90 protein-coding genes and 1 tRNA gene are annotated in these 92041 nt (G+C 72.5%); 55 read left to right on the forward strand and 36 right to left on the reverse strand.

Annotated elements, in window-relative coordinates; all coding sequences use genetic code 11:
- Positions 1–224: 224 nt before the first annotated feature.
- The 4 genes from lspA to AB0O21_RS27910 all read left to right on the forward strand — a co-directional run bounded on the left by lspA (position 225) and on the right by AB0O21_RS27910 (position 4014).
- Positions 225–785: a signal peptidase II gene (gene lspA, locus AB0O21_RS27895; protein WP_365175397.1), complete on the forward strand. Its 561-nt coding sequence runs from the start codon at positions 225–227 to the stop codon at positions 783–785.
- 17 nt (positions 786–802) lie between these two features.
- A complete protein-coding gene (locus AB0O21_RS27900; RefSeq protein WP_365175399.1) occupies positions 803–1744 on the forward strand; it encodes an RluA family pseudouridine synthase in 942 nt (313 codons plus the stop codon).
- Complete coding sequence (locus AB0O21_RS27905) at positions 1741–2211, forward strand: GNAT family N-acetyltransferase (protein ID WP_365175401.1); 471 nt, start codon at positions 1741–1743, stop codon at positions 2209–2211. Before AB0O21_RS27900 ends, AB0O21_RS27905 begins: the two co-directional genes overlap by 4 nt.
- 210 nt (positions 2212–2421) lie before the next feature.
- Entirely contained in the window at positions 2422–4014 is a 1593-nt protein-coding gene (locus tag AB0O21_RS27910) for a Na+/H+ antiporter (RefSeq protein WP_365175403.1), read from the forward strand.
- Here AB0O21_RS27910 and AB0O21_RS27915 read toward each other — a convergent pair.
- On the reverse strand, positions 4011–4505 hold the full coding sequence (locus tag AB0O21_RS27915) for an SRPBCC family protein (protein WP_365175405.1): 495 nt from the start codon (positions 4503–4505) through the stop codon (positions 4011–4013). The two genes, AB0O21_RS27910 and AB0O21_RS27915, sit on opposite strands and share 4 nt — an antisense overlap.
- Before the next feature lie 64 nt (positions 4506–4569).
- On the opposite strand from AB0O21_RS27915, the gene AB0O21_RS27920 reads away from it, so the two are divergent.
- Positions 4570–5163 (forward strand): TetR/AcrR family transcriptional regulator, encoded by a 594-nt coding sequence (locus tag AB0O21_RS27920; protein ID WP_365175407.1) that lies wholly within the window; start codon positions 4570–4572, stop codon positions 5161–5163.
- Positions 5164–5263: 100 nt separating this feature from the next.
- Here the strand turns inward: AB0O21_RS27920 and AB0O21_RS27925 are convergent, their stop codons facing one another.
- Positions 5264–6307: a mechanosensitive ion channel domain-containing protein gene (locus AB0O21_RS27925; RefSeq protein WP_365175557.1), complete on the reverse strand. Its 1044-nt coding sequence runs from the start codon at positions 6305–6307 to the stop codon at positions 5264–5266.
- Positions 6308–6363: 56 nt separating this feature from the next.
- Between AB0O21_RS27925 and AB0O21_RS27930 the strand changes: the two genes are divergently transcribed.
- A complete protein-coding gene (locus tag AB0O21_RS27930; RefSeq protein WP_365175409.1) occupies positions 6364–6933 on the forward strand; it encodes a dienelactone hydrolase family protein in 570 nt (189 codons plus the stop codon).
- 78 nt (positions 6934–7011) lie between these two features.
- Here the strand turns inward: AB0O21_RS27930 and AB0O21_RS27935 are convergent, their stop codons facing one another.
- From AB0O21_RS27935 to AB0O21_RS27955, 5 genes are all read right to left on the reverse strand, one after another.
- Positions 7012–7959 (reverse strand): zinc metalloprotease, encoded by a 948-nt coding sequence (locus AB0O21_RS27935; RefSeq protein ID WP_365175559.1) that lies wholly within the window; start codon positions 7957–7959, stop codon positions 7012–7014.
- 231 nt (positions 7960–8190) lie between these two features.
- Positions 8191–9852, reverse strand: coding sequence for an alkaline phosphatase D family protein (locus AB0O21_RS27940; protein WP_365175411.1), 1662 nt, complete (start codon positions 9850–9852; stop codon positions 8191–8193).
- 130 nt (positions 9853–9982) lie between these two features.
- Positions 9983–10777, reverse strand: coding sequence for a DsbA family protein (locus tag AB0O21_RS27945; RefSeq protein ID WP_365175413.1), 795 nt, complete (start codon positions 10775–10777; stop codon positions 9983–9985).
- A gap of 51 nt (positions 10778–10828) precedes the next feature.
- The gene (locus AB0O21_RS27950) at positions 10829–11518 is read right to left on the reverse strand and encodes a hypothetical protein (protein ID WP_365175415.1); all 690 of its coding nucleotides are present in this window, start codon (positions 11516–11518) and stop codon (positions 10829–10831) included.
- Between the two features lie 74 nt (positions 11519–11592).
- Positions 11593–12927, reverse strand: a complete 1335-nt coding sequence (locus tag AB0O21_RS27955; protein ID WP_365175417.1) for a DUF2252 domain-containing protein — start codon at positions 12925–12927, stop codon at positions 11593–11595.
- A 218-nt stretch (positions 12928–13145) separates the two neighbouring features.
- Between AB0O21_RS27955 and dnaE the strand changes: the two genes are divergently transcribed.
- Positions 13146–16688: a DNA polymerase III subunit alpha gene (gene dnaE / locus AB0O21_RS27960; RefSeq protein WP_365175419.1), complete on the forward strand. Its 3543-nt coding sequence runs from the start codon at positions 13146–13148 to the stop codon at positions 16686–16688.
- Between the two features lie 81 nt (positions 16689–16769).
- Here dnaE and AB0O21_RS27965 read toward each other — a convergent pair whose 3' ends face one another.
- Positions 16770–16934, reverse strand: a complete 165-nt coding sequence (locus AB0O21_RS27965; protein WP_329386666.1) for a hypothetical protein — start codon at positions 16932–16934, stop codon at positions 16770–16772.
- A 208-nt stretch (positions 16935–17142) separates the two neighbouring features.
- On the opposite strand from AB0O21_RS27965, the gene AB0O21_RS27970 reads away from it, so the two are divergent.
- The 4 genes from AB0O21_RS27970 to AB0O21_RS27985 all read left to right on the forward strand — a co-directional run bounded on the left by AB0O21_RS27970 (position 17143) and on the right by AB0O21_RS27985 (position 21088).
- A complete protein-coding gene (locus AB0O21_RS27970) occupies positions 17143–18453 on the forward strand; it encodes an NYN domain-containing protein (RefSeq protein ID WP_365175421.1) in 1311 nt (436 codons plus the stop codon).
- Between the two features lie 28 nt (positions 18454–18481).
- Positions 18482–19519 carry an ABC transporter ATP-binding protein gene (locus AB0O21_RS27975; protein ID WP_365175423.1) on the forward strand — a complete coding sequence of 346 codons (1038 nt, stop codon included), beginning with the start codon at positions 18482–18484 and terminating at the stop codon, positions 19517–19519.
- A 140-nt stretch (positions 19520–19659) separates the two neighbouring features.
- Positions 19660–20406: an ABC transporter permease gene (locus AB0O21_RS27980; RefSeq protein WP_365175561.1), complete on the forward strand. Its 747-nt coding sequence runs from the start codon at positions 19660–19662 to the stop codon at positions 20404–20406.
- A 43-nt stretch (positions 20407–20449) separates the two neighbouring features.
- Positions 20450–21088, forward strand: coding sequence for a hypothetical protein (locus AB0O21_RS27985; protein WP_365175425.1), 639 nt, complete (start codon positions 20450–20452; stop codon positions 21086–21088).
- 168 nt (positions 21089–21256) lie between these two features.
- Here AB0O21_RS27985 and ybaK read toward each other — a convergent pair whose 3' ends face one another.
- Genes ybaK through AB0O21_RS28000 form a run of 3 tightly spaced genes read right to left on the reverse strand, consistent with a single transcriptional unit; the run spans position 21257 to position 24124 of the window.
- On the reverse strand, positions 21257–21757 hold the full coding sequence (gene ybaK, locus AB0O21_RS27990) for a Cys-tRNA(Pro) deacylase (RefSeq protein WP_365175427.1): 501 nt from the start codon (positions 21755–21757) through the stop codon (positions 21257–21259).
- The gene (locus AB0O21_RS27995; RefSeq protein ID WP_365175429.1) at positions 21757–22494 is read right to left on the reverse strand and encodes an LON peptidase substrate-binding domain-containing protein; all 738 of its coding nucleotides are present in this window, start codon (positions 22492–22494) and stop codon (positions 21757–21759) included. The genes ybaK and AB0O21_RS27995 overlap by 1 nt, the downstream gene beginning before the upstream one ends.
- Positions 22495–22528: 34 nt before the next feature.
- A complete protein-coding gene (locus tag AB0O21_RS28000; protein WP_365175431.1) occupies positions 22529–24124 on the reverse strand; it encodes an oxidoreductase in 1596 nt (531 codons plus the stop codon).
- Positions 24125–24247: 123 nt separating this feature from the next.
- Between AB0O21_RS28000 and hisD the strand changes: the two genes are divergently transcribed.
- From hisD to AB0O21_RS28020, 4 genes are read left to right on the forward strand one after another with little or no spacing between them, the layout of a single operon-like run.
- A complete protein-coding gene (gene hisD, locus AB0O21_RS28005; protein WP_365175433.1) occupies positions 24248–25570 on the forward strand; it encodes a histidinol dehydrogenase in 1323 nt (440 codons plus the stop codon).
- A complete protein-coding gene (locus AB0O21_RS28010) occupies positions 25567–26682 on the forward strand; it encodes a histidinol-phosphate transaminase (protein WP_365175435.1) in 1116 nt (371 codons plus the stop codon). Before hisD ends, AB0O21_RS28010 begins: the two co-directional genes overlap by 4 nt.
- A complete protein-coding gene (gene hisB, locus AB0O21_RS28015; RefSeq protein WP_030707279.1) occupies positions 26679–27272 on the forward strand; it encodes an imidazoleglycerol-phosphate dehydratase HisB in 594 nt (197 codons plus the stop codon). Before AB0O21_RS28010 ends, hisB begins: the two co-directional genes overlap by 4 nt.
- 1 nt (position 27273) lies before the next feature.
- A complete protein-coding gene (locus tag AB0O21_RS28020) occupies positions 27274–27441 on the forward strand; it encodes a hypothetical protein (protein ID WP_365175437.1) in 168 nt (55 codons plus the stop codon).
- Positions 27442–27455: 14 nt separating this feature from the next.
- On the opposite strand, the gene AB0O21_RS28025 is transcribed toward AB0O21_RS28020, so the two are convergent.
- Complete coding sequence (locus tag AB0O21_RS28025) at positions 27456–28562, reverse strand: RNA-guided endonuclease TnpB family protein (RefSeq protein WP_365175439.1); 1107 nt, start codon at positions 28560–28562, stop codon at positions 27456–27458.
- Positions 28563–28707: 145 nt separating this feature from the next.
- On the opposite strand from AB0O21_RS28025, the gene hisH reads away from it, so the two are divergent.
- From hisH to hisF, 4 genes are read left to right on the forward strand one after another with little or no spacing between them, the layout of a single operon-like run.
- Positions 28708–29367 carry an imidazole glycerol phosphate synthase subunit HisH gene (gene hisH, locus AB0O21_RS28030; RefSeq protein WP_365175441.1) on the forward strand — a complete coding sequence of 220 codons (660 nt, stop codon included), beginning with the start codon at positions 28708–28710 and terminating at the stop codon, positions 29365–29367.
- Entirely contained in the window at positions 29367–30104 is a 738-nt protein-coding gene (gene priA / locus AB0O21_RS28035) for a bifunctional 1-(5-phosphoribosyl)-5-((5-phosphoribosylamino)methylideneamino)imidazole-4-carboxamide isomerase/phosphoribosylanthranilate isomerase PriA (RefSeq protein WP_365175443.1), read from the forward strand. Before hisH ends, priA begins: the two co-directional genes overlap by 1 nt.
- Positions 30101–30481, forward strand: coding sequence for a RidA family protein (locus tag AB0O21_RS28040; RefSeq protein WP_365175445.1), 381 nt, complete (start codon positions 30101–30103; stop codon positions 30479–30481). Before priA ends, AB0O21_RS28040 begins: the two co-directional genes overlap by 4 nt.
- Entirely contained in the window at positions 30478–31233 is a 756-nt protein-coding gene (gene hisF / locus AB0O21_RS28045) for an imidazole glycerol phosphate synthase subunit HisF (RefSeq protein ID WP_365175447.1), read from the forward strand. Before AB0O21_RS28040 ends, hisF begins: the two co-directional genes overlap by 4 nt.
- Before the next feature lie 201 nt (positions 31234–31434).
- Here hisF and AB0O21_RS28050 read toward each other — a convergent pair whose 3' ends face one another.
- Positions 31435–32067: a TIGR03085 family metal-binding protein gene (locus AB0O21_RS28050; RefSeq protein ID WP_365175449.1), complete on the reverse strand. Its 633-nt coding sequence runs from the start codon at positions 32065–32067 to the stop codon at positions 31435–31437.
- 84 nt (positions 32068–32151) lie between these two features.
- On the opposite strand from AB0O21_RS28050, the gene hisI reads away from it, so the two are divergent.
- The 11 genes from hisI (at position 32152) to lgt (ending at position 41254) form a co-directional block, all read left to right on the forward strand.
- Positions 32152–32514, forward strand: coding sequence for a phosphoribosyl-AMP cyclohydrolase (gene hisI, locus AB0O21_RS28055; RefSeq protein ID WP_365175451.1), 363 nt, complete (start codon positions 32152–32154; stop codon positions 32512–32514).
- Between the two features lie 19 nt (positions 32515–32533).
- Entirely contained in the window at positions 32534–34024 is a 1491-nt protein-coding gene (locus AB0O21_RS28060; RefSeq protein ID WP_365175453.1) for an anthranilate synthase component I, read from the forward strand.
- 14 nt (positions 34025–34038) lie between these two features.
- Positions 34039–34743: a TIGR02234 family membrane protein gene (locus tag AB0O21_RS28065; RefSeq protein ID WP_365175455.1), complete on the forward strand. Its 705-nt coding sequence runs from the start codon at positions 34039–34041 to the stop codon at positions 34741–34743.
- Between the two features lie 123 nt (positions 34744–34866).
- Complete coding sequence (locus AB0O21_RS28070; protein ID WP_365175457.1) at positions 34867–35118, forward strand: HGxxPAAW family protein; 252 nt, start codon at positions 34867–34869, stop codon at positions 35116–35118.
- Positions 35119–35168: 50 nt separating this feature from the next.
- A complete protein-coding gene (locus AB0O21_RS28075; RefSeq protein WP_365175459.1) occupies positions 35169–35648 on the forward strand; it encodes a DUF2752 domain-containing protein in 480 nt (159 codons plus the stop codon).
- 172 nt (positions 35649–35820) lie between these two features.
- Positions 35821–36630: an indole-3-glycerol phosphate synthase TrpC gene (trpC, locus tag AB0O21_RS28080; RefSeq protein WP_243631833.1), complete on the forward strand. Its 810-nt coding sequence runs from the start codon at positions 35821–35823 to the stop codon at positions 36628–36630.
- Positions 36631–36638: 8 nt separating this feature from the next.
- Positions 36639–36863 (forward strand): tryptophan synthase subunit(beta), encoded by a 225-nt coding sequence (locus AB0O21_RS28085; RefSeq protein ID WP_365175461.1) that lies wholly within the window; start codon positions 36639–36641, stop codon positions 36861–36863.
- Between the two features lie 196 nt (positions 36864–37059).
- Complete coding sequence (gene trpB / locus AB0O21_RS28090) at positions 37060–38301, forward strand: tryptophan synthase subunit beta (protein WP_365175463.1); 1242 nt, start codon at positions 37060–37062, stop codon at positions 38299–38301.
- The gene (gene trpA, locus AB0O21_RS28095; RefSeq protein WP_365175465.1) at positions 38298–39110 is read left to right on the forward strand and encodes a tryptophan synthase subunit alpha; all 813 of its coding nucleotides are present in this window, start codon (positions 38298–38300) and stop codon (positions 39108–39110) included. The genes trpB and trpA overlap by 4 nt, the downstream gene beginning before the upstream one ends.
- A gap of 109 nt (positions 39111–39219) precedes the next feature.
- Positions 39220–40167: a thioredoxin domain-containing protein gene (locus AB0O21_RS28100; RefSeq protein WP_365175467.1), complete on the forward strand. Its 948-nt coding sequence runs from the start codon at positions 39220–39222 to the stop codon at positions 40165–40167.
- 88 nt (positions 40168–40255) lie between these two features.
- On the forward strand, positions 40256–41254 hold the full coding sequence (lgt, locus tag AB0O21_RS28105; RefSeq protein WP_365175563.1) for a prolipoprotein diacylglyceryl transferase: 999 nt from the start codon (positions 40256–40258) through the stop codon (positions 41252–41254).
- A 138-nt stretch (positions 41255–41392) separates the two neighbouring features.
- On the opposite strand, the gene AB0O21_RS28110 is transcribed toward lgt, so the two are convergent.
- The 7 genes from AB0O21_RS28110 to AB0O21_RS28140 all read right to left on the reverse strand — a co-directional run bounded on the left by AB0O21_RS28110 (position 41393) and on the right by AB0O21_RS28140 (position 50323).
- Positions 41393–42208 carry a CoA ester lyase gene (locus tag AB0O21_RS28110; RefSeq protein WP_365175469.1) on the reverse strand — a complete coding sequence of 272 codons (816 nt, stop codon included), beginning with the start codon at positions 42206–42208 and terminating at the stop codon, positions 41393–41395.
- Complete coding sequence (locus tag AB0O21_RS28115) at positions 42205–43461, reverse strand: CoA transferase (RefSeq protein ID WP_365175471.1); 1257 nt, start codon at positions 43459–43461, stop codon at positions 42205–42207. Before AB0O21_RS28115 ends, AB0O21_RS28110 begins: the two co-directional genes overlap by 4 nt.
- Entirely contained in the window at positions 43458–44444 is a 987-nt protein-coding gene (rbsK, locus tag AB0O21_RS28120) for a ribokinase (RefSeq protein WP_365175473.1), read from the reverse strand. The genes AB0O21_RS28115 and rbsK overlap by 4 nt, the downstream gene beginning before the upstream one ends.
- Positions 44441–45775 (reverse strand): ADP-ribosylglycohydrolase family protein, encoded by a 1335-nt coding sequence (locus tag AB0O21_RS28125; RefSeq protein ID WP_365175565.1) that lies wholly within the window; start codon positions 45773–45775, stop codon positions 44441–44443. The genes rbsK and AB0O21_RS28125 overlap by 4 nt, the downstream gene beginning before the upstream one ends.
- Before the next feature lie 551 nt (positions 45776–46326).
- A complete protein-coding gene (locus tag AB0O21_RS28130; RefSeq protein ID WP_365175475.1) occupies positions 46327–47472 on the reverse strand; it encodes an ADP-ribosylglycohydrolase family protein in 1146 nt (381 codons plus the stop codon).
- Positions 47469–48824: an ADP-ribosylglycohydrolase family protein gene (locus AB0O21_RS28135; protein WP_365175477.1), complete on the reverse strand. Its 1356-nt coding sequence runs from the start codon at positions 48822–48824 to the stop codon at positions 47469–47471. The genes AB0O21_RS28130 and AB0O21_RS28135 overlap by 4 nt, the downstream gene beginning before the upstream one ends.
- A gap of 512 nt (positions 48825–49336) precedes the next feature.
- Positions 49337–50323, reverse strand: a complete 987-nt coding sequence (locus tag AB0O21_RS28140) for an ADP-ribosylglycohydrolase family protein (protein ID WP_365175479.1) — start codon at positions 50321–50323, stop codon at positions 49337–49339.
- Between the two features lie 246 nt (positions 50324–50569).
- On the opposite strand from AB0O21_RS28140, the gene AB0O21_RS28145 reads away from it, so the two are divergent.
- From AB0O21_RS28145 to AB0O21_RS28175, 7 genes are all read left to right on the forward strand, one after another.
- On the forward strand, positions 50570–51301 hold the full coding sequence (locus AB0O21_RS28145; RefSeq protein ID WP_365175481.1) for a VIT1/CCC1 transporter family protein: 732 nt from the start codon (positions 50570–50572) through the stop codon (positions 51299–51301).
- A 317-nt stretch (positions 51302–51618) separates the two neighbouring features.
- A complete protein-coding gene (gltB, locus tag AB0O21_RS28150) occupies positions 51619–56217 on the forward strand; it encodes a glutamate synthase large subunit (RefSeq protein ID WP_365175483.1) in 4599 nt (1532 codons plus the stop codon).
- Positions 56210–57670, forward strand: coding sequence for a glutamate synthase subunit beta (locus AB0O21_RS28155; RefSeq protein ID WP_365175485.1), 1461 nt, complete (start codon positions 56210–56212; stop codon positions 57668–57670). The genes gltB and AB0O21_RS28155 overlap by 8 nt, the downstream gene beginning before the upstream one ends.
- Before the next feature lie 324 nt (positions 57671–57994).
- On the forward strand, positions 57995–58222 hold the full coding sequence (locus AB0O21_RS28160) for a hypothetical protein (RefSeq protein WP_365175487.1): 228 nt from the start codon (positions 57995–57997) through the stop codon (positions 58220–58222).
- Positions 58219–59304, forward strand: a complete 1086-nt coding sequence (locus AB0O21_RS28165) for a hypothetical protein (RefSeq protein ID WP_365175489.1) — start codon at positions 58219–58221, stop codon at positions 59302–59304. Before AB0O21_RS28160 ends, AB0O21_RS28165 begins: the two co-directional genes overlap by 4 nt.
- A 91-nt stretch (positions 59305–59395) precedes the next feature.
- Positions 59396–61390: a glycoside hydrolase domain-containing protein gene (locus tag AB0O21_RS28170; RefSeq protein ID WP_365175491.1), complete on the forward strand. Its 1995-nt coding sequence runs from the start codon at positions 59396–59398 to the stop codon at positions 61388–61390.
- Positions 61391–61558: 168 nt separating this feature from the next.
- The gene (locus AB0O21_RS28175) at positions 61559–62452 is read left to right on the forward strand and encodes a DUF1906 domain-containing protein (protein WP_365175493.1); all 894 of its coding nucleotides are present in this window, start codon (positions 61559–61561) and stop codon (positions 62450–62452) included.
- Here AB0O21_RS28175 and AB0O21_RS28180 read toward each other — a convergent pair.
- From AB0O21_RS28180 to AB0O21_RS28195, 4 genes are read right to left on the reverse strand one after another with little or no spacing between them, the layout of a single operon-like run.
- Positions 62445–62960: a pyridoxamine 5'-phosphate oxidase family protein gene (locus tag AB0O21_RS28180; RefSeq protein ID WP_365175495.1), complete on the reverse strand. Its 516-nt coding sequence runs from the start codon at positions 62958–62960 to the stop codon at positions 62445–62447. The two genes, AB0O21_RS28175 and AB0O21_RS28180, sit on opposite strands and share 8 nt — an antisense overlap.
- Positions 62961–63011: 51 nt before the next feature.
- Positions 63012–63740: a VWA domain-containing protein gene (locus AB0O21_RS28185; RefSeq protein WP_365175497.1), complete on the reverse strand. Its 729-nt coding sequence runs from the start codon at positions 63738–63740 to the stop codon at positions 63012–63014.
- A 14-nt stretch (positions 63741–63754) separates the two neighbouring features.
- Positions 63755–64918 carry an acyl-CoA dehydrogenase family protein gene (locus tag AB0O21_RS28190; protein WP_365175499.1) on the reverse strand — a complete coding sequence of 388 codons (1164 nt, stop codon included), beginning with the start codon at positions 64916–64918 and terminating at the stop codon, positions 63755–63757.
- Positions 64915–66504, reverse strand: coding sequence for a FadD3 family acyl-CoA ligase (locus tag AB0O21_RS28195; RefSeq protein ID WP_365175501.1), 1590 nt, complete (start codon positions 66502–66504; stop codon positions 64915–64917). Before AB0O21_RS28195 ends, AB0O21_RS28190 begins: the two co-directional genes overlap by 4 nt.
- 98 nt (positions 66505–66602) lie before the next feature.
- Between AB0O21_RS28195 and AB0O21_RS28200 the strand changes: the two genes are divergently transcribed.
- A complete protein-coding gene (locus AB0O21_RS28200) occupies positions 66603–67085 on the forward strand; it encodes a flavin reductase family protein (protein ID WP_365175503.1) in 483 nt (160 codons plus the stop codon).
- On the opposite strand, the gene AB0O21_RS28205 is transcribed toward AB0O21_RS28200, so the two are convergent.
- Positions 67052–67648 (reverse strand): PadR family transcriptional regulator, encoded by a 597-nt coding sequence (locus tag AB0O21_RS28205; protein ID WP_365175567.1) that lies wholly within the window; start codon positions 67646–67648, stop codon positions 67052–67054. The genes AB0O21_RS28200 and AB0O21_RS28205 overlap by 34 nt on opposite strands.
- A 111-nt stretch (positions 67649–67759) precedes the next feature.
- Here AB0O21_RS28205 and AB0O21_RS28210 point away from each other — a divergent pair, with 111 nt between their 5' ends.
- From AB0O21_RS28210 to AB0O21_RS28220, 3 genes are read left to right on the forward strand one after another with little or no spacing between them, the layout of a single operon-like run.
- Positions 67760–68887 carry an LLM class flavin-dependent oxidoreductase gene (locus AB0O21_RS28210; RefSeq protein WP_365175505.1) on the forward strand — a complete coding sequence of 376 codons (1128 nt, stop codon included), beginning with the start codon at positions 67760–67762 and terminating at the stop codon, positions 68885–68887.
- A 3-nt stretch (positions 68888–68890) separates the two neighbouring features.
- Complete coding sequence (locus AB0O21_RS28215; RefSeq protein WP_365175507.1) at positions 68891–69622, forward strand: glucose 1-dehydrogenase; 732 nt, start codon at positions 68891–68893, stop codon at positions 69620–69622.
- Complete coding sequence (locus AB0O21_RS28220; RefSeq protein WP_365175509.1) at positions 69619–70494, forward strand: alpha/beta hydrolase; 876 nt, start codon at positions 69619–69621, stop codon at positions 70492–70494. Before AB0O21_RS28215 ends, AB0O21_RS28220 begins: the two co-directional genes overlap by 4 nt.
- 3 nt (positions 70495–70497) lie before the next feature.
- On the opposite strand, the gene AB0O21_RS28225 is transcribed toward AB0O21_RS28220, so the two are convergent.
- Positions 70498–70572, reverse strand: a tRNA-Ala gene (locus AB0O21_RS28225).
- Between the two features lie 67 nt (positions 70573–70639).
- Here AB0O21_RS28225 and AB0O21_RS28230 point away from each other — a divergent pair.
- Together AB0O21_RS28230 and AB0O21_RS28235 are read left to right on the forward strand one after the other, a co-directional pair.
- Positions 70640–71191 (forward strand): hypothetical protein, encoded by a 552-nt coding sequence (locus AB0O21_RS28230; RefSeq protein WP_365175511.1) that lies wholly within the window; start codon positions 70640–70642, stop codon positions 71189–71191.
- Positions 71192–71233: 42 nt separating this feature from the next.
- Entirely contained in the window at positions 71234–71599 is a 366-nt protein-coding gene (locus AB0O21_RS28235) for a hypothetical protein (protein ID WP_365175513.1), read from the forward strand.
- A 9-nt stretch (positions 71600–71608) separates the two neighbouring features.
- On the opposite strand, the gene AB0O21_RS28240 is transcribed toward AB0O21_RS28235, so the two are convergent.
- The gene (locus tag AB0O21_RS28240) at positions 71609–72067 is read right to left on the reverse strand and encodes a hypothetical protein (RefSeq protein WP_365175515.1); all 459 of its coding nucleotides are present in this window, start codon (positions 72065–72067) and stop codon (positions 71609–71611) included.
- 87 nt (positions 72068–72154) lie between these two features.
- Here AB0O21_RS28240 and AB0O21_RS28245 point away from each other — a divergent pair, with 87 nt between their 5' ends.
- Together AB0O21_RS28245 and AB0O21_RS28250 are read left to right on the forward strand one after the other, a co-directional pair.
- Complete coding sequence (locus AB0O21_RS28245; protein WP_365175517.1) at positions 72155–72877, forward strand: class I SAM-dependent methyltransferase; 723 nt, start codon at positions 72155–72157, stop codon at positions 72875–72877.
- Positions 72878–72933: 56 nt separating this feature from the next.
- On the forward strand, positions 72934–73290 hold the full coding sequence (locus AB0O21_RS28250; protein WP_365175519.1) for a YrdB family protein: 357 nt from the start codon (positions 72934–72936) through the stop codon (positions 73288–73290).
- On the opposite strand, the gene AB0O21_RS28255 is transcribed toward AB0O21_RS28250, so the two are convergent.
- Genes AB0O21_RS28255 through AB0O21_RS28265 form a run of 3 tightly spaced genes read right to left on the reverse strand, consistent with a single transcriptional unit; the run spans position 73272 to position 76254 of the window.
- A complete protein-coding gene (locus AB0O21_RS28255; RefSeq protein ID WP_365175521.1) occupies positions 73272–74258 on the reverse strand; it encodes an acyl-CoA dehydrogenase family protein in 987 nt (328 codons plus the stop codon). The two genes, AB0O21_RS28250 and AB0O21_RS28255, sit on opposite strands and share 19 nt — an antisense overlap.
- Positions 74258–75403 carry an acyl-CoA dehydrogenase family protein gene (locus AB0O21_RS28260; RefSeq protein ID WP_365175523.1) on the reverse strand — a complete coding sequence of 382 codons (1146 nt, stop codon included), beginning with the start codon at positions 75401–75403 and terminating at the stop codon, positions 74258–74260. Before AB0O21_RS28260 ends, AB0O21_RS28255 begins: the two co-directional genes overlap by 1 nt.
- Positions 75403–76254 carry an enoyl-CoA hydratase gene (locus AB0O21_RS28265; protein WP_365175525.1) on the reverse strand — a complete coding sequence of 284 codons (852 nt, stop codon included), beginning with the start codon at positions 76252–76254 and terminating at the stop codon, positions 75403–75405. The genes AB0O21_RS28260 and AB0O21_RS28265 overlap by 1 nt, the downstream gene beginning before the upstream one ends.
- A 46-nt stretch (positions 76255–76300) precedes the next feature.
- On the opposite strand from AB0O21_RS28265, the gene AB0O21_RS28270 reads away from it, so the two are divergent.
- From AB0O21_RS28270 to AB0O21_RS28285, 4 genes are read left to right on the forward strand one after another with little or no spacing between them, the layout of a single operon-like run.
- Positions 76301–77446 carry an acyl-CoA dehydrogenase family protein gene (locus tag AB0O21_RS28270; RefSeq protein WP_365175527.1) on the forward strand — a complete coding sequence of 382 codons (1146 nt, stop codon included), beginning with the start codon at positions 76301–76303 and terminating at the stop codon, positions 77444–77446.
- Entirely contained in the window at positions 77443–78228 is a 786-nt protein-coding gene (locus AB0O21_RS28275) for an SDR family oxidoreductase (RefSeq protein ID WP_365175529.1), read from the forward strand. The genes AB0O21_RS28270 and AB0O21_RS28275 overlap by 4 nt, the downstream gene beginning before the upstream one ends.
- Before the next feature lie 15 nt (positions 78229–78243).
- The gene (locus AB0O21_RS28280; RefSeq protein ID WP_365175531.1) at positions 78244–78858 is read left to right on the forward strand and encodes a TetR/AcrR family transcriptional regulator; all 615 of its coding nucleotides are present in this window, start codon (positions 78244–78246) and stop codon (positions 78856–78858) included.
- 14 nt (positions 78859–78872) lie between these two features.
- Entirely contained in the window at positions 78873–80030 is a 1158-nt protein-coding gene (locus AB0O21_RS28285) for an acetyl-CoA C-acetyltransferase (RefSeq protein WP_365175533.1), read from the forward strand.
- A 217-nt stretch (positions 80031–80247) separates the two neighbouring features.
- Here the strand turns inward: AB0O21_RS28285 and AB0O21_RS28290 are convergent, their stop codons facing one another.
- Positions 80248–80904, reverse strand: a complete 657-nt coding sequence (locus tag AB0O21_RS28290) for a response regulator transcription factor (RefSeq protein WP_365175535.1) — start codon at positions 80902–80904, stop codon at positions 80248–80250.
- Between the two features lie 222 nt (positions 80905–81126).
- Here AB0O21_RS28290 and AB0O21_RS28295 point away from each other — a divergent pair, with 222 nt between their 5' ends.
- From AB0O21_RS28295 to AB0O21_RS28310, 4 genes are all read left to right on the forward strand, one after another.
- Positions 81127–82209 (forward strand): peptidoglycan DD-metalloendopeptidase family protein, encoded by a 1083-nt coding sequence (locus AB0O21_RS28295; RefSeq protein WP_365175537.1) that lies wholly within the window; start codon positions 81127–81129, stop codon positions 82207–82209.
- 99 nt (positions 82210–82308) lie between these two features.
- A complete protein-coding gene (locus tag AB0O21_RS28300) occupies positions 82309–83514 on the forward strand; it encodes a histidine kinase (protein WP_365175539.1) in 1206 nt (401 codons plus the stop codon).
- A 124-nt stretch (positions 83515–83638) separates the two neighbouring features.
- The gene (locus tag AB0O21_RS28305; protein ID WP_030028954.1) at positions 83639–83842 is read left to right on the forward strand and encodes a cold-shock protein; all 204 of its coding nucleotides are present in this window, start codon (positions 83639–83641) and stop codon (positions 83840–83842) included.
- Between the two features lie 101 nt (positions 83843–83943).
- Positions 83944–85629: a DEAD/DEAH box helicase gene (locus tag AB0O21_RS28310; RefSeq protein ID WP_365175541.1), complete on the forward strand. Its 1686-nt coding sequence runs from the start codon at positions 83944–83946 to the stop codon at positions 85627–85629.
- Positions 85630–85702: 73 nt separating this feature from the next.
- Here AB0O21_RS28310 and AB0O21_RS28315 read toward each other — a convergent pair whose 3' ends face one another.
- From AB0O21_RS28315 to AB0O21_RS28335, 5 genes are read right to left on the reverse strand one after another with little or no spacing between them, the layout of a single operon-like run.
- Positions 85703–86635 (reverse strand): tyrosine-protein phosphatase, encoded by a 933-nt coding sequence (locus tag AB0O21_RS28315; RefSeq protein WP_365175543.1) that lies wholly within the window; start codon positions 86633–86635, stop codon positions 85703–85705.
- Positions 86636–86665: 30 nt separating this feature from the next.
- Positions 86666–87739 carry a nitronate monooxygenase gene (locus AB0O21_RS28320; protein WP_365175545.1) on the reverse strand — a complete coding sequence of 358 codons (1074 nt, stop codon included), beginning with the start codon at positions 87737–87739 and terminating at the stop codon, positions 86666–86668.
- A 13-nt stretch (positions 87740–87752) separates the two neighbouring features.
- Complete coding sequence (locus AB0O21_RS28325; protein WP_365175547.1) at positions 87753–88493, reverse strand: CoA-transferase; 741 nt, start codon at positions 88491–88493, stop codon at positions 87753–87755.
- Positions 88490–89341, reverse strand: a complete 852-nt coding sequence (locus AB0O21_RS28330; RefSeq protein WP_365175549.1) for a CoA-transferase — start codon at positions 89339–89341, stop codon at positions 88490–88492. The genes AB0O21_RS28325 and AB0O21_RS28330 overlap by 4 nt, the downstream gene beginning before the upstream one ends.
- Positions 89338–90093: an enoyl-CoA hydratase family protein gene (locus tag AB0O21_RS28335; protein ID WP_365175551.1), complete on the reverse strand. Its 756-nt coding sequence runs from the start codon at positions 90091–90093 to the stop codon at positions 89338–89340. Before AB0O21_RS28335 ends, AB0O21_RS28330 begins: the two co-directional genes overlap by 4 nt.
- A 56-nt stretch (positions 90094–90149) precedes the next feature.
- Between AB0O21_RS28335 and AB0O21_RS28340 the strand changes: the two genes are divergently transcribed.
- Entirely contained in the window at positions 90150–90914 is a 765-nt protein-coding gene (locus AB0O21_RS28340) for an SDR family oxidoreductase (RefSeq protein WP_365175553.1), read from the forward strand.
- Position 90915: 1 nt separating this feature from the next.
- The gene (locus AB0O21_RS28345) at positions 90916–91824 is read left to right on the forward strand and encodes an SDR family oxidoreductase (RefSeq protein ID WP_365175555.1); all 909 of its coding nucleotides are present in this window, start codon (positions 90916–90918) and stop codon (positions 91822–91824) included.
- Positions 91825–92041 lie beyond the last annotated feature (217 nt).

The raw sequence follows: 92041 nt of genomic DNA on the forward strand, positions 1-92041 counted from the left end.
GTCGATGCGGAGCATCGACGACCGACGACAACGCGGCAAGGCGCGGTGCCAGGCGGCGCGGGCCCGGCCCTGATCCGCCGGACACCCCCTAGGCCGCCCCGGGATGCCCGGGCCGGTGGCGGCCGGCGGGGAAGAGGCGGGCGGCGGGCAGGTGGCCCGGCGCCGGCCTGACGTACCCTCGTGTCTGGTCAGCAAGCCGGTTCGAGCTAGTTCGAGGGACTCACGTGGCAGAGGCGGAGAGCATCATCGGTACGCCGGAGGTCGGGGACGATGCCCAGCCGGAGTCCGCGCAGCCCAAGGGGCGCCGGCGGATCGCGGCGCTGCTCGTCGTGGCGGTGCTCGCGTACCTGCTCGACCTCGGCAGCAAGATGGTGGTCGTGGCGAAGCTGGAGCACCAGCCGCCGATCGAGATCATCGGTGACCTGCTGAGGTTCGAGGCGGTCCGCAACGCGGGAGCCGCGTTCGGCTTCGGCGAGGCCTTCACGATCATCTTCACCTGCATCGCGGCCACCGTGATCGTGGTGATCGTGCGGCTGGCGCGCAAGCTCTACAGCCTGCCGTGGGCCATCGCGCTGGGCCTGCTGCTGGGCGGTGCGCTGGGCAACCTGACCGACCGGATCTTCCGTTCGCCGGGTGTCTTCCGGGGTGCCGTCGTCGACTTCATCGCCCCGGCCCACTTCGCCGTCTTCAACCTCGCCGACTCGGCGATCGTGTGCGGCGGCATCCTGATCGTGCTGCTGTCGTTCAGGGGCCTGGACCCGGACGGCACGGTCCACAAGGACTGACAAGGCATACTCGACGGGTGAGTACCAATCCCGAGATCCGCACCCTGCCCGTTCCCGATGGCCTCGAAGGCGAGCGCGTCGACGCCGCCATCGCCCGTATGTTCGGATTTTCCCGGACGAAGGCGGCCGAAATCGCGGCCGCGGGGAAGGTGACGGTCGACGGCAGCGTCGTCGGGAAGTCCGAGCGCGTCCACGGCGGCGCCTGGCTCGAAGTCGAGATGCCCGCGCCGCCGAGGCCGGTCGAGGTCGTCGCCGAGCCCGTCCCCGGCATGGAGATCGTCCATGACGACGACGACATCGTCGTCATCATGAAGCCGGTGGGCGTCGCCGCCCACCCGAGCCCCGGCTGGACCGGCACCACCGTCATCGGCGGCCTGGCCGCCGCCGGCTACCGGATCTCGACCTCCGGCGCGTCCGAGCGCCAGGGCATCGTGCACCGCCTCGACGTCGGTACCTCCGGCCTGATGGCCGTCGCCAAGTCGGAGCGGGCGTACACCTCGCTGAAGAACCAGTTCCGCGAGCGCGTCGTGGACAAGCGCTACCACGCGCTGGTGCAGGGCCACCCGGACCCGATGAGCGGCACGATCGACGCGCCGATCGGGCGGCACCCCAGCGCCGACTACAAGTGGGCCGTGACCCAGGACGGCAAGGCCTCGGTCACCCACTACGACCTGATCGAGGCGTTCCGCGCGGCCTCGCTGCTCGACATCAAGCTGGAGACCGGGCGCACGCACCAGATCCGCGTGCACATGTCCGCGCACCGGCACCCGTGCGTCGGCGACCTCACGTACGGCGCGGACCCGACGGTGGCGAAGCGGCTGGGGCTGACCCGGCAGTGGCTGCACGCGGTGCGGCTCGGCTTCGAGCACCCGTCGGACGGGCAGTGGGTGGAGTTCGAGAGCACCTACCCGGCGGACCTGCAGCACGCGCTGGACGTGATCCGGGCGGAGAGCGAGTGACCGCCGACGGCTTCGAGGTCCGGGTCGCCGCGGGCGAGGCGGACCTGGCGGCGTGCTTCGAGGTGCGGACCGAAGTGTTCGTGGTCGAGCAGTCCGTGCCGGAGTCGATCGAGTACGACGCGTACGACGCGGGCGCGGTGCACGTGCTGGCCGTGGGCGCGGACGGCGTGCCGCTGGGCACGGGGCGGCTGCTGCACGGCGCCGCCGTGCTGGGCAAGACGGGCGCCGAGGACGTCGGCTCGCTGGGCCGGCTGGCCGTGCGGAAGGCTGCGCGGGGGCTGGGCGTCGGGGTGGCGCTGGTCCGGGCGATCGAGGCGGAGGCCGTCCGTCTTGGCCTCGCGGCCGTGGATCTGGGCGCGCAGACGCATGCGCTCGGCTTCTACGAGCGGCTGGGGTACGTGGCGTACGGGCCGGAGTTCCAGGACGCGGGCATCCCGCACCGGGCGATGCGGCGGCCCCTGCCGTAGCCCTCGCGGGTGCGGCGCCGTTGTCGGGTGCGGCTCACGGATCGGGGCTCCGCCCCGTACCCCGCTCCTCAAACGCCGGAGGGGCTGGATGTGGCTCATGCCACCGGCGTTTGATGCGCGGGGTACGGGGCGGAGCCCCAGGAGCGGAGCCGCAGGCGACACGGGGTTGCGGATGGCAATCCGGGCTCGGCCGCCTGAAAAGGTGGAGGCGTGGATCAGCTTGCTCTGCTGTTCGTGCTGCTGCTCGGGGCCGTCGTCAGTGTGCCGTTCGGGGACCGGCTCGGGCTGCCCGCGCCCGTCCTGATGACCATCGGCGGAGCCGGCCTCGCGTTGGTGCCGGCCGTGCCGAACGTCGACATCCCGCCCGAGTACATCCTGCCGCTGGTGCTCCCGCCGCTGCTGTACGCCTCCGTGCAGCGCACCTCCTGGCGGCAGTTCGCCGCCAACGTGCGGCCGATCTTCCTGCTGGCCGTGGCCCTGGTGTTCGTCACCACCGCCGCCGTGGGCTTCGTCGCGCACGCCGTCGTGCCCGGGCTGCCGATCGCCGCCGCCATCGCGCTCGGCGCGCTCGTCGCCCCGCCGGACCCCGTCGCCGCCACCGCCGTGGCCGGATCGCTCGGGCTGCCCCGGCGGATGGTGTCGATCCTGGAGGGCGAGGGGCTCTTCAACGACGTGACCGCCATCGTGCTGTACCACGTGGCCGTCGCCGCCGCCGTGAGCGGCAGTTTCTCCTGGCCCGACGCGCTAGGGGAGTTCGTGCTGTCGGCCGTGGTCGCCGTGGCCGTCGGGCTGGCGCTGGGGTGGGCCGCCAACCGGCTCATGGGGCGGCTCGGGGACGCCACGCTGCAGATCGGGCTGACCCTGCTCGTGCCCTTCGTCTCGTACGTGCTGGCCGAGGAGTTCCGGGGTTCGGGGGTGCTGGCCGTGCTGACGACGGCTCTGTTCCTCGCCGAGTACGCGTCCGACGCCGACGACGTGCTGGGGCGGCTGGCCGGGCACACCTTCTGGGAAGTCGTCGACATGCTCGTCACCGGGGTGGCGTTCGGGCTGATCGGGCTGGAGCTGCACAACGTGTTCGTCGCCGCGACCGGCCGCCCCTGGGAGCTGGCCGGGTGGGCGGCGGCCGTCGTCGCGGTGGTGGTGGGCGTGCGGCTGGTGTGGCTGCTGCCGGCCGGCTGGCTCGCCAAGCGGCTGCACTCGCGGCGCGACCTCGACGAGGAGATCCCGATGAGCTGGCGGGAGAGCGTGGTGATGTGGTGGGCCGGGATGCGCGGGGTGGCCTCGGTGGCGCTCGCCCTCGCGATCCCGTTCGAGACGGACTCCGGCGACCCCTTTCCGGCACGGGACGAGATCGTCTTCATCGCGTTCGCCGTGATCATGACGACCCTGGTGTGCCAGGGGCTCACCCTGCCGTGGCTGGTGCGGCGGCTGGGGGTGGAGGCCGACGCGGACGCGGAGCGCGCGACCCAGCGGAAGCTGGCGATCCGCGCCGCCCAGGCCGCGAAACGGCGGCTCAAGGAGATCCAGGAGGTCGAGGAGCTGCCGGAGGAGCTGGTCGAGCAGCTGCACCGGCGCGCGTACGACGTGGGGGCCAGGATCAGCCCCGACATGGTCGACGAGGAGCGGCGGGAGGCGTACGCGAAGCGGGTGGAGCGGATCCGGGACATCCAGCGGATCCAGCGCGAGATGATGTCGGCCGCCCGCCACGAGGTGCTGGCCGCGCGCAGCGAACCCGGCGCGGATCCGGAGATCGTGGACCGGGTGCTGCGGCATCTGGACGTACGGAGCCTGCGCTCGCCCTAGGAGAAGGCGCGGGCCAGGGCGCGGAGGACGCGGACGTACGGGGACCAGCGGGCGGGGCGGGCGACCGTGCCCGTGCAGGCGCGTTCGGCGCGGTCCAGGCTGTCCTCCAGGAAGGCGTCGTGCAGCGGGCGCCAGGCCAGGGGCCAGGTGACGCGGGCCAGGCCGCTGGTGCGCATCGCGAGGGTGTGGCGCAGCACGGTGCGCTCCTCGTCGACGGGCAGTACGGCGAACTCGTGGAAGCCGTGGAAGCCGCGCGGCCCGGTGAAGGTGAAGCGGACCCAGGTGTCGGGCACGTACGCCGTGATCGTGTAGCGGATCGGGCCGTGGCCGCCGGCCGAGCCGACGGCCAGGCCGCGGTCGAAGCTCACCGCGGGCCAGTCCCGGCCCGGCGACAGTCGGTCGCCCGGCGCGGCGGAGATCGTGTTGATGAGGGCCCCTACCTCGCTTCCCTTCGCAGCCAGCAGGCGTTCGTGCACGTTGTAGACGGCCATGCGTCTTCCCTCCCGTGGGTATTGGAGGTGGCTCTCCAATAAATTGGAGAGTACTCTCTGATTCATGGCCAGACCACCCCGCTTCGACAGCGACCAGATACTCGACGCCGCCGTCCGCCTCGCCGCCGCCGCCGGACCGGGCGGCGTGACCATGTCGGCCGTCGCCCAGGCGATCGGTGCGCCCAGCGGATCCATGTACCACCGCTTCGCGGGGCGTACGGCCCTGCTCGCCGAGGTGTGGCTGCGGACCGTCGAGCGGTTCCAGCAGGGCTACTTCGAGGCGCTCCAGAGCGACCCCGACCCGCGCCGGGCCGCCCGCGCGGCCGCCCGGCACGTGGTCTCCTGGAGCCGGGCCCACCCGCAGGAGGCCTCGCTCCTCCTCCACGGAGCCGGGGAGTTCGGCCAGTCGGAGTGGTCCGAGGAGCACCGGGACCGGGCGAACGCGGGCAACCGCCGGGTGTTCGCCTCCCTGCGCGAGCTCGGCACGGCCCTCGGGGCGACCGGAGCGCTGGACCGGGAGCGGGTCGCGCTGGCCCTGATCGACGTGCCGTTGACCGTGGTCCGGCGGCACCTGCGGGTCGGCGAGCCGATGCCGGCGTATGCGGAGGAGTTGGCGGAGGAGTGCGCGGCGGCGCTGCTCGGCGCTGCCGGGGGTTGAGAGATGGCTGAGCGCCGCTGCCGGGGCTCTGCCCCGGACCCGCGCCTCGAACGCCGGCGGGGCTGGATGTGCCGCTGCGTGGCACCGGTGCAGCCGGGCCTCAGGTCCCCGTCCGCGGGGTGGCCTCGGGGGGCGTGATGCGGGGCAGGGCGGACGGGTGGTGGGTGGCCAGCCAGGAGATCAGGTGTTCGCGGATCGTGCAGCGGAGCGTCCACACGTCGTCGGCGTCCTTCGCGGTGGCCGTCGCCCGGATCAGGATGGTGTGCGGGGTGGTGTCGGCCACCACCAGGGCCCACGCGCGGCCGTCCCACTCCGGCACCTCGGAGAGGAGCTGCTCGAAGCGGTCCCGCAGCAGCGGCACCGGCGCGCTGTGGTCCAGGTGCAGGAAGATCGTCCCGGTCATCTCCGCGCCGCCGCGGGACCAGTTCTCGTACGGCTTGCTCGTGAAGTACGAGACCGGCATCGTGATGCGGCGCTCGTCCCAGGTGCGGACGGTCAGGAAGGTCAGGGTGATCTCCTCGACCTTGCCCCACTCCTTGTCGACGACCACGGTGTCGCCGATGCGGACGGTGTCGCCGAAGGCGATCTGGAGGCCGGCGAAGAGGTTGCCCAGCGAGGACTGGGCGGCGATGCCCGCCACGATGCCGAGGACGCCCGCCGAGGCCAGCATCGACGTGCCGACCGCGCGCATCTGCGGGAAGGTCAGCAGCATGGACGCGACTGTGACGACGATCACCACCGCGCTGACCACCCGGTGGATCAGCGTGACCTGGGTGCGGACCCGGCGGACCCGGGCCTCGTCCTCGGTCACCGCGGCGTAGCGCGCGTACACCGAGTCGACGGCGGCCGTGGCGATGCGCACCGCCAGCCAGGCCACCGAGGCGATCAGGATCAGGGTGAGGGTCCGGCCTACGGCGAAGGCGTGGTCGGGCAGGATCCCGGCCCAGCGGTAGGCGCCCCTGAGCAGGGAGGTGCAGAGCACCACCTGGAAGGGGAGGCGGCAGTGGCGCAGCAGTCCCCAGAGCGGGGTTTCGGGGTGCCGGGCGTCCGCCCGGCGCAGCAGCAGGTCCGCCGCCCAGCCCGCGATCAGCGTGACCGCCAGCGAGCCGCCGAGGACGGCGACGGGACGCAGGACGTTCTCGATCTCCATGGGGGAGAACGTATCGGGAAGGCGCCCGGGCGAACTGGCACGATGGGGGCATGAACATCATGCTTTTCCACTCGACCTATGGGCTGCGGCCCGCGGTGCACGCGGCGGCCGACCGGCTGCGTGCGGCCGGGCACCAGGTCCAGGTGCCGGACCTCTTCGAGGGGCGCACCTTCGAGACCGTCGAGGAGGGCATGGCTCACCGGGACGAGATCGGCCGTGACGAGCTGCTCAAGCGCGCGGTGCTGGCCTCCGCCCCCCACTCCGACCAGGGTCTGGTCTACGCGGGCTTCTCCTTCGGCGGCTCCGTCGCCCAGCACCTGGCGATGGCCGACGAGAAGGCGCGCGGGCTGCTGCTCCTGCACGGGACGGCGGACTTGGAGGAGGACGCCTCGGTGGACGAGCTGCCCGTGCAGCTGCACATCGCGGACCCGGACCCCTTCGAGCCGCACGACTGGCTGACCGCCTGGTACCTGCGGATGCAGCGGGCCGGGGCCGACGTGGAGGTCCACAGCTACCCGGGCGCCGGGCACCTGTTCACCGACCCGGAGCTGGACGACTACGACGCCGAGGCCGCCGAGCAGACCTGGAAGGTCGCGCTGGCGTTCCTGGACTCCCTGTAGGGGAGCGGAAACGGCCGTGCGGGGCACGGTCCGGCGTTCGCCGGTCCGTGCCCCGCACCCGTTCTACGCGGCTGGGGTTCAGCCCGCCCGGTAGGCGGTCCAGCTGCTGCTCATGCGGGCCGCCTGGCCGGCGGTGAACTGGTACATGCAGGAGTCGTACGTGTAGTCCATGAAGTTGTGGATCGGGTCCACGCCGGTCTTGCTGGCGCAGGAGTCACGGCCCGTCGGGCACTGGTACGCGGCGCTCTTCTCGGCCGGGGTGTCGGAGACGTAGTCGCCGTTGCCGTTACAGCCGCCCTGGAAGGTGTGGTACAGCCCCATCCAGTGGCCGACCTCGTGGGTCGCGGTGTCGCCCTCGTTGTAGTTGGCCGCGGAGCCGCCCGGCAGCGAGGTGTCGAGCACGACCACGCCGTCCATCTTGGGGGCGGAGGCGTAGGAGGTCGGGAAGGTCGCCCAGCCGAGCAGGCCGCCGCCGAGGTTGGCGGTGTAGAAGTTGAGGTCGCCGGCGCCGCCCTTGCGCAGGGTGTTCTTCATGTCCTTCTCGGCCTGGGAGCCGGAGGTCAGGTTGTACCAGGAGGCGTTGTCCGTGTAGTCGGTGCCCGCCAGGGTGAACTGGAAGTTCGTGTTGACGTTGCCGGTGCCCTGGCCGCCGTAGGCCGCGTTGAGGACCGACAGCTGGTTGTTGATCTGGGTGGACGTCAGCTTCCCGGTGGTGCCGGAGTGCACCACGTGGAAGTACACCGGGACGTTCACGACCGCCTCGGCGGCGGCGAGGCCGCGCTGCGGCTGGTTCTTGAGGGCCTTGTCGAGCTTCGCCTTGAGGTCGGCGTCCATGGCCTTGGCCTGGTCTTCGGTGACCTCGTTGGGCTCGGCCGCGTGCTGCTCCTTGGGGCGCGCGACACGGGCGTTGGCGGCGGTCCCGGCGTCCTCGGCGCAGACCTCGGCGGGGGTCTTGGCGGCCGCGAGCGTCGTGGGGGCGGCGAGCGGCGTGAAGGCCAGGGTTCCGGCCAGGACCGCCGTGCCCATCAGGCGGCGGCGAAGAAGGGGGGATATGCGGGCGATCGCGCGCACGTGTGCTCCTCGCGGTGGGGGGTGGTGGCCTGAAGGATCATCTTCAGCTGGCGCGAAGCTTATGTGTGCATGACATATTCAGGTCAAGGGTCTTACGTAAAAGATTTGTTGCGACAAACGCACAAGGGGCGCCCGGTGTGTACCAGGCGCCCCTTGAGGCGGGAAATTTGACGGTCTATCAGCGGATCAGCGGACCGGCTGCCAGACCCGCTCCACCTTCTGGGTCCCGTTCAGGGTCCGGTACGAGCGCGTCCACGCGGACGTCGCGTCCTGCCGCCGCTTGTCCGAGACCGCGTAGTAGTCCATCTGCGAGCGCTCGGCCGTCACGTCCAGCACGCCGTAGCCGTGGGAGTCCATGTCCAGCCACTTCACGTGCCAGTTGGCGGCCTTGATGGCCGACTCGGCGACCAGCGAGGCGGTGTCCGCCGGCACGTGCAGGATGTCGTCGATGTTGTCGGATGTCACCGAGGTGACGACGAATTCCGTGGCGGCCGTGCCCGAACCCGGGTACGTGGCCATGTTCACCGGGACCTCGTTCGCCCACGCCATGTGGATGTCGCCGGTCAGGAACACCGTGTTCTTGATGTTCCGGTCCTTCAGGTGGCCGAGCAGCTCCTTGCGGTCGTCCGTGTACCCGTCCCACTGGTCCACGTTGACCGCTATGCCGCCCTCGGGCAGGCCCAGCAGCTTCGCGAGCGGCCCCAGCAGGTGCGCGGGCAGCGAGGCGAAGGCCACCGGCGAGATCATCACCGACGTGCCGACCAGCTTCCAGGTCGCGTTCGAGCCCGCGAGGCCGGACTTCAGCCAGTCCAGCTGGGCGCGCCCGGTGAGGGTGCGCTCGGGGTCGTCCACCGATCCGCTGCCGACCTTGACCTGCTGCGAGCGGAAGGAGCGCAGGTCGAGCAGGTGCAGGTCGGCCAGGGTGCCGAAGCGCAGCCGCCGGTAGACGGTGCCCGCGATGGAGGCCCGTACGGGCATCCACTCGAAGTAGGCCTGCTTGGCGGCGGCCGCGCGGGCCGCCCACTCGCCCTCGGCTTCCGGGGTGTGGTTCTCGGCGCCGCCCGCCCAGGCGTCGTTGGCGAACTCGTGGTCGTCCCAGATGGCGACGACCGGGTGCGCGTGGTGCAGGGCCTGGAGGTCGGGGTCCGTCTTGTAGTTGCCGTGCCGGGTCCGGTAGTCGGCGAGCGAGACGATCTCGTGCTTCGGCTCGTGCGGGCGCACGACGTACTTCGCCTCCGGGTAACCCCCGGACTGGTACTCGTAGATGTAGTCGCCCAGGTGCAGGATCGCGTCCAGGTCGGTACGGGCGGCCAGGTGCCGGTACGCGGAGAAGTAGCCGGACTCCCAGTTGGCGCAGGAGACCACCCCGAAGCGGACCCCGGACGTGGTGACGTCGTGCCCCGGGGTGGTCCGGGTGCGTCCGACGGGGGAGACGGTGGCGCCGGCGGTGAACCGGTACCAGTACGGGGTCTGCGGCTGGAGCCCGCGCACGTCCACCTTGACCGTGTGGTCGGTGGCGGCGCTCGCGGTGACGGTGCCGCTCGCGACGATCCGGGAGAAGGCCTTGTCCCCGGCCACCTCCCAGTTCACCGTGGTGGCGGGGCCGAGCCCGGAGCCGGGCACGGCCTCGGGGGCCGGGGTGACGCGGGTCCACAGCAGGACCCCGTCGGGGAGCGGGTCGCCGGAGGCGACGCCGTGCAGGAAGGCGGGCGCGCTCCCGGCGGCGTGGGCGGCCGATGCGCCCAGCGAGGTCAGGGGAGTCAGTGCGGCCGTGGCCGCGGCGGCGAGGACCACCGTACGGCGGCGAGGAGTTGCCGCGGTGGCGGAAGAGGAGAGATGACTGGTCACGGATGATCATATTACTGACGGGTATGGGCGTGAGAACAGACACGGAAACGCAACGGGCGGGCGAACTCTGGGAGTCCGCCCGCCCGTTGGCCCGGCCTGTCCGGAAATGGGCCTCCGGAATGGCCAGGGCTCAGCCCTGCAGGGCCTTGTCGATCGCCGCCGTGAACTGCTCCGGCGTCTGCGGGGTCTCGATCTTCTTGCCGTCCATCTTCAGCGTCGGCGTACCCGTCACCCCGGACTTGTTGAAGGCCTTCGACATCTCCAGCGCCCACCGGTCGTAGGTGCCGTCCTCGACGGCCTTCTTGAACTCGGCGTTGTCCTTGAGCGCCGGGACCGTGGCCGCGACCTTCAGCAGGTAGTCGTCCTTGGCGAAGCTGTCGACGGTCTCCTCGGGGTGCAGCTCCTTGGAGTACAGCGCCGCCTTGTAGTCGAGGAAGGCCTCCGGGCTGACGTTCAGCGCCGCGCCCAGCGCGCTCAGCGCGTTCTTCGAACCCTCGCCCTTGGCGGCGTTGTCGATGAAGGTGGCGCCGAAGTACTGGAGCTTGTACTTGCCGGCGTCGACGTCCTTCTTGACCTGCGCGCCGACCTGCTGCTCGAAACCGGCGCAGGCCGGGCAGCGCGAGTCCTCGTAGAGCTCCAGGGTCTTCTTCGCGTCGGCCTTGCCGACGACGACCGTGGTGCCGTTCTCGCCCTCGGTGTTCTTCGGCTTGACCAGCGCGGCCTTGGCGGCCTTGTCCCAGTAGCCCGGCTCGTTGGCCTTCACGACCGCGTAGCCGATGCCGCCGGCCAGGGCGAGGGCGGCGACCACCGCGCCGGCCACGACCACCTGGCGGCGCGCCTTGTCCTTCTTGGCCTGCTTCTCGCGCTCGATGCGCAGCTTCTCGCGGGCCGCCGCCTTGTTCGCCTGGCTGTTGCGTGCACTCATCGTGATCTCCGTGGGGTGTGACATGGGAAGGGGCGGACTGCCGTACGTGCCTCAGGCGCGCGCGAGCGCGCCGGGCACGGGGGGTCCACGCCGTCCTACGGAGTGCGCGGGGAAGCGCGTACGGGCCCCCGCGCGCGGGAGCGCCGGCCGGGCCGCCCGCGGTGTCGGCCCGCAGGCCGTCGCCGCCCCATGCGCGGCCAGCAGCAGCGGCCGGAACGCGAAGGCCGCCACCGCCCGCAGCACCCGGCCCAGCGCCCGCTCGCCGTGGCGCAGCCACGCGGCGGCCAGCAGCCCGACCGAGACGTGCGCGCCGAGCAGCAGCCACGGGGCCCAGGGCCCGGGGGAGGCGAGCAGCGCGGCCGGATCGGCGGCCGGCCCGGCCATCTCGGCCAGCGGGCCGCCGACCGGGGTGCCGCCGCACAGCTCCTCCAGGCCCAGCGCGCGCAGCGGGCCCGCGACCGGGCCGCCCGCCGCGCCGTAGCAGACGTGCTGCCCGGCGGTGAAGACGGTGTCGGCGGCCAGCTCCAGCGGCACGAGCAGCCCGGCGATGGGGCCGAAGCCCCGCTCGCGGCCCGCCAGCGCGTAGGCGATCGCGAACACGGCGGCGAAGGCCCCGCCCACCAGCAGGGGCGGCAGCGGAACCCGGGACATGAGGACGTGCGAGCCCGCCGAGAGCAGCACGACGAGCGCGCTGAACAGCGCGGCCCGCAGCCCTCGAAGCCTCACCCCTGATACGTCCATCGCCGCGAGTGTGCCATGTGAGCCTGTGAAAGCGGGCCGCAGGGCCCGTCCCCGTTCGGATTACGGCGTTCCGATTACGGCGTGATGCGGCCGTTGCGGAAGAGGTCCACGAAGATCTGGTGGTCGGTGCGCGCCCGGGCGCCGTAGGCGTGGGCGAAGTCGACCAGCAGCTCCGCGAAGCCCTTCTCGTCTGCGGCGATCGCCGCGTCGATGGCGCGCTCGGTGGAGAAGGGGACCAGCGACTGGCCGCTCTCGGCCTCGTCGGCCGCCGCGTGCATGGTCGCCGTGGCCCGGCCGAGATCCGCGACCACGGCGGCTATCTCCTCCGGGTCGTCCAGGTCCGACCAGTCCAGGTCCACCGCGTACGGGGAGACCTCCGCCACCAGCTGCCCCGCGCCGTCCAGCTCCGTCCAGCCCAGCCACGGGTCGGCGTGCGCCTGCAGGGCCCGCTGGGAGATCACCGTGCGGTGGCCCTCGTGCTTGAAGTACTCGCGCACCGCCCGGTCCGTGATGTGCCGGGACACCGCCGGCGTCTGCGCCTGCTTGAGGTAGATCACGACGTCGTTCTCCAGGGCGTCGCTGTGCCCCTCCAGCAGGATGTTGTAGGAGGGCAGGCCGGCCGAGCCGATGCCGATGCCCCGGCGGCCCACCACGTCCTTGACCCGGTAGGAGTCCGGGCGCACCAGGGACTCGTCGGGGAGGGTCTCCAGGTACCCGTCGAAGGCGGCCAGCACCTTGTAGCGGGTGGCCGCGTCCAGCTCGATCGAGCCCCCGCCGGAGGCGAAGCGGCGCTCGTGGTCCCGGATCTCCGTCATCGAGTCCAGCAGGGCGAACCTGGTCCGCCGGCGGGCGTCGCGCAGGGCCGCCAGCAGCGGGCCCTCGGCGGTGTCCAGGGTGAAGGAGGGGACCTCGTCGTATCGATGGCCTACGGCCCCCGTGGCCAGCTGGTGGATGCGCTCCCGGTAGGCGGCCGCGTAGGTCCGCACGAGCCGGCTGATCTGCTCGTCGCTGAGCGCCTTCGTGTAGCCGATCAGGGCGACGGAGGCGGCGAAGCGCTTGAGGTCCCAGGTGAAGGGGCCCACGTAGGCCTCGTCGAAGTCGTTCACGTTGAAGACCAGGCGCCCGTTGGCGTCCATGTACGTGCCGAAGTTCTCCGCGTGCAGATCGCCGTGGATCCACACCCGGCCCGTCCGCTCGTCCAGGTAGGGCCCGCCGTGCCGCTCCCGCTCCAGGTCGGCGTAGAAGAGGCAGGCCGTGCCCCGGTAGAAGGCGAAGGCCGAGGCCGCCATCTTGCGGAACTTGACCTGGAAGGCAGCGGGGTCGGCGGCGAGCAGCTCACCGAAGGCGGTGTCGAACACGTCGAGTATCTGCTCGGCGCGCTGCTCGTCGGTCGTCTCGGGAACCGCCATGGCGGATGCCTCCTGGTGCACGGGGTGGTACAGGTCCTGCCCGATCGGACGTCGGACCGGCGTTCCTGGTTTCTGCAACGCCCGACCGTACCCGTGAGTGCCCGCGGCACGGGAGTCGTGGTGCGACGCTTTCATGTCGGTCCGGCGACCCTTCCGTGTCGGTCCGGCGACGTAGACTTCGAGGCTGCCCCCTCTCTCCCCGCCGGAGGTCCCCCACCGTGTCCAAGACGCCGTTCACGCACCTGCACGTCCACACCCAGTACTCGCTGCTGGACGGTGCCGCACGGCTGAAGGACATGTTCGCCGCGTGCAATGAGATGGGCATGACGCACATCGCCATGTCCGACCACGGCAACCTGCACGGGGCCTACGACTTCTTCCACACCGCCCAGAAGTCCGGCATCACCCCGATCATCGGCATCGAGGCGTACGTCGCCCCCGAGTCCCGGCGCAACAAGCGGCGCATCCAGTGGGGCCAGCCCCACCAGAAGCGCGACGACGTCTCCGGCTCCGGCGGCTACACCCACAAGACGATCTGGGCGGCGAACGCCACCGGCCTGCACAACCTCTTCCGGCTGTCCTCCGACGCTTACGCCGAGGGCTGGCTCACCAAGTGGCCGCGCATGGACAAGGAGACCATCGCCAAGTGGTCGGAGGGCCTGATCGCCTCCACCGGCTGCCCCTCCGGCGAACTCCAGACCCGACTGCGCCTCGGCCAGTTCGACGAGGCCCTGAAGTCGGCCTCCGAGTACCAGGACATCTTCGGCAAGGACCGCTACTTCCTGGAGCTGATGGACCACGGCATCGAGATCGAGCGCCGGGTCCGCGACGGGCTCCTGGAGATCGGCAAGAAGCTCGGCATCCCGCCGCTGGTGACGAACGACTCGCACTACACCTACGCCAGCGAGGCCGGCGCCCACGACGCCCTGCTCTGCATCCAGACCGGCAAGAACCTCTCGGACCCCGACCGCTTCCGCTTCGACGGCTCCGGCTACTACCTGAAGTCCACGGACGAGATGTACGCCATCGACTCCTCGGACGCCTGGCAGGAGGGCTGCGCCAACACGAAGCTGGTCGCGGACCAGATCGACACCGAGGGCATGTTCAAGTTCCGGAACCTGATGCCGAAGTTCGACATTCCGGACGGCTACACCGAGGTTACCTGGTTCCGCGAGGAGACCATGAAGGGCATGCACCGGCGCTACCCCGGAGGCATCCCGGACGACCGGATGAAGCAGGCCGAGTACGAGATGGACACGATCATCTCGATGGGCTTCCCCGGCTACTTCCTCGTGGTCGCCGACTTCATCATGTGGGCCAAGAACCAGGGCATCGCGGTCGGCCCCGGCCGAGGCTCCGCGGCCGGCTCGATCGTCGCGTACGCCATGGGCATCACCGACCTCGACCCGCTCACCCACGGCCTGATCTTCGAGCGCTTCCTCAACCCCGAGCGCGTCTCCATGCCCGACGTCGACATCGACTTCGACGAGCGCCGGCGCGTCGAGGTGATCCGGTACGTGACCGAGAAGTACGGCGCCGACAAGGTCGCCATGATCGGCACCTACGGCACCATCAAGGCCAAGAACGCGATCAAGGACTCCGCGCGCGTCCTGGGCTACCCGTACGCCATGGGCGACCGGCTCACCAAGGCCATGCCCGCCGACGTCCTCGGCAAGGGCATCCCGCTCTCCGGCATCCTCGACTCCTCGCACCCCCGCTACGGCGAGGCCGGCGAGATCCGCGGGATGTACGAGAACGAGCCCGACGTGAAGAAGGTCATCGACACCGCCCGCGGCGTCGAGGGCCTGGTCCGCCAGATGGGCGTGCACGCCGCCGGCGTGATCATGTCCAGCGAGACGATCACCGACCACGTGCCCGTCTGGGTGCGGCACACCGACGGCGTCACCATCACCCAGTGGGACTACCCGAGCTGCGAGTCGCTCGGCCTGCTGAAGATGGACTTCCTGGGCCTGCGCAACCTCACGATCATGGACGACGCCGTCAAGATGGTGAAGGCCAACAAGGGGATCGACATCGATCTCCTGGCCCTCCCGCTCGACGACCCCAAGACCTTCGAACTGCTCGGCCGCGGCGACACCCTCGGCGTCTTCCAGTTCGACGGCGGCCCCATGCGCTCCCTGCTGCGCCTGATGAAGCCCGACAACTTCGAGGACATCTCCGCCGTCTCGGCCCTGTACCGGCCGGGCCCGATGGGCATGAACTCGCACACGAACTACGCCCTGCGCAAGAACAAGCAGCAGGAGATCACCCCGATCCACCCGGATCTGGAGAAGCCCCTCGAAGAGGTGCTCGCGGTCACCTACGGCCTGATCGTCTACCAGGAGCAGGTGCAGAAGGCCGCCCAGATCATCGCCGGGTACTCGCTCGGCGAGGCCGACATCCTGCGCCGCGTGATGGGCAAGAAGAAGCCCGAGGAGCTGGCGAAGAACTTCACCATCTTCCAGGAGGGCGCCCGGAAGAACGGCTACAACGACAAGGCCATCCAGGCCCTGTGGGACGTCCTGGTCCCCTTCGCCGGCTACGCCTTCAACAAGGCCCACTCGGCCGCGTACGGCCTGGTCTCCTACTGGACCGCCTACCTCAAGGCGAACTTCCCGGCCGAGTACATGGCCGGCCTGCTCACCTCGGTCAAGGACGACAAGGACAAGTCCGCGATCTACCTGAACGAGTGCCGCCGCATGGGCATCAAGGTGCTCCCGCCGAACGTGAACGAGTCCGAGCCGAACTTCGCCGCCCAGGGCGACGACGTGATCCTCTTCGGCCTCACCGCCGTCCGCAACGTCGGCCAGAACGTCGTCGAGTCGATCATCAAGACCAGGAAGGCCAAGGGGAAGTACTCCTCCTTCCCCGACTTCCTGGACAAGGTCGAGGCCGTCGTCTGCAACAAGCGGACCGTCGAGTCGCTGATCAAGGCCGGCGCCTACGACGAGATGGGCCACACCCGCAAGGGCCTGGTCGCCCACCACGAATCGATGATCGACAACGTGGTCGCGGTCAAGCGCAAGGAGGCCGAGGGACAGTTCGACCTGTTCGGCGGAATGGGTGACGAGGACGGCAGCGACGAGCCCGGCTTCGGGCTCGACGTCGAGTTCTCCGACGTCGAGTGGGAGAAGTCCTACCTGCTCGCCCAGGAGCGCGAGATGCTCGGCCTCTACGTCTCCGACCACCCGCTCTTCGGCCTGGAGCACGTGCTGTCCGACAAGACCGACGCCGGCATCTCCCAGCTCACCGGCGGCGAGCACTCCGACGGCGCCGTCGTCACCATCGGCGGCATCATCTCCGGCCTCCAGCGCAAGATGACCAAGCAGGGCAACGCCTGGGCCATCGCCACCGTCGAGGACCTGGCCGGCTCCATCGAGTGCATGTTCTTCCCCGCGACCTACCAGCTCGTCTCCACCCAGCTGGTCGAGGACACCGTCGTCTTCGTCAAGGGCCGCCTCGACAAGCGCGAGGACGTCCCCCGCCTGGTCGCCATGGAGATGATGGTCCCCGACCTCTCCTCCGCCGGCACCAACGCACCCGTCGTCCTCACCATCCCCACCGTCAAGGTCACCCCGCCGATGGTGACCCGTCTGGGCGAGATCCTGCGCCACCACAAGGGCAACACCGAAGTACGGATCAAGCTCCAGGGGCCGCGCACCACCACCGTGCTGCGCCTCGACAAGCACCGGGTCCAGCCCGACCCGGCCCTCTTCGGCGACCTCAAGGTGCTGCTCGGACCGTCCTGCCTGGCCGGATAGGACCGGTCGGCGCACACACGCGAGGGCCTGCCCGGTGAATCCGGGCAGGCCCTTTCGTCACTGAGCGCGCTGCGCGCGGCGTCAGTTGTGGCCGAACTTCTTCTGCTTGCTCTTGTGGGCCAGGTCCATCGGACTCGGCGACGGATTGACCGACTCGCCGGAGGATTCCATCGAACTCTTCGACGGGTCCTGCGAGGACGAGCGGGCCTGCTGCTTCGGCTGCTTCTGCTGCTTGTTCTTGGCCATGGGGGAGCCTCCGTGAGGGTCTAGGGGCCAGGACCGCCTTCACACTCACACAGCGCCAGAAAGCGCGCATTTTGGATCATTACTGCGCGTAGCCGGTAGAACCAAAAGTTCCGCCACGCCGATGATCGAGTTCCGGCCGTCAACACCCTTGCGGTCGGGCAGACTCGGGGGACCCGCCGAAGAAACACTGAGGATCCCCAGGGAAGAGGTGGAACGCGTGGACCGCTGCGTCGTCCTGGTGGACGCCGGCTATCTGCTGGGCGCCGCCGCAAGCCTTCTCGCAGGGGAGCCCTCACGCTCCCGCATCACCGTCGACCACGCCGCCCTCATCCAGGGACTGCGCGAACGGGCCGAGGCCGACACCGAACAGCCCCTCCTGCGCATCTACTGGTTCGACGGCGCACCCGACCGGGTGCCGCAGCCCGAGCACCGGCGGCTGCGCGTCATGCCCCGCGTCACCGTCCGACTGGGCGCCCTGACCCGGAGCGACGGCCGCTGGGCGCAGAAGGGCGTCGACGCCGCCATGCACGCCGAGCTCACCGAACTCGCCCGCAACCGGGCCTGCTCCGACGTGGTCCTCGTCACCGGCGACGGCGACCTGCTGCCCGGGCTGATGTCCGCCAAGGAACACGGGGTCGCCGTCCACCTGTGGGCCGTACAGGCGGCCGACGGGGACTACAACCAGTCCGAGGACCTCGTCGCCGAAGCCGACGAACGCCGCGTCCTCGACCGCGCCTGGATCACCCGGGCCGTCCGGGCCAAGGACCTCGCCGGGCTCTGCTCCCCACCGCCCGCCCCGCGCCCCGACATCGCCGCCATCCTCTCCGCCCCGCTGCCCGAGGCCGCCCTCGCCGAAGCCGCCCGCAACGGCTCGCCCGCCGGGGACCGGGAAGCCGAAGGAGTGCCCGTACCGGCTCCGGCCACCGGCGGGAGCAAGACCGTACCCACGCCCAAGGACCTCGCCGGCGCCCTGCGCGCCCCCGGCCAGCAGGCCGGACCGCCCGCAACGGCCGCGCAGCCCGGCGCCGTTCCGGCCGGCAGCGCCCTGCGCTGGTCCTCCGACAAGGGGTGGATCGACCGGGCCGGACCGCTCGGCGAGCCCGCCGAGACCGCCTCGCTGCCCACCCTCGCCCAGCTCACCAGCGCCGAACAGCGCTGGGCGGACCGCGAGGAGGACATCACCACCGTCGGCGGCGACCCCTTCGAAGTGGGACAGGTGTTCGCCCGGCGCTGGATGGAACGGCTCCCGGAATCCGTGCACCTGCAGAAGCTCGCCACGATGTACCCGCGGATCCCCCACCGGATCGACGGCGAGCTCCTGCGCTACGCCGCCCGGTTCGGGCTGCTCGCGCACAAGGACGACCAGATCGACGAACACGACCGCTACGCCATCCGGGCCGGCTTCTGGCGGGAGATCGACGTCCGCGCGGCCGCCGAGCACGTGGCCGCCGTCCCCGCGGCCGGCCCCGCGGGCGTCTCCCTGGGACCTGCGGGGGCGGCGACCCCGGCGGCCGAGTAGGGGCGGAAGCCGCGTAGGCTGCTCCCTCGTGAGTACGGGCACGGCACAAGACCAGAGCAGTACGGCGGCAGCCGCGGGAGCGGCCCCCGGCGTCGTTTGCGCGGTCCGTGACCTCGTCAAGACGTACCCCGCGGTACGCGGCCGGCGCGGTGCCCCCGCCCTGCCGGAGACCCGCGCCAACGACGGCATCTCGCTGGACGTACGGCGCGGCGAGATCTTCGGCCTGCTCGGCCCCAACGGCGCCGGCAAGTCCACCCTGGTCCGGCAGCTCACCGGCCTGATGCGCCCCGACTCGGGCACCGTCACCCTCCTCGGCCACGACCTCGCACGCCACCCCGACCGGGCGGCCCGGCTGCTCGCCTACCTGGGGCAGGAGTCCACCGCCCTCGACGAGCTCACGGTGGCCCTGGCCGCCGAGACCACCGGGCGGCTGCGCGGACTGCCGCTGCGGGCGGCGCGGGCCGCGCGGGACGAGGTGCTGGAGGAGCTCGGGCTGACCGGGATCGCCGGCCGGCCCCTGAAGAAGCTCTCCGGCGGGCAGCGGCGCCTCGCCTGCTTCGCCGCCGCGCTGGTGGGGGAGCGGCCGGTGCTCGTGCTCGACGAACCCACCACCGGCATGGACCCCGTCGCCCGGCGGGCCGTCTGGACCGCGGTCGACCGGCGGCGCGCGCAGCACGGCGCGACGGTCCTGCTGGTCACCCACAACGTCATCGAGGCCGAGACCGTCCTCGACCGGGTCGCCGTGATCGACCAGGGCAAGGTCATCGCCTGTGACACCCCGGCCGGCCTGAAGGCCACCGTGTCGGACGAGGTCCGCCTCGAACTGGTCTGGCGCCAGACCGCCCCGCTGGAGATCGCGGAGGTCGCGGCGCTGCGCGAGCGCGCGGTCGAGTCCGGGCGGCGCTGGGTACTGCGGCTGGGCCCGGACGAGGCCCGCGCGGCGGTCGCCGCACTGACGGGCGGCCCCGCCTTCGCGGCGCTGGACGACTTCACACTGGCCACGCCGAGCCTGGAGGACGTGTACCTCTCGCTCGGCGGGAAGACGAAAGGGCTGGTGAAGCTGTGAGCGACCGTCCGGCAGGCGCTCTCGCGCCGACCACGTCCGCGCCGGGGGCCGCTGCCGCGTCGCAGGAGGCCGCCGAGCCGAACGCTGCCGCGCACGAGGCCGCCGTACCGAACGCCGTCCCGCAGCACGCCGCCGCTCAGCTGGCGCCCCGGGCCGGGTTCCTGCCCGCGCTCGCCGCCGTGTACCGGGCGCAGCTCTCCCGGGCCCGGGTGGCGCGGATCCCGCTGCTCTTCGTCGCCACCTTCCAGTCCGTCGGGATCATGATCCTGATGCGGGGCGTCGTCGACGGAGGCTCCGAGGCCCGGGCCGTTGTGGCCGGCTCCTCCGTGCTCGTCGTCGCCTTCGTCGCGCTGAACCTGCTCGCGCAGTACTTCGGGCAGTTGCGGGCCGGTGGCGGCCTCGACCACTACGCCACCCTGCCGGTGCCGCCCGCGTCGGTGGTGCTGGGCGCGGCCGCCGCGTACGCCTCCTTCACACTGCCGGGGACGCTGGTGACGGCGGTCTTCGGCTGCGTGCTGTTCGGGCTGCCGATGGGCGGGCTGTGGATCCTGCTGGCGGTGGTCCCGCTGGCCGGCGCCGCGCTCGCCGGGCTCGGCGCCGCGCTGGGCCTGCTGGCGCCGCGGCAGGAGCTGGCCACGCTCGCGGGGCAGCTCGGCATGTCGGCGGCGCTGCTGCTGGGGGTGCTGCCGCCCGAGCGGATGCCGGAGGTGATCGTGTGGGCGCGGGCCCTGCTGCCGTCCACGTACGGGGTGGAGGCGTTCGCCCGTACCTTCGCGCCCGAACCGGACTGGGCCGCCGTCGCCCTCGACCTCGGGGTGTGCGGGGCGGTGGGCGTGCTGTCGCTGGCCGTCGCGACGTGGGCGTACCGGCGGGCCGCGGTCCGCTGACGCCGGTGGCGCCCGCGCCGGGCACACCTGGCACGATGTGGGGGTGACCGAAGCCGTGACCCCTCCGTCTCCATTCGACCCGCCGTCGCTGCCGCCCGAGAAGCCGGGCACCGCCGCCGGGGGCATCACTCCGGCGGAGGTCCGCGACGGGGCCGCCGTCGCCCTGGCGGTCGGGCTGGCCGGCGTGCTCCTCGCCGTGCTGTGGGCGTGGCTGGCGCCGCGGGTGCAGTACGTCTCCAACGGGGAGGCCGTGTTCCTGCGCAACAGCGAGAGCGAGGCGCGGATCGGGTCCGACGGGACGTTCTTCCTCCTGGCGGCGGGGCTGGGCGCGCTGAGCGCGGTCGGCACGTTCCTGTGGCGGCGGGCCGGCGGTGTGCCGGTGGTCGTCGGGCTCGCGGTCGGGTCCGTATTCGCCGCGCTGGTGGGGTGGCGGCTGGGGCTGGCGCTCGGGCCGTCGTCGAACCTGGCGGAAGCGGCTGCGCGCGCGGGGAAGGGTGTTCCGTTCGACGCGCCGATGGAGCTGCTGGCGTACGGGGTGCTGCTGGCGTGGCCGATGACCGCGGTCCTGCTCCACCTGGGCCTCACCGCCCTGTGGGCCCCCCGGGACCCCGCCCCGGCCCCCGCCTGGGCCGTCTACCCCCCGCCGCACGTCCACGCGGACCCGGAGCCGCCCCGCCCGTAGGCCCCTGGGCCGAGCCCCGGGACCCCGCGCCTCAAACGTCGGCGAGGCGCCAGCGGCACCATGCAGACGGCATCGGCCAAATCCAGCCCCGCCGGCGTTTGAGGCGCAGGTCTGGGCGGAGCCCAGGATGCCGCGCAGCGGTATCAGCCCTGACGGCCGCGCCGCAGGCTACGGGCGGGCCACCGGGGCCAGGACGGCGGACGTGAGGGTGGTCAGGTCCGCGGGGGAGAGTTCGACCTCCAGGCCGCGGCGGCCGGCCGAGACGCAGATCGTGGCGTGCCGGGAGGCAGACGCGTCCAGCACCGTGCGCAGGCGGCGGCGCTGCCCCAGCGGGGAGATGCCCCCGCGGACGTACCCCGTGGTCCGTTCCGCCAGCGCGGGATCGGCCATCGCCGCCCGCTTGCCGCCCACCGCCGCGGCCAGTGCCTTGAGGTCGAGCGAGCCCGAGACCGGGACGACCGCCACCGTCAGGGTGCCGTCCACGTCCGCGACCAGCGTTTTGAAGACCTGGTCCGGCGAGACGCCGAGCGCCTGCGCCGCCTCCTCGCCGTAGGAGGGGTGCGACGGGTCGTGGTCGTAGGAGTGCGTGGTGAAGTCCACGCCCGCCGCCGTGAGGGCGACGATCGCGGGGGTGCCGGCGGCCTGCGGCGCGGGCTTCTTCTTCGCCATCAGTTCGGGCTCGTCGGCGCGCGGGTCAGATCCACCGCGGGGAGGGACGGGAGGTGGCGGATCACCGCCGTCTCGGTGCGCAGGAGCTTGAGTTCCTCCGCCAGGCGGGTCGCCGTGTCGGGGGCCTGGAGGAGCCGCTGCTTCGCCGGGATGTCCAGCACCGCCGCCGCTGCCACCAGGTAGGAGACCACCGACGGCTCGTCGGGGAGCTCCGCACCCGTCAGGGACCGCTCGCGCGCGCCGGCCAGCCGCTTCTGGTAGTTGCGGAAGGCCCGCAGCACCCCCTCGGCCAGCGCGCCCGCGCCTTCACCGGCGTCCTCGGGGAGCTCCTCCAGCTCCGCCACCAGGAACGGGCCCGACGCGTCCACCGAAAGGAGGCGTACGCGCGTGGTGCCCGTCGCCAGGACCTCGAAGCTGCCGTCCTCCCGCTCCCGGATCGTGGCCGCGTCGGCGACGCAGCCCACCCGGTGGAAGGCCTGGATCGGGTCCGAGCCGAACCCGGCGGCCGGGCCCCGCTCGGGCACGGCCGTCTGGTCGGGCAGTCCGGGCGCGGTCGGGGCCACCTCCCGGCCGTCGCGGATCGCGACGACGGCGAAGCGGCGCGGTTCGTCCGCGCCCCCCTTCAGCAGCTCGCGCATCATGGCGCGATAACGCTCCTCGAAGACGTTCAGCGGGAGGACGAGTCCCGGGAACAGCACGGAGTTCAGGGGGAAGAGTGGCAGGCGAACGGTGGTCACGAGGCACAGGGTAATGGCCGGGAGGCGGGCCCCGTCACCCCCGCCTCAGCAGCCGGGAGGCCCCGGCCGCCACCGTCGTGGCCAGGATCCACCCCAGGATGACGAGGGCCGCCGCCCCCCACTGCCAGCCGCCCTCCAGCTTCCAGCGGCCCTCCTGCCCGAGATCGATCACCGGGAGCAGCAGGTCCAGCGCGTAGAGGGGGGCACTCCACTGGGGTGACTCGTCCTCCTTGATCGCCGGCGGGTCGTGCTGGGAGAACAGCAGCGCTCCCGCCGCCCACAGCACCGCCATCCACAGCGCGGCCCGCCCCGGGCGGTACCCGTAGGCCACCGTCCAGTCCTGGAGGTACCCCCACGCCTTCTGCCCCGCCGGCAGAGTGGCCCGGCGCCGCCGCTGCTTGGCCAGCAGCACCTCGCGGGCGTCCGCGTCCTCGCCGCTGGCCCGCAGCACCGCGGCCAGCCGCTCGTACGGCTCCGGGGAGTACTCGGGCGTCGCCGCCTCCACCCACTCCAGCCGGCGGGCGAGCGGGAAGTGGCCGCGGGGCGCGAGGTTCTCGTAGACGAAGCCCTCGATCGACACGCCGCCCGGGCCCGGCCAGCTCGTGGAGGTGTCCACCAGCTTGACCACCTTGGCCCCCGACACCACCACCCGGCCGCGCTCCGGCCGCTCGCCGACGAAGCGGAACTCGGGGGTCTGGATCCGGCGCAGGGAGATCTCCTGGTCGGCGGCGAGTCCGAACCGGGCGCCGTAGAAGTCGATGGCGTCCCCGAAGCGGCCGTCGTCCAGCCGCAGCCCGCCCCGGCACACGAAGCGCTGCGCCCGCTGGCCGCGCGTCGGGGTCAGGCCCAGCCCGTACGGGGGCGTGGAGGAGTTCGAGCCGGGGACGTAGTCCAGGGCGATCGAGGTCAGGTACAGGGTCCGCTCGACGGTCAGCTGCGGCGCGTTCAGCGCGTACTTCCCGCTCGGGTTGCGCAGCCGGGCCCCGCGCATGTTCATCGACACGCCGATCTTCGCGCCGCGCAGGCTCACCTCGCCGTACGTCTCCAACAGCTCGGCCTGGAAGTCCTGCGCGACCGACATCCCGTCGGCGGCGATCGCCCGGCCCTTGGAGTCGCGCTGCACCACGGCCTGGCTGATCAGCAGGTCGGTGCCGATCTGCGCGTCGGTCAGCCGCATCCCGCGCGTCACCCGGCAGCGCGGCAGGTGCAGATCGCCGTCGGTGTGCACGCGCGCCGCCTCCAGCCGCGGTATCGCGCAGTTGACCAGGCGCAGCGTGCCGAACCGGGCCTCGGACAGCTGGACCTCGCTGTCGAAGCGGCAGGACTGCAGCTCCACGTACGGCCCCACCGCGCCGCCGGACAGGTCGAGGCGCCCGGTGATCCGCACCCCGCGCAGCTTCAGCGAGGCCACCCGGCCCGGCAGCGGCGGCGGCCCGTGGAGCAGCAGCAGGGCCACGACCCGGGCGCGGACGGTGCGCTCGGGGCCCCACACGTGGTCGGCGTGCGGGTCGTCCCGCTCGGCGGTGCGCACGCTCAGATCGCAGACGCTGCCGGTACGGAACGCCTCCCACATGCGGCGCTCGGCGGCGGTCAGATCCGCCGGTTCCTCGCCCGCGCGTGCCTCGGTCATGGCGGCCCCCCTCCGCTCGTCCTGCGTGGAGATCAAAGTATCGGGGGCCTGTGACATCCGCGGCGTGTATCAGCCAGTGATACGGGCGGACGGTGCCGCTGGGCGGTCTGAGAGAATTGGGAGGTGATCTCTCGTATCGACCTGCGCGGTGACGCCCTCCCCGAGGGTGGCGCCCTGCGCGATCTGCTGCCCCGTGCCGAGTTCGACGTAGAAGCTGCCCTGGAGAAGGTGCGGCCCATCTGCGAGGACGTCCATCATCGTGGCACGGCGGCGCTGATCGAGTACGCGCAGAAGTTCGACGGGGTGACGTTGGAGCAGGTCAGGGTGCCCGTAGAGGCCCTCAAGACCGCTCTCGACGAGCTCGACCCGGCCGTCCGCGCCGCCCTCGAGGAGTCGATCCGGCGCGCCCGGATCGTGCACCGCAACCAGCGCCGCACCGAGCACACCACCCAGGTGGTCCCCGGCGGCACGGTGACCGAGAAGTGGGTTCCGGTGGAGCGCGTGGGGCTGTACGCCCCGGGCGGCCGTTCCGTGTACCCGTCCTCCGTCGTGATGAACGTCGTACCGGCGCAGGAAGCGGGCGTGGGCTCCGTCGCGCTCGCCTCCCCGCCGCAGAAGGAGTTCGGCGGGCTGCCGCACCCGACGATCCTCGCCGCGTGCGCGCTGCTCGGCGTGGACGAGGTGTACGCGGCCGGCGGCGCCCAGGCCGTCGCGATGTTCGCGTACGGCACGGAGGAGTGCGCCCCGGCGAACATGGTGACCGGCCCCGGCAACATCTGGGTCGCCGCCGCCAAGCGCTACTTCACCGGCAGGATCGGCATCGACACCGAGGCCGGCCCCACCGAGATCGCGGTCCTCGCGGACTCCACGGCCGACCCGGTGCACGTCGCCGCCGACCTCATCAGCCAGGCCGAGCACGACCCGCTGGCCGCCGCCGTCCTCGTCACGGACTCCGTGGAGCTCGCCGAGGCCGTCGAGAAGGAGCTGGAGCCCCAGGTCGCCGCCACCAAGCACATCGAGGACCGGATCAAGCCGGCCCTCGCGGGCAGGCAGTCCGCGATCGTGCTGGTCGACAGCCTGGAGGACGGCCTCAAGGTCGTCGACGCGTACGGCGCCGAGCACCTGGAGATCCAGACCGCCGACGCCGCCGCCTGGGCCGCCCGGGTGCGCAACGCCGGCGCGATCTTCGTCGGCCCGTGGGCCCCGGTCTCGCTCGGCGACTACTGCGCCGGGTCGAACCACGTGCTGCCCACCGGCGGCTGCGCCTGCCACTCCTCGGGCCTGTCCGTGCAGTCCTTCCTGCGCGGCATCCACATCGTCGACTACACGCGCGACGCACTCGCCGAGGTCACCCACCACGTGGTGACGCTGGCCGAGGCCGAGGACCTGCCCGCGCACGGCGCCGCCCTGAAGGCGCGCTTCGGATGGAAGGTGCCGGCCGTATGACCGCGAACATCGGTATCGACGACCTCCCCATCCGCGACGAGCTCCGCGGCAAGAGCCCCTACGGCGCCCCGCAGCTCGACGTGCCCGTCCAGCTGAACACCAACGAGAACCCGTACGAGCTGCCCGAACCGCTCGTCCGGCGGATCGCCGAGCGCGTCGCCGACGCCGCCCGCACCCTCAACCGCTACCCCGACCGGGACGCGGTCGAGCTGCGCACCCAGCTGGCCGCCTACCTCACCCGTACGGCCAAGCACCCGGTCGCGCGGGAGAACGTATGGGCCGCCAACGGCTCCAACGAGGTCATCCAGCAGCTGCTGCAGACCTTCGGCGGGCCCGGCCGCACCGCGATCGGCTTCGAGCCCTCCTACTCGATGCACGCGCTGATCTCCCGCGGCACCGGCACCGGCTGGATCTCCGGCCCGCGCCGGGACGACTTCACCATCGACGTGGCGGCCGCCGAGCGGGCCATCGCGGAGCACGCCCCGGACGTCGTGTTCATCACCTCGCCGAACAACCCCACGGGCACCGCGGTCGACGCCGACACCGTCCTCGCGCTCTACGAGGCCGCGCAGGCCGCCAAGCCCTCCCTGGTTATCGTCGACGAGGCGTACGTGGAGTTCAGCCACCGCGACTCGCTCCTCCCGCTGATCGAGGGCCGCCCCAACATGGTGGTCTCCCGGACCATGTCCAAGGCCTTCGGCGCCGCCGGCCTGCGCCTGGGCTACCTGGCCGCGCACCCCGCCGTGGTCGACGCCGTCCAGCTGGTGCGCCTGCCGTACCACCTGTCGGCCGTCACCCAGGCCACCGCGCTGGCCGCACTGGAGCACACCGACACCCTGCTCGGCTACGTCGAGCAGCTCAAGGCCGAACGCGACCGCCTCGTCATCGAGCTGCGGGCCATCGGCTACGAGGTCACCGAGTCCGACGCGAACTTCATCCAGTTCGGCAGGTTCGAGGACTCCCACACCGCTTGGCAGAAAATCCTCGACCAGGGCGTCCTGGTCCGGGACAACGGCGTGCCGGGATGGCTGCGGGTCACCGCGGGCACCCCGGCCGAGAACGACGCGTTCCTGGAAGCGGTTCGCGCACTGAAGAAGGAGCAGCACGCATGAGCCGCATCGGACGGGTCGAACGGACCACGAAGGAGACCTCGGTCCTCGTCGAGATAAACCTCGACGGCACGGGCAAGGTCGACGTCTCGACGGGCGTGGGCTTCTACGACCACATGCTCGACCAGCTGGGCCGCCACGGCCTCTTCGACCTCACGGTCAAGACGGACGGCGACCTGCACATCGACAGCCACCACACCATCGAGGACACCGCGCTCGCGCTCGGCGCCGCCTTCAAGCAGGCCCTCGGCGACAAGGTCGGCATCTACCGCTTCGGCAACTGCACCGTGCCGCTGGACGAGTCCCTCGCCCAGGTCACCGTCGACCTGTCGGGCCGCCCCTACCTCGTGCACACCGAGCCCGAGAACATGGCGCCGATGATCGGCGAGTACGACACGACGATGACCCGGCACATCCTGGAGTCCTTCGTCGCGCAGGCCCAGATCGCCCTGCACGTGCACGTCCCCTACGGCCGCAACGCCCACCACATCGTGGAGTGCCAGTTCAAGGCGCTGGCGCGGGCCCTGCGCTACGCCGCCGAGTTCGACCCGCGCGCCGCCGGCATCCTTCCGTCCACGAAGGGTGCCCTCTAGCGTGAACGGGCTCAACACCATCTTGATCGTCGTCGGCCTCTTCCTGGCCGGCGGCGTCTACTCCTTCCAGAAGCAGCAGATGCCCAAATCGGTCGTCGTACTGCTCGCCATCGGCTCCGTGATGTGCCTGGTCGCCGGAGTCCTGCGAATCCAAGGGATCTGGGATTGACTTCCTCCCCTTCCCTAGTGGGAGGGGGTTCCCACCCTCGCGGGTGGGTTTTCCTGCTTCACCACGGACCGCCCCGACCGAGAGGAGGACTCCCGATGAGGTCTTACACCCGCTCCACAGGCGGCAGCCGCCAGCCCGGCGGCCAGAAGATTCACGGCTGCGTTCCCGTCCCGGTCGTGGGCCGTTCCGCAGTTCGTGCACGTCCATTCGCGGACGTCCAAGGCCATCTTGTCGGCCAGGGCCCCACAGGCGGAGCACAGGCGGGTGCTGGGGAACCACCGGTCGACGGTGATCAGTTCGCGCCCGTACCAGGCCGTTTTGTACTCCAGCATGCTCCGCAGCTCACGCCAGGCCGCGTCCGTGATGGCGCGGGCGAGCATGTGGTTCTTGAGCATGTTGGTGACGGTGAGATCCTCGATCACGAGCGTTTGGTTTTCGCGCACGAGTCGAGTCGACAGTTTGTGCAAGTGGTCGTGGCGGCGGTCGGCGATCCGGGCGTGGATCCTCGCCACCCGGGTGCGGCCCTTGGCCCGGTTCCTGCTGCCCTTCTCCTTCCGCGACAGTGCCCGCTGGGCACGGGCCAGGCGCTCGCGGTCCCGGCGTTCATGCCGGGGGTTGGGAACCTTCTCTCCGGTGGAGAGGGTGACCAGCGCGGTCAGTCCGACGTCGATGCCCACGGCGGGCAAAGGACGGGACCACACGACGTTCAGCGGCTCCGCCATCTTCGCCAGCGTCAGTCGGCCGTCGGCGTACCGGAACGCGGAACGTGTGTACTCGGCCGAGGCGCGGGACTTCCGCTTGGACTTGAAGCGGGGGTACTTCGCCCGCTTCCCCCAGAACGCTGTGAACGCCGTCTGCAGGTGGCGAAGCGCCTGCTGCAACGGCACCGAGGACACATCGTTGAGGTAGGCCAGCTCCTCGGTCCGTTTCCACACCGTGAGCAGCGCCGACGTCTGGCCGTAGCCCACCCGCTCCCCACGCGCCCACGCCTCGGTACGGGCGGCAAGGGCCAGGTTGTAGACCTTCCGCACGCACCCGAACGTCCGCGACAGCTCGGCTGCCTGCGCATCGGTTGGATAGAAGCGGTACTTGAACGCCCGCTTTACCAGAGAAGTTCCCACGCCCCGGACGCTGGGGGCGGTCACGATCCGAACACAAGTCCAGGTCAAGGCGTCACGCAGCGGCACCGCGCCCGGGTGCGGTCCCGAGCCGCAGATACTTTCCCCACCCGGCCGAAGCCGGGAGTTTTCACGCAAGGAGGTTGGGATGAGCGCCGCTAGTCCCGCCAGACCCACCAAGAAGGTCGTCGTCTTCGACTACGGCTTCGGCAACGTCCGCTCCGCCGAGCGCGCCCTCGCCCGCGTCGGCGCGGACGTCGAGATCACCCGCGACTACGACAAGGCCATGGACGCCGACGGACTCCTCGTCCCCGGCGTCGGTGCCTTCTCCGCCTGCATGCAGGGCCTCAAGGACGTCCGCGGCGACTGGATCATCGGCCGCCGGCTCTCCGGCGGCCGCCCGGTCATGGGCATCTGCGTCGGCATGCAGATCCTCTTCGAGCGCGGCATCGAGCACGGCGTCGAGACAGAGGGCCTCGACGAGTGGCCCGGCACGGTCGGCCCGCTCAAGGCCCCGATCGTCCCCCACATGGGCTGGAACACCGTCGAGGCCCCGGCCGACAGCCAGGCCTTCGCCGGGCTGGACGCCGACGCCCGGTTCTACTTCGTGCACTCCTACGCGGCGAAGGAGTGGAGCCTGGAAGTCACCAACCCGCTGATCCGCGCCCCCAAGGTCACCTGGGCCACGCACGGCGAGCGGTTCGTCGCGGCGGTGGAGAACGGGGCCCTGTGGGCCACCCAGTTCCACCCCGAGAAGTCCGGCGACGCCGGAGCCCAGCTCCTCACCAACTGGATCGAGACCCTCTGATGACTTCGACGCAGAAGACGCTTGAGCTCCTCCCCGCCGTCGACGTCCGCGACGGCCAGGCCGTCCGCCTCGTGCACGGCGTGTCCGGCAGCGAGACCTCCTACGGCTCCCCGCTGGAGGCGGCCCTCGCCTGGCAGCGCTCCGGCGCCGAATGGCTGCACCTGGTCGACCTGGACGCCGCCTTCGGCACCGGCGACAACCGCGCCCTCGTCGCCGAGATCACCCGCGCCATGGACATCAAGGTCGAGCTCTCCGGCGGCATCCGCGACGACGCCTCGCTCGCCGCGGCCCTCGCCACCGGCTGCACCCGCGTCAACCTCGGCACCGCCGCCCTGGAGACCCCCGAGTGGGCCGCCAAGGCCATCGCCGAGCACGGCGACAAGATCGCGATCGGCCTGGACGTCCGCGGCACCACCCTCAAGGGCCGCGGCTGGACCAGCGAGGGCGGCGACCTCTACGAGACCCTCGCCCGCCTCGACTCCGAGGGCTGCGCCCGCTACGTCGTCACCGACATCGGCAAGGACGGCACGCTCACCGGCCCCAACCTGGAGCTGCTGAAGAACGTCTGCGCCGCCACCGACCGCCCCGTCGTCGCCTCCGGAGGCATCTCCTCCCTCGACGACCTGCGGGACCTGGCCGCGCTGGTGCCGCTGGGCGTCGAAGGCGCCATCGTCGGCAAGGCCCTGTACGCCAAGGCCTTCACCCTGGAAGAAGCCCTGGAGGTGGTCTCCGCATGAGCGAGGTTCGTCGTATCTCTTCCGGCGGCCCCTACGAGGACGTCATCGGCTACTCCCGCGCCGTCCAGCTCCCGAACGGGCTCGTCCTGGTCTCCGGCTGCACCGCGGCCGGCGAGGGCGGCCCGTACGACCAGGCCGTCACCGCCTTCGGCGTGGCCTTCAAGGCCCTGGCAGAGGCGGGCCTCGGCCCGGAGCACGTGGTCCGCACCCGTATGTACCTCACCCACGCCCGGGACGTGGACGAGGTGGGCCGCGCCCACAAGGCGCTGTTCGACGCGGTCCGCCCCGCCGCATCCATGATCATCGTCTCCGGCTTCGTGGACCCGAGCATGGTCGTCGAGGTCGAGGTCGAGGCGTACAAGGGAGACGCGTCATGACCCTCGCCGTACGGGTGATCCCCTGCCTGGACGTCGACAACGGCCGGGTCGTCAAGGGCATCAACTTCCAGAACCTGCGCGACGCAGGCGACCCGGTGGAGATGGCCAAGCTGTACGACGCCGAAGGCGCCGACGAGCTGACCTTCCTCGACATCACCGCGTCCTCCGGCAACCGCGAGACCACCTACGACGTGGTGCGCCGCACCGCCGAGCAGGTCTTCATCCCGCTGACCGTGGGCGGCGGCGTCCGCACCGCGGACGACGTGGACAAGCTGCTGCGCGCCGGAGCGGACAAGGTGGGCGTCAACACCGCCGCCATCGCCCGGCCCGAGCTCATCCAGGAGATCGCGGAGCGCTTCGGCCGACAGGTCCTCGTCCTGTCCGTGGACGCGCGCCGCACGGAGAGCGGCTCCTTCGAGGTCACCACGCACGGCGGCCGCAAGGGCACCGGCATCGACGCCGTCGAGTGGGCCCACCGGGCGGCGGAGCTGGGCGCCGGGGAGATCCTGCTGAACTCGATGGACGCGGACGGCACCAAGAACGGCTACGACACCGAGATGATCGCGGCCGTCCGCAAGCACGTGACGGTCCCGGTGATCGCCTCGGGCGGCGCGGGCAAGCTGGCGGACTTCCCGCCGGCCATCGCCGCGGGCGCGGACGCGGTGCTCGCGGCGTCCGTGTTCCACTTCGGCGACCTGCGGATCTCCGAGGTCAAGGCCACCCTCCGCGAAGCGGGGCACCCGGTCCGGTGACCCGCCGCGTCCTGGGGCTCCGCCCCAGACCCCGCGCCTCAAACTCCCCCAGCTACCGCTGGGAGGTGCCCCCTGGCGGGGCTGGATTTGGCTGATGCTGTCCGCCCGGCGGGGCTGGATTGCCCGCAGGGCAATTCCAGCCCCGCCGGCGTTTGAGGCGCGGTGGTCCAGGGGCGGAGCCCCCGGCAGTGGACCGCAGGGTCAGATGCCCAGGGCGGCCGTCGTCAGCTTGGCGACGGCCTCCTTGTCGCCGTCCAGGGTGACCGCGGCCGCCGCCTGCCGGCCGAAGCAGAACAGGGTCAGCTCGCCCGGTTCGCCCGTCACCGTCACCACCGGGACGCCCTTGTGCGCCACCGCCGTGCGCCCGTCGGGGCGGCGCAGCACCAGGCCCACCGGGGAGCGGCGCCCCGTCAGGCGGGCCAGCTTCTCCAGGCGGGACCAGAGCGCGTCCGAGAACACCGGGTCCAGTTCGCGCGGCGACCAGTCCGGCTGGGCCCTGCGCACGTCTTCCGAGTGGACGTAGAACTCCACCGCGTTCGCCGCCTCGTCGATCTGCTTCAGCGCGTACACCGACAGCTTCGGCGGGCCCGTCCGGATCAGCTGGACGAGCTCCTCGTACGGCTTGGCGGTGTACTCCGCCATCGCCTTGTCCAGACGGTCCTTCAGTACGTTCAGGAGCAGGCCGCCCGCCGCGTCCGGACGGCGCTCGCGGACCACCACGTGCGCCGCGAGTTCCCGGCAGGTCCAGCCTTCGCACAGCGTCGGGGCCTCCGGGCCGGCGGCTTCCAACAGGTCGGCCAGCAGCAGTCGTTCACGCTTCGCATGGGTAGACATGCGGGCCAGCCTACGGCTGGAACCCACCCCGCGCCTGCCCATCAGGCGGACAGAGATCCATTGCCGGTCCCATCTCGCGGCACAATGGCACGCATGAGTACGTCCTCCCTCGATCCCGCCATCGCCGCGCGGCTCAAGCGCTCCGTCGACGGCCTGGTACCGGCCATCGCCCAGCAGTACGACACCGGCGAGGTGCTCATGCTCGGCTGGATGGACGACGAGGCCCTGCACCGCACGCTGACCACCGGCCGCTGCACCTACTGGTCGCGCAGCCGCCGGGAGTACTGGGTGAAGGGGGACACTTCCGGCCACATCCAGCACGTGAAGTCGGTCGCCCTCGACTGCGACGCGGACACCGTCCTCGTCAAGGTCGACCAGGTCGGAGCCGCCTGCCACACCGGCGCCCGCACCTGCTTCGACGCCGATGTCCTTCCGCTGGCCGAATAGCCGGATAGGGTCCCACGCCATGGATCTCGACACCTTCCGCAAGCTCGCGGCCGACCGCCGCGTCGTCCCCGTGAGCCGCCGCCTGCTGGCCGACGGGGACACCCCGGTCGGGCTCTACCGGAAGCTGGCCGCGGAGCGCCCCGGCACCTTCCTGCTGGAGTCCGCGGAGAACGGCCGCTCCTGGTCGCGGTACTCCTTCGTCGGAGTGCGCAGCGACGCGACCCTGACCGTCCGGGACGGCGAGGCGCACTGGATCGGCACCCCGCCCGTCGGCGTGCCCACCGGAGGCGACCCGCTCGACGCCCTGCGCGGCACCGTCGAGGCCCTGCACACCCCCCGAGACCTCGCGGGCGGAATGCCGCCCTTCACCGGCGGCATGGTCGGCTACCTCGGCTACGACATCGTGCGCCGCCTCGAGCGCATCGGCGAGCACACGGTCGACGACCTCGAACTGCCCGAGCTGACCATGCTGCTCACCTCGGACCTGGCGGTCATGGACCACTGGGACGGCACGGTCCTGCTCATCGCGAACGCCATCAACCACAACGACCTCGACACCGGCGTGGACGAGGCCTACGCGGACGCCGTCGCCCGCCTCGACGCGATGGAGGCCGACCTCGGGCGTTCCGCCCCCTACACCCCGGCCCCGCTGCCCGCCTCCGAGCTCCCGGAGTTCTCCGCGCTGTGGGGCGGCGAGAAGTACCAGGAGGCCGTCGAGGACATCAAGGAGCGGATCCGGGCCGGCGAGGCCTTCCAGGTGGTCCCCTCCCAGCGGTTCGAGACCCCCTGCAAGGCCTCCGCGCTGGACGTCTACCGGGTGCTGCGGGCCACCAACCCGTCCCCGTACATGTACCTCTTCCGCTTCGAGAACGGCTTCGACGTGGTCGGCTCCAGCCCCGAGGCGCTGGTCAAGGTCGAGGACGGGCGGGCCATGGTCCACCCCATCGCCGGCACCCGGCACCGCGGCGCGACCCCGCAAGAGGACCACGACCTCGCGGAGGAGCTGCTCGCCGACCCCAAGGAGCGCGCCGAGCACCTGATGCTCGTCGACCTGGGCCGCAACGACCTGGGCCGGGTCTGCGAGCCGGGGTCGGTGGAGGTCGTCGACTTCATGTCGATCGAGCGCTACTCGCACGTCATGCACATCGTCTCCACCGTGACGGGGCGCGTGGCCGAGGGGAAGACCGCCTTCGACGTGCTCACCGCCTGCTTCCCGGCCGGCACCCTCTCCGGGGCGCCCAAGCCGCGCGCCATGCAGATCATCGAGGAGCTGGAGCCCTCCCGCCGCGGCCTGTACGGAGGCTGCGTGGGCTATCTGGACTTCGCCGGGGACTCCGACACGGCCATCGCCATCCGCACCGCGCTGCTGCGCGACGGCACGGCGTACGTCCAGGCCGGCGCCGGGGTCGTGGCCGACTCGGTGCCCGAGCTGGAGGACCTGGAGTGCCGCAACAAGGCGGCCGCGGTGCTGCGCGCGGTCGGAGCGGCGAACCGCCTCCACGGCGCGTGAGGCGGTAGGGGATAGTGGGGTGCGTGAGTGCCGTACCCCCGCCCCGAAACGACGCCGTCCCCGAGCCGGAGCACGAGCCGGAGCACGAGCCGCGGCAGGAGCCCCGGCCCGAGGCGCCGGACAGCCGCAGCGGCCGCCGCAGCGTGGCCGTCGCGCTGCTGCTCGGCACGCTCGGCGCCACGGTCGTCCTGCTCGCCTCCGGCCGGGTCTGGGCCCGGGGCACCACCGCCTTCGGCGGTGACTCGCTCCGGCTGACCGCCGACGGGCAGACCGTGACCGGGCTGCCCGCGGCCCTCGCGATCGTGGGGCTCGCGGCCCTCGTCGCCGTCTTCGCCGTCCGCGGCAAGAGCCGGCTGCTGGTCTCGGGCCTGCTGGCGCTCAGCGGGCTCGGGGCGGCGCTGGCGGCCGTCTTCGCCGCCGACGGGCGCAGCGCCCTCGACGCGGAGGCCGCCCGGACGACCGCGGACACCGCGGCGAAGGCGGCCGGACTGACCCAAACGGCCTGGCCGTACGTCACGGCCGCGGGCGCGGCCCTGATCCTGATCGCCGGGCTGCTGGCACTGCGCTTCGGCCGGAGCTGGCCGGCGATGGGGGGCCGCTACGAGCGTGACGGCAGCCGCCGTCCCCGCAAGGCCGCCGTGGTGGATCCGGACCGGCCGGAGGATCTGTGGAAGGCTCTGGACCGGGGCGAGGACCCGACCTCCGATCCGGGGCGCTGACCGGCACTTCGACCCACCCCCGTGAGCACGGCCCCGGCCGGGTGCGGGACAATGTCACCGAGCGTTCAACACAGACCGCGCTTTCCACACACAGCATCGCGGCAGAGCAACGAGGAGCAACTCATGGCGGGCACAGACCACGGACACACCCCGGCCGCCTGGACCGGTGTCACCATCGCCTTCATCGGTTTCTGCATCTCCGGCGCCTTCATGGTGCTCGCGAACGCATGGGGCTTCTGGGCCGGTCTCGTCGTCGTCGCGCTGGGCGGTGCCGTCGGCATGGGGATGAAGGCCGCGGGCATGGGTGCGCCGAAGGCCGCCCACAAGGACCTGGCCGAGGTCATCGCCGCCGCCAAGGCACCCGCCAAGGTCTGAGCGGTCCATGGGATCCGAAAGGCGCGGCCCGTCGGGCTGCGCCTTTTGTCATGATCGGTGAGAATCGACGGGTGGACGCCTCTCGCACTCCCGACGTAGTACCGCCGCCGGCGCCTCCCGGCGCCCGCGCTTCCCGCGCCCGGCGGCTCGCCGCTCCGGCGATCACGCTGGTCGGGGCCGTTGCGGCGTTTGCGTATGTGGGCGCCGTGGATCCAGGCGAACCGGGCCACTACCCGGTCTGTCCGCTGTTCCGGCTGACCGGAATCCTGTGCCCCGGATGTGGTGGACTGCGGAGCGCGCACGCGTTCGCCCATGGCGATCTGCCGGCAGCAATCGGGGCAAACGCCATGGCCGTCGCCGGCTACCTCGTCTTCGCCTGCTTCGTGGCCCTGTGGCTGGTTCGCGCCTACCGGGGAGGGCCCGTTCCGAGGCTCGCCATGAAGCCTTCTTACTGGTGGGGGCTGGGTCTGGTGGCCCTGGTCTTCGCCGTTGTCCGAAATCTTTCTTTCGGCTCCGCACTGGCCCCCTGAGACCCGTGCGGGGCCTGAGTGAAGCCCGTATTCCGAATGTCCAGTTACTGGGACGGCGTCAACCGCGTGCGGAGGGCAACGCCACCTGCGGATACCATTTGATTGCTGACCTCGCAGGTGTACGTGTCTGCAAGGCGGCCGACCGTCATCGACCCGGAAGGGGGCCGCTCGCGTGAGTGTGCTCGACGAGATCATCGAAGGGGTCCGCGAAGACCTTGCCGAACGGCAGGCCCGCGTGAGCCTCGACGAGCTCAAGGAGCGTGCCGCCAAGGCGCCCCAGGCCAAGGACGGCGTCGCTGCCCTGCGCGGCGACAGCGTCAAGGTGATCTGCGAGGTCAAGCGCTCCAGCCCGTCCAAGGGCGCGCTGGCCGCGATCGCCGATCCGGCCGGGCTCGCCGCCGACTACGAGGCAGGCGGTGCGGCGGTCATCTCCGTCCTCACCGAGCAGCGCCGGTTCGGCGGCTCGCTGGCCGACCTGGAGGCCGTCCGCGCCCGCGTGGACATCCCGATCCTGCGCAAGGACTTCATCGTCACGGCGTACCAGCTCTGGGAGGCCCGCGCCTACGGCGCCGACCTCGTGCTGCTGATCGTCGCGGCCCTGGAGCAGGAAGCCCTCGTCTCCCTCATCGAGCGGGCCGAGTCCATCGGCCTCACCCCGCTCGTCGAGGTCCACGACGAGGAGGAAGTGGAGCGCGCGGTCGCCGCGGGCGCCAAGATCATCGGCGTCAACGCCCGCAACCTCAAGGACCTCAAGGTCGACCGCTCCACCTTCGAGCGCGTCGCCCCCGAGATCCCGGACCACATCGTCAAGATCGCCGAATCCGGCATCCGCGGTCCGCACGACCTCATCGCCTACGCGAACGAGGGCGCCGACGCCGTCCTCGTCGGGGAGTCCCTGGTGACCGGCCGCGACCCGAAGGCGGCCGTGGCCGACCTCGTCGCCGCCGGCGCCCACCCCGCCCTGCGCCACGGGCGGAGCTGACCGGCCCCATGACCCACAACCCGCCCTCCGTCAGCACGCCGAACCTGCCGCCGGCACCCCGCCGCGGCTCGGTCGGCGTGCCGACGGCGCACGCGCCCCTGGCGCGCGGCTGCCGCCCCCGCGGCTGCCGCGCCCCGGCCCGGCGCGTCCACGGGCGGCGGGTCAGGTACGTGATCGGCTCCGAGCCCGGTCAGGTCAACGGCATGCGATGGCGTCCCGGAGACGCGCTGTAACGAGGGCCGCCGCGGCCCGGTACCCAGACGTACCGCGCCGCGCCCGCGCTCCCGTACGGCCAGCGCCCCGAGCCGCCGGCTCCGGGCGCGGTCTCCTCGTACCGACACACCACCGGTCCCCGAGCGGGACACGTGTGTCACGGGCGAGCGGCGCAATACGGTGAACCCACTCGTCGCATCCCGTAGGAGCACTGGCATGACCAGTCAATACTTCATCCCGGACCCGGAGGGTCACGTTCCGAACGCCGAAGGCTACTTCGGTGACTTCGGAGGCAAGTTCATCCCGGAGGCGCTCGTCGCCGCCGTGGACGAGGTCGCCGTCGAGTACGAGAAGGCCAAGGGCGACCCCGCCTTCGCCGCCGAGCTGAACGACCTGATGGTCAACTACACCGGCCGGCCGAGCGCCCTCACCGAGGTGCCCCGGTTCGCCGAGCACGCCGGCGGCGCACGGATCTTCCTCAAGCGCGAGGACCTCAACCACACCGGCTCGCACAAGATCAACAACGTGCTGGGCCAGGCGCTGCTCACCAAGCGCATGGGCAAGACCCGCGTCATCGCCGAGACCGGCGCCGGCCAGCACGGCGTGGCCACCGCCACCGCCTGCGCCCTCTTCGGCCTCGACTGCACCATCTACATGGGCGAGATCGACACCCAGCGCCAGGCCCTCAACGTGGCCCGGATGCGCATGCTGGGCGCCGAGGTCATCGCGGTGAAGTCCGGCTCCCGGACCCTCAAGGACGCCATCAACGAGGCGTTCCGCGACTGGGTCGCCAACGTGGACCGGACCCACTACCTCTTCGGCACGGTCGCCGGCCCGCACCCCTTCCCCGCCATGGTCCGCGACTTCCACCGCGTGATCGGCGTCGAGGCCCGCCGCCAGATCCTGGAGCGCGCCGGCCGGCTGCCCGACGCCGTCGCGGCCTGCGTCGGCGGCGGCTCCAACGCCATCGGCCTCTTCCACGCCTTCATCCCGGACGCGGACGTCCGCCTGGTCGGCTTCGAGCCCGCCGGGCACGGCGTCGAGACCGGCGAGCACGCGGCCACGCTGACCGCGGGCGAGCCCGGCATCCTGCACGGCTCCCGCTCCTACGTCCTCCAGGACGAGGAGGGCCAGATCACCGAGCCGTACTCCATCTCGGCCGGCCTCGACTACCCCGGCATCGGCCCGGAGCACTCCTACCTCAAGGACACCGGCCGCGGCGAGTACCGCGCGGTCACCGACGACGCCGCCATGCAGGCCCTGCGCCTGCTCTCCCGCACGGAGGGCATCATCCCGGCCATCGAGTCGGCCCACGCCCTCGCCGGCGCGCTGGACCTCGGCAAGGAGCTGGGCAAGGACGGCCTGCTGGTCGTCAACCTGTCCGGCCGCGGTGACAAGGACATGGACACGGCAGCCCGCTACTTCGGGCTGTACGACTCCGAGGGGGAGACCAAGTGAGCGGCAACATCGAACTTCTCTCGGCCACCCTCGCGAAGGCCAAGTCCGAGAACCGCGCGGCCCTCGTCGCCTACCTCCCGGCCGGCTTCCCGACCGTCGACGGCGCCATCGAGGCGGCCAAGGCCGTCATCGCGGGCGGCGCGGACATCGTCGAGATCGGCCTCCCGCACAGCGACCCGGTGCTGGACGGCGCGATCATCCAGACCGCCGACGACATCGCCCTGCGCGGCGGAGTCAAGATCGCCGACGTGCTGCGCACCGTCCGCGAGACCCACGAGGCGACCGGGGCCCCGATCCTGGTGATGACGTACTGGAACCCCATCGACCGCTACGGCGTCGAGCGGTTCACCGCCGAGCTCGCCGAGGCGGGCGGCGCCGGCTGCATCCTGCCCGACCTGCCGGTCCAGGAGTCCGCGCTGTGGCGGGAGCACGCGGAGAAGCACGGTCTGGCGACCGTTTTCGTCGTGGCCCCCAGCAGCCAGGACGCGCGCCTGGCCACCATCACGGCGGCCGGCTCCGGCTTCGTCTACGCCGCCTCCCTCATGGGGGTCACCGGCACCCGCGAGTCGGTCGGCAACCAGGCCCAGGACCTCGTCCGGCGCACCCGCGCCACCACCGAGCTCCCGGTCTGCGTGGGCCTCGGCGTCTCCAACGCCGTCCAGGCCAAGGAGGTCGCCGGCTTCGCCGACGGCGTGATCGTCGGCTCGGCCTTCGTGAAGCTGCTGCTGGACGCACCGGACGAGGCGGCCGGGCTGGCCTCCGTACGGGCGCTGGCGGGCGAGCTTGCGGAAGGCGTACGCAGGAACTGAACCGCGGGTTCGATCAAGAACCGGACACCTGAGCGGGTTCTGTAGCCCGATCGGGTGGAAGTGGGGGCGGGGAGGCACGCGAGTGCCTCCCCGCTTCGTTTGGCCGAACGTGAGCGAGAAGAACGACGGTGCGAACCGCGATGCGACGAAACGATCGGCCCGGGAGCGACTCCAGCTGGAGCGCGAGCGGCAGAAGACCCGGGACAAGCGCCGGCGGACCCTGATCGTGGCGGCGGCGGTGGTCGGCGTGCTCGGTCTGGCGACCGTCGTCGGCGTGATCGCGGCCAACACCGGCAAGGGCGACAAGTCCGCCAAGGCGGGCCCGGTCGTCGCCCCCTCGGGGGCCACGGGCAAGGACGCGCTCGCCATCCAGACGGGCAAGGGCGAGGCCAAGCACAGCCTGACGGTGTGGGAGGACTTCCGCTGCCCCGCCTGCAAGTCCTTCGAGGACAACTACCGGGACACCATCCACGAGCTTGAAGCCAAGGGCCTGCTCAAGGTCGAATACCACCTGGTCACGCTCATCGACAACAACATGGGCGGCAGCGGCTCCCTGAAGGGCGCCAACGCGGCGGCCTGCGCGCAGGACGCCGGCAAGTTCACCGAGTACCACGACGTCCTCTTCCAGAACCAGCCGCAGGAGGTCGACGACGCCTACGGCAAGAACGCCAAGCTGCTGGAACTGGCCGGCAAGGTCGACGGGCTGGACACCCCCGAGTTCCGCTCGTGCGTGGAGAACGGCACCCACAACAGCTGGGTGGGCAAGTCCCACGAGGCCTTCCGCGCCGGGAAGTTCCGGGGCACGCCGAGCGTGCTGCTGGACGGCAAGGACATCTTCTCCGACCAGGCGAACCCGGTGACTCCGCAGCGGCTGAAGGAGATCGTGGAGGGCACCAAGCCCGCCGGGGGCGGGGCCGTGAAGGCATCCCCGTCGGCGTCGGCGTCGGCGTCGGCGCCGGCTTCCGCGTCGGCTCGGGCGAAGAGCTCGTCGAAGAACGGCTCGTCGTCCGCCACCGGGGCCGCGAAGGGCGCCGGCACGGGGGCCGCCGAGGACTGAGCGACGCCTGGGGCATGTGTGGATTTGGTTTCGGCTTGCCGGGCGGGTTGCGGTGCGTACCGCCCGGCAGGGTAGCGTCATGACTGCCATGGAAATTGCCTTCATCCCCAGCCCGTCGACCGGCGTGATCCATCTCGGACCGGTCCCGCTGCGCGGCTACGCGTTCTGCATCATCATCGGCGTCTTCGTCGCCGTCTGGCTCGGCAACAAGCGGTGGATCGCGCGCGGCGGAAAGCCGGGCACGGTCGCGGACATCGCCGTGTGGGCGGTGCCGTTCGGCCTGGTCGGCGGCCGCCTCTACCACGTGATCACCGACTACCAGCTCTACTTCGTCGAAGGCCGCAACTGGGTCGACGCCTTCAAGATCTGGGAGGGCGGCCTCGGCATCTGGGGTGCGATCGCGCTGGGCGCGGTCGGAGCCTGGATCGGCTGCCGGAGGCGCGGCATCCCGCTGCCGGCCTGGGCGGACGCCCTGGCCCCCGGCATCGCGCTGGCCCAGGCCTTCGGACGGTGGGGCAACTGGTTCAACCAGGAGCTGTACGGCCGCGCCACCGACCTGCCGTGGGCGGTGGAGATCAGCGAGGGCCCGAACCGGGTCGCCGGCACCTACCACCCGACCTTCCTGTACGAGTCGCTGTGGTGCGTCGGTGTCGCGCTGCTGGTCATCTGGGCCGACCGCCGCTTCAAGCTCGGGCACGGGCGGGCGTTCGCGCTCTACGTGGCCGCGTACTGCGCGGGGCGCGTCTGGATCGAGTACATGCGGGTCGACGAGGCGCACCTCATCCTGGGCCTGCGGCTGAACGTGTGGACCGCGATCGTGGTCTTCGTGGCGGCCGTCGTCTACCTGGTGGTGTCGGCGAAGCTGCGGCCGGGCCGCGAGGAGATCGTGGAACCGGGTGCCGGTGCCTCCGGCGGTGAGGGCGGTGACGGTACGGCTTCGGCCGACGCCGACGCCGACGCTCCCGCGGAGGCGAAGGATGCCGGGGGCGAGCCCTCGGACACCGCTGCCCCCGCTGACGCGGCCGAGCCGAAGGACGACGAAGAGAAGGCGACCGTTCTGACGAAGGACGTGCCCGAGAAGGGCTGACCGCACGGTTCTGAAGGGGCGCCGCACGCTGTGCGGCGCCCCGCCGCACGTTTCGGGCCCGCCGAGGGCAAATCCAGCCTCGCCGGCGTTTGAGGCGCGGGGTCTGGGGCGGAGCCCCAGGAGCGGCGCCGCAGGGGATCAGGGGGTGGGGGTTCGCGCGGCCAGCGCAAGGGTTCGGTGGGCGGCGGCCACTACCGCCGGGTCGATGAAGCGGCCGTCCGGGAGGGCCAGCGCCCCGGGGGTGGCGCGGGCGGCGGTGAGGATCTCCTCGGCGGCCGTGACCTCCTCCGGCGCCGGGAGGTAGGCCCGCTCGATCACCGGGAGCTGGCGCGGGTGGATCGCCGCCCGGCCGAGGAAGCCGAGGGAGCGGCCGCGCGCGCAGGAGACGGCCAGCGCCTCCAGGTCCCGGATGTTCGGGAAGACGGACTGGGCGGGCGGTGTCAGCCCCGCCGCCCGGGCCGCGACCACCACCCGCGAGCGGCACCAGTCCAGGCCCGCCTCCGCGCTGACGGCCAGGTCGGCCCGCAGGTCCGCCTCGCCGAGGGACAGCCCGCGCAGGGCCGGGTGCGCGCGGGCGATCTCGTACGCCCGCTCCACGCCCAGCGCCGATTCGAGCAGCGCGTGCAGGCCGACCCCGCCGGTGCGGTCGGCGACGGCCGCGATCTGCTCCGGGGCGCTGATCTTCGGCAGCCGGAGCCCCGAGAGGCCCCGCAGGCCGGAGAGCGCGGTGAGGTCGGCGCCGCCCCAGGGGGAGTCGAGGGCGTTGACGCGGACGTGGACGGGGACCGGCGGCCGCTCGGTGAGCAGTTCGACGGTGGCGGCGCGGGCGTACTCCTTGCGGGAGACCGGTACCGCGTCCTCCAGGTCCACGATGACGGCGTCCGCCCCGCGGCCGAGGGCCTTGGCGACCACCTCCGGGCGGTCGCCGGGTGCGTACAGCCAGGTGAGGATCACAGCGCCCCCTCTTCTCGCAGCGACGTGATCTCGGCCGCCGACAGGCCGAGCTCGGTCAGAACGGCCTCGGTGTCCGCGCCGTGCGGGCGGCCCGCCCAGCGGATCCCGCCGGGGGTCTCGGAGAGCCGGAAGAGGACGTTCTGCATGCGCAGCGGGCCCAGCTCCGGGTCCTCGATCTCGGTGAGCGTGCCCAGGGCCTCGAACTGGGGGTCGGTCACCACGTCCCGGACGTCGTAGATCGGGGCCACGGCCGCCTCCGCCTCTTCGAAGGCGGCGACGACCTCCTCCGCCTTGTGGCGGGCGATCCAGCCGCCGACGGCCTCGTCGAGGACCTCCGCGTGGGCGGCCCGCCCGGTGCCGGTCGCGAACCAGGGCTCGGCGATCAGCTCGGGCCGGCCCACCAGCCGCATGACCCGTTCGGCGATGGACTGGGCCGAGGTGGACACGGCAAGCCAGCGGTTGTCGGCGCTGCGGTAGGTGTTGCGCGGGGCGTTGTTCGTAGAGCGGTTGCCGGTGCGCGGCTGGACGTAGCCGAGCTGGTCGTACCAGATCGGCTGCGGGCCGAGCACGGTCAGGATCGGCTCGATGATCGCCAGGTCGACCACCTGGCCGTGCCCGGTGCGGTCGCGGGCCGTGAGGGCGGTCATGACGGCGTACGCGGTGGTCAGCGCGGCGATCGAGTCCGCGAGGCCGAAGGGCGGCAGGGTGGGCGGGCCGTCCGGCTCGCCGGTGATCGCGGCGAAGCCGCTCATCGCCTCCGCGAGGGTGCCGAAGCCCGGGCGGTGGGCGTACGGGCCCTGCTGGCCGAAGGCCGTGACGCGGGCCAGGACCAGCCGCGGGTTGGCGGCGGACAGTTCGGGCCAGCCCAGACCCCAGCGCTCCAGGGTGCCGGGGCGGAAGTTCTCGACGATGACGTCGGCGGTGGCGGCGAGGCGTAGCAGGGTGTCCCGGCCGCCGGGGGTGGACAGGTCGAGGGTCATCGTGCGCTTGTTCCGGCCGAGCAGCTTCCACCACAGCCCGACGCCGTCCTTGGCGGGGCCGTGCCCGCGGGAGGGGTCGGGGCGGCCGGGGTGCTCGATCTTGACCACCTCGGCGCCGAAGTCCCCGAGGAGGGTGGCGGCGAGCGGGCCGGCGAAGAGGGTGGCGAGGTCGAGGACCCGCAGCCCTTCCAGGGGGCCGGGCCCTTGCCCTGGCCGGGTGTCGGCGGGGGAGCCCTCGGGCCCCGGGTGCGGTGCCGGGTCAGGGCTGCTCACGAGGCGGCTCCCTCGGCTCCGGACCCGGAGGCGTGGCCCGCGCGGGGCCCGGCCGCGGGGGGCCGGCCGGCTTTCGTGTCCTGACCGGCCAGGGCACGGGCGGCCCCGTCGATCTCCGCGCGGGCCGGCATCGAGTCCTGGGCGCCGGGGCGCTGGACGGAGAGCGCCGCGGCCCGCGAGGCCCAGGCGAGGGCGCCGGGCATCGGGCGGCCTTCGCCCAGGGCCACCGCGAGGGCGCCGACGAAGGTGTCCCCGGCGGCGGTGGTGTCCACGGCCCGGACCTTCGGGGCGGGCACGGTCAGCGGCTCCCGGCCGCGGGCCGCGTACAGGGCTCCGGCCGCGCCGAGGGTGATCACCACCTCCGGCACATCGCCCAGCAGGGCCGCGGCGGCCTGGTGGGGGTCGGTGAGGCCGGTGAGGGCGGCGGCCTCGTGCTCGTTGGGCACCAGGAGGTCGACGGCGGCGAGGAGCTCGGCGGGCAGCGGCTGGGCGGGGGCCGGGGTGAGGACCGTACGGACACCGTGGGCGCGGGCGGCGAGGGCGCCCGCGAGGACGGCGGGGAGGGGGAGTTCGAGCTGGAGGAGGAGGCAGCCGGCGGCGGCGATGCGGGCCTCGTCGCCCGCCTCCAGGGCTGTGACGTGGGCGTTCGCGCCCGGGATGACGATGATGCTGTTGGCGCCCTCGTCGTCCACGGTGATGTGGGCGGTGCCGCTGGCGCCCTCGACGGTGCGCAGGCCGGCCGTCTCGACCCCGGCCGAGGCGAGCGCGGAGCGCAGCCGTACGCCGAACTCGTCGGCCCCGACCGCGCCGATCATCACCACCTCCCCGCCGGCCCGGGCGGCGGCGACGGCCTGGTTGGCGCCCTTGCCGCCGGGGACGGTGCGGAAGGCGCGGCCGGTGACGGTCTCGCCGAGGCGGGGGGCCTTGGGGACGTAGGCGACGAGGTCCATGTTGGTACTGCCGAGCACGGCGATGGCCGTCATGAGCGTGCTGCCTCCTGTGCGGTGAGGTGGGCGAGGGTGTCGAAGCCGATGCCGTCGAAGCCGGGGACGGTGGTGGCGAGGCGGTTCTTGAGGGGAGCGGCCCAGCGGTGCGGGACCTCGCCGGCGACGAGGGCCGCGAGGGCGCCGGCGGTGGCCCCGTTGGAGTCGGTGTCCCAGCCGCCGGATACCGCCCGGCAGACGGAGTGCGTGAAGTCCCCGTCGGCGTGGGTGAGGGCGGCGGTGATGAGTGCGGTGTTGGGCACGGCGTGGACCCAGTGGTAGTGGCCGTAGCGGGCGTGCAGCCGGTCCACGACGAGGTCGAAGTCGGTGTGCTCCCCGGCGGTGGCGACGGCGAAGCGGACGGCCTCGGCGAGGCGGGAGCGGGGCGGTACGAAGTCCAGCCCGGTCCGCAGCGCGGTGTGCACGTCGGCGCGGCCGGTGGCGGCGGTGGCGGTGGCCGCGGCGATGAAGAGCGCGGCGTAGACCCCGTTCGCACTGTGGGTGAGGACGGCGTCCCGGTACGCCTGGGCCGCGGCGGCGGCCGGGTCGCCCGGGTTGGTCCAGCCGTGGACGTCGGCGCGGATGAGCGCGCCGATCCACTCCCGGAAGGGGTTGTGGTGGGTGGCGGTGAGCGGGGGCTCCAGACCCTGGAGGAGGTTGCGGTAGGCGACGCGCTCGGCGGTGAAGGTCCGCCCGGCGGGCAGCTCGTCGAGCCAGAGCCGGGCGACGTCGGCGGTGGTGAAGCCCTTGCCGTGCCGCTGGAGCAGGAGCAGGCCGAGGAGGGGGTAGTTGAGGTCGTCGTCCTCGGGCATGCCGTCGATGTTCTCGGCGAGGGAGGTGGGGGCGGAGCGGCGGTTCCAGGGGTACGCGGCCAGTACTTCCGGGGGGACGCGGTGTGCGGTGAACCAGTCGTCCAGCGGCCAGTTGCCGGCGGCGCGGGCCAGGGCGCGGATGCCGTGCAGGGGGAGCTTCTCGACGGGCTTCCCGAGCAGGCACCCGACGGCCCGGCCCACCCAGGCGGCGCCCAGCCTGCGGCGCAGGGCGGGGTCGTACGCGCCGGCGCGCGGGGCCGTGCCGTGGCCGGGGGCGCCCTGGCAGGCGGTGCGGACGGCCTCCCAGGAGGTGGGCTCGTCGGCGGTGAGGGGGGAGGGGAGAGCGGACAGGTCGTCCAGGAGGCGGGTGGCGAGGGCGCGGAGTTCCGGCGGGGCGGGGGCGGGGGAGGCGCCGGCCCGGGCGGGGGCCGGGTGGCCGCCCGCAGCGAGCCAGGCCCGGCGGGCGGGACCGGCGTCGCGGCCGTCCTCAGCGGCCTGCCGCAGCTCGTGCCCGATCAGGTCCTCGGGCTGCGCCCAGGTGAGGCGTACGGGGTCGGGGGCCGTTGCCCGGTCGGGGCGGGCGCGGGCCGGCTCCGGTGCGGTGGGCTCGGGCGGTGCGGCGGGGTGCGGGGCGGGGGCCTGCGGCGCCGTTCCCCTACCCGCCCCTTCCCGAAACCGGGGCTCAGCCCCGGACCCCGGGTGGGGGTCCGGCCGGGCCCCCGGATGGGGCTTCGCCCCGGACCCCGGGTGGGGCTGCGCCCCGGACCCTGGATGGGGCTGCGCCCCGGACCCTGGATGGGGCTTCGCCCCGGACCCTGGATGGGGCTTCGCCCCGGACCCTGGATGGGGCTGCGCCCCGGACCCTGGATGGGGCTGCGCCCCGGACCCTGGATGGGGCTGCGCCCCGGACCCCGGACGGGGCTCCGACTCGGACCCCGGACGGGACCCCGGGCCGGACCCCGGCCGGGGCGTGTCGGCGGGCTGCGCCGGGTCGGTGCCGGCCCCGGTGGCCGCCGGGGCTGAGCCGGGCGGGGTTGTGCTGTGGGCCGCCGGGGGCGACGGGCACGGTGTCATCGGGGGGCCGTCAGGGAGGTGAAGGCCGATGCGTGGGCGGCGCGGCGGGTGCGGTCCAGGGCGAAGATCTCCCGGGCCACGGCGGCCAGGGACGCCGCAGGGGCGTGCAGGTCGAGGCGGCTGGCCTCGGCGACCTGCTTCGCCCAGCCGGACGGGACGGCGGCCTCGCCGCCCAGGGCTCCGGCGACGGCGCCCGCCATGGTGGCGATGGAGTCGCAGTCCCGGCCGTAGTTGACCGCGCCGAGCACGGATGACTCGTACGAGCCGTCCGCGATCAGCAGCATGCCCAGCGCGATCGGGAGTTCCTCGATGGAGTGGAGGCGGGAGGGGCGCCGCGCGCCGAGGGAGGGGGCGCGGTAGTCGGGGCCCACCGAGTCGTACGGGGCGACCGCCGCACGGAGAGGGGTGAGGGCCGATTCGAAGTCCCGGTGAAGGGCCGCGACTTCCGCGACCGCGGCGATGGCGGAGCGGGTGCCGTCCTTCGCCAGGGAGAGGGCGGTGTCCACCACCGAGGAGGCCGTCGCGCCGGGCAGGCAGGCGGCCGCCACCGCCGCCGCGAACACGCCCGCCGCCTCCCGCCCGTACGAGGACTGGTGGGCGCCGGCGATGTCCAGCGCCTCCGCGTACGCCCCGGCCGGGTTGCCCGCGTTGGCGATGCCGACCGGCGCCATGTACATCGCCGCACCGCAGTTGACGATGTTCCCGGTGCCGGCCTCGCGGGGGTCGACGTGCGCGTAGTGGAGGCGGGTGACGATCCACTTCTCGGCCAGGAAGATCCGCTGGAGGGGGAGGGCCTCCGCCTCCAGTTCGGGGATCCAGCGGGGGTTGGTCATCAGGTCCGGGACGAGGTGCTCGGCGACCGCGTAGGCGTCGAGGTGGTCGCGTACCGCCTCGTAGACGCGTACGAGCGCGTGCGTCATCAGGGTGTCGTCCGTCACGTGGCCGTCGCCCTTGTGGTACGGGGCGATGGGGCGGGCGGTGCGCCAGTCCTCGTACCAGGGGCCGACGATGCCGTGGATGCGGCCGCCGTGCCGTTCCACGATCTGGTCCGGGGTCCAGCCTTCCACCGGGCCGCCGAGCGCGTCGCCGACGGCGGCTCCGACGAGGGCGCCGGTGGCCCGGTCCTCCAGCGTGAGCGTCATGTCCGAATCATCCCTTGGGTGTTGGCGGGGTGGGTGGGGTTCGCGGGTTTGGCGGGTTTGGGCGAGGTGAGTTCCGTACGGGTGAGCAGTGCGGCGAGCTCGACGAGGTCGGTGCCGGCGAGGCGGGGGAGGGCGCAGCCGGAGAGGGTGCGGCAGGCCTCGCGCCAGGGGGCGGGGATCGAGTCGCCGCCGCCGAGCGCGCCGGTGAGCGCGCCTGCCAGGGCGGGGGCGGAGTCCGCGACGCGGGACAGGCAGGCGGCTGCCGGGACGGCCTCGGTCACGTTGCCGCGGGCGGCGGTCGCGAGGGCGAGGGCCACGGGGACGGTTTCGGCGGCGGCGATCCCGTAGCTGTAGACGTGGTCCACGATCTCGTGTTCGAGGATGGGGACGATGGCGAAGGCGCCGCCGTCGGTGTGGGCGCGGGCCAGCTTGACGGCGTGGCGGGCGTTGCGGCCGATCTCGGTGGCCTCGGGGAGCTGGGCGAGCGCGGCGTCGACGGCGGCGTCCACATCGGGGGTGGCCAGCGCGGTCGCGAGGGCGGCGGCCATGGCGCGGGCGCCGTGGACCCCGTCGCCGTCCTGGGTGTAGCGGGCATCGAACTCGGCGAGGTCCGCGGCCGCGTGGGGGTCGCCGGGGTGCACGACGGCGAGGACGCAGGCGCGCACGCAGGCGGCGTCGTCGAAGTAGTGCGGGTTGTCGTGGCCGGTGGCGGGCGGGCGCAGGCCGGTGGCGAGGTTGCCGAGGCCGGCGCGGACGGAGATCCGGGCGCGGAGGGGGAGCACGGCGGACTCGACTTCGGGCGCGCGTTCCGCTGCCGCGGCGACCTCGGAGGCCAGGGCGTTCCATGCGAGGTCGATGGCGGCGCGCATGCGGCGGGACCGGCTGAGGTCGGAGAGCAGCACGCCGGCGGCGGTGAGCACGGACTCGGCGACGAAGGCCGCCCACTCGGCGTCGTCGGACGGGCCGAGGCGGAGCGGTTCCGGGGGCTGGTTGAGGGCGATGGGGACGGGGAGGGTGGTGGTGGCGTTCTGCTCGGCGAAGGTGTCGAGCTCGCGGGTGAGGCGGCGGGTCCACTCGGGCATCCGGCTCGCACGGTGGCGGGCGGCGGGCCACCCGGCCGCGTCGCCTGCGGCGAGCCCGAGGAGCAGCCCCTCGATCGGGCGCGGCCCCGTCCCTGCGGGGGGCTTGGCGGGGGTGTCGTCGCGGGGCGCGGTGCGGGTGGGGGCCGGGGTGGCGGGGCGCCCTTCGGGCGGCTGCGGGGTCGGGTGCGCGGCCGTGGCCGTACGGGCTTCCCCGCGCGCCGTGCCGGCCCCTTCGGCCGGGGGCTGTGGCGAGACGTGCGTTTCCCCCACCCCGCCCCTTCCCGCAGTACCGATATGCGGCTCCGCCGCGTGGGGGCTCCGCCCCAGACCCCGCTCCTCAAACGCCGGAGGGGCTGGATGGTGGCTGCTGCCGTCCGCCTGGCGCGGGTGGTGGTTTGCCCGTAGGGCAGATGCGGCCCCGCCGGGGGCAACCTCAGCCTCGCCGGCGTTTGAGGCGCGGGGTTCCGGGGCGGAGCCCCGGGAGCGGGGGCCGGGGCCGCTTACCCCGCCCGCGGCGGAGCCGCTGATTGGCGCAGCGGGAAGGGGCGGGGTGGGGGAATCGCCCCGCGCAGCGGCAGCGGCAGCGGGCGCCGCCGTGCTCGGCGTACGGGCCTCGGCGGGGCCCCCCGGCGCGGCGACCTCCGTGCGTACCGCGGGGTGGCTTCCGGGCCCGCGGTCCGTCGAGGCTTCCGGCGCGTGCGGGCGCGGCCCGGGTTCGGCTGGGGGCGGCGCCGGGTCCGGGGACGGGGCGGGGGTGGTGTCCGGGGTGAAGGGGGGTGGGGTCATCGGGGTGCCTCGTATTCCGGGGTGAGGAGGTCCGCGATGTCCAGGACGTGGTAGCCCCGCATCGAGGGGAGGCAGCTGCCGCGGACCGGGCCGATGGCCGAGGACCAGGCGGCGGGGATCGCGGCGGCGCCGGAGAGGGCACCGGCGAGGGCGCCCGCCACCGCCGCCGTGGTGTCGGCGTCGCGGCCCATGTTCACCGCCGTGAGGACCGAGTCGGGGAAGTCGCCGCGGCAGGCGGCGAAGGCGCCGAAGGCCAGGCCCACCGCCTCCGGTGCGAGGTCCGTCCACGGGTAGCCGCCGATGACCACCGCCGAGCGCACGGCGCGCTCGCCGCGCGGGGCGGCCGTGACGGCGCGGCGCAGGGAGCGGGCCGTCCAGGAGTCGGACGGGATCACGGACAGGGCCGCCGAGACGACCGAGGCCGGGCTGCCGCCGGCCATGGCCGCCGCGACGCCCGCCGCGACCGCCTGGCCGCCGTAGATGCCCTCCCCGTCGTGGCTGACCGAGCCGTCGATGGCGACGAGGCGGGCCGCTTCCGCGGGCCGGCCGGCCGCGAAGACGCCGAACGGCGCCGCCCGCATGGCGAGGCCGTCCGACCAGGCGTGGCGGTGCTGGGCGGAGATGGGGGCGGCCAGACCGCGGCGGAGGTTCTCGAGCGTGCCGCGCTCCGAGAACCCGGCGCCGCGGAACGGGCCTTCGTCGAGGTCGGCGATCCAGTGGTGCCAGGCCCGTTCCACATGGGAGACCGTGAGCGCCGAGCCGTGCCGGGCCAGCAGCAGGCCCGAGAAGATCGCGTACTCGGTGTCGTCCGTGCCCGCCGGGTCCTCCGACACGAAGCCCTCGATGCGGCCCCACTTGGCCCGGATCTCCGACGGCTTCATGTTCTCCGCGGGGGCGCCCAGCGCGTCACCCACCGCGAGTCCCAGAAGAGCGCCCCGGGCCCGTTCGAGGAGGACCTGCGGATTGCATGCAATCAGCTCCATGGCGCGCCTCTCCACTTGATGGGACTCATGATGAGCCCTTGGGGGATTTGTGCCACGGCATGTGGTTTGTCGCTCGTCGCGAAACACCCCGCGAACACCGCCGTCACCCGGTCGCCGACCCGCAAAACCGCAGGTAAGTACGGCCTTCCTTGCTGGCGGGCGGCAGAAATCGTGCGTAGTTTCGAGGTGTTCAGGGGGAGCGGGAGGTCTCGCGGCGCCCGTTCGCACAAATGGGGAGATATCCGTATGTCCATCATCGACATCGAAGCACCGCTGCACACCGCCCACCGGGACAACCACACCCACCGCGACGTCAACGGCGGATGGCTGCGGCCGGCGGTCTTCGGAGCGATGGACGGGCTCGTCTCCAACCTCGCGCTCATGACCGGCGTGGCCGGCGGCGCGGTCGCCCCGCACACCGTCGTGATCACCGGACTGGCGGGGCTCGCGGCCGGCGCCTTCTCGATGGCGGCCGGCGAGTACACCTCCGTCGCCTCGCAGCGCGAACTGGTGCTCGCGGAACTGGACATAGAGCGGCAGCAGTTGCGCAAGCACCCGGTCGACGAGATGGAGGAGCTGGCAGAGCTCTACGTCTCCCGGGGCGTCGAGCCGGCCCTCGCCCGCGAAGTGGCCATGCAGCTCTCCCGGGACCCCGAGCAGGCGCTGGAGATCCACGCCCGCGAGGAGCTCGGGATCGACCCCGACGACCTGCCCTCGCCGGTCGTCGCCGCGGTCTCGTCCTTCGGCTCGTTCGCGCTGGGCGCGCTGCTCCCCGTACTGCCGTACCTGCTCGGAGCCACGTCGCTGTGGCCCGCGGTGCTGCTGGCGCTGGTCGGCCTCTTCGCCTGCGGAGCGGTCGTCGCCCGGGTCACCGCGCGGTCCTGGTGGTACAGCGGTTTGCGGCAGCTTGTCCTGGGTGGCGCCGCCGCCGGTGTGACGTACATCCTGGGAACCTGGATCGGCGGAGCCGTAGGCTGACCGAGCAGGGAGTGAGACACTATGCGGTACGCAACATAAGTAGTCGGTTACCTGGCGGTTTCGATCCCGTGTCCGCCGGGCATCAGACCAGGGCGCCCGGGCAATGATGCCCGCCACGCGCCGGGACCTTCTCCCCGTGCTGCGTTCTCCCGAACACCGCGAAGGTCCCTTCTTTCTGCCCGTGCACTGTCCGCATGCTGGAATGGCATATCCGCTTCGCGGGATTGTCGTCATCATGTAATCTGCACGAAATTTCGCAGAGGGCCAACGTCGTCCCTCGGCTATGCACATATGCCACGACGACGACGGGAGAGCCGATGCGTTCCGCATCCACGCACTCCGCGACCGGCCTCAGCAACACCGCCTGGTCGCCCATGGACGGTCGCCCCGCCCAGCAGGGCATGTACGACCCGCGCAACGAGAAGGACGCCTGTGGCGTCGGATTCGTGGCGAACCTCACCGGCGAGGCCACCCACACCCTCGTTGAGCAGGCCCTGACCGTTCTGCGGAACCTCGAGCACCGCGGCGCCACCGGCTCCGAGCCGGACTCCGGCGACGGCGCGGGCATCCTGTCCCAGGTGCCGGACGCGTTCCTGCGCGAGGTCGCGGGCTTCGAGCTCCCCGAGGCCGGCGCGTACGCCGTCGGCATCGCCTTCCTCCCCGCCGACGGCACCGCACAGGCCGTCGCCGTGGAGCAGATCGAGGCCATCGCCGCCCAGGAGAACCTGACGGTCCTCGGCTGGCGCGAGGTCCCGGTCACCCCGGACCTGCTCGGCAACGGCGCCCGCGCCACCATGCCGGCCTTCTCCCAGCTGTTTGTCAGCAACGGGACCACCGGCATCGAGCTGGACCGCAAGGCGTTCGTCCTGCGCAAGCGTGCCGAGCGCGAGGCCGGGGTGTACTTCCCCTCGCTCTCCGCCCGCACCATCGTCTACAAGGGCATGCTGACCACCGGCCAGCTGGAGCCCTTCTTCCCCGACCTCTCCGACCGCCGCTTCGCCTCGGCGCTCGCCCTGGTCCACTCGCGGTTTTCGACGAACACCTTCCCGTCCTGGCCGCTCGCCCACCCGTACCGCTTCGTCGCGCACAACGGCGAGATCAACACGGTCAAGGGCAACCGCAACTGGATGAAGGCCCGCGAGTCCCAGCTGGCGTCGGACGTCTTCGGCGACGGCGTGCTGGACCGGATCTTCCCCATCTGCACCCCGGACGCCTCCGACTCGGCCTCCTTCGACGAGGTCCTGGAGCTCCTCCACCTCGGTGGCCGCTCGCTCCCGCACAGCGTGCTGATGATGATCCCGGAGGCGTGGGAGAACCACACCTCCATGGACCCGGCCCGCCGCGCGTTCTACCAGTACCACTCCACGATGATGGAGCCCTGGGACGGCCCGGCCTGCGTCACCTTCACCGACGGCACCCAGGTCGGCGCGGTCCTCGACCGCAACGGTCTGCGCCCCGGCCGCTACTGGGTCACCGACGACGGCCTCGTCGTCCTCGGCTCCGAGGTCGGCGTGCTCGACATCGACCCGGCCAAGGTCGTCCGCAAGGGCCGCCTGCAGCCCGGCAAGATGTTCCTCGTCGACACCGCCCAGAAGCGGATCATCGAGGACGACGAGATCAAGAACGAGCTCGCCTCCGCCGCCCCGTACGCGGAGTGGCTGGAGACCGGCGAGATCGAGCTGTCGGACCTGCCCGAGCGCGAGCACATCGTGCACACCCACGCCTCGGTCACCCGCCGCCAGCAGACCTTCGGCTACACGGAGGAAGAGCTCCGCGTCATCCTCGCGCCGATGGCCCGCACCGCCGGCGAGCCGCTCGGCTCCATGGGCACGGACTCGCCGATCGCGGCCCTGTCCGAGCGCCCCCGGCTGCTCTTCGACTACTTCACCCAGCTCTTCGCGCAGGTCACCAACCCGCCGCTGGACGCCATCCGCGAGGAGCTCGTCACCTCGCTGCTGTCCTCGATCGGCCCGGAGTCCAACCTCCTGGAGCCGACCGCCGCGTCCTGCCGCAGCATCACGCTGCCGTTCCCGGTGATCGACAACGACGAGCTGGCCAAGCTCATCCACATCAACGCCGACGGCGACATGCCGGGCATGAAGGCCGCCACCCTCTCGGGCCTCTACCGGGTCTCGGGCGGCGCCGACGCGCTCGCCGCGCGGATCGCGGAGATCCGTACCGAGGCCGATGCCGCCATCGCGGCCGGCGCGCGCCTGATCGTCCTCTCGGACCGCCACTCGGACGCCGAGCACGCGCCGATCCCGTCGCTGCTGCTCACCTCGGCCGTGCACCACCACCTCATCGCGACCAAGCAGCGCACCCAGGTGGGCCTGCTCGTCGAGGCCGGTGACGTCCGCGAGGTCCACCACGTCGCGCTGCTCATCGGCTACGGCGCGGCCGCGGTCAACCCGTACCTCGCCATGGAGTCCGTCGAGGACCTGCTGCGCGCCGGTACCTTCCTGTCCGGCCTGGAGCCGGAGCAGGCCATCAAGAACCTGATCTACGCGCTCGGCAAGGGCGTCCTGAAGGTCATGTCCAAGATGGGCATCTCCACCGTCGCCTCCTACCGCGGCGCCCAGGTCTTCGAGGCCGTCGGCCTGAACGAAGAGTTCGTCGCGGCCTACTTCGCGGGCACCGCCACCAAGATCGGCGGCGCCGGCCTGGACGTCGTCGCCAAGGAGGTGGCCGCGCGCCACGCCAAGGCGTACCCGGCCTCCGGCATCGCGGCCTCGCACCGCGCGCTGGAGATCGGCGGCGAGTACCAGTGGCGCCGCGAGGGCGAGCCGCACCTGTTCGACCCGGAGACGGTCTTCCGCCTCCAGCACGCGACCCGCAACCGCCGGTACGACATCTTCAAGCAGTACACGGACCGGGTGAACGAGCAGTCCGAGCGGCTGATGACGCTCCGCGGCCTGTTCGGCTTCAAGACGGAGGACCGTCCGTCGATCTCCATCGACGAGGTCGAGTCGGTCGCCGACATCGTCAAGCGCTTCTCCACCGGCGCCATGTCGTACGGCTCCATCTCCAAGGAGGCGCACGAGACCCTCGCCATCGCCATGAACCAGCTGGGCGCCAAGTCCAACACCGGTGAGGGCGGCGAGGACCCGGAGCGCCTGTACGACCCGGCGCGGCGTTCGTCGATCAAGCAGGTCGCCTCCGGCCGCTTCGGCGTCACCTCCGAGTACCTGGTCAACGCGGACGACATCCAGATCAAGATGGCGCAGGGTGCCAAGCCCGGCGAGGGCGGCCAGCTGCCCGGCCACAAGGTCTACCCGTGGGTCGCCAAGACGCGTCACTCCACCCCGGGCGTCGGCCTGATCTCCCCGCCGCCGCACCACGACATCTACTCCATCGAGGACCTGGCTCAGCTGATCCACGACCTCAAGAACGCCAACCCGGTCGCGCGCATCCACGTGAAGCTCGTCTCCGAGGTCGGCGTGGGTACGGTCGCCGCGGGTGTTTCCAAGGCCCACGCGGACGTCGTCCTGATCTCCGGCCACGACGGCGGAACGGGCGCCTCCCCGCTGACCTCGCTGAAGCACGCGGGCGGCCCCTGGGAGCTCGGCCTCGCCGAGACCCAGCAGACCCTGCTGCTCAACGGGCTGCGCGACCGCATCGTCGTCCAGACCGACGGCCAGCTCAAGACCGGCCGCGACGTGGTCATCGCCGCGCTGCTCGGCGCCGAGGAGTTCGGTTTCGCGACCGCGCCGCTCGTCGTCTCCGGCTGCGTCATGATGCGCGTCTGCCACCTGGACACCTGCCCGGTCGGCATCGCCACGCAGAACCCGGTCCTGCGGAGTCGCTTCTCCGGCAAGCCCGAGTTCGTCGTCAACTTCTTCGAGTTCATCGCGGAGGAGGTGCGCGAGCTCCTCGCCGAGCTGGGCTTCCGCTCCATCGAGGAGGCCGTCGGCCACGCCGAGCTGCTCGACACGACGAAGGCCGTCACGCACTGGAAGGCACAGGGTCTCGACCTGGAGCCGCTCTTCTACGTGCCCGAGCTGCCCGAGGGCGCGGTCCGCCACGCCCTGATCGAGCAGGACCACGGTCTGGAGAAGGCCCTCGACAACGAGCTCATCGAGCTCGCCGCCGACGCGCTGGACGCCGACACCGCGGAGGCGGCCCTGCCGGTCCGAGCCCAGGTCGCGATCCGCAACATCAACCGGACCGTCGGCACCATGCTCGGCCACCACGTCACCAAGAAGTTCGGTGGCGCGGGCCTGCCCGACAACACGATCGACCTGACCTTCACGGGCAGCGCCGGTCAGTCCTTCGGCGCCTTCGTGCCGAAGGGCGTCACCCTCCGCCTGGAGGGCGACGCCAACGACTACGTCGGCAAGGGCCTCTCCGGCGGCCGGATCGTGGTCCGCCCGGACCGCGGCGCCGACCACCTCGCCGAGTACTCCACCATCGCCGGCAACACCATCGGCTACGGAGCCACCGGCGGCGAGATGTTCCTGCGCGGCCGCACCGGCGAGCGCTTCTGCGTCCGCAACTCCGGCGCCCTGGTCGTCTCGGAAGGCGTGGGCGACCACGGCTGCGAGTACATGACCGGCGGCACGGCGGTCGTCCTCGGCGAGACGGGCCGCAACTTCGCGGCCGGCATGTCGGGCGGCGTCGCGTACGTCATCGACCTCGACCCGAACAACGTCAACGTCGGCAACGCGGGCGCCGTCGAGGCCCTGTCCGACACCGACAAGCAGTGGCTGCACGATGTGGTGCGCCGCCACGAGGAGGAGACCGGCTCGACCGTGGCCGCGAAGCTCCTGGCTGACTGGGACGCCTCGGCAGCCCGCTTCAGCAAGATCATCCCCACCACGTACAAGGCAGTGCTCGCCGCCAAGGAAGCCGCTGAGCTCGCCGGACTCTCGGAAACCGAGACCACGGAGAAGATGATGGAGGCGGCGACCAATGGCTGACCCGAAGGGCTTCCTCACCACCCCCCGCGAGACCGCCTGCTCCCGTCCCGTCGCCGAACGGCTTCAGGACTGGAACGAGGTCTACGTCCCGGGCTCGCTGCTCCCGATCATCAGCAAGCAGGCCGGCCGCTGCATGGACTGCGGCATCCCGTTCTGCCACAACGGCTGCCCGCTGGGGAACCTGATCCCCGAGTGGAACGACTTCGCCTACCGCGAGGACTGGTCCGCCGCGTCGGAGCGCCTGCACGCCACGAACAACTTCCCGGAGTTCACCGGGCGGCTGTGCCCGGCTCCCTGTGAGTCGGCGTGCGTGCTCGGCATCAACCAGCCGGCCGTCACCATCAAGAACGTCGAAGTCTCGATCATCGACAAGGCCTGGGACAACGGCGACGTCACCCCGCAGGCGCCCGAGCGCCTGTCGGGCAAGACGGCAGCCGTCATCGGCTCGGGCCCGGCCGGTCTGGCCGCCGCCCAGCAGCTGACCCGGGCCGGCCACACCGTGGTCGTGTACGAGCGCGCCGACCGCATCGGCGGCCTGCTGCGCTACGGCATCCCCGAGTTCAAGATGGAGAAGGTGCACATCAACCGCCGCATCGAGCAGATGCGCGCGGAGGGCACCAAGTTCCGCACGGGCATCGAGGTCGGCCGCGACATCACCGCCACGGACCTGCGCAAGCGGTTCGACGCGGTGGTCATCGCGGCGGGCGCCACCGTCTCCCGCGACCTCCCGGTCCCGGGCCGCGAGCTCGGCGGCATCCACTTCGCGATGGAGTACCTGCCGCTCGCCAACAAGGTCCAGGAGGGCGACTTCATGGCGCCCCCCATCACGGCCGAGGGCAAGCACGTGGTCGTCATCGGCGGCGGCGACACCGGCGCGGACTGCGTGGGCACCGCCCACCGCCAGGGCGCGGCCTCGGTCACGCAGCTGGAGATCATGCCGAAGCCCGGCGAGGACCGTAACGCCAACCAGCCCTGGCCGACCTTCCCCATGCTGTACAAGGTCACCTCGGCGCACGAGGAGGGCGGCGAGCGGGTCTACTCCGTCAACACCACCCACTTCGAGGGCGACGAGGACGGCAACGTCAAGGCGCTCCACCTCGTCGAGGTCGAGTTCATCGACGGCAAGCTCACCACCAAGCCCGGCACCGAGCGCGTCCTCCCCGCGCAGCTGGTCACCCTGGCGATGGGCTTCACCGGCACCGACCAGGCCAACGGCCTGACGGAGCAGTTCGGCCTGGCCATGGACGCGCGCGGCAACATCGAGCGCGACGCCTCCTACGCGACCAACGTCGACGGCGTCTTCGTCGCCGGTGACGCGGGCCGCGGCCAGTCGCTGATCGTCTGGGCCATCGCGGAAGGCCGCTCGGCCGCCCGCGGCGTGGACCGCTTCCTGACCGGCTCCAGCACCCTGCCGTACCCGGTCAAGCCGACGGACCGCTCGCTGACGGTCTGACAACCCGCAGTACCCCCGCCCTCCGGGGCGGGACCCCTCATACGGTCCGTACAACGGCGTACGGAATTCTGACACCTCGCCCGCCACGTCCCCGACCAGGGGTGGCGGGCGCGGTGGCGTTTCCGGGGCCGGTGCCGAGACGGGGGTCGCGCCTGGCACGTTCCGTGTGCGGGCCACCGGACTGGACTTCGTGCTGAAGGAGTTGCTGTCGGGCGGGCGGTGAGCGAGGCGGCGCCGGGGACCCGCCTACCCGCGAGTATTGACTAATAGTCAATACGGGTCCACGCTCGGGGCGAGCCGTCGTCTCTGTGTGGGAGGTCGCCCGTGAGTACGGAAGAACTGGCCCGGCTGCGTACGGAGTTGGGGGCAGCCGCAGCCGCGCTGCCCGAGTCGTTCGGCTCGCTCGCGCCGCAGGACGCGGCGCGGCTGGCCGACGCGCTGCGCCGGGAGCGGGCGCGGCAGGCCGACGGGCTGAACGAGGCCGCCGAGGAAGCGCTCAAACTGGTCCCCGCCCTCGCGCGCGGAGCCGTACGCAAGGTGCTGTTCCGGTGAGCCGGGCCGAGGCGGAGAAGGTCGCCCGGCTGCTGGGGGAGGCGGAGCTGGGATTCCTCGGCGCGCTGCCGGGCGAGGACGTACGCCGCTTCCGCGAGCAGGTCAGCGCCGTACTGAACGACGGGGCCCCGGAGATGCTCGACAGGATCGCCGCCGCGACCAAGCTGGTGCCGGCCGGGGTCGCGGCCGCGATCTCGCAGAAGGCGCTCGGCCCCCGGCTAGCGGCCGCCGTCGCCGGGCGGCTGGAGCCCTCGCGGGCCGCGGACATCATCGCCAAGCTGCCCGTGTCCTTCACCGCCGAGGCGTGCGGGCACCTGGACCCCAGGAAGATCGCCGGGATCGTGGACCGGCTCGACGAGGGGCTCGTCGTACGGATCGCCGTCGCCCTCGCCGAGCGGCACGACCACCTCACCATGGGGCGGTTCGTCGGGCACATGAGGGACCAGGTGCTCGGGCGGATCCTGGAACAGGTCGGCGACACGGACGTGCTGCGCGCCGGCTTCTACGTCGACCTGCCCGAGCGGCTGCCCCGCATCCTGGAACTGATGGGCGACGACCGGCTCGGCTCGGTCGTACGGGCCGCCGCGGCCGAAGGGCTCTGGGAGGAGGCCCTCGGCGTCGCCGCGATGGTCGGCGGCGAACAGCGGCTGCGGATCGCCCAGCTCACCGCCCGGCTGGCGGCCGACGAGCTCGGGACGCTCGTGCGGGCCGCCCACGAGCAGGGGTTGTGGGAGGCGCTGCTGCCGCTGGTCGCGCTGCTGGGGGAGGGGGACCGGCTGGCGGTCGCCGGGCTGCCGGCGCTGCGCGACGCCGAGGTGCTGACCGGGGTCGTCGGGGCGGTCGTGGGCACCGGGCTGTGGGGCGAGTTCCTGCCGCTCGTCGGGGTGTTGCCCGCGGAGGCGCGGAAGGTGGTCGCGGACGCGGCCGCCGGGCTGGGCGACGCGGAGCTCGAAGGGCTCCTGCGCGAGGTCGACAAACAGGACCTGTGGGAGCTGGTCCTGCCGCTGGTGGAGCTCATGGACGACGCGGGCAAGCAGCGCATCTTCGACCTCCCGGCCTTTCAGGACCAGGCCGCCCCGTAGGCCATCTCCCGCCGTTTTCAATCCCGTTGATGCAGATCGTGGTCTGCATATAGTGATCCGGAATTCAGTCGGTCTATGAATCCGGAGCTCAATGTCGTCCCGAACTTTGCTGCGCGGTCTCACAGGATCTGCGATCGGCACCACCCTGCTGCTCTCCGCCCTGGCCCCCGTGGCCACGGCCGCCGACGGCAGAACCGTTGAATACCAAGGTCTGAAGGTCACCGTTCCCGCCGCGTGGCGGGTCGTGGACCTCGAGCGCAACCCCGGGGCCTGTCTGCGTCTCGACGTGCCCACCCTGTACCTGGGGCACGCCGGGACCCAGTCCGAGTGCTCGGGCCGCGCGGTCGCCGACCGCGCCGACACCCTGCATCTCGAGCCGATCGAGGGCGCCTTGGAGCGTGCGGACATACCCACGGTGACCGTGGCGTCCGGCACCGCCCTGCCCGCCGAGACGAAGGCGGTCAGCAAGGAGTTCCGCTACGCCCTGCAGCAGCCGGGCGTCGTGGCGACCGCCTCGTACGGTGCCTCCTCCGCGGCCGTCCGCAAGGTGATCGAGAGCGCCGTGCTGACCGGCACCGGCACCGGCACCGGCACGGGTGCGGGCGCCGCTGCCGGTACCACGGCCGACGAGCAGTCCGCGTCGCCGCTCGCGGCCGCCGGCGTGATCACGAGCGCCTACCGAGGTGAGGGCTTCGACGCCTGCACCGCGCCGAGCCAGAACACGATGAACGTCTGGAAGGCCAACTCCGCCTACCGCGCCGTCGGCATCTACATCGGCGGCGGCGCGCGCGGCTGCGCCCAGCCGAACCTGACCGCCGACTGGGTCCGTACGCAGGCCACCGCGGGCTGGCACCTGATGCCCCTGTGGGTCGGCCCCCAGCCGTGGAACACCGCGATCGACCCGGCCAACATGCTCTCCACCGACCTCGCCGTCGCCGACGGGCAGGGACGCACGGCCGCCACCGGCGCCGCGGCCGCCGCCCAGGCCCTCGGCATGGACCCGGGCTCGCTGCTCTACAACGACGTGGAGTACTACACCGACCGGGCCAAGTTCGACGGCCCCGTCGTCGCCTACCTCACGGCGTGGACGGAGAAGCTGCACGAGCTGGGCTACCGCAGCGGCGCCTACGTCGCCGTCAACTCCGGCGCCAAGGCGCTCAGCGCCGCCCACGACACGAAGCCGGGCTCCATGCCCGACGTGATGTGGACCGCGAACTGGAACGGCTCCGCCGGTGTCTCGGACACCGACATGGGCCTGAGCACCTGCACCAAGCAGTGGCTGGGCAGCAGGCGCGCCCACCAGTTCGCGGGCGACACCAAGGAGACCTACGGCGGCATCCAGCTCGGCATCGACCGCAACTACGTCGACGTCGACGCCTCCGGCTCCGCCCGCAACGACCTGATCTGCCCCGACGCCGCCATCGAGAGCGCCAGCGCCAAGCTGACCATGCAGAGCGACGGCAACCTCGTCCTGTCCTACAAGGCGGGCAACGGCACCGCCGTCCCGCTGTGGGCCACCGGCACCTACGGCAACCCCGGCGCCTACGCCACCGTCCAGGCCGACGGCAACTTCGTCGTCTACAACAAGGCCGGCGCGGCCGTCTGGTCCTCCGCCACCTACGGCAACCCCGGGGCCTCCCTCAAGCTCCAGGACGACGGCAACCTCGTCCTCTACAGCAGCTCCGGCGCGGCCCTGTGGTCCACCGGGACCTGGCAGCGGGGTACCAAGCTCACCGCGAACCAGAACCTGGCGGCCGGCGCCTGGACGCACGACGCCAAGACCGCGCTGCTGGTGGGGCCGGACGGCAACCTGGTCGTCGTCGACCGGGCGACCGGGCAGAACCTGTGGAGCACCGGCCTGTACAGCCCGGGAGCGTACGCCCGCATGCAGGACGACGGCAACCTCGTCGTGTACCGCAAGGGCGGCGGCCCCACCACGGGCGGCGCCCTGTGGAGCACCGGCACGTGGGGCCACCCGGGCGCCTACGCGCACTTGCAGGACGACGGCAACTTCGTCGTCTACGCCCAGGGCGGCGGCCAGGGCATCGGCGGCGCGCTGTGGAGCACCGGCACCTGGCGCCCGTGATCTGACGCGGCCACCTGACCGCCCCTGCTCGCCCTGCTCGCGGGGAACAGTGAACCGGCAACCGGCCCGGGAGGCTCGTCCTCCCGGGCCGGTCCGCCGTCAACACACGTCCCGCGACGTCCCGCGCCTCGGACACCACCCGCGTGACTTCTGGTAACAGTGGGTCACATGCCCCCCACCCGACTGATGTTGAGCTGCCTGCTGGGCGCCGCCCTGCTGGCGCCCGTCACGACGGGAGCCGCCGACACCGGCGGCCGCACCGTCGCCAAGCCGTCCGCGCCCCGTACCGGCCAGCAGCCCTTCACCGGCCAGGGCTTCGACGCCTGCACCGCCCCGACCCAGCGGGCCATGGACACCTGGCGCGCCGAGTCCCCGTTCGGCGCGATCGGCATCTACATCGGCGGCCCCGCCCGGGCCTGCGCCCAGCCGCAGCTCAGTGCAGACTGGGTCGAGCGGCAGGCCGGGGCCGGCTGGCACCTGATGCCCATCTGGGTCGGCCCGCAGCCCTGGCACAACGCCGCCACGGGCCTGTCCACCGACCCCTCCGAGGCCGATGCGCAGGGCCGCACCGCCGCCGACGGCGCGGTGGACGCGGCCCGCTCACTGGGCCTGGGCGCGGGCACCCTGCTCTACAACGACCTGGAGCACTACACCGACCGCGCCACCTGGGACGCCCCGGTCGTCGCCTACCTGACCGCCTGGACGGTCCGGCTGCACGAGCTGGGGTACCGTTCCGCCGCCTACGTATCGGCGAGCTCCGGGGCCAAGGCGCTGAGCGCCCACCACCACCAGGCCCCCCACGCCATGCCCGACGTGCTGTGGGTCGCCCGCTGGAACGGCGCGGCCTCCGTCGCCGATGCCGACATGGGCCTGCCCGAGGGCACCCGCAAGTGGTCCGGCCGGCGCCGGGCGCACCAGTTCCGCGGGGACCACGACGCCACGTACGGCGGGGTCACCCTCAACATCGACCGCAGCTGGGTGGACGTCGACCCCTCCGCGCTCGGCAGCGGCCTCCCGCTCCCGGTCCCGGTCCCGCTCCCGGTGCCGCTCCCGCTCAGCTAGCCGGCGCCGGATCCTCGCGCGGCGGCTCGTCGTCATTGCCCCGGCGCAGGGTGCGCAGGCCGTGCGCCGGGGTCCACGAGCGGATGACCAGCTCGTCGCCGTCCACACTGATGCGGACGACCTCCGTCAGGTCGGCGTAGAAGAGGTGGAAGGGGTGCGGGGTGTCCGTCTCCTCCGCGTACCGGTGCAGCTCCGGCGGGTCCACCAGCTCCACCGCGCGCCCGGAGATCCGTACGTCCCCGCCCTGCATCTCCTCTCCCGCACCGGGGTTCGTGTGGAGGGCGAAGCGCGGGTCGTGCTGGAGGTCCCTGGCCTTCATCGAGCCGAACATCATGCCGAGCCACAGCTCCCCGCCCCGGATGTCGACGTTGAGTCCGGCCACCCGGGGCGAGCCGTCCTTGCGCAGGGTGGCCAGGACGTGGTGCGGGTACTGCGCGAAACGGGCCTGGACGGCCGCCGCGAACTCCGGTTCCGCCTTCTCGAAGACTGCCCAACTGGTATGCGTCATACGTCCATCAAAGCGCGGGCACCGGCGGTCGCAGGTCAGGCGCGCACGGACTCAGTTCCGTACGATGCCCGCGGCGCGCGCCGCCGCCAGCCAGGCCGGGAACTCGCCGACGAGCCGGTCGTACAGCTCCGAGTCCGGGACGGTGCGCGGGTCCAGGCCCGCGTGGAAGTAGCCCGCGTTGTCCACCACGCGGCGGTCCGGGACGGGCAGTTCGTCCAGCCGGCGCAGGAAGTCGAACTGCGAGCTGCGGGTGTTGCCGAAGCCGACGAACTGCCAGAAGAGGGGGAGAGGGGACGCCTTGCACAGGTACTTCTCCGCGGCGAGCTTGTTGATCGGCCCGCCGTCGGTCTGGAAGACGACGAGGGCGGGCAGTGTCGACCCCGAGTCCTGGTAGTGGTCGATCACCGCGTCCATCGCCGCGTGGTAGGCCGTCTTGCCCATGTGGCCGAGGCGGGAGGCGATCTCGGTGACCCGGCCCTCGTGCCCGGCGAGGGAGATCTCCTCCACCGCGTCGACGTCGGTGGAGAAGAACACCACCGGCACGCGGGCGTCGTCGTCGAGGTGCGCGGACAGGCCCAGCACCCGGTCGGCGAGGGCCTGCACACTGCCGTCCGCGTAGTACGGCTTCATCGACCCCGAGTAGTCCAGGACCAGGTAGACGGCGGCGCGCCTCTCCTCCATGCCGTGTTTGCGCAGTGAGACCCCGGCGCTCTTGTAGAGGCTCACGAGCGCCGGAGCCGTTTCTTCGACCTTGCGGAGGTTTATCGCACTGCGCGTCATGGCCCGAGGGTACGTCAGCCCGCCGCCGTGTAGCCGAGTTCGGCCGCGAGCCGGGCCCGGTGCGCGGCCGGGGAGCCGAACAGGAGGGCAGAGCCGTGGGCGCGCTTGAAGAACTCGTGCGCCTCGTGCTCCCAGGTGATGCCGATGCCGCCGTGCAGCTGGATCATCTCCCCGGCGACGTACGCGTACGCCTGCGAGCAGGCCGACTTGGCGGCGGCCGCCAGGTGGGGCGGGGCCCCGGCGGCGGCCGCTGCCAGGGCCGTCGAGCGGGCCGACTCCACGGCCGCGTACATGTCGGCGAGCCGGTGCTTCACGGCCTGGAAGGAGCCGATGGGCCGGCCGAACTGGACCCGGTCCTTGGCGTACCGGACCGTGGACTCCAGCGCCCGCGCGGCGGCCCCCGCCTGTTCGGCGGCCAGCGCCGTGCAGGCCAGGTCCCGGACCCGGGCCAGGACTCCGGCGCCGTCGGGCGAGAGCAGCCGGGCCGGGGTCCGGTCGAGCGCCAGCTCGGCGAGGGGCCGGGTGCGGTCCATGGCGGACCGGGCGGTGAAGGCCGCGGGCGGGGCGGTGAGCTCGAACAGCCCGAGCCGAGCCCTCCGGCCGGGCGGGGTGGCGGGTTCGGTGGCGCCGCCGGGGCCCCGGCCGGCCTCGGTACCGCCGCCGATGGTGGCGAAGACCAGGACCAGGGACGGCTCGGCCGGGCCCGCCAGTACGTACTGCTTGGTGCCGGTGAGCACCCACCCGTCACCGTCGGGCTCCGCCCGGGTGGCCATGTCGCCGGCCTCCCAGCCGCCGTACCCGGGGTCCGCGTCCGCGCTCGGCCCCCCGCGAGGGGGCTCGGCCCAGGCCAGCGCTCCCACCAGGGAGCCGTCCGCCAGGGACGGGAGGAGGCGGGCGCATGCCTCCCCGGCGCCCGAGGCCAGCAGGGCCCCTGCGGTCAGCACCGCCGAGCCCAGGTACGGTACGGGGCTCAGCGCGCGGCCCAGTTCCGACATGACCACCCCGACCTCGGCCGCCCCGCAGCCCAGGCCGCCGTACTCCTCCGGGACCGCCAGCGCGGCCGCGCCCACCTGGGCCGTCAGCGGGCCCCAGGCCGCGTGGCCGGGGTGCCGCGCGAGGACCGCCCGTACGGCGTCCCGCAGTTCCTCCTGTTCGGGCGTCCACTCCAGGCCGCTCACGCGCCCTCCCCCCGTGCCGTGCGCCGCAGCTCCGTCTTCAGCAGCTTGCCGCCCGCGTTGCGCGGGAGCTCCGCCACCAGGTGGAAGCGCCGCGGCACCTTGAAGTTGGCCAGCCGTTCCCGGCTCCATGCCGTCAGCTCGGCGGCCGTGACCGGCCCGGCGGTGACCACGTAGGCCACGCCCACCTCGCCGAGCCGCTCGTCCGGGGCGCCGACCACGGCCGCGTCGGTGACGGACGGATGGGTCAGCAGGACGTTCTCCACCTCCGCCGGGTAGGCGTTGAAGCCCCCGACCACGTACATGTCCTTCAGTCGGTCGGTGATCGACAGGTAGCCGCGCCCGTCGAGGACGCCGATGTCCCCGGTGCGCAGCCAGCCGCCCGGCAGCACGGCCTCGGCGGTGGCCGCCGGGTCGTCCAGGTACCCCGGGGTGACGTGGTAGCCGCGGACCTGCACCTCGCCCGGTTCCCCGGCCGGCAGCACCTCGCCGAGCGGGTTGGCGATCCGTACCTCGGTGCCGGGCAGCGGCAGGCCGACGGTGTGGGCGAGCGTCCGGGCGTCGGCGTCGGTGGGGCAGACGGAGACGACCCCGCCGGACTCCGTCAGCCCGTACGCGGTGAACACGTCGGGCGCGCCCAGGACGGAGCGGATCTCCTCGACCAGGGCGGTCGGGACCGAGGCCGCCCCGGTCCCCGCGAGCCGCAGCGCGGAGAGGTCGTGGGTGGCGAGCGCGGGGTGCCGGATCAGGCCGTGGAAGACGGTCGGCGGGCCCATCAGGCAGGTCACCCGCTCCGCGGCCATCCGCGCCAGGATGCGGTCGGTGTCGTAGACGGCCTCGGGGAGCATCGTCACCCCGCGCAGCAGGCACGCCAGGACGCCGGCTTTGTAGCCGAAGGTGTGGAAGAAGGGGTTGACCAGCAGGTACCGGTCGCCGGGTCGCAGGGTGACCAGCTCGGACCAGGAGGCGTACAGCCGCAGCGTCTGGCCGTGGGTGGTCATCACCCCCTTGGAGCGGCCGGTGGTGCCGGAGGTGTAAAGGATGTCGCCGATGTCCTCGGGGCGGATCAGGCCGGCGCGGGCGAGCCGCTCCGCGTCGGTGACGGACTCCCCGGCGGCCAGGTACGCCTCCCAGCACTCGGGGCCGGTCCCGCCGCGCAGGACGACGGTGGAGGCGAGCGCGCCGAGGTCCTCGCCGGAGGCGCGCAGGGCCTCGACGTAGTCGGTGCCGAGGAAGCCGCGCTCGGTGAAGAGCACGCGGGCACCGCTGCGCCGGATGATGTCGGCGGCCTCGGCGGGCTTGTAGCGGGTGTTGACCGGCACGAGGACGGCGCCCGCGCCGACCGCGCCCAGCGCGGCGGCGATCCACTGGCGGCTGTTGGGCGCCCAGACCGCCACCCGGTCCCCGGGCCGGATGCCGTGCGCGATGGCCGCGCGGGCGGCGGCGGCGATCTCGGCGGCCAGCCGGGCGAAGGTCCAGCGGACCTCCCCGTCGGCGAGCGCCTCGCGGTCCCCGTACACGGCGGCCGCGTACTCCGGAAGCCGGGCGAGCGTGGCGGGCGGAGGTGGCACAGCGGGTGGCGGTGGCATCGGACGGACCCTCCCTACTTGACGAGCGAGCGTGGGCGGTATCCAATCACAGGTGTTTCGGTTAGGCATATACCTAGTAGAAATATTTGGAGGCTCCCGTGGAGACCCTCAAGTCGGTCCTCTCCAGCTTCTGCACCGGCGTCGCCGTCATCACGGCATGCGAAAGCGGCGGCCGTCCCGTCGGGATGGCCGTCCAGTCCTTCTCGTCCGTCTCGCTGGACCCGCCGCTGGTCTGCTTCTGTCCGGCGCGCACCTCGACCACCTGGCCGAAGATCCGGGCGGCGGGGGCCTTCGCCGTCAACATCCTGGCCGCCGACCAGCAGGAGCTGTGCCGTACTTTCGCCGTGACCGGCGGGGACAAGTTCGCCGGCGTCCCCTGGCGGCCGGGCGGAAACGGCGCGCCCCTGCTCGACGGGGTCCTCGCCGGCGTCGAATGCGATCTGGAGGGCGTGCTGGACGGCGGCGACCACGAGATCGCCCTCGGCCGGGTCACCGCCCTGACCGCGCACCGCGCCGGCGAGCCCCCGCTGCTCTACTTCCGGCGCACCTACGGGCGCTTGCCGAGCTCCTCGATGTCCTGAAGCATGGCGGCCGCGAGGTCGCGCTCGGAGGCGTAGTACCGCTCGGCCCACTTGAGCGTGAGCGTCGGATACGCCCACGCCGACTCGTCCTTGGCGCCCTCCACGTCGGCCACTGCCCGACGGCGCATCTTCTCCGCGAACTCCTGGTGCTGGACCAGGACTTCCCGCATCTGCTCCGGCTCCAGCAGGTGGCCCAGCCACAGCCGCAGCATCGGCCCGTGCTTGAGCACGGGCGGGTCGACCGGGGCCTCGCGGGCCCATTCCCGTACGGCCGCCATGCCGTCGTCCGTGATCCGGTACACCCGCTTGTCTCGGGTGCCGGTCTCCTGGGTGACCATCCGCGAGGAGGCGTAGCCGGCCTTCTCCAGGCGCTTGAGCTCGCTGTAGATCTGGCTGAAGGACGGGCTCCAGTAGAAGAAGCGCAGCGACCAGTCCGACCACTTCTTCAGGTCGTAGCCGGAGAGCTCCTCCCCGAAGGAGAGCAGCCCGAGCACCGCCCAGCTGGTCGCGGGGAGCGTGCGCTTGTTCGCCTCGTCTGCCTTCTCGTCTGCCACGCAGCGCAGTCTACGACCGGTCCCCGCGGCACCCTTCCCCCCGAGGGGTATGACTGCTAGAAGTATTCCTATTCGAAATACCGATTCGAAACCGCATCCGCCGGATGGAGGGATCTCCCCGTGAAGTTCTCGATGATCTTCGAGGCTCAGCTCGTCGACCCGACCCCGGAGCGCGAGCGCCAGGTCATCCACGACTGCGTCGAACAGGCCGTCCTCGCCGAGGAGATGGGCTTCGCCCGGATCTGGGCCGTCGAACACCACTCGCTGACCCAGTACGCCCACATGAGCGCCTCCGAGATCTTCCTGACCTGGGTCGCCGCCCGGACGCAGAAGATCCGCATCGGCCACGGCGTCGTCACCATGCCCTTCGGCTACCAGCACCCGGTACGCGTCGCCGAGCGCGCCGCCATGCTCGACGTGCTCTCCGGCGGCCGCGTCGACATCGGCGCCGGCCGCGGCGCCACCCGGCAGGAGATGTCCATGTACGGGGTGAAGCCCGAGGACACCTACCCGCAGATGGAAGAGGCGCTGCGGATCTTCTCCGCCGCCTGGCGCGAGCCCGAGTTCGAATGGCACGGCTCCATCGACATCGGCCCCGGCGCGATCCTGCCCCGCCCGGTCCAGGACCCGCACCCGCCGCTCTTCATGGCCTGCTCCAAGCACGACACCCTCAAGCTCGCCGCCGAACTCGGCATCGGCGCCCTGGTGATGGGCTTCGCCGGCGCCGATGACGTCCGCACCATGCGCAAGGTCTACGACGAGGCCATCGCGACCCGCACCGGCGAGCGCCTCGTGTCGAGCGAGGTCAACGACCACCTCTCCGCCCTCTGCCCGACCATCGTCCTCGACGACGCCGAGCGCGCCCTGCGGCTCGGCACGCGCGGACAGCGCTTCTTCGCCGAATCCATCGCCCACTGGTACGGCAACGCCCCCGCGCCGACGGGCTACGCGGAGGACGAGGACCACGTCGCCGCTCTGGCGCAGGGCCGCGAGGAACTCGTCGCCAAGCTCCACGAGGCCAACATCCCGGCGCGGCCCGTCGACACCGGCACCTACAACGCGGAGCACGCGTACGGCAGCGCCGAAACCGCCATCGCCTACGTCGAGCAGCTGCGCGAGATCGGCGTCGACGAGGTCATGTGCCTGATCCAGATGGGCACGGTCCCGCAGGAGGCCTGCCTGGAGACCATCCGCCAGTGGGGCGAGAAGGTCATCCCGCACTTCCGCGCCCTGGAACAGGAGGCCTGAGCCATGGCCATCTCCCTCGACGGAAAGGTCGTCGTCGTCACCGGAGCCGGGCGCGGCCAGGGCGCGGCCGAGGCCCGCCTGTTCGCCGAAGCCGGCGCGCGGGTCGTCGTCACGGACGTACGGGAGGACGAGGGCCGGGCGGTCGCCGCCGATCTCGGCGACCAGGGCCTGTACGTCCGCCACGACGTGGCCGACCCGGCGAGCTGGGCCGGGGTCGTGGCCGCGGCCGTCTCCGCCTTCGGCACGGTCTCGGCACTGGTCAACAACGCGGCCCTGTGGCGCACGGCCCACGTGGAGGAGCAGCGGCTCGAAGACTTCGAGACCCTGCTGCGGGTCAACCTCCTCGGCCCGTTCCTCGGCATCCAGGCGGTGGCGCCGGTGCTGCGGGCGGGCGGCGGCGGCTCGATCGTCAACATCTCCTCCACGGCCGGACTGGTCGGGATCCCGGGCCACGCGGCGTACGGATCCACCAAGTTCGGGCTGCGCGGGCTGACGCGGTCGGCGGCGCTCGACCTGGCCGGGGACCGGATCCGGGTCAACTCGGTGCATCCGGGGGCCATCGACACCCCGATGGTGGCCGAGGCCGTCGCGGGCCGCGACTGGTCGCACGTACCGCTGGGGCGGATGGGGCGGCCCGAGGAAGTGGGGGAGCTGGTGCTCTTCCTCTGCTCGGACGCCTCCTCGTACGTCACGGGCACCGAGTTCACCGTCGACGGAGGGATGACGACGTCATGAGCGACCCCTTGTCACCGGCGGCCAGGCGGCTGTGCGACGCGATGACGGCAGGCTTCCCGGGGCCGGGCGACACGGAGGCCCTGCGGGCGGCCGCCGTTCCCGGACCGCCGGGCCCGGCCGTGGCCTCGGTGTACGACACGGTGGCGGACGGGGTCCCGGTCCGGGTCTACGACCCGGAGCCGGGTTCCGAGGGCCGCGCTCTGGTCGTCTTCCTGCACGGCGGGGGCTGGGTGATGTGCGGGCTCGACACCCACGACGCGCTGTGCCGCACGCTGGCGGCGGCCTCGGGCGCGGTGGTCGTTTCGGCGGACTACCGCCTGGCCCCGGAACACCCCTGGCCGGCGGCGCCGGACGACGCGCTGACCGTACTGCTGTGGGCCCGGGCCGAGGCCCCCTCGCTGGGCTGCGACCCGGACCGGGTGGTGCTGGCGGGGGACTCCAGTGGGGGCAACCTGGCCGCCGTCACGACCCTGCGTGCGCCCGAACTCGTAGCGGGCCAGCTGCTGTTCTATCCGCCGCTCGACGCGGCCATGGCGTCCGCGTCGGTGGAGGCCTACGCCGATGGGTACTTCCACACCGCCGCCCACATGGCCTGGTACTGGGACCAGTACGGCGGCGACCCGGCGCACCCGCACGTCTCGCCGCTGCTCGCCCCCGACCTGTCGGGCCTGCCGCCCACCCTGATCGTCCTCGCGGACTGCGACGTCCTGCGCGACGAGGGCATGGCCTACGGGCGCCGGCTCGCGGCGGCGGGAGTGGACTGCACGGTCCAGCTCCACCCGGGCGTCTTCCACGGGTTCCTGGGACTGCCGCTGCCCGCCGGAGCCACTGCGCTGGCGTCGGCCGCGGCATGGGTGTCGGCGGTGGGGTAAGGGGGCGGGGCGGCCGGATTCGAACCGGCGTCCTCCTCCATGCTGTGTAGGCGCACTACCTCTGTGCTACGACCCCGCCCTTGTAACGGATCTTATGCAAGGCCCGCCTTGTCCGCACCGGGATATCCCCGGGCATGATGTGTCCATGGTCGAACTGATACGGCGGCTGCCGGGGGCGCTGCTCCGCAACTGCCTTCTCCTGGCAGCGGAGTTCGGTGCCATCTGGCTGCTGCGGGGCCCCGAGGGCGCTTGGGTCCCCGTCCTGTTGGCCCTCTTCGTCATCGGCGCCGCCGTCCCGCACGGCACCGGCGCGGAGTTCGTGGCCCGCACCGCCGTCGCGCTCACGGCGGTGGGGGTCGCGGTGCTCGGCGGGATCACCTGGGACCGGCACGACCTCCACGACGGGGGCCGGGAGGAAGTGGCCGTGGTGGCCTCGCGGACCATGGTGGAAGACGGCTCCGTCAACTCGCCGTCGCTGCGCCTGCGCACGGAGGCGGGCCGCGACCTGCCCGGCCCGGTCTCCCTGGACCTCGCCGTCGGCGCCCGCCTCACGGTGACCGTGGACCCCGACGGCCAGGCCTGGTCCCTCGGCCCCCGGCCCGCCGAACCCCGCTGGGAGGCGGCGGGCACGGCCGCGCTGCTCCTGCTCCAGACCGCGACCCTGGGATGGCTCTCGCTGCGCCGCCCCCGCGACTGAAACCCACTGGTCAACGGCGCGTACCCGCCCTAGGGTCGCCGCATGTCCACCACGGCCAAACCCACGACCACCCTCTGGCGCCCGACCGGCCCCGAGGAGCTCGACCTGGTCCGCGCCCTCGACTGGCAGGCCTGGCCGCCGCGCCTGCCCGAGCAGCCCATCTTCTATCCGGTGCTGAACGAGGACTACGCGATCCGCATCGCCCGCGACTGGAACGTCAAGCACTCCGGGGTGGGCTTCGTGACCCGCTTCGAGGTCGACTCGGACTTCCTGGCCCGCTACCCGGTCCAGCAGGCCGGCGGCGAGACCATCCTGGAGCTGTGGGTCCCGGCGGAGGAACTCGACGAGTTCAACCGGCACATCGTCGGCCGCATCGAGGTCGTGCGCGAGTTCCGTCCCGAGAACTGAGCCGGGCGACTACTGCTTGATGACGTACGAGCAGCCCTTCGCGTTCTTCAGGCCGTCGCTCTCGGCGACCACCTTGCCGTCCACCTTGATGGAGCACGGCGCTGACACCAGCATGCCGTCGGCGCCCGTGATCGAGCCCGGGACCACGCTCACCAGGTAGCCCAACTTCTGCTCCGCGGCGGTGAGTTCGGCGGTGCCCGACTTCGTCCACGGCAGGGTCTGCTGCTCGAAGCCGCTGCCGATGCCGCTGTACATGACTGCCGTCTTGCCCGTGCCGCCGACCTCCAGGACCACCTCGTGCGTCGCGCCGCCGGTCTTGGCCGCCGGCGCGGAGGAGGCGGGGGCGGCGCTCTGGGAGGCCGCGGGCTTGCCGTTGTCGGCGGCCGGCTTCGGGGTGTCGCTTCCGCAGCCGGTCAGCAGCAGGGCGGCTGCCGCGCACAGCGTCATCCCGGTCATCGTCCGTCGCATGGTGCCTTACCTCGTTCTTGGTCGTTCGTCGTTCGTTCGATCACTGAGATGCCGTCACGTCCCTTACCGGTTCCATACATTGGCCGCATGACGAAACGCGCACGGTCCTTCGACGCCGCCGCCGCGCTCTACCGCGCGAACCGGCCCGGCTACCCGCCCGCCCTCTTCGACGCCGTCGAGGAACTCGCCGGGCGCCCGCTCGCCGGGGCGCGCGTGGCCGACGTAGGCGCGGGGACCGGGATCGCCACCGCGCTGCTGCGGGAACGCGGGGCCGAGGTCCTGGCCGTGGAGCCCGGGGACGGGATGGCCGCCGAGTTCCGGCTGGCGAACCCGGGGATCCCGGTCGTGCGCGGGGACGGGGACCGGCTGCCGCTGGCGAGCGCCGCGTTCGACTTCCTCACGTACGCCCAGGCCTGGCACTGGACCGACGCCGCGCGCTCGGTCCCCGAAGCCCGGCGCGTGCTGCGGCCCGGCGGCGCGCTCGCGCTCTGGTGGAACGACATGGACACCACCGTCCCCTGGATCGCCGAACAGGACGAACGGCTGCGCGCCTTCTTCGGGGTGACCGGGCTGCCCACCCGCGAGTCCATGGAAGGGCTGGCCTTCACCACCCGCGAGGTGCGGTGGTCCCGGCGGATCCCGCTGGCCACGCACCTCGCCAACCACGCCAGCCACTCCGCCTTCCTCCTGCTCGGCGAGGACGACACGCGGGCGTTCCTCGACGCCGAACGGGCCCGGCTGGCGCCCCTCTTCCCCGACGGCACGGTCGAGGAGTGCTACGTCGTCACGCTCCGGGTCGCCGTCATGTGAGAAGGCGGCGCCCACGGAGTGGACGCCTCCGGGCCGCGTCGGAGAGGTTGACCCGCATGACTTCCTTCATGCGGGTGTTCTACGGCGCCAATGACCTGCTGGCCTTCTTCCTGGAGCTCGGGGCCCTCGCCGCCCTCGCCTGGTGGGGCTGGACCCGGGACATCGGCCGGGTCTGGTCCATCGGGCTCGCCGTGGCCGGCCCGGCCGCCGCAGGCGTGCTGTGGGGCGCCTTCGCCGCACCCAAGGCGGCCTACCCCGTGCCGCTCGCCGCCCAGCTCGCCGTCAAGGCCGTGGTGTTCGGGGCCGCCACCCTCGCGCTGTACGCCGTGGGGTGGCGGACCGGGGCCCTGTGGTTCGGCGGGGTCGTGCTGGTGAACACCGCCGTGGTGACCTATCACCGCACCCGCGGCTGAAGGACCTCCGCCCGGCAGGCCGACGGCGTGCCCCAGGCGTCCCGCAGCGGGCGGGCCTTGCGCAGCCACAGGGAGAGGTCCAGCTCCTCCGTGTAGCCCACGGCGCCGTGCAGCTGGAGGGCGCTCATCGCCGCCGCGTACGCCGCCTCGCCCGCGGTGAGCTTCGCCGCCGCCACGTCCGCCGGGGACAGGGACAGCGCCGCCGCCCACAGCAGGGGCCGGGCGAACTCCAGGCCCAGCAGGGTGTCCGCCAGCCGGTGCTTGACCGCCTGGAAGGAGCCGATCGGGGTCCCGAACTGGGTGCGCTGCTTCGCGTACTCCACCGTGCGGGCCAGCAGCGCCTCGCCCGTGCCCAGGCACTGGGCCGCCGTCAGCAGCCGCGCCCAGCGCCCGGCCGTCTCCGCCGCGGCGGAGACGGCCGGGCCCGTCGCGATCAGGGCCCCGGCCGCCGGCAGGCGGGAGAGCCTGCGGGCCGGGTCGAGGGAGGCCTGCCGTTCGGCCGCGATGCCGTGGGTCAGGCGGAGCTCGCCCGCCGCCGACACCGTGAAGCAGTACGTCGCCGCGTCCGCGTCCAGGGCGTACGGGCTCCCGCCCGGCAGGGTCAGGGTCGCGGAGGCCTCGCCCGCGGCCAGCGCCGGGAGGAAGCGCTTCGCCAGCGCCTCGTCGCCGAGCTCGGAGAGCAGTACGGACACCGCCGCGCTCTCCACCACCGGGCCCGGCACCCCCGCCCGCCCCAGCTCCACGAAGCCCAGGGCCAGCTCCAGCGGCAGCAGGCCCGCCCCGTCGTACTCCTCCGGCACGGCCAGCGCGAACAGGCCCGTGTCCGCGAGGCGGGCCCACACCGCCCGCCCGGGGTTCAGGTCGCCGGCCGCCCAGGCCCGTACCGCCGCCGGCACGTCGGCCGCCCCCAGCAGGGAGCGCAGCGTACGGGCGAAGTCCGACTGCTCGTCGGTCAGCAGGAAGCGCATCAGCGGCGGCCCTTCGGGAGGCCGAGCAGCCGCTCGGCGATGATGTCGCGCTGGATCTCGTTCGTGCCCGCGTAGATCGGCCCGGCCAGCGAGAAGACCCACGGCTCGGCCCACTCGCCGTCCGCCAGCTCCGCGTCCGCGCCGAGCAGGTCCAGGGCGGTCTCGTGCAGGGCGATGTCGTACTGGGACCAGAACACCTTGTTCAGGCTGGACTCGGCGCCGATGGTCTCGCCCGCCGCGAACCGGGAGGCGTTGGCCCAGGTGAACAGCTCGTACGCGCGCGCCCCGACCACCGCGTCCGCCACCCGGTCCCGCAGCGCCGTGTCGGCGGGGTCGCCGGCCGCCTCCCACAGGGTGCGCAGCCGGCCGGCGGCCGCCAGGAACCGGCCGGGGGAGCGCAGGGTGAGCCCCCGCTCGTTGCCCGTGGTCGACATCGCGATCCGCCAGCCCTGCCCCGGCTCCCCGATCACGTCCTCGTCCGGTACGAAGACCTGGTCCAGGAAGAGCTCCGCGAACGCCGGCTTGCCGTCGAGGCGGCCGATGGGCCGCACCGTCACCCCCGGCGCCCGCAGGTCGAACATCAGGTACGTGAGCCCCTGGTGGGGTTTCGGGGTGTCCGGGTCGGTGCGGAAGATGCCGAACGCGCGGTCCGCGAAGGCCGCCCGCGAGGACCAGGTCTTCTGCCCTGACAGCAGCCAGCCGCCCTCCGTGCGCACCGCCCGCGAGGTCAGCGAGGCCAGGTCGGAGCCCGATTCCGGCTCCGACCAGGCCTGCGCCCAGATCACCTCGCCGCTCGCCATGGAGGGCAGCACCCGGGCCCGCTGCTCGGAGGTGGCGTGGTCGAACAGGGTGGGGGCGAGCAGGTTGATGCCGTTCTGGGAGACCCGGCCGGGGGCGCCCGCCGCCCAGTACTCCTCCTCGAAGACCAGCCACTTCACGATGTCGACGCCCCGGCCGCCGTACTCCTCGGGCCAGGACACCACCGCCCAGCGGTCCGCGTGCAGCCGCGCCTCCCACTCCCGGTGCGCGGCGAAGCCCTCCCGCGTCTCCAGCGAGGGGAGCGGGTCGGCGGGCACGTGGGCGGCCAGCCAGGCCCGTGCCTCGGCCCGGAAGGCCTCCACGTCCGTACTCTGTGTGAGGTCCATCAGGCGTTCGCCTCCTTCATCGCCGCTATGTTCATGCCGCCGAGGGAGTCCGCCGCGGTCTCCGCGTTGTGGGCGTGCGCCAGGTGGTGCAGGCCGAAGACCGAGTCCATGCCGGTGTGCAGGCCCTGGAGGTCCTCGGCCTGGTTGACGGCCCGCTTGGTCAGCGCCAGGCCGAAGCCCGGCATCTCGGCGATGCGCAGCGCCAGTCGGTCGGTCTCGGCCGCCAACTCCGCCCGTTCCACGACCCGGTTGACCATACCGACCTCGTACGCCCGGCGGGCCGGCATCCGGTCGCCCGTGTACAGGAACTCCTTCGCGATCCGCGGCGGCATCGCCCAAGGGTGCGCGAAGTACTCGACGCCGGGGATGCCCATCCGGACGACCGGGTCGGCGAAGAAGGCGTCCTCGCTCGCCACGATCAGGTCGCAGACCCAGGCCAGCATCAGCCCGCCCGCCACGCACGCCCCCTGCACCGAGGCGATCACCGGCTTCGGCAGCTCCCGCCAGCGCCGGCACATCCCCAGGTACACCTCCGACTCGCGGGCGAAGCGGGACTCGGCGCCCCTGCGCTCCGAGTGGTCCCACCACAGCCCGGCCCGCCGCTCGAAGGGCAGGTGGGCGTCGCGCTCCGGGGTGCCGATGTCGTGGCCGGCGGAGAAGTGCTCACCGGCCCCGCCCAGGACGACCACCTTCACCTCGGGGTCGTCGGCGGCGCGGTAGAAGGCGTCGTCGAGGGCGTACGTCATCGCGCTGTTCTGCGCGTTGCGGTAGCGGGGGCGGTTCATGGTCACGTACGCGACCGGGCCGCGGCGCTCGTAGAGCACGGGGGTGTCGCGGGTGGCATCGGGCATCCCTGGATCCTTCCCTAACAAGTGTTTGGTAGGTTAACGTACGGCCATGAGCAGCGTCGAGGAGTTCCGCACCGAGGTTCGGAGTTGGCTACGGGCCCACCTCACCGGCGAGTTCGCCGCCCTCAAGGGCCGCGGCGGACCGGGCCGGGAGCACGAGGCGTTCGCCGAACGCCTCGCCTGGGAACGGCACATGGCGGCCCACGGCTGGACCTGCATCGGCTGGCCCGTCGAGCACGGCGGCCGCGGCGCGAGCACCGAGGAGCAGATCGCCTTCCACGAGGAGTACGCCCTCGCGGACGCCCCCGCCCGCGTCAACCACATCGGCGAACAGCTCCTCGGCCCCACCCTCATCGACCACGGCACCGAGGAGCAGAAGCACCGCTTCCTGCCGCCCATCCGGGCCGTGGAGGAGCTGTGGTGCCAGGGCTACAGCGAACCCGACGCCGGCTCGGACCTCGCCGGCGTCCGCACCCGCGCGGCCCTCCGGGACGGGCAGTGGGTGATCGACGGGCAGAAGACGTGGACCTCCCTCGCCCACGAGGCCCAGTGGTGCTTCGTCCTCGCCCGCACCGAACCCGGCTCGCACCGCCACGCGGGCCTGTCCTACCTCCTGGTCCCCATGGACCAGCCCGGGGTCGAGGTCCGGCCCATCGTGCAGCTCACCGGCACCTCCGAATTCAACGAGGTCTTCTTCGACGGCGCCCGCACCGACGCCGCCCACGTCGTCGGAGCCCCCGGCGACGGCTGGACCATCGCCATGGCCACCCTCGGCTACGAACGCGGCGTCTCCACCCTCGGCCAGCAGGTCGGCTTCCGCCGCGAACTCGAGGCCCTCGCGGAGCTGGCCCGCACCAACGGCGCCATCGCCGACCCGCTGATCCGCGACCGCCTCGTCCAGGCCTGGATCGGCCTGGAAACCATGCGCGCCACCGCCCTGCGCCCCACCGCGCCCTCCGTGGCCAAGCTGTACTGGGCCCGCTGGCACCGCGACCTCGGCGAACTCGCCATGGACGTCTGCGGAGCCCCCTCGCTCCTCGCCGCCGGCGCGCACGGGGACCCGTACGACCTCGACGACTGGCAGCGGCTCTTCCTCTTCTCCCGCGCCGACACCATCTACGCGGGCTCGGACGAGATCCAGCGCAACCTCATCGCCGAGCGGATCCTCGGCCTTCCCAAGGAGGTACGGGCGTGAACACCCCCACCTACGTCCCCGGGCACGACCTGCTGAAGGGCCGGACCGCCGTCATCACCGCGGCCGCCGGAGCCGGCATCGGCGGCGCCACCGCCCGCCGCTTCCTGGAGGAAGGCGCCCGCATCGTCATCGGCGACGCCCACGCCCGCCGCCTCAAGGAGACCGAGGACGCCCTCGCCGCCGAGTTCGGCGCCGACCGCGTCACCTCCCTCCCGTGCGACGTCACCGACGAGGAACAGGTCCAGGCCCTCTTCACGCTCGCCGAACAGACCCACGGCGCCCTCGACATCGTCGTCAACAACGCCGGCCTCGGCGGCACCGCCGCCCTCGTCGACATGACCGACGAACAGTGGGGCCGCGTCCTCGACGTCACCCTGAACGGCACCTTCCGCTGCACCCGCGCCGCGCTGCGGTCCTTCAAGGCAGCCGGCACCGGAGGCGGGGTCATCGTCAACAACGCCTCCGTCATCGGCTGGCGCGCCCAGACCGGCCAGGCCCACTACGCCGCCGCCAAGGCCGGGGTGATGGCACTGACCCGCTGCGCCGCCCTGGAGGCCGCCGAGTTCGGCGTACGGATCAACGCGGTCGCCCCGAGCCTGGCCATGCACCCGCACCTGGTGAAGGTCACCAGCGAGGAGCTGCTCGCCGAACTCACCTCCCGCGAGGCCTTCGGCCGGTACGCCGAGCCCTGGGAAGTCGCCAACGTCATCGTCTTCCTCGCCAGCGGCTACTCGTCGTACATGACGGGCGAGACGGTGTCGGTCAGCAGCCAGCACGCGTAGCCGCAGAATGGGCCCGTGCCAACGAACAAGAAGAAGACCCAGGTGACGGCCTCGCCCGAGCGGCGCCGCGAACTCCTCGACACCGCAGCCGAGGTCTTCGCCGCGCAGGGCTACAACGCCACCACCGTCCGCAAGATCGCCGACGCCGCCGGCATGCTCGCCGGCAGCCTCTACTACCACTTCGATTCCAAGGAATCGATGCTCGACGAGATCCTCTCCGCCTTCCTGAACGAGCTCTGGGAGGGCTACGACACCGTCCTCGACGCCGGTCTCGGCCCCAGGGAGACCATCGAGGCCCTCGTCACCGAGTCCTTCCGGGAAATCGACCGGCACCGCGCCGCCGTCGCCATCTACCAGAAGGAAGCCCGCACCCTCTCCGCGCAGCCCCGCTTCCACTACCTGTCCGACTCGCAAGTGAAGTTCGAGAAGGCCTGGCTGGGAACGCTGGAGCGCGGGGTCGCGGCCAAGGTCTTCCGCGCCGACCTCGACATCCGCCTCACCTACCGCTTCGTGCGCGACACGGTGTGGGTGGCGGCGTCCTGGTACCGGCCGGGCGGACAGCACAGCCCCGAAGAGATCGCCCGCCAGTACCTGTCGATGGTCCTGGACGGAATCGCCCTACGCACCTGACTGAAGGAGTCCCGATGCCCGAGGCCTACATAGTCGAAGCGGTACGCACCCCCGTGGGGCGGCGCAAGGGCGGCCTGTCCGCCGTGCACCCCGCCGACCTGGGAGCGCACGTCCTGAAGGCGCTGGTCGAGCGGTCCGGGGTGGACCCGGCCGCCGTGGAGGACGTGGTGTTCGGCTGCCTCGACACCGTCGGGCCGCAGGCGGGCGACATCGCGCGGACGGCGTGGCTGGCGGCGGGCCTGCCGGAGGAGGTGCCCGGGGTGACGGTCGACCGCCAGTGCGGGTCCTCGCAGCAGGCGGTGCACTTCGCGGCGCAGGGCGTCCTGTCCGGCACGCAGGACCTGGTGGTCGCGGGCGGCACCCAGAACATGTCGATGATCCCGATCGCCTTCGCCTCGCGGCAGGCGGCGGAACCGCTGGGCTTCACGGAAGGCCCGTACCTGGGCTCGGAGGGCTGGCGGGCCCGCTACGGCGACGCGCCCGTCAACCAGTTCCACGGCGCGCAGCTGATCGCGGAGAAGTGGGGCATCACACGCCGCGACATGGAGGAGTTCGCACTCCGCTCCCACCAGCGGGCGCTGCGGGCCATCGACGAGGGGCGGTTCTCGCGTGAGACGGTGGCGTACGGGGACGTGACGGTCGACGAGGGCCCGCGGCGGGACACCACCCTCGAGAAGATGGCGACGCTGAAGCCGGTCGTCGAGGGCGGCACCATCACCGCGGCCGTCTCCTCCCAGGTCTCGGACGGCGCGGCCGCGATGCTGATCGCCTCCGAGCGCGCGGTCCGCGAACACGGCCTGCGGCCTCGCGCCCGGATCCACCACCTCTCGGTACGGGGCGAGGACCCGATCCGCATGCTGTCGGCGCCGATCCCGGCGACGGCGTACGCGCTGAAGAAGACCGGCATGTCCCTGGCCGACATCGACCTGGTCGAGATCAACGAGGCGTTCGCGCCGGTGGTACTGGCGTGGCTGAAGGAGACCGGAGCCGACCCCGAGCGGGTCAACGTCAACGGCGGGGCGATCGCCCTCGGCCATCCGCTGGGTGCGACCGGGGTCAAGCTGATGACCACCCTCCTCCACGAACTGGAGCGCACCGGGGGCCGGTTCGGCCTCCAGACCATGTGCGAGGGGGGCGGCCAGGCCAACGTGACGATCATCGAACGCCTTTAGCCTGCGGCGCCGCTGGGTTTTCCCCTGGGCGGGACCGGCCGGTTGGGGCGGCTCCCCTGCCGGGGCTCCGCCCCAGACCCCGCTCCTCAAACGCCGGAGGGGCTGGGGGTTGCCCCTGGGCGGGGTCTCGTTCTGCGGCTGCTGCGCGGTGTCCCGGCAACGCAGCCACCCCGGGGCGGCCAGGCCCCGCCCAGGCCAGCGGGCCGGCCGGGCAGGGTTACGCCGCGCGCACCAGGCCCGCCTCGTGGGCGAGGATCGCGGCCTGGGTGCGGTTCGAGAGGTCCAGCTGCGTGAGGATGCGGGAGACGTACGTCTTCACGCTCGCGGGGGAGAGATGCAGGGCTTCCGCTATCTGCTGGTTGGTGCGGCCCTCGCCGACCAGCGCGAGGACACCCCGTTCGCCGGGGGAGAGGGACTCCAGGCGTTCCGCGTGGTCGGGGGGCTCGGGGCGGGACTCGGTGGCGCGGTCCAGCAGGGCCCGCATCACCGCAGGGGCGAGCGCGCTGCCGCCCGCCGCGACCGTGCGGATGCCCGCGAACAGTTCCTCCGGCCGCAGATCCTTCAGCAGGAACCCCGCCGCCCCCGCCCGCAGCGCGTCCAGGACCAGGTCGTCCGCCGTGTACCCGGTCAGGACCAGCACCCTCGGCGGCTCCGGCAGCCGCAGCAGCTGGAGGGTGGCCTCCATGCCGTCGACCTTCGGCATGACCAGGTCCATCAGCACCACGTCCGGCCGCTGCTCCCGCGCCAGCGGCACGGCCTCCGCGCCGTCCTGTGCCTCGGCGACCACTTCGATGTCCGGCGCGCTCGCGAGCAGGGTGACCAGCCCGGTCCGTATGAGGCTCTGGTCGTCGACCACCATCACCCGGATCGCCATGGTTCTCCCCGCCTCAGCTGAATGCCCGTCTTATGCCGGACATTACCGGCATACCTGGGCTTAAGTCCCCGTAACCCTCCCTGGTCAGTCCCCTTTTGTGCTCCTCCTTGTCCTCTTTCGGCGACTTCGGCGGCACCCGTCCGTCCCGGACGGTGGATACCGAGGCCGAGAGCGCTACGGCGCAAGCGGCCTTGTCCATGCCCCCGAAGTCAGGAAACCCGCATGTCTCTCCCGTCTGGTCGTCACGCCCGCCGCAGCCGCACCCGTGCCCTCGCCGGCCTCGTCGTGGCCGGTATCGCCGCCCCCGCCGCGGTCGCCCTCGTGGCACAGCCCGCGGCCGCCGCGTCGACCGGCACCTGGGACAAGGTCGCCCAGTGCGAGTCCTCCGGTGACTGGAGCATCAGCACCGGCAACGGCTATTACGGCGGCCTCCAGTTCTCTCCGAGCACCTGGGCCGAGTTCGGCGGCAAGAAGTACGCGCCGCAGGCCAACCAGGCCACCAAGGCGCAGCAGATCGCCGTCGCCGAGAAGGTCCTCGCGGTCCAGGGCCCCGGCGCCTGGCCCAGCTGCGGCAAGGCCGCCGGCCTCCAGCGCGGCGGACCGGCCCCCGAGGTGCCCGCCGCCCCCGCCAAGCAGTCCGCCCCGGCCAAGCAGAGCGCCCCGGCCGGCGGTGGCAGCACCTACACCGTGGTCAGCGGTGACACCCTCGGCCGGATCGGCGCCAAGGTGGGGGTCGACTGGCAGAAGCTGTACTCCGACAACCGCTCCGTCATCGGCGGCAACCCGGACGTGATCATGCCGGGCCAGCGCCTCGCGTACGGATCCGCCTCCAGCGGTGCGAGCAAGCCTGCCGTGCCGAAGCCCACCGCCCCGCAGTCCTCCAAGGCGGAGAGCGGCAACGGCAAGGGCGCCAAGCCCGTTTCCGGCGGCTCGGTCAGCGCCCGCTACGGCCAGCCCGGCAGCTGGGCCGCCGGCCACCACACCGGCATCGACTTCGCCGTCTCCACCGGCACCCCGGTCAAGGCCGCCGCCGCCGGCACCGTCGTCGACTCCGGCTGGCAGGGCTCGTACGGCAACGCCGTCACCATCAAGCACGACGACGGCCGCTACTCCCTCTCCGCCCACCTCTCCAGGGCCGGTGTCTCCGAGGGCCAGCGCGTCTCCGCCGGCCAGCAGATCGGCCTGTCCGGCAACACCGGCAACTCCACGGGCCCGCACCTCCACTTCGAGGTCCGCTCCGGCAACACCTACGGCGCCGACGTGAACCCCGTCTCCTGGCTCGCCAAGTACGGCGTCTCCCTCTAAGCGCAGGGCACCGTCCCCCCGGGATGCCCGTTCGGCGGAACTTGGGCAACCTGGGGGGACGTTTGCGTACATAAGGGTGCATCAGAGGGGGATTGCGGCATGCAGCTCGTGCCCGGCCGGATCGGACACTTCCTGGAGCGCGTGCCGCGCCTGCTGACCGGCGAGGGCCCCGGCGCGCCCGATCCCGGGCGCGCCCGCCGGGTCGACCTGTGCCTGATCGCCCTCTGCGGGCTGCTCAGCACCCTCAACCTCCAGGACGTCCACCGCATCGGCCTGGTGGACGACTACGCCACCAGCCTGGCCGTCGGCTGGCTCACCGCCGCCTCCCTGTTCTGGCGCCGGTCCCACCCCTGGATCCCGGCCGCCGTGGCGCTGGCCGCCACGCTCGTCTCCGACGACCGGGGGCCGCTGATCTTCGCCGCGTACGCCCTCGCCGCGTACGGCCGGTCCCACAGCTGGATCGGCCTGCTGTGCATGTGCGTCGTCTACGTCGTCACGCGCGACATGTTCCTGCCCGCCGGGTACGCCGGGCGCGACCCCGCCTCCTTCGTCCTCGGCGCGATCCTCGTGCCCGGCCTCTACGGGGAGACCGTGCGCCGCAACCGGTACGTGATGGCCGCGCTCCGGGAGCGGGCCCGGCAGGCGCACGCTGCCGTGGACCAGGCCGCCGACCTGGCCGTCGTACAGGAACGCACCCGTTTGGCCCAGCGCACCCACGACGGTCTGGGCCACCGCCTCACCGCGCTCACCCTGCAGGCCGCCGCCCTGCGCCTGGACGCCGAGGCGGATCCCCGCGTACGGGAGGGCGCGGCGGCCGTGGAGGAATCGGCGCGGGCCGCGATGGCCGAGGTCAGGGAGGTGCTGGACATGCTGACCGATCCGGCCGGGAGGCGCGCGTACACCGCCCCCGTCGAGGTGGGCCGCTTCCTGGGCGCCCTGGCCCGGAACATGCGCGCCACCGGCATGGAGATCACCCACCAGGTGCAGCCGGGCCTCGGCGCCTTCCCGGCGGCCGACGGGCGGCTGCTGCTGCGGATCGCCCGGGAGGGGCTCACGAACGCAGCGAAGTACGCGCCCGGCTCAGCCGTACGGATGAATCTCTTCGCCGAGGACGGGCAGGTCCGGCTCGAGGTGGTGAACACCGCCCCGGAAGGCGAGCGGATCGTCCTCGACTCGGGCGGGATGGGCCTTCCGGGCCTGCGGGCCGCCCTGGCCGAGGTGGGCGGCACGCTGCGCGCCGGAACGACCAAGGGCGGAGGTCACACCCTCGCGGCGGCGCTCCCCGACCGGCGTGTGCTAGCTTAGGGGTGTTGCAGTTGTGGTACCCATGAACTTTATGTGCGCCTGACGGGAATGTTCCTCAGGCGCTTTTATTGTTTTTCCCGGAATCTCCGGGTGGGGCCCTTGCCACCTACTCAGGAGATTCAAAATGGCACTTGGCACCGTGAAGTGGTTCAACTCGGAAAAGGGCTTCGGCTTCATCGAGCAGGACGGTGGCGGTCCGGACGTGTTCGCCCACTACTCGAACATCGCCACCCAGGGCTTCCGTGAGCTCACCGAGGGCCAGCGCGTGTCCTTCGACGTCACCCAGGGCCAGAAGGGCCCCCAGGCGGAGAACATCATCCCCGCCTAATTTCTTCAGCATGCCGGGGTCCGCACCGCGAGGTGCGGGCCCCGGCTTGTCTGCTGTCTCGACCTTTGTTTTACCTGCCGGTTTCAGGAGGGCTTTCTCGCATGACCAGCTCCAGCTCCGCACGACCCAGCCGCCGCCCCACCCGGGGTCGAGGTGCGGCCCAGGGACGTCCGAAGGCTGGCGCGGGACGGCAGAAGTCCGCCCCCGCCCCCCGGCCCCAGGAATTCACCATGCCCGAACCGATGGCCCCGGCGCTGCCGCCGGTCACCGCGTTCGAGGACATGGACATGCCCGAGGCGCTGCTGAAGACCCTCGCCGCCCAGGGCGTCACCGAGCCGTTCCCGATCCAGGCCGCGACGCTGCCGAACTCCCTCGCGGGCCGTGACCTGCTCGGCCGCGGCCGCACCGGCTCCGGCAAGACGCTGGCCTTCGGCCTGGCGCTGCTGGCCCGTACCGCCGGCCGCCGCGCGCAGCCGAAGGCGCCGCTCGCGATGGTCCTCGTACCGACCCGCGAACTCGCGCAGCAGGTGACCGACTCCCTGGCCCCGTACGCCACGGCCGTCAACCTGCGCATCGCGACCGTCGTCGGCGGCATGTCGATCAACCGGCAGTCCGGCGCGCTGCGCCGCGGCGCCGAGGTGCTCGTCGCCACCCCCGGCCGTCTCAAGGACCTCATCGACCGCGGTGACGCGGACCTCTCGCAGGTCTCCATCACCGTCCTCGACGAGGCCGACCAGATGACCGACATGGGCTTCATGCCGCAGGTCACCGCCCTGCTCAAGCAGGTCGAGCCCGGCGGCCAGACCATGCTGTTCTCGGCCACGCTGGACAAGAACATCGACAAGCTCGTCAAGATGTTCCTCGACGACCCGGTCGCCTTCTCCGTCGACCCGTCCGCCGGCGCGGTCAGCACGATGGAGCACCACGTCCTGTACGTCATGGACGAGACCGACAAGAAGGCCGTGGCGACGCGCATAGCCGCCCGCGACGGCCGGGTGATCATGTTCGTGGACACCAAGCGCGGGGTCGACCGCCTGGTCAAGAAGCTCCTCGCGGATGGCGTGCGCGCCTCCGGCCTGCACGGCGGGCGCTCGCAGCCGCAGCGCAACCGCACGCTCGACTGGTTCAAGACGGGCGAGGTCACCGCGCTCATCGCCACCAACGTGGCCGCGCGCGGCATCCACATCGACGACCTCGACCTCGTCGTCAACATCGACCCGCCGACCGACCACAAGGACTACCTGCACCGCGGCGGCCGTACCGCCCGCGCCGGCGAGTCCGGCAGCGTGGTCACCCTGGTGCTCCCCGACCAGAAGCGGGACATGACCCGCCTGATGTCGGACGCCGGGATCTCCCCGCGGACCGCGCAGATCAAGTCCTCCGACGAGGAACTGGCCCGGCTGACCGGCGCCAAGGAGCCCTCGGGCATCCCGGTGGTGCTGGAGGTCCCGCAGCAGACCCCGCCGAAGCCGCGCAGCGGTTCCGGTTCGGGCTCCGGCTCGCGCCGTCGCTCCGGCGGGCCGCGCACCGGCTCCGCCACGGGCGGCGCCCCGGCGAACGGCGGCCGCGGCCGCCGCTCCGCCGGCGGCGGCTCCGGGCAGGCCCCGGCGGCCTCCGGTTCGGGCCAGGCCCGGCGCGGCGGCCAGGGCGGTGGCGGCGCGGCGACCAGCTCCGGTTCCGGCGAGCGCGGCCGGCGCTCCGGCGGCGGCGCCTCGGGCGGCGCCGCCGCGGCCTCCGCGCGCAGCCGCGTCGGCTCGGGCGGCCAGGGCCGCCGCCGGGCGGTCTGACCGCATAAGATCGCGACACTACGCCGGGCAGTGCTTCTCTCACTGCCCGGCGTAGTGCTGTCCGCCCGAGGAGCTAGCGGACCATCTTGTTCTGCAGCTTCGCCAGCGTCCGCAGGTCCAGGCCGAGGCCGTCCGTCAGATAGCCGTAGAAGCTGCCGTAATCGGCCTCCATCTGCGCCGTCGCCGCGTCCAGGTAGTCCTGGCGGACCTCCTGGAGCGGGATCAGCAGGTCGGGGTTCTGCATCCGGCCCGACTGCTTGAGGCCGGCCCGCACCTGTGCGTCGTACGCGGCGCGGAAGGTGTTCGACGCCAGGTAGTCGCCCTCGGCGGTGCTCTCGGGGACGGCCAGCGCGCGCAGCAGGACGTAACTCATCCAGCCGGTCCGGTCCTTGCCGGACGTGCAGTGGTACAGGAGCGGTCCCTGCGTGCCGTCCGCTATCTCCCGCACGGTCTGCGCGAACTGCGCCCGGTTCTCGGGGTTGGTCACGAAGTTGCGGTAGATGTCGCGCATGTAGGCCTCGGCGCGGCCGCCGCCGAGCATCTGCTCCTGCTTGACGGGGTCGCCGCTGGCGATCGCGCCGACGAGGGTTCCGTACAGGCCGAGGTCGTTGACCGGGCGCGCGGTGGGGGCGAGTCCGGCGGGCAGCTTGTCGGCGCCGTCGTACTGGAGCTCCATGGGGACGCGGAAATCGACGACCTTCGTGAGGCCGAGACCGGAGACGGCTGAGATGTCCGCCGCGGTCAGCTTGCTCAGTGCGTCGGAGCGGTAGACCAGGCCCTGGCGGACCTGGCCTCCGGTCCAGGTGCGGTAGCCGCCCAGGTCGCGGAAGTTGACCGCGGCCTGGAGGGGGATCTGGCGGATCGGTTCGGCCTGGTAGTGCTGGTGGTGCCGGGCACTGACCCCGGCTCCGGGCGCCGCCACCGCGTACGCGGAGGCGGGCAGGGTCCCGATGACGAGTGCTGCGGCGGCCGCCGCGGTCGCCAGGCGGATTCGGGCACGGCTCATATGTGCGACTCCTGTGACGGAGAAGGGGGATCACCCTGGTGGTGGCAGGGTGCGGAGCGAGTGCAGTTCTTCGAGTGCCTGTCGTGCTTCGGCCATGACGCGGGAGACGAGCTCCGCACAGGACGGGAGATCGTCGATCACCCCCGCGACCTGGCCCGATGCCATGACTCCGAGGTCCGTACGGCCCTCGACCATGGACGCCTTGAGGAGCATCGGGGTATTCGCGGCGAGCAGGACCTGGCTCCAGGACAGGTCCTTGCCGTGTTTCATCGCCAGGCCGTCGCGCACCATCTGCGACCAGCTCAGGCCGGACAGCTTCTTGAAGCCCGCCGCGTGGCGCACGGCCCGGGCCAGCGCCCTGGTGCGGCCCGCCCGCTCCAGGGAATCGACCAGCTCCGTACGCAGCATCCGGTGCGGCAGGCCGTCGACGGCCGTGGTGACGGTGACGTCCTTGACGGTGGCCTTCAGGTACTCGGCCTTGACCGCGTCCGGGACGGTGGAGTCGGACGTCAGCAGGAACCGGGTGCCCATGGCGATGCCCGCCGCCCCGTAGGCCAGCGCCGCGACCAGGCCGCGGCCGTCGCTGAAACCGCCCGCCGCGACCACCGGGATGTCCACTGCGGACACCACCTGCGGCAGCAGCACGGTCGTGGCCACGTCCCCGGTGTGACCGCCGCCCTCCCCACCCTGCACGATCACCGCGTCGGCGCCCCACGCGGCCACCTTCTCGGCGTGCCGCCGGGCCCCGATCGACGGGATGACGACCACGCCCGCGTCCTTGAGCCGCGCGATCAGCTCCTTGGACGGGGCGAGGGCGAAGGAGGCGACGCGTACGCCCTCGTCGATGATCAACTGGGCGCGCTCGGCCGCGTCCCCGGCGTCCGCGCGCAGGTTGACCCCGAAGGGAGTCCCTTCCGGGACCCGGGACTTGACCTCGCGGACCGCTGACCGCAGCTGCTCCACGGTCATCGTCGCCGAGGCCAGGATGCCCAGGGCTCCCGCGTTCGCCGCCCCCGACACCAGGCGGGGGCCGGCGACCCAGCCCATGCCCGTCTGGACGATCGGGTACTCGACGCCGACCAGTTTGGTGAATGCCGTCTCCATCGAACCCATCGGATCAGCCCCGGACTTCCCGGTCCCGCAGGCCCTTGGGGTCGATGACTTCGCGGATCAGGCGCAGCTCCTCGGGGGTCGGCTCCCGGGTGTACGGGACCTCGCCGGCGATCGCCAGCTCGAAGCCGGTGGCCTCCCGGACCTGGTCGACGGTGACCCCCGGGTGCACGGAGGCCAGGCGCATCGAGTGGCCGGGGCCGGTGAAGTCGAAGACACCGAGGTCGCTGACGACGCGGGGCAGGCGGTGGTAGCGGGTGGCCGAGGGGCCGGCCGCTTCGGCACGGTCGTAGCCCACGCCGCTGACCATGTCGACGCGCTCGACGAAGACCCGGGTGGAGTGCTTGGGGATCCAGTAGCTCACCGGGTTGTTGAGGGTGTTGACCGGGGCTCCGCGCACTCCCAGGAGCTGGCGGGCCGGCTGCGCCCAGTCGCCGATGCAGGAGATGTTCTGGTTGCCGAAGCGGTCGATCTGGCTGGCGCCCATCATCACGTGCCGCCTGCCGCCGGTGACCATGGTCAGGTGGCGCCGGTACGGGAGCCAGCCCTCGGCGGAGCCGTCGAGTCCGACGAGCATGGCCTCGCCGTCGGTCAGCAGCAGGTCGGGGGAGAAGGTCCGCTTCGCGAGCCGGGCGCCGAAGGAGGGGATCAGGCCCATCGGGCTGGCGAGCACCTCGCCGTTGTCGCGCCAGGCCTCGGCGCAGGCGATCACGCAGTATTCGGCCCGGGTGATGGTCGCGATGGTCACTGCTGCTCCTCGTGCCAGGTCCGGACGGCGGACTGGTAGTCGTGCTCGCTCGCCCCGGAGAGGAAGCGCGCGGCGAACTCGGGCCAGGGGGTGGACGCGTAGAGCTTCTGGAAGGGCTCGTCGCGGCCGTAGTCGGGGACGCAGGAGGTGAAGTGCGCCCCGTTCGGGGTCTCCACGACCCCGGTGACGGAGTGGCGGCTGACGAGGAGGGACTGCGGGGGGCCGGACTTCGAGAGCTCGGCGGTCTCCACGAGCTGCTCGCAGGAGACGTAGGCGGCGTCGGCGGCCTCGCAGAACAGGTCGTCGAAGTACGGGTCCGGGCCCAGGTACTGGGCGTTGCCGAGGCGGTCGGCGCGGTTGAGGTGGACCAGGGCGGCGTCCATCCGCAAGGCGGGGACGGCGACGAGCTCCTCGCCGTCGGCGTAGGGGGAGGTGACGGTGCGCAGCTCCGGGTTGACCCGCATCACGTCGGAGCCGAGGCCGGCCCGGACGGGGAGGAAGGGCAGCCGGTTCGCGGCGGCGTGCAGGCCCCACATGAACATGGCCTCGTCGAGCTCGGTGAGGGTGAAGGCGGCGCGCTCGCGGGCGGCCCGGAAGTGGGGCTCCAGGGGGATGGAGTCGAGGGTGGCGAACGGGGCGACGAGCTTGCGGATGCGGCCGGCGGCGGCCAGCAGCCCGACGTCGGGGCCCCCGTACGAGATCACGGTGAGATCGGTGATCTCGGAGCGGAGCAGTGCCCGCACCAGGGCCATGGGCTTGCGCCGGGACCCCCAGCCGCCGATGCCGATGGTCATCCCGCTGCGGAGCTGCCCGACGACCTCTTCCGGGCTCATGGTCTTGTCCGTCATGCGCTGTGTCCCTGTCCCTTCCCGAAGGTGTCGCGGACCCGGTCGGCCACCCCGCTGAGGTTGGCCTCGAAGGTGAAGCCCTGCTCGAAGCGGTAGCTGCGGCGCACGTCGACGGGGTCGATGCCGTTGATGGCCGCCTTGGCGAGCCGGATGAGGTAGCCGTCCTTCCTGGCGATCTCGGCGGCCAGTTCCAGGGCGGCCGCGCGCAGTTCGTCCCGCGGGACGACCTTCCAGACCGAGCCGTGCGCGTGCAGTTCGGCTGCGGTCGCGGTGCGCGAGGTGTAGTAGAGGGCGCGCATCAGGTGCTGCGGGACCAGGCGGGCCAGGTGGGTGGCGGCGCCGAGGGCGCCCCGGTCCAGTTCGGGCAGGCCGAAGGTGGCGTCGTCGGAGGCGACGATCGCGTCCGCGTTGCCGACGAGGCCGATGCCGCCGCCCAGGCAGAACCCGTTCACGGCCGCGACGACCGGCACCTCGCACTCGTACACGGCGGCGAAGGCCTCGTAGCAGCCCCGGTTGGCGCCGATGAGGGAGGCGTGCCCGGTGTCGCGCTGCATCTCCTTGATGTCGACGCCGGCGTTGAAGCCGCGTCCTTCGGCGGCGAGGACCACGCACCGGGTCTCGGGGTCGCGGCCGGCGGCGCGCAGGGCGTCGGCGAGGTCGTACCAGCCCTGCACGGGCAGTGCGTTGACGGGCGGGAAGTCGACTGTGACGAGTGCGATGCCCTTGTCCGGGCTTGAGGTGGAGACACCCATGAGCGGATCAGCTACCTTTCCACCAAACATTTGTTAGGTGAGGAAGGTAGCAGCCTATGGAGCTCGACGGGAGGGTTGTCGTCGTCACCGGAGGAACCCGGGGCGTCGGCGCCGGAATCGCCCGGTCGTTCCTCACGGCCGGCGCGGAGGTCGTCGTCTGCGCGCGGCGGCCCCCTGAGGAGCCGGTGGCGGAGGGCGGGCGGAAGGCCTCGTTCATGCCGCTGGACCTGCGCGATCCGGCCGCCGTGGAGGAGTTCTTCGGCGCCGTCGCGGGCCGCTACGGGCGGCTCGACTGCCTGGTCAACAACGCGGGCGGGACCCCGTACCGGCTGCTGGGGGAGGGGGAGGCGCAGCGCCACGCGCGGGTCGTCGAGCTCAACCTGGTCGCGCCGATGACCGCCTCGATCGCCGCCCGCCCGTGGCTGCGGCAGACGCGGGGCTCGATCGTGATGATCGGCAGCGTCAGCGGGACCAGGCCCTCGCCGGGGACGGCCGCGTACGGCGCGGCCAAGGCGGGCCTGGAGAACCTGGCCCGCTCCATGGCCGTGGAGTGGGCGCCCGAGGTGCGGGTGAACTCGCTGGTCCTGGGCATGGTGCGGACCGAGCTGTCCCACCTGCACTACGGGGACGAAGCGGGCGTCGCGGCGGTCGGCGCGACCGTGCCGCTGGGGCGGCTCGCGGAACCCTCCGACGTGGGCGAGGCCGCCGTGTTCCTGGCCTCGGACCGGGCCGGATACGTCAGCGGGGCGAGCCTGCTGGTGCACGGGGGCGGGGAGCGCCCCGCGTTCTTGGATGCGGCAACTGTCAACAAGGAGAGCTGAGATGGGACTTGCCGAGGGCCGTGTGGTCATCGTGACGGGCGCGGGGCGGGGGCTGGGCCGGGCCCACGCGCTGGCCTTCGCGGCGGAGGGGGCGAAGGTCGTCGTCAACGACCTCGGGGTGGGGCTGGACGGCCTGCCTGGCCCGGACTCCCCGGCGGCCCGGGTGGTCGAGGAGATCCGCGCGCTGGGCGGGGAGGCGGTGGCGCACGGCGGGGACATCGCGACGTCGGAGGGCGCGTCCTCGCTGGTCGCGGCGGCGGTATCCGAGTACGGGCGGCTCGACACCCTGGTCAACAACGCGGGGTTCCTGCGGGACCGGATGCTGGTCAACCTGGACGAGGACGACTGGGACGCCGTCATGCGGGTGCACCTGAAGGGCCACTTCCTGCCGCTGCGGGCGGCGGCCGCGTGGTGGAGGGCGGAGGCGAAGGCCGGCCGGCCGGTGGCGGCGCGGGTGGTCAACACCTCCTCGGGTGCCGGGCTGCTGGGCTCGGTCGGGCAGGGCAACTACAGCGCGGCGAAGGCGGGCATCCTCGGCCTGACCCTGGTCGCGGCCGAGGAGATGGGCCGGTACGGGGTCCAGGTCAACGCGATCGCCCCGGCGGCACGGACCCGGATGACGGAACAGGCCTTCGCGGAAACCATGGCCGCGCCGGGGGAGGGGGCCTTCGACGCGATGGCTCCCGAGAACGTGTCCCCGCTGGTGGTGTGGCTGGGTTCCGACGCCTCGGCCGGCGTCACGGGCCGGGTCTTCGAGGCGGAGGGCGGCCGGATCACGGTCATGGAGGGCTGGCGCCCGGGCCCCACGGCGGACCGCGGGTCGAGGTGGACCCCGGCCGAGGCGGGCGAGGCCGCGGCGAAACTCCTCGCGGCGGCGGAGGCGCCGCGGGCGGTGTACGGGGCGAGGTAGGGGGTACGGGCTCATGCGCGTGCGGGACTTTTACCCCCTCGGGGCGGGGAGGCGGGGCGGTGTTTGCCCACCCTCCCCCGGCTGCGGGCCGGGACTCCGGCGGGCGGGGTCCGGCCTGGCCTGAATCAGAGAAGGCGCGGGGGGTTTCCCGTCAGTCCCATAGTCCTTCCGTGTCGGGCCGGCCTGTAAAGGGCGCTCCTCCTTCGTCGTCGCGTCG

The organism is Streptomyces sp. NPDC091371, assembly GCF_040684275.1.
Lineage (GTDB): Bacteria > Actinomycetota > Actinomycetes > Streptomycetales > Streptomycetaceae > Streptomyces.

What these genes read in the sequence shown, in the direction of transcription:
- AB0O21_RS27915 (WP_365175405.1), bottom strand. Translation starts at nt 4,505, where the DNA reads ATGGCCGTCTACAACGTGCACGAACGCCTGCTGGCTGCGAAGGGAAGC.
- AB0O21_RS27920 (WP_365175407.1), top strand. Translation starts at nt 4,570, where the DNA reads ATGGCCAGACCACCCCGCTTCGACAGCGACCAGATACTCGACGCCGCC.
- AB0O21_RS27930 (WP_365175409.1), top strand. Translation starts at nt 6,364, where the DNA reads ATGAACATCATGCTTTTCCACTCGACCTATGGGCTGCGGCCCGCGGTG.
- AB0O21_RS27935 (WP_365175559.1), bottom strand. Translation starts at nt 7,959, where the DNA reads ATGGGCACGGCGGTCCTGGCCGGAACCCTGGCCTTCACGCCGCTCGCC.
- AB0O21_RS27945 (WP_365175413.1), bottom strand. Translation starts at nt 10,777, where the DNA reads ATGAGTGCACGCAACAGCCAGGCGAACAAGGCGGCGGCCCGCGAGAAG.
- AB0O21_RS27950 (WP_365175415.1), bottom strand. Translation starts at nt 11,518, where the DNA reads ATGGACGTATCAGGGGTGAGGCTTCGAGGGCTGCGGGCCGCGCTGTTC.
- AB0O21_RS27955 (WP_365175417.1), bottom strand. Translation starts at nt 12,927, where the DNA reads ATGGCGGTTCCCGAGACGACCGACGAGCAGCGCGCCGAGCAGATACTC.
- AB0O21_RS27965 (WP_329386666.1), bottom strand. Translation starts at nt 16,934, where the DNA reads ATGGCCAAGAACAAGCAGCAGAAGCAGCCGAAGCAGCAGGCCCGCTCG.
- ybaK (WP_365175427.1), bottom strand. Translation starts at nt 21,757, where the DNA reads ATGGCGAAGAAGAAGCCCGCGCCGCAGGCCGCCGGCACCCCCGCGATC.
- AB0O21_RS28000 (WP_365175431.1), bottom strand. Translation starts at nt 24,124, where the DNA reads ATGACCGAGGCACGCGCGGGCGAGGAACCGGCGGATCTGACCGCCGCC.
- AB0O21_RS28010 (WP_365175435.1), top strand. Translation starts at nt 25,567, where the DNA reads ATGACCGCGAACATCGGTATCGACGACCTCCCCATCCGCGACGAGCTC.
- hisB (WP_030707279.1), top strand. Translation starts at nt 26,679, where the DNA reads ATGAGCCGCATCGGACGGGTCGAACGGACCACGAAGGAGACCTCGGTC.
- hisH (WP_365175441.1), top strand. Translation starts at nt 28,708, where the DNA reads ATGAGCGCCGCTAGTCCCGCCAGACCCACCAAGAAGGTCGTCGTCTTC.
- priA (WP_365175443.1), top strand. Translation starts at nt 29,367, where the DNA reads ATGACTTCGACGCAGAAGACGCTTGAGCTCCTCCCCGCCGTCGACGTC.
- AB0O21_RS28040 (WP_365175445.1), top strand. Translation starts at nt 30,101, where the DNA reads ATGAGCGAGGTTCGTCGTATCTCTTCCGGCGGCCCCTACGAGGACGTC.
- hisF (WP_365175447.1), top strand. Translation starts at nt 30,478, where the DNA reads ATGACCCTCGCCGTACGGGTGATCCCCTGCCTGGACGTCGACAACGGC.
- AB0O21_RS28050 (WP_365175449.1), bottom strand. Translation starts at nt 32,067, where the DNA reads ATGTCTACCCATGCGAAGCGTGAACGACTGCTGCTGGCCGACCTGTTG.
- hisI (WP_365175451.1), top strand. Translation starts at nt 32,152, where the DNA reads ATGGCACGCATGAGTACGTCCTCCCTCGATCCCGCCATCGCCGCGCGG.
- AB0O21_RS28060 (WP_365175453.1), top strand. Translation starts at nt 32,534, where the DNA reads ATGGATCTCGACACCTTCCGCAAGCTCGCGGCCGACCGCCGCGTCGTC.
- AB0O21_RS28070 (WP_365175457.1), top strand. Translation starts at nt 34,867, where the DNA reads ATGGCGGGCACAGACCACGGACACACCCCGGCCGCCTGGACCGGTGTC.
- AB0O21_RS28075 (WP_365175459.1), top strand. Translation starts at nt 35,169, where the DNA reads ATGATCGGTGAGAATCGACGGGTGGACGCCTCTCGCACTCCCGACGTA.
- AB0O21_RS28085 (WP_365175461.1), top strand. Translation starts at nt 36,639, where the DNA reads ATGACCCACAACCCGCCCTCCGTCAGCACGCCGAACCTGCCGCCGGCA.
- trpB (WP_365175463.1), top strand. Translation starts at nt 37,060, where the DNA reads ATGACCAGTCAATACTTCATCCCGGACCCGGAGGGTCACGTTCCGAAC.
- lgt (WP_365175563.1), top strand. Translation starts at nt 40,256, where the DNA reads ATGGAAATTGCCTTCATCCCCAGCCCGTCGACCGGCGTGATCCATCTC.
- rbsK (WP_365175473.1), bottom strand. Translation starts at nt 44,444, where the DNA reads ATGACGGCCATCGCCGTGCTCGGCAGTACCAACATGGACCTCGTCGCC.
- AB0O21_RS28130 (WP_365175475.1), bottom strand. Translation starts at nt 47,472, where the DNA reads ATGACGCTCACGCTGGAGGACCGGGCCACCGGCGCCCTCGTCGGAGCC.
- AB0O21_RS28140 (WP_365175479.1), bottom strand. Translation starts at nt 50,323, where the DNA reads ATGGAGCTGATTGCATGCAATCCGCAGGTCCTCCTCGAACGGGCCCGG.
- AB0O21_RS28145 (WP_365175481.1), top strand. Translation starts at nt 50,570, where the DNA reads ATGTCCATCATCGACATCGAAGCACCGCTGCACACCGCCCACCGGGAC.
- gltB (WP_365175483.1), top strand. Translation starts at nt 51,619, where the DNA reads ATGCGTTCCGCATCCACGCACTCCGCGACCGGCCTCAGCAACACCGCC.
- AB0O21_RS28155 (WP_365175485.1), top strand. Translation starts at nt 56,210, where the DNA reads ATGGCTGACCCGAAGGGCTTCCTCACCACCCCCCGCGAGACCGCCTGC.
- AB0O21_RS28170 (WP_365175491.1), top strand. Translation starts at nt 59,396, where the DNA reads ATGTCGTCCCGAACTTTGCTGCGCGGTCTCACAGGATCTGCGATCGGC.
- AB0O21_RS28175 (WP_365175493.1), top strand. Translation starts at nt 61,559, where the DNA reads ATGCCCCCCACCCGACTGATGTTGAGCTGCCTGCTGGGCGCCGCCCTG.
- AB0O21_RS28180 (WP_365175495.1), bottom strand. Translation starts at nt 62,960, where the DNA reads ATGACGCATACCAGTTGGGCAGTCTTCGAGAAGGCGGAACCGGAGTTC.
- AB0O21_RS28185 (WP_365175497.1), bottom strand. Translation starts at nt 63,740, where the DNA reads ATGACGCGCAGTGCGATAAACCTCCGCAAGGTCGAAGAAACGGCTCCG.
- AB0O21_RS28195 (WP_365175501.1), bottom strand. Translation starts at nt 66,504, where the DNA reads ATGCCACCGCCACCCGCTGTGCCACCTCCGCCCGCCACGCTCGCCCGG.
- AB0O21_RS28215 (WP_365175507.1), top strand. Translation starts at nt 68,891, where the DNA reads ATGGCCATCTCCCTCGACGGAAAGGTCGTCGTCGTCACCGGAGCCGGG.
- AB0O21_RS28220 (WP_365175509.1), top strand. Translation starts at nt 69,619, where the DNA reads ATGAGCGACCCCTTGTCACCGGCGGCCAGGCGGCTGTGCGACGCGATG.
- AB0O21_RS28230 (WP_365175511.1), top strand. Translation starts at nt 70,640, where the DNA reads ATGGTCGAACTGATACGGCGGCTGCCGGGGGCGCTGCTCCGCAACTGC.
- AB0O21_RS28235 (WP_365175513.1), top strand. Translation starts at nt 71,234, where the DNA reads ATGTCCACCACGGCCAAACCCACGACCACCCTCTGGCGCCCGACCGGC.
- AB0O21_RS28240 (WP_365175515.1), bottom strand. Translation starts at nt 72,067, where the DNA reads ATGCGACGGACGATGACCGGGATGACGCTGTGCGCGGCAGCCGCCCTG.
- AB0O21_RS28245 (WP_365175517.1), top strand. Translation starts at nt 72,155, where the DNA reads ATGACGAAACGCGCACGGTCCTTCGACGCCGCCGCCGCGCTCTACCGC.
- AB0O21_RS28250 (WP_365175519.1), top strand. Translation starts at nt 72,934, where the DNA reads ATGACTTCCTTCATGCGGGTGTTCTACGGCGCCAATGACCTGCTGGCC.
- AB0O21_RS28255 (WP_365175521.1), bottom strand. Translation starts at nt 74,258, where the DNA reads ATGCGCTTCCTGCTGACCGACGAGCAGTCGGACTTCGCCCGTACGCTG.
- AB0O21_RS28260 (WP_365175523.1), bottom strand. Translation starts at nt 75,403, where the DNA reads ATGGACCTCACACAGAGTACGGACGTGGAGGCCTTCCGGGCCGAGGCA.
- AB0O21_RS28265 (WP_365175525.1), bottom strand. Translation starts at nt 76,254, where the DNA reads ATGCCCGATGCCACCCGCGACACCCCCGTGCTCTACGAGCGCCGCGGC.
- AB0O21_RS28270 (WP_365175527.1), top strand. Translation starts at nt 76,301, where the DNA reads ATGAGCAGCGTCGAGGAGTTCCGCACCGAGGTTCGGAGTTGGCTACGG.
- AB0O21_RS28285 (WP_365175533.1), top strand. Translation starts at nt 78,873, where the DNA reads ATGCCCGAGGCCTACATAGTCGAAGCGGTACGCACCCCCGTGGGGCGG.
- AB0O21_RS28290 (WP_365175535.1), bottom strand. Translation starts at nt 80,904, where the DNA reads ATGGCGATCCGGGTGATGGTGGTCGACGACCAGAGCCTCATACGGACC.
- AB0O21_RS28295 (WP_365175537.1), top strand. Translation starts at nt 81,127, where the DNA reads ATGTCTCTCCCGTCTGGTCGTCACGCCCGCCGCAGCCGCACCCGTGCC.
- AB0O21_RS28300 (WP_365175539.1), top strand. Translation starts at nt 82,309, where the DNA reads ATGCAGCTCGTGCCCGGCCGGATCGGACACTTCCTGGAGCGCGTGCCG.
- AB0O21_RS28305 (WP_030028954.1), top strand. Translation starts at nt 83,639, where the DNA reads ATGGCACTTGGCACCGTGAAGTGGTTCAACTCGGAAAAGGGCTTCGGC.
- AB0O21_RS28310 (WP_365175541.1), top strand. Translation starts at nt 83,944, where the DNA reads ATGACCAGCTCCAGCTCCGCACGACCCAGCCGCCGCCCCACCCGGGGT.
- AB0O21_RS28315 (WP_365175543.1), bottom strand. Translation starts at nt 86,635, where the DNA reads ATGAGCCGTGCCCGAATCCGCCTGGCGACCGCGGCGGCCGCCGCAGCA.
- AB0O21_RS28320 (WP_365175545.1), bottom strand. Translation starts at nt 87,739, where the DNA reads ATGGAGACGGCATTCACCAAACTGGTCGGCGTCGAGTACCCGATCGTC.
- AB0O21_RS28330 (WP_365175549.1), bottom strand. Translation starts at nt 89,341, where the DNA reads ATGACGGACAAGACCATGAGCCCGGAAGAGGTCGTCGGGCAGCTCCGC.
- AB0O21_RS28335 (WP_365175551.1), bottom strand. Translation starts at nt 90,093, where the DNA reads ATGGGTGTCTCCACCTCAAGCCCGGACAAGGGCATCGCACTCGTCACA.
- AB0O21_RS28340 (WP_365175553.1), top strand. Translation starts at nt 90,150, where the DNA reads ATGGAGCTCGACGGGAGGGTTGTCGTCGTCACCGGAGGAACCCGGGGC.
- AB0O21_RS28345 (WP_365175555.1), top strand. Translation starts at nt 90,916, where the DNA reads ATGGGACTTGCCGAGGGCCGTGTGGTCATCGTGACGGGCGCGGGGCGG.